General features: G+C 66.9%; 113 protein-coding genes, 7 pseudogenes and 3 riboswitches. Of the genes and pseudogenes, 50 read left to right on the forward strand and 70 right to left on the reverse strand.

The genetic code is table 11. The annotated features are described in order from the left end of the window. Window positions 1–214: 214 nt before the first annotated feature. The 7 genes from AWC14_RS05470 to mqo form a co-directional block, all read right to left on the reverse strand. On the reverse strand, window positions 215–1,813 hold the full coding sequence (locus AWC14_RS05470) for an MFS transporter (protein WP_045382425.1): 1,599 nt from the start codon (window positions 1,811–1,813) through the stop codon (window positions 215–217). 33 nt (window positions 1,814–1,846) lie between these two features. Further along, a complete protein-coding gene (gene cobA / locus AWC14_RS05475; protein WP_045382428.1) occupies window positions 1,847–3,052 on the reverse strand; it encodes a uroporphyrinogen-III C-methyltransferase in 1,206 nt (401 codons plus the stop codon). Then, on the reverse strand, window positions 3,049–4,413 hold the full coding sequence (locus tag AWC14_RS05480; RefSeq protein WP_045382431.1) for a cobyrinic acid a,c-diamide synthase CobB: 1,365 nt from the start codon (window positions 4,411–4,413) through the stop codon (window positions 3,049–3,051). The genes cobA and AWC14_RS05480 overlap by 4 nt, the downstream gene beginning before the upstream one ends. Window positions 4,414–4,504: 91 nt before the next feature. Next, window positions 4,505–5,119 (reverse strand): cob(I)yrinic acid a,c-diamide adenosyltransferase, encoded by a 615-nt coding sequence (cobO, locus tag AWC14_RS05485; protein ID WP_045382434.1) that lies wholly within the window; start codon window positions 5,117–5,119, stop codon window positions 4,505–4,507. Window positions 5,120–5,139: 20 nt separating this feature from the next. Then, complete coding sequence (locus tag AWC14_RS05490; RefSeq protein WP_045382436.1) at window positions 5,140–6,957, reverse strand: magnesium chelatase subunit D family protein; 1,818 nt, start codon at window positions 6,955–6,957, stop codon at window positions 5,140–5,142. After that, complete coding sequence (locus tag AWC14_RS05495; RefSeq protein ID WP_045382439.1) at window positions 6,954–7,424, reverse strand: GNAT family N-acetyltransferase; 471 nt, start codon at window positions 7,422–7,424, stop codon at window positions 6,954–6,956. Before AWC14_RS05495 ends, AWC14_RS05490 begins: the two co-directional genes overlap by 4 nt. Further along, window positions 7,421–8,878, reverse strand: a complete 1,458-nt coding sequence (gene mqo, locus AWC14_RS05500; RefSeq protein WP_045382441.1) for a malate dehydrogenase (quinone) — start codon at window positions 8,876–8,878, stop codon at window positions 7,421–7,423. Before mqo ends, AWC14_RS05495 begins: the two co-directional genes overlap by 4 nt. Window positions 8,879–8,938: 60 nt before the next feature. Here mqo and AWC14_RS05505 point away from each other — a divergent pair, with 60 nt between their 5' ends. Continuing rightward, window positions 8,939–9,943: an alpha/beta hydrolase gene (locus AWC14_RS05505; protein WP_045382444.1), complete on the forward strand. Its 1,005-nt coding sequence runs from the start codon at window positions 8,939–8,941 to the stop codon at window positions 9,941–9,943. A 2-nt stretch (window positions 9,944–9,945) separates the two neighbouring features. Next, window positions 9,946–11,325, forward strand: coding sequence for a mycothione reductase (gene mtr, locus AWC14_RS05510; RefSeq protein ID WP_045382447.1), 1,380 nt, complete (start codon window positions 9,946–9,948; stop codon window positions 11,323–11,325). Here the strand turns inward: mtr and AWC14_RS05515 are convergent. Continuing rightward, the gene (locus tag AWC14_RS05515; protein WP_045382450.1) at window positions 11,308–11,784 is read right to left on the reverse strand and encodes a Fur family transcriptional regulator; all 477 of its coding nucleotides are present in this window, start codon (window positions 11,782–11,784) and stop codon (window positions 11,308–11,310) included. The genes mtr and AWC14_RS05515 overlap by 18 nt on opposite strands. Before the next feature lie 49 nt (window positions 11,785–11,833). On the opposite strand from AWC14_RS05515, the gene AWC14_RS05520 reads away from it, so the two are divergent. Beyond that, complete coding sequence (locus AWC14_RS05520) at window positions 11,834–12,952, forward strand: alkaline phosphatase family protein (RefSeq protein WP_045382540.1); 1,119 nt, start codon at window positions 11,834–11,836, stop codon at window positions 12,950–12,952. Between the two features lie 215 nt (window positions 12,953–13,167). Here AWC14_RS05520 and AWC14_RS05530 read toward each other — a convergent pair whose 3' ends face one another. The 3 genes from AWC14_RS05530 to AWC14_RS05540 form a co-directional block, all read right to left on the reverse strand. Beyond that, window positions 13,168–13,404 (reverse strand): DUF6400 family protein, encoded by a 237-nt coding sequence (locus tag AWC14_RS05530; RefSeq protein ID WP_045382456.1) that lies wholly within the window; start codon window positions 13,402–13,404, stop codon window positions 13,168–13,170. A gap of 120 nt (window positions 13,405–13,524) precedes the next feature. Next, window positions 13,525–14,592 (reverse strand): hypothetical protein, encoded by a 1,068-nt coding sequence (locus AWC14_RS05535; protein ID WP_045382459.1) that lies wholly within the window; start codon window positions 14,590–14,592, stop codon window positions 13,525–13,527. Between the two features lie 13 nt (window positions 14,593–14,605). Next, on the reverse strand, window positions 14,606–14,905 hold the full coding sequence (locus AWC14_RS05540; protein ID WP_045382462.1) for a hypothetical protein: 300 nt from the start codon (window positions 14,903–14,905) through the stop codon (window positions 14,606–14,608). Window positions 14,906–15,018: 113 nt separating this feature from the next. Here AWC14_RS05540 and AWC14_RS05545 point away from each other — a divergent pair, with 113 nt between their 5' ends. The 24 genes and pseudogenes from AWC14_RS05545 (at window position 15,019) to AWC14_RS05655 (ending at window position 36,425) form a co-directional block, all read left to right on the forward strand. Next, window positions 15,019–15,354, forward strand: coding sequence for a hydrogenase maturation nickel metallochaperone HypA (locus tag AWC14_RS05545; protein ID WP_045382465.1), 336 nt, complete (start codon window positions 15,019–15,021; stop codon window positions 15,352–15,354). A 12-nt stretch (window positions 15,355–15,366) separates the two neighbouring features. Then, window positions 15,367–16,143, forward strand: coding sequence for a hydrogenase nickel incorporation protein HypB (hypB, locus tag AWC14_RS05550; RefSeq protein ID WP_045382468.1), 777 nt, complete (start codon window positions 15,367–15,369; stop codon window positions 16,141–16,143). 316 nt (window positions 16,144–16,459) lie between these two features. Next, on the forward strand, window positions 16,460–17,515 hold the full coding sequence (locus AWC14_RS05555) for an NADH-quinone oxidoreductase subunit B family protein (RefSeq protein WP_045382470.1): 1,056 nt from the start codon (window positions 16,460–16,462) through the stop codon (window positions 17,513–17,515). Between the two features lie 40 nt (window positions 17,516–17,555). Further along, entirely contained in the window at window positions 17,556–19,349 is a 1,794-nt protein-coding gene (locus tag AWC14_RS05560) for a nickel-dependent hydrogenase large subunit (RefSeq protein ID WP_045382472.1), read from the forward strand. A 3-nt stretch (window positions 19,350–19,352) separates the two neighbouring features. After that, window positions 19,353–20,234 carry a NifU family protein gene (locus AWC14_RS05565; protein ID WP_045382475.1) on the forward strand — a complete coding sequence of 294 codons (882 nt, stop codon included), beginning with the start codon at window positions 19,353–19,355 and terminating at the stop codon, window positions 20,232–20,234. Next, complete coding sequence (locus tag AWC14_RS05570; RefSeq protein ID WP_045382478.1) at window positions 20,231–20,857, forward strand: DUF5947 family protein; 627 nt, start codon at window positions 20,231–20,233, stop codon at window positions 20,855–20,857. The genes AWC14_RS05565 and AWC14_RS05570 overlap by 4 nt, the downstream gene beginning before the upstream one ends. Further along, window positions 20,854–21,495, forward strand: a complete 642-nt coding sequence (locus AWC14_RS05575; RefSeq protein WP_045382481.1) for a DUF6084 family protein — start codon at window positions 20,854–20,856, stop codon at window positions 21,493–21,495. Before AWC14_RS05570 ends, AWC14_RS05575 begins: the two co-directional genes overlap by 4 nt. Beyond that, window positions 21,492–22,869, forward strand: a pseudogene (locus tag AWC14_RS05580) (hypothetical protein). The gene AWC14_RS05575 and the pseudogene AWC14_RS05580 overlap by 4 nt, the downstream one beginning before the upstream one ends. Continuing rightward, window positions 22,827–22,946: a DUF6893 family small protein gene (locus tag AWC14_RS30155; protein WP_428838946.1), complete on the forward strand. Its 120-nt coding sequence runs from the start codon at window positions 22,827–22,829 to the stop codon at window positions 22,944–22,946. The pseudogene AWC14_RS05580 and the gene AWC14_RS30155 overlap by 43 nt, the downstream one beginning before the upstream one ends. A gap of 7 nt (window positions 22,947–22,953) precedes the next feature. Next, a complete protein-coding gene (locus AWC14_RS05585; protein ID WP_057003470.1) occupies window positions 22,954–23,445 on the forward strand; it encodes a hydrogenase maturation protease in 492 nt (163 codons plus the stop codon). 3 nt (window positions 23,446–23,448) lie between these two features. Then, window positions 23,449–23,697 carry a HypC/HybG/HupF family hydrogenase formation chaperone gene (locus AWC14_RS05590; protein WP_045382489.1) on the forward strand — a complete coding sequence of 83 codons (249 nt, stop codon included), beginning with the start codon at window positions 23,449–23,451 and terminating at the stop codon, window positions 23,695–23,697. Beyond that, entirely contained in the window at window positions 23,694–25,994 is a 2,301-nt protein-coding gene (hypF, locus tag AWC14_RS05595) for a carbamoyltransferase HypF (protein WP_045382492.1), read from the forward strand. Before AWC14_RS05590 ends, hypF begins: the two co-directional genes overlap by 4 nt. After that, complete coding sequence (locus AWC14_RS05600; RefSeq protein WP_045382495.1) at window positions 25,991–26,710, forward strand: HypC/HybG/HupF family hydrogenase formation chaperone; 720 nt, start codon at window positions 25,991–25,993, stop codon at window positions 26,708–26,710. Before hypF ends, AWC14_RS05600 begins: the two co-directional genes overlap by 4 nt. Further along, complete coding sequence (locus tag AWC14_RS05605; protein WP_045382498.1) at window positions 26,707–27,360, forward strand: D-sedoheptulose-7-phosphate isomerase; 654 nt, start codon at window positions 26,707–26,709, stop codon at window positions 27,358–27,360. The genes AWC14_RS05600 and AWC14_RS05605 overlap by 4 nt, the downstream gene beginning before the upstream one ends. Next, on the forward strand, window positions 27,360–28,472 hold the full coding sequence (hypE, locus tag AWC14_RS05610; protein ID WP_081968243.1) for a hydrogenase expression/formation protein HypE: 1,113 nt from the start codon (window positions 27,360–27,362) through the stop codon (window positions 28,470–28,472). Before AWC14_RS05605 ends, hypE begins: the two co-directional genes overlap by 1 nt. Before the next feature lie 19 nt (window positions 28,473–28,491). Further along, entirely contained in the window at window positions 28,492–28,764 is a 273-nt protein-coding gene (locus AWC14_RS05615; protein WP_045382501.1) for a HypC/HybG/HupF family hydrogenase formation chaperone, read from the forward strand. An 8-nt stretch (window positions 28,765–28,772) separates the two neighbouring features. Further along, complete coding sequence (gene hypD, locus AWC14_RS05620) at window positions 28,773–29,906, forward strand: hydrogenase formation protein HypD (RefSeq protein WP_045382547.1); 1,134 nt, start codon at window positions 28,773–28,775, stop codon at window positions 29,904–29,906. Further along, a complete protein-coding gene (locus tag AWC14_RS05625) occupies window positions 29,903–30,649 on the forward strand; it encodes a DUF6390 family protein (RefSeq protein ID WP_268811723.1) in 747 nt (248 codons plus the stop codon). Before hypD ends, AWC14_RS05625 begins: the two co-directional genes overlap by 4 nt. 435 nt (window positions 30,650–31,084) lie before the next feature. Then, the gene (nicT, locus tag AWC14_RS05630) at window positions 31,085–32,203 is read left to right on the forward strand and encodes a Nickel transporter NicT (RefSeq protein ID WP_045382507.1); all 1,119 of its coding nucleotides are present in this window, start codon (window positions 31,085–31,087) and stop codon (window positions 32,201–32,203) included. A gap of 466 nt (window positions 32,204–32,669) precedes the next feature. Continuing rightward, entirely contained in the window at window positions 32,670–32,969 is a 300-nt protein-coding gene (locus AWC14_RS05635) for a PE family protein (RefSeq protein WP_045382550.1), read from the forward strand. Window positions 32,970–32,984: 15 nt separating this feature from the next. Continuing rightward, complete coding sequence (locus AWC14_RS05640) at window positions 32,985–34,178, forward strand: PPE family protein (protein WP_081968244.1); 1,194 nt, start codon at window positions 32,985–32,987, stop codon at window positions 34,176–34,178. Window positions 34,179–34,256: 78 nt separating this feature from the next. Beyond that, window positions 34,257–34,664, forward strand: coding sequence for a putative copper homeostasis (lipo)protein LpqS (gene lpqS, locus AWC14_RS05645; protein ID WP_052425645.1), 408 nt, complete (start codon window positions 34,257–34,259; stop codon window positions 34,662–34,664). 285 nt (window positions 34,665–34,949) lie between these two features. Continuing rightward, window positions 34,950–36,110 (forward strand): PPE family protein, encoded by a 1,161-nt coding sequence (locus AWC14_RS05650; protein ID WP_045382512.1) that lies wholly within the window; start codon window positions 34,950–34,952, stop codon window positions 36,108–36,110. A gap of 117 nt (window positions 36,111–36,227) precedes the next feature. Continuing rightward, the gene (locus tag AWC14_RS05655; RefSeq protein WP_052425646.1) at window positions 36,228–36,425 is read left to right on the forward strand and encodes a hypothetical protein; all 198 of its coding nucleotides are present in this window, start codon (window positions 36,228–36,230) and stop codon (window positions 36,423–36,425) included. Between the two features lie 45 nt (window positions 36,426–36,470). Here the strand turns inward: AWC14_RS05655 and AWC14_RS05660 are convergent, their stop codons facing one another. The 15 genes and pseudogenes from AWC14_RS05660 to dxr all read right to left on the reverse strand — a co-directional run bounded on the left by AWC14_RS05660 (window position 36,471) and on the right by dxr (window position 53,882). Then, on the reverse strand, window positions 36,471–37,775 hold the full coding sequence (locus tag AWC14_RS05660; RefSeq protein WP_045382559.1) for a chloride channel protein: 1,305 nt from the start codon (window positions 37,773–37,775) through the stop codon (window positions 36,471–36,473). A 255-nt stretch (window positions 37,776–38,030) separates the two neighbouring features. After that, the gene (locus tag AWC14_RS05665; RefSeq protein WP_193393835.1) at window positions 38,031–38,807 is read right to left on the reverse strand and encodes a 3-oxoacyl-ACP reductase; all 777 of its coding nucleotides are present in this window, start codon (window positions 38,805–38,807) and stop codon (window positions 38,031–38,033) included. Next, complete coding sequence (locus tag AWC14_RS05670; RefSeq protein WP_045382562.1) at window positions 38,804–39,505, reverse strand: gamma-glutamyl-gamma-aminobutyrate hydrolase family protein; 702 nt, start codon at window positions 39,503–39,505, stop codon at window positions 38,804–38,806. Before AWC14_RS05670 ends, AWC14_RS05665 begins: the two co-directional genes overlap by 4 nt. A gap of 104 nt (window positions 39,506–39,609) precedes the next feature. Then, window positions 39,610–39,927 carry a type II toxin-antitoxin system PemK/MazF family toxin gene (locus AWC14_RS05675; protein WP_045382518.1) on the reverse strand — a complete coding sequence of 106 codons (318 nt, stop codon included), beginning with the start codon at window positions 39,925–39,927 and terminating at the stop codon, window positions 39,610–39,612. Continuing rightward, window positions 39,917–40,147, reverse strand: a complete 231-nt coding sequence (locus AWC14_RS05680) for a hypothetical protein (RefSeq protein WP_045382520.1) — start codon at window positions 40,145–40,147, stop codon at window positions 39,917–39,919. Before AWC14_RS05680 ends, AWC14_RS05675 begins: the two co-directional genes overlap by 11 nt. 54 nt (window positions 40,148–40,201) lie before the next feature. Further along, the gene (locus tag AWC14_RS05685) at window positions 40,202–43,549 is read right to left on the reverse strand and encodes a DEAD/DEAH box helicase (protein WP_045382526.1); all 3,348 of its coding nucleotides are present in this window, start codon (window positions 43,547–43,549) and stop codon (window positions 40,202–40,204) included. A gap of 137 nt (window positions 43,550–43,686) precedes the next feature. Further along, the gene (locus AWC14_RS05690) at window positions 43,687–44,238 is read right to left on the reverse strand and encodes an alpha/beta hydrolase (RefSeq protein WP_045382565.1); all 552 of its coding nucleotides are present in this window, start codon (window positions 44,236–44,238) and stop codon (window positions 43,687–43,689) included. Between the two features lie 178 nt (window positions 44,239–44,416). Beyond that, window positions 44,417–45,910: pseudogene (locus tag AWC14_RS05695) on the reverse strand (cobyric acid synthase); the annotation flags it as partial. A 91-nt stretch (window positions 45,911–46,001) separates the two neighbouring features. Then, window positions 46,002–46,859: a type I methionyl aminopeptidase gene (gene map / locus AWC14_RS05700; protein ID WP_045382529.1), complete on the reverse strand. Its 858-nt coding sequence runs from the start codon at window positions 46,857–46,859 to the stop codon at window positions 46,002–46,004. Window positions 46,860–46,877: 18 nt separating this feature from the next. Further along, a complete protein-coding gene (locus AWC14_RS05705) occupies window positions 46,878–47,453 on the reverse strand; it encodes a DUF1707 SHOCT-like domain-containing protein (RefSeq protein WP_045382532.1) in 576 nt (191 codons plus the stop codon). 40 nt (window positions 47,454–47,493) lie between these two features. Next, window positions 47,494–49,302 (reverse strand): penicillin-binding transpeptidase domain-containing protein, encoded by a 1,809-nt coding sequence (locus AWC14_RS05710; protein ID WP_045382534.1) that lies wholly within the window; start codon window positions 49,300–49,302, stop codon window positions 47,494–47,496. A gap of 171 nt (window positions 49,303–49,473) precedes the next feature. After that, window positions 49,474–50,328, reverse strand: a complete 855-nt coding sequence (locus tag AWC14_RS05715) for a GNAT family N-acetyltransferase (RefSeq protein WP_057003316.1) — start codon at window positions 50,326–50,328, stop codon at window positions 49,474–49,476. A 31-nt stretch (window positions 50,329–50,359) separates the two neighbouring features. Beyond that, complete coding sequence (ispG, locus tag AWC14_RS05720; protein ID WP_045376951.1) at window positions 50,360–51,505, reverse strand: flavodoxin-dependent (E)-4-hydroxy-3-methylbut-2-enyl-diphosphate synthase; 1,146 nt, start codon at window positions 51,503–51,505, stop codon at window positions 50,360–50,362. 11 nt (window positions 51,506–51,516) lie between these two features. Beyond that, window positions 51,517–52,725, reverse strand: a complete 1,209-nt coding sequence (locus tag AWC14_RS05725) for a M50 family metallopeptidase (protein WP_045376949.1) — start codon at window positions 52,723–52,725, stop codon at window positions 51,517–51,519. Then, window positions 52,722–53,882, reverse strand: coding sequence for a 1-deoxy-D-xylulose-5-phosphate reductoisomerase (dxr, locus tag AWC14_RS05730; protein WP_162267204.1), 1,161 nt, complete (start codon window positions 53,880–53,882; stop codon window positions 52,722–52,724). Before dxr ends, AWC14_RS05725 begins: the two co-directional genes overlap by 4 nt. Before the next feature lie 87 nt (window positions 53,883–53,969). Between dxr and AWC14_RS05735 the strand changes: the two genes are divergently transcribed. Both AWC14_RS05735 and AWC14_RS05740 read left to right on the forward strand, forming a co-directional pair. Then, the gene (locus AWC14_RS05735; protein WP_045376943.1) at window positions 53,970–54,641 is read left to right on the forward strand and encodes a fasciclin domain-containing protein; all 672 of its coding nucleotides are present in this window, start codon (window positions 53,970–53,972) and stop codon (window positions 54,639–54,641) included. A 69-nt stretch (window positions 54,642–54,710) separates the two neighbouring features. After that, window positions 54,711–54,965: a DUF2631 domain-containing protein gene (locus AWC14_RS05740; RefSeq protein ID WP_045376941.1), complete on the forward strand. Its 255-nt coding sequence runs from the start codon at window positions 54,711–54,713 to the stop codon at window positions 54,963–54,965. On the opposite strand, the gene AWC14_RS05745 is transcribed toward AWC14_RS05740, so the two are convergent. The 9 genes from AWC14_RS05745 to AWC14_RS05785 all read right to left on the reverse strand — a co-directional run bounded on the left by AWC14_RS05745 (window position 54,958) and on the right by AWC14_RS05785 (window position 62,623). After that, entirely contained in the window at window positions 54,958–55,707 is a 750-nt protein-coding gene (locus tag AWC14_RS05745) for a DUF4097 family beta strand repeat-containing protein (protein WP_045376938.1), read from the reverse strand. The genes AWC14_RS05740 and AWC14_RS05745 overlap by 8 nt on opposite strands. Before the next feature lie 20 nt (window positions 55,708–55,727). Further along, on the reverse strand, window positions 55,728–56,186 hold the full coding sequence (locus AWC14_RS05750; RefSeq protein WP_045376935.1) for a hypothetical protein: 459 nt from the start codon (window positions 56,184–56,186) through the stop codon (window positions 55,728–55,730). 31 nt (window positions 56,187–56,217) lie between these two features. Then, complete coding sequence (locus AWC14_RS05755) at window positions 56,218–57,072, reverse strand: cytochrome c biogenesis CcdA family protein (RefSeq protein WP_045376932.1); 855 nt, start codon at window positions 57,070–57,072, stop codon at window positions 56,218–56,220. A gap of 3 nt (window positions 57,073–57,075) precedes the next feature. Continuing rightward, the gene (dsbE, locus tag AWC14_RS05760) at window positions 57,076–57,561 is read right to left on the reverse strand and encodes a disulfide bond-forming protein DsbE (RefSeq protein ID WP_428838948.1); all 486 of its coding nucleotides are present in this window, start codon (window positions 57,559–57,561) and stop codon (window positions 57,076–57,078) included. A gap of 92 nt (window positions 57,562–57,653) precedes the next feature. Then, complete coding sequence (rlmN, locus tag AWC14_RS05765) at window positions 57,654–58,742, reverse strand: dual-specificity RNA methyltransferase RlmN (protein WP_045376921.1); 1,089 nt, start codon at window positions 58,740–58,742, stop codon at window positions 57,654–57,656. Continuing rightward, on the reverse strand, window positions 58,739–59,632 hold the full coding sequence (locus AWC14_RS05770; protein WP_235215865.1) for a phosphatidate cytidylyltransferase: 894 nt from the start codon (window positions 59,630–59,632) through the stop codon (window positions 58,739–58,741). Before AWC14_RS05770 ends, rlmN begins: the two co-directional genes overlap by 4 nt. A 22-nt stretch (window positions 59,633–59,654) precedes the next feature. Beyond that, the gene (gene frr / locus AWC14_RS05775; protein WP_045376915.1) at window positions 59,655–60,212 is read right to left on the reverse strand and encodes a ribosome recycling factor; all 558 of its coding nucleotides are present in this window, start codon (window positions 60,210–60,212) and stop codon (window positions 59,655–59,657) included. A 16-nt stretch (window positions 60,213–60,228) separates the two neighbouring features. Further along, entirely contained in the window at window positions 60,229–61,020 is a 792-nt protein-coding gene (gene pyrH / locus AWC14_RS05780; protein WP_081968080.1) for a UMP kinase, read from the reverse strand. Window positions 61,021–61,135: 115 nt separating this feature from the next. After that, on the reverse strand, window positions 61,136–62,623 hold the full coding sequence (locus tag AWC14_RS05785) for an FAD-dependent oxidoreductase (RefSeq protein ID WP_045376971.1): 1,488 nt from the start codon (window positions 62,621–62,623) through the stop codon (window positions 61,136–61,138). A gap of 186 nt (window positions 62,624–62,809) precedes the next feature. On the opposite strand from AWC14_RS05785, the gene mbp1 reads away from it, so the two are divergent. Both mbp1 and AWC14_RS05795 read left to right on the forward strand, forming a co-directional pair. Next, window positions 62,810–63,052, forward strand: coding sequence for a microaggregate-binding protein 1 (gene mbp1, locus AWC14_RS05790; protein ID WP_045376912.1), 243 nt, complete (start codon window positions 62,810–62,812; stop codon window positions 63,050–63,052). Between the two features lie 135 nt (window positions 63,053–63,187). Then, on the forward strand, window positions 63,188–63,901 hold the full coding sequence (locus AWC14_RS05795; RefSeq protein WP_045376908.1) for a winged helix-turn-helix domain-containing protein: 714 nt from the start codon (window positions 63,188–63,190) through the stop codon (window positions 63,899–63,901). 4 nt (window positions 63,902–63,905) lie between these two features. Here the strand turns inward: AWC14_RS05795 and AWC14_RS05800 are convergent, their stop codons facing one another. Both AWC14_RS05800 and AWC14_RS05805 read right to left on the reverse strand, forming a co-directional pair. Then, window positions 63,906–64,841: a lysophospholipid acyltransferase family protein gene (locus tag AWC14_RS05800; protein WP_045376905.1), complete on the reverse strand. Its 936-nt coding sequence runs from the start codon at window positions 64,839–64,841 to the stop codon at window positions 63,906–63,908. 99 nt (window positions 64,842–64,940) lie between these two features. Continuing rightward, entirely contained in the window at window positions 64,941–65,438 is a 498-nt protein-coding gene (locus tag AWC14_RS05805; RefSeq protein ID WP_045376902.1) for an MPT63 family protein, read from the reverse strand. A gap of 358 nt (window positions 65,439–65,796) precedes the next feature. Here AWC14_RS05805 and AWC14_RS05810 point away from each other — a divergent pair. The 3 genes and pseudogenes from AWC14_RS05810 to AWC14_RS05820 all read left to right on the forward strand — a co-directional run. Beyond that, a pseudogene (locus tag AWC14_RS05810) lies at window positions 65,797–65,997 on the forward strand (hypothetical protein); the annotation flags it as partial. Between the two features lie 123 nt (window positions 65,998–66,120). After that, entirely contained in the window at window positions 66,121–67,281 is a 1,161-nt protein-coding gene (locus AWC14_RS05815; protein WP_045376896.1) for a glycoside hydrolase 5 family protein, read from the forward strand. A gap of 585 nt (window positions 67,282–67,866) precedes the next feature. Beyond that, window positions 67,867–68,283, forward strand: coding sequence for an anti-sigma factor antagonist (locus AWC14_RS05820; protein WP_081968078.1), 417 nt, complete (start codon window positions 67,867–67,869; stop codon window positions 68,281–68,283). Between the two features lie 31 nt (window positions 68,284–68,314). On the opposite strand, the gene AWC14_RS05825 is transcribed toward AWC14_RS05820, so the two are convergent. After that, window positions 68,315–69,259 carry an esterase family protein gene (locus AWC14_RS05825; RefSeq protein ID WP_045376893.1) on the reverse strand — a complete coding sequence of 315 codons (945 nt, stop codon included), beginning with the start codon at window positions 69,257–69,259 and terminating at the stop codon, window positions 68,315–68,317. A 281-nt stretch (window positions 69,260–69,540) separates the two neighbouring features. Here AWC14_RS05825 and AWC14_RS05830 point away from each other — a divergent pair, with 281 nt between their 5' ends. The 4 genes from AWC14_RS05830 (at window position 69,541) to AWC14_RS05845 (ending at window position 73,209) form a co-directional block, all read left to right on the forward strand. Beyond that, window positions 69,541–70,290 carry a cutinase family protein gene (locus tag AWC14_RS05830; protein ID WP_045376965.1) on the forward strand — a complete coding sequence of 250 codons (750 nt, stop codon included), beginning with the start codon at window positions 69,541–69,543 and terminating at the stop codon, window positions 70,288–70,290. A gap of 196 nt (window positions 70,291–70,486) precedes the next feature. Beyond that, the gene (locus AWC14_RS05835) at window positions 70,487–71,122 is read left to right on the forward strand and encodes a phosphate signaling complex PhoU family protein (RefSeq protein WP_045376890.1); all 636 of its coding nucleotides are present in this window, start codon (window positions 70,487–70,489) and stop codon (window positions 71,120–71,122) included. A 232-nt stretch (window positions 71,123–71,354) separates the two neighbouring features. After that, the gene (locus AWC14_RS05840; protein ID WP_045376887.1) at window positions 71,355–72,791 is read left to right on the forward strand and encodes an RtcB family protein; all 1,437 of its coding nucleotides are present in this window, start codon (window positions 71,355–71,357) and stop codon (window positions 72,789–72,791) included. Window position 72,792: 1 nt separating this feature from the next. Further along, window positions 72,793–73,209 carry an archease gene (locus AWC14_RS05845; protein WP_045376884.1) on the forward strand — a complete coding sequence of 139 codons (417 nt, stop codon included), beginning with the start codon at window positions 72,793–72,795 and terminating at the stop codon, window positions 73,207–73,209. A 4-nt stretch (window positions 73,210–73,213) separates the two neighbouring features. Here the strand turns inward: AWC14_RS05845 and AWC14_RS05850 are convergent, their stop codons facing one another. The 3 genes from AWC14_RS05850 to AWC14_RS05860 all read right to left on the reverse strand — a co-directional run bounded on the left by AWC14_RS05850 (window position 73,214) and on the right by AWC14_RS05860 (window position 78,328). Beyond that, the gene (locus AWC14_RS05850; protein ID WP_045376881.1) at window positions 73,214–76,102 is read right to left on the reverse strand and encodes an MMPL/RND family transporter; all 2,889 of its coding nucleotides are present in this window, start codon (window positions 76,100–76,102) and stop codon (window positions 73,214–73,216) included. Beyond that, entirely contained in the window at window positions 76,099–76,521 is a 423-nt protein-coding gene (locus AWC14_RS05855) for an MmpS family transport accessory protein (RefSeq protein ID WP_193393834.1), read from the reverse strand. Before AWC14_RS05855 ends, AWC14_RS05850 begins: the two co-directional genes overlap by 4 nt. Window positions 76,522–76,711: 190 nt before the next feature. Further along, window positions 76,712–78,328 carry an FAD-dependent oxidoreductase gene (locus AWC14_RS05860; protein ID WP_142281567.1) on the reverse strand — a complete coding sequence of 539 codons (1,617 nt, stop codon included), beginning with the start codon at window positions 78,326–78,328 and terminating at the stop codon, window positions 76,712–76,714. 157 nt (window positions 78,329–78,485) lie between these two features. Here AWC14_RS05860 and AWC14_RS05865 point away from each other — a divergent pair, with 157 nt between their 5' ends. Beyond that, window positions 78,486–79,643 (forward strand): phosphatidylserine decarboxylase, encoded by a 1,158-nt coding sequence (locus AWC14_RS05865; RefSeq protein WP_045376876.1) that lies wholly within the window; start codon window positions 78,486–78,488, stop codon window positions 79,641–79,643. On the opposite strand, the gene AWC14_RS05870 is transcribed toward AWC14_RS05865, so the two are convergent. The 9 genes from AWC14_RS05870 to AWC14_RS05910 are packed head-to-tail and all read right to left on the reverse strand — an operon-like array spanning window position 79,640 to window position 84,743. Next, window positions 79,640–81,436, reverse strand: coding sequence for a complex I subunit 5 family protein (locus tag AWC14_RS05870; protein WP_045376873.1), 1,797 nt, complete (start codon window positions 81,434–81,436; stop codon window positions 79,640–79,642). The two genes, AWC14_RS05865 and AWC14_RS05870, sit on opposite strands and share 4 nt — an antisense overlap. 7 nt (window positions 81,437–81,443) lie before the next feature. Continuing rightward, window positions 81,444–81,794, reverse strand: a complete 351-nt coding sequence (locus tag AWC14_RS05875; protein WP_045376870.1) for a sodium:proton antiporter — start codon at window positions 81,792–81,794, stop codon at window positions 81,444–81,446. After that, window positions 81,791–82,534: an MnhB domain-containing protein gene (locus AWC14_RS05880; protein WP_045376867.1), complete on the reverse strand. Its 744-nt coding sequence runs from the start codon at window positions 82,532–82,534 to the stop codon at window positions 81,791–81,793. The genes AWC14_RS05875 and AWC14_RS05880 overlap by 4 nt, the downstream gene beginning before the upstream one ends. After that, entirely contained in the window at window positions 82,531–82,791 is a 261-nt protein-coding gene (locus tag AWC14_RS05885; RefSeq protein WP_045376864.1) for a DUF4040 domain-containing protein, read from the reverse strand. The genes AWC14_RS05880 and AWC14_RS05885 overlap by 4 nt, the downstream gene beginning before the upstream one ends. Beyond that, window positions 82,788–83,081 carry a monovalent cation/H(+) antiporter subunit G gene (locus tag AWC14_RS05890; RefSeq protein WP_045376859.1) on the reverse strand — a complete coding sequence of 98 codons (294 nt, stop codon included), beginning with the start codon at window positions 83,079–83,081 and terminating at the stop codon, window positions 82,788–82,790. Before AWC14_RS05890 ends, AWC14_RS05885 begins: the two co-directional genes overlap by 4 nt. Further along, the gene (locus AWC14_RS05895) at window positions 83,078–83,332 is read right to left on the reverse strand and encodes a hypothetical protein (protein WP_045376856.1); all 255 of its coding nucleotides are present in this window, start codon (window positions 83,330–83,332) and stop codon (window positions 83,078–83,080) included. Before AWC14_RS05895 ends, AWC14_RS05890 begins: the two co-directional genes overlap by 4 nt. Continuing rightward, window positions 83,329–83,799 carry a Na+/H+ antiporter subunit E gene (locus AWC14_RS05900; protein ID WP_045376849.1) on the reverse strand — a complete coding sequence of 157 codons (471 nt, stop codon included), beginning with the start codon at window positions 83,797–83,799 and terminating at the stop codon, window positions 83,329–83,331. Before AWC14_RS05900 ends, AWC14_RS05895 begins: the two co-directional genes overlap by 4 nt. Further along, the gene (locus AWC14_RS05905) at window positions 83,783–84,196 is read right to left on the reverse strand and encodes a ChaB family protein (protein ID WP_045376848.1); all 414 of its coding nucleotides are present in this window, start codon (window positions 84,194–84,196) and stop codon (window positions 83,783–83,785) included. Before AWC14_RS05905 ends, AWC14_RS05900 begins: the two co-directional genes overlap by 17 nt. A gap of 16 nt (window positions 84,197–84,212) precedes the next feature. Further along, window positions 84,213–84,743, reverse strand: coding sequence for a DUF1360 domain-containing protein (locus AWC14_RS05910; RefSeq protein WP_428838947.1), 531 nt, complete (start codon window positions 84,741–84,743; stop codon window positions 84,213–84,215). A 126-nt stretch (window positions 84,744–84,869) separates the two neighbouring features. Here AWC14_RS05910 and AWC14_RS05915 point away from each other — a divergent pair, with 126 nt between their 5' ends. Continuing rightward, a complete protein-coding gene (locus AWC14_RS05915; RefSeq protein WP_045376846.1) occupies window positions 84,870–85,544 on the forward strand; it encodes an HAD family hydrolase in 675 nt (224 codons plus the stop codon). A 6-nt stretch (window positions 85,545–85,550) separates the two neighbouring features. Here AWC14_RS05915 and AWC14_RS05920 read toward each other — a convergent pair whose 3' ends face one another. Beyond that, window positions 85,551–86,234 (reverse strand): class I SAM-dependent methyltransferase, encoded by a 684-nt coding sequence (locus AWC14_RS05920; RefSeq protein WP_045376843.1) that lies wholly within the window; start codon window positions 86,232–86,234, stop codon window positions 85,551–85,553. Window positions 86,235–86,280: 46 nt separating this feature from the next. Here AWC14_RS05920 and AWC14_RS05925 point away from each other — a divergent pair, with 46 nt between their 5' ends. After that, the gene (locus AWC14_RS05925; protein ID WP_057003317.1) at window positions 86,281–86,700 is read left to right on the forward strand and encodes a MarR family winged helix-turn-helix transcriptional regulator; all 420 of its coding nucleotides are present in this window, start codon (window positions 86,281–86,283) and stop codon (window positions 86,698–86,700) included. Here AWC14_RS05925 and AWC14_RS05930 read toward each other — a convergent pair. From AWC14_RS05930 to rpsB, 3 genes are read right to left on the reverse strand one after another with little or no spacing between them, the layout of a single operon-like run. Beyond that, on the reverse strand, window positions 86,697–88,103 hold the full coding sequence (locus tag AWC14_RS05930) for an amidase (RefSeq protein WP_045376828.1): 1,407 nt from the start codon (window positions 88,101–88,103) through the stop codon (window positions 86,697–86,699). The two genes, AWC14_RS05925 and AWC14_RS05930, sit on opposite strands and share 4 nt — an antisense overlap. Window positions 88,104–88,113: 10 nt before the next feature. Further along, complete coding sequence (tsf, locus tag AWC14_RS05935) at window positions 88,114–88,929, reverse strand: translation elongation factor Ts (RefSeq protein WP_045376825.1); 816 nt, start codon at window positions 88,927–88,929, stop codon at window positions 88,114–88,116. Window position 88,930: 1 nt separating this feature from the next. Then, a complete protein-coding gene (rpsB, locus tag AWC14_RS05940) occupies window positions 88,931–89,758 on the reverse strand; it encodes a 30S ribosomal protein S2 (protein ID WP_045376821.1) in 828 nt (275 codons plus the stop codon). Between the two features lie 270 nt (window positions 89,759–90,028). Between rpsB and AWC14_RS05945 the strand changes: the two are divergent. Beyond that, a pseudogene (locus tag AWC14_RS05945) lies at window positions 90,029–90,469 on the forward strand (M23 family metallopeptidase); the annotation flags it as partial. Between the two features lie 75 nt (window positions 90,470–90,544). Here the strand turns inward: AWC14_RS05945 and AWC14_RS05950 are convergent. The 8 genes from AWC14_RS05950 to AWC14_RS05985 form a co-directional block, all read right to left on the reverse strand. After that, a complete protein-coding gene (locus AWC14_RS05950; RefSeq protein ID WP_045376815.1) occupies window positions 90,545–91,447 on the reverse strand; it encodes a tyrosine recombinase XerC in 903 nt (300 codons plus the stop codon). A 32-nt stretch (window positions 91,448–91,479) separates the two neighbouring features. Next, window positions 91,480–92,640, reverse strand: a complete 1,161-nt coding sequence (locus AWC14_RS05955) for an alpha-hydroxy-acid oxidizing protein (protein ID WP_057003318.1) — start codon at window positions 92,638–92,640, stop codon at window positions 91,480–91,482. 23 nt (window positions 92,641–92,663) lie between these two features. Continuing rightward, the gene (locus AWC14_RS05960) at window positions 92,664–93,509 is read right to left on the reverse strand and encodes a siderophore-interacting protein (protein WP_045376812.1); all 846 of its coding nucleotides are present in this window, start codon (window positions 93,507–93,509) and stop codon (window positions 92,664–92,666) included. 8 nt (window positions 93,510–93,517) lie between these two features. Next, complete coding sequence (gene dprA, locus AWC14_RS05965; RefSeq protein WP_045376809.1) at window positions 93,518–94,660, reverse strand: DNA-processing protein DprA; 1,143 nt, start codon at window positions 94,658–94,660, stop codon at window positions 93,518–93,520. Next, window positions 94,657–96,168: a YifB family Mg chelatase-like AAA ATPase gene (locus AWC14_RS05970; protein ID WP_045376807.1), complete on the reverse strand. Its 1,512-nt coding sequence runs from the start codon at window positions 96,166–96,168 to the stop codon at window positions 94,657–94,659. The genes dprA and AWC14_RS05970 overlap by 4 nt, the downstream gene beginning before the upstream one ends. After that, window positions 96,168–96,536, reverse strand: a complete 369-nt coding sequence (locus AWC14_RS05975; protein WP_045376957.1) for a YraN family protein — start codon at window positions 96,534–96,536, stop codon at window positions 96,168–96,170. Before AWC14_RS05975 ends, AWC14_RS05970 begins: the two co-directional genes overlap by 1 nt. A gap of 77 nt (window positions 96,537–96,613) precedes the next feature. Then, window positions 96,614–97,765, reverse strand: coding sequence for an MFS transporter (locus AWC14_RS05980; protein ID WP_081968076.1), 1,152 nt, complete (start codon window positions 97,763–97,765; stop codon window positions 96,614–96,616). A gap of 48 nt (window positions 97,766–97,813) precedes the next feature. Continuing rightward, window positions 97,814–98,893, reverse strand: coding sequence for a DUF190 domain-containing protein (locus AWC14_RS05985; protein WP_045376804.1), 1,080 nt, complete (start codon window positions 98,891–98,893; stop codon window positions 97,814–97,816). A 122-nt stretch (window positions 98,894–99,015) separates the two neighbouring features. Here AWC14_RS05985 and AWC14_RS30160 point away from each other — a divergent pair. Beyond that, window positions 99,016–99,360, forward strand: a pseudogene (locus tag AWC14_RS30160) (phosphopyruvate hydratase); the annotation flags it as partial. A gap of 54 nt (window positions 99,361–99,414) precedes the next feature. Beyond that, window positions 99,415–99,869, forward strand: a pseudogene (locus AWC14_RS30165) (hypothetical protein); the annotation flags it as partial. Here AWC14_RS30165 and AWC14_RS05995 read toward each other — a convergent pair. From AWC14_RS05995 to AWC14_RS06025, 7 genes are read right to left on the reverse strand one after another with little or no spacing between them, the layout of a single operon-like run. Next, window positions 99,815–101,848: a proton-conducting transporter transmembrane domain-containing protein gene (locus AWC14_RS05995; RefSeq protein ID WP_045376798.1), complete on the reverse strand. Its 2,034-nt coding sequence runs from the start codon at window positions 101,846–101,848 to the stop codon at window positions 99,815–99,817. The pseudogene AWC14_RS30165 and the gene AWC14_RS05995 overlap by 55 nt on opposite strands. Then, window positions 101,845–102,639 (reverse strand): NADH-quinone oxidoreductase subunit B family protein, encoded by a 795-nt coding sequence (locus AWC14_RS06000; protein WP_085241010.1) that lies wholly within the window; start codon window positions 102,637–102,639, stop codon window positions 101,845–101,847. Before AWC14_RS06000 ends, AWC14_RS05995 begins: the two co-directional genes overlap by 4 nt. Next, a complete protein-coding gene (locus AWC14_RS06005; protein ID WP_045376793.1) occupies window positions 102,640–104,157 on the reverse strand; it encodes a hydrogenase large subunit in 1,518 nt (505 codons plus the stop codon). Continuing rightward, complete coding sequence (locus AWC14_RS06010) at window positions 104,154–105,665, reverse strand: proton-conducting transporter transmembrane domain-containing protein (RefSeq protein WP_045376790.1); 1,512 nt, start codon at window positions 105,663–105,665, stop codon at window positions 104,154–104,156. Before AWC14_RS06010 ends, AWC14_RS06005 begins: the two co-directional genes overlap by 4 nt. 3 nt (window positions 105,666–105,668) lie before the next feature. Continuing rightward, window positions 105,669–106,349 (reverse strand): hydrogenase, encoded by a 681-nt coding sequence (locus AWC14_RS06015; protein ID WP_045376787.1) that lies wholly within the window; start codon window positions 106,347–106,349, stop codon window positions 105,669–105,671. After that, window positions 106,349–107,308, reverse strand: a complete 960-nt coding sequence (locus AWC14_RS06020) for a respiratory chain complex I subunit 1 family protein (RefSeq protein WP_045376784.1) — start codon at window positions 107,306–107,308, stop codon at window positions 106,349–106,351. The genes AWC14_RS06015 and AWC14_RS06020 overlap by 1 nt, the downstream gene beginning before the upstream one ends. Then, window positions 107,305–107,760, reverse strand: a complete 456-nt coding sequence (locus AWC14_RS06025; RefSeq protein WP_045376781.1) for an NUDIX hydrolase — start codon at window positions 107,758–107,760, stop codon at window positions 107,305–107,307. The genes AWC14_RS06020 and AWC14_RS06025 overlap by 4 nt, the downstream gene beginning before the upstream one ends. A 50-nt stretch (window positions 107,761–107,810) precedes the next feature. Beyond that, window positions 107,811–107,884, reverse strand: a riboswitch (Fluoride riboswitch). Window positions 107,885–107,942: 58 nt separating this feature from the next. Next, window positions 107,943–108,020: riboswitch (Fluoride riboswitch) on the forward strand. 17 nt (window positions 108,021–108,037) lie between these two features. On the opposite strand from AWC14_RS06025, the gene AWC14_RS06030 reads away from it, so the two are divergent. Both AWC14_RS06030 and AWC14_RS06035 read left to right on the forward strand, forming a co-directional pair. Next, complete coding sequence (locus AWC14_RS06030; RefSeq protein WP_085241012.1) at window positions 108,038–108,289, forward strand: universal stress protein; 252 nt, start codon at window positions 108,038–108,040, stop codon at window positions 108,287–108,289. Window positions 108,290–108,362: 73 nt separating this feature from the next. Beyond that, on the forward strand, window positions 108,363–108,854 hold the full coding sequence (locus AWC14_RS06035) for a histidine phosphatase family protein (protein ID WP_237761622.1): 492 nt from the start codon (window positions 108,363–108,365) through the stop codon (window positions 108,852–108,854). Here the strand turns inward: AWC14_RS06035 and AWC14_RS06040 are convergent. After that, complete coding sequence (locus AWC14_RS06040) at window positions 108,851–109,153, reverse strand: hypothetical protein (RefSeq protein WP_045376775.1); 303 nt, start codon at window positions 109,151–109,153, stop codon at window positions 108,851–108,853. The two genes, AWC14_RS06035 and AWC14_RS06040, sit on opposite strands and share 4 nt — an antisense overlap. A gap of 164 nt (window positions 109,154–109,317) precedes the next feature. Further along, window positions 109,318–109,378, forward strand: a riboswitch (Fluoride riboswitch). A gap of 293 nt (window positions 109,379–109,671) precedes the next feature. On the opposite strand from AWC14_RS06040, the gene AWC14_RS06045 reads away from it, so the two are divergent. From AWC14_RS06045 to AWC14_RS29120, 4 genes and pseudogenes are all read left to right on the forward strand, one after another. Beyond that, entirely contained in the window at window positions 109,672–109,971 is a 300-nt protein-coding gene (locus tag AWC14_RS06045) for a PE family protein (RefSeq protein ID WP_045376772.1), read from the forward strand. Between the two features lie 15 nt (window positions 109,972–109,986). Continuing rightward, window positions 109,987–111,132 (forward strand): PPE family protein, encoded by a 1,146-nt coding sequence (locus tag AWC14_RS29935; RefSeq protein ID WP_052425546.1) that lies wholly within the window; start codon window positions 109,987–109,989, stop codon window positions 111,130–111,132. A 38-nt stretch (window positions 111,133–111,170) separates the two neighbouring features. Next, on the forward strand, window positions 111,171–112,319 hold the full coding sequence (locus AWC14_RS06055) for a PPE family protein (protein WP_045376768.1): 1,149 nt from the start codon (window positions 111,171–111,173) through the stop codon (window positions 112,317–112,319). 73 nt (window positions 112,320–112,392) lie between these two features. After that, window positions 112,393–112,475, forward strand: a pseudogene (locus AWC14_RS29120) (WXG100 family type VII secretion target); the annotation flags it as partial.

Raw genomic sequence — 112,475 nt, forward strand, 5'->3', positions numbered from 1 at the left:
TCCAATTATCCCTTGCAGGACAGGCACTTTCGCTTATCTACACACCGCAACAAGCGACATTCCGCGAAAAATCCGGGCTAGACGGCGATCGCAGGCGCGGCGAAGCCGGGCGCGGCAGGTCGCCGCCAACAGGCGTCGGCGACCATCAGCAGACGCAGAATCGCACAGGTCCGCCCAACAAAATGCGATTCTGTGTCTGTTCGGCAGAAGACGGTTACAGTTCGCCGGCGTCGAGGGCCTGCTGGACTTCCTGGGCGTGCGCCACCTGCTTGGCGCTGTAACCGATCAGCAGCGACACCCCGCCGACGAGGATGGCCACGCCGGCCACCCACAGCAGCCCGTAGGTGTAGCCGTGGTCCAGCGCGTGCAGCTGGGCGGCGTTCATGTCCTTCACCGGGCCGTTGATGCCGCCCAGGTACAGCGTGCGCGACGTGATCACGGCCTGGATGATGGCCAGCACCACCGGCCCGCCCAGGTTCTGCAGCATCAGCGCGATCGCCGAGGTCGGGCCGATCCGGTCGAACCCGACGCCCGCGATGGCCGACAGCGCCAGCGGGACGATGATCATGCCGATGCCGATGCCGCCGACCACGACCGGCATCACCAGGTTCGGGAAGTACGGGATGCTGGCGTTGAGCGTCGAGCCGTACAGCATGGCGCCCAGCACCAGGATGCCGCCGGTGATCACGACGACCCGCGGTGGGAACCACGACACCAGCTGCGAGGCCGCGCCCAGGCCGATGCCCATCGCGATGGCGAACGGGATGAAGCCGACGCCGGCGCGCAGCGCGCTGTAGCCCATGATGTCCTGCACGTACAGCCCGATCAGCACCGTCAGGGTGAACAGCACGCCGCCGCCCAGGAACATGGCCGCGAACGTGGCCAGCCGGTTGCGGTCGAAGAACAGGTCGAACGGCACGACGGGGTTCTCGGCGGAGCGCTCCACGACGGCGAACGCCACAAACGCGGCCAGTGCCACCAGGCCCGAACCGATCGTGGTGACCGAGATCCAGCCCTTCTCCGGCCCCATCGAGAAGGCGAACACCGCAGCCGTGCACGCCAACGTGGCCAGCACGGCGCCGGTGGCGTCCAGCTTCATCCGCTCCTTGACGGTTTCCCGCAGCGTGGTGCGCGCCAGGTAGATCATCACCAGCCCGATCGGCACGTTCACCAGGAACGCCAGCCGCCAGGACACCTCGGTCAGCGCGCCGCCGACCACCAGGCCCATCACCGAGCCGACGCCCGTCATCGCGCCGAACACCGCGGTCGCGGCGTTGCGGGCCGGGCCCTTCGGGAAGGTGGTCGCCACCAGCGCAAGAGCGGTCGGCGAGGCGATCGCCGCGCCGATACCTTGCGCCAGCCGCGCGATCACCAGGGTGGCCTCGTCCCAGGCGATCCCGCACAGTGCGGAGGCGATCGTGAACAGCGCGACGCCGACGATGAACGTGCGCTTACGGCCGATGGTGTCGCCGAGCCGGCCGCCGAGCAGCATCAACCCGCCGAAGGTCAGCACGTAGGCGGTGATCACCCAGCTGCGCCCGGCGTCGGACAGGCTGAGCTCGTTTTGGATCTTCGGCAGCGCGACGATGGCGATGGTGCCGTCCATCGTCGCCATCAGCTGCATGCCGGCGATGGCGATCACCGCGGCGAAGAACCGGCGCGACGGGCGCCATTCCGGCAAATACTTGCTGAAACGGCCTAACACCGTTTGCGGCGGTGTGGGAGTAGGTATGGAAGGCATCGGGACCGCTCGTTCGGGGCGTTCGACCGTCCAGGTGTGGACAGCCTGCTCTGCGTCATTAAGAGCCGTCATAAGGGGCTACCCTACAGTAATCTTAATATTCGCTTAAGTGCCGAACGCGGCGACGGCGCCGATAACGATGATCGCCGGAGGTCGGATACCTTCCGCCCGAATCTTTTGCGGCGCGTCGCCGAGCGTCGCCCGCAACGTGCGTTCGGCGGCCGTCGTGCCGTGCTCCACCACCAACACCGGCGTTTCCGCAGGTCGGCCGCCTTTGCGCAGGGCTTCGGTGAAAAGTTCGATGCGCTCGACGGCCATCAGCAAAACGATCGTGCCGGATAACGCCGCCAATGCGTCCCAATTCACTAACGATTCGGGCTCCCCGGGCGCAATATGCCCGCTGACCACCACGAATTCGTGGTTGACGGCGCGATGAGTGACCGGCACGCCCACCGATGCGGGCACCGCTATGGCACTCGTCACACCGGGCACGACGGTCACCGGAATGCCGGCATCGGCACAGGCCAGTACTTCCTCGTAGCCGCGGGCGAAGACGAACGGATCGCCTCCTTTGAGGCGCACCACGAATTGCCCGGCCTTCGCCCGCTCGATCATCACCGCGTTGATGGCGTCCTGGGCCATCGCGCGCCCGTACGGGATCTTGGCGGCGTCGATCACCTCGACGTGCGGGGGCAACTCGGCGAGCAGTTCGGGTGGCGCCAGTCGGTCGGCGACAACGACGTCGGCCTGGGTGAGCAATCGGCGGCCGCGCACGGTGATCAGTTCCGGGTCGCCCGGGCCGCCGCCGACCAGCGCCACCCCACCGCGCACGACGTCGTCGCTCGCAAAGCTTTCCGGGGTGATCAGTCCTTGCTGCAATGCCTCGCGGATGGCCGAGCGAATTGCCGCCGAGCGGCGGTGCTCGCCGCCGGCCAGCACGCCCACCGACAATCCGGCGTAGTCGAACGTCGCCGGGGTGACGGCGCTGCCCTCGACGGCGATGTCGGCGCGTACGCAGAAGATTCGCCGACGGTCGGCTTCGGCGACCACCGCGGCGTTCACCTGCGGGTCGTCGGTGGCTGCGATCGCATACCAGGCGCCGTCGAGGTCGCCGTCGCGATACTCGCGCAGCGACAACCGGATTCGGCTCATCGCCTCGACGGCGCGGGTGGCCGAGCGGGTGATGACGTGCACGTCGGCGCCGCTGGCGACCAGCAGCGGCAGCCGGCGTTGCGCGACGGTGCCGCCGCCCACCACGACGACCTTCTTGCCGGTCAGCCGCAGCCCGGCCAGGTAGGCGTTCTCGGTCACCGGCTTACTCTAGAGGCCGCGGCATGCGAGACGAAGCGTGCCACCGCATCCGGCGCGGCCGCGGGATGGGTATGCAGGTATGCCGCGTGCACGCCGTCGTGCACCGCCCCGTCGCGGGCGGGTGTGCCGTGTCCGCGGTAAATCCACGCCGGGTCGTAGTGTGTGCTGAAAGTGACTGTGGTGCGGTGGAATTCGTGTCCCACGATTCGTTCGCCTGCCCTGTACAGGGGCGAGTCGGCACCTGCGACCGCATCGCGATAGCCCAATGTCAGGTGCTCGGTGAACCGCGCCGACCCGGCCAGCACGTCGCACATCGGGTATCCGTCGAGTTCGGACACCAAGTACACCAGCCCGGCGCATTCGGCGTGCACCGGTGCGCCGGCCGCGACAAGTGCCTTGATCTGCCGACGGGCAATCTCGTTGCCGGACAGTTCCGCGGTGAACTGCTCGGGGAAACCGCCGGGCACCAGCACGGCGTCGGCTTTGTCGGGCAGCGGGTCGACGAGCGGGTCGAATTCGGCCACCTCCGCCCCGGCCGCTCGCAGCAACTCCGCGTGTTCGGCGTAGCCGAAAGTGAACGCCCGTCCACCGGCCAGGGCCACCGTGACGCCGGGGGCCGCGCCGATTTCGGCCGCGGGATCCCATGGCGCGTCGCTGACCCGGCTTCCGGCTGCGGCGAATACGGCGCCGACGTCGACGTGGCGAGCGACCAGCTCCGTCATCGCATCGACCGCGTGTCGGGCCCGGCGGCCGTACTCGACCGCTGTCACCAAGCCCAGATACCTTGTGGGCACTTCGATTTCGTCGCTGCGTGGAATGGCGCCCAGGACCGGGATGCCCGCGTGCTCGCAGGCCTGGCGCAGCACCTGTTCGTGTCTGGGCGAACCGACCCGGTTGAGAATGACACCGGCGATACGGGTCTGGTGGTCGAACGTCGAAAAGCCGTGCAGTAGTGCGGCAATGCTTTGGCTCTGCCCGCGGGCATCGACGACCAGGACGACCGGGACGCCCAGCAGGGCGGCGACGTGTGCGGTGGATCCCGATGCCGGGATGGCTGCAGCGGGGTCGATGCGGCCGTCGAAAAGCCCCATCACACCTTCGATCACGGCGACGTCGGCACCGGCGGCGCCGTGTGCGTACAACGGGCCGACGAGGTGTTCGCCCACCAGGACCGGGTCGAGGTTGCGGCCGGTGCGGCCGGCGGCCAACGTGTGATAGCCGGGGTCGATGAAGTCCGGGCCGACCTTGAACGACGCGACGGCGTGGCCGGCTTGCCGCAGTGCACCGATCAAACCCGTTGCGACCGTGGTCTTTCCGCTGCCCGAGGCAGGCGCGGCGATGACGACCGCGGGCGTGCTCATGGTGTCCCCTTTTGCCGCGAGCGTGCGTGTCCCCGGCTCTCGACACGGCGTGTCGGCCGGGGACACGCACGCTCGCGGGGAAAGGGTGGCATCACCACTCGATGCCCTTTTGGCCCTTGCGCCCGACATCCATCGGGTGCTTGACCTTGGTCATCTCGGTGACCAGGTCGGCGGCGTCGACCAGCCGCGGCGGGGCATCGCGTCCGGTGATCACCACATGCTGGCTGCCGGGGCGGGCCAGCAGGGTGTCCACCACCTCGTCGACGTCGACCCAGCCCCACTTGAGTGGATAGGTGAACTCGTCGAGCACGTAGAAGTCGTGACGCTGGTCGGCCAGCCGCCGCGCGATCTCGGCCCACCCGTCGGCGGCTGCCGCCGCGTGATCGTCGTCGCTGCCGGCCTTGCGCGACCACGACCAGCCGGCGCCCATCTTGTGCCATTCGACCGCTCCGCCGACGCCGTGCTCGTCGTGCAGGCGGCCGAGCTGCCGAAATGCCGCCTCTTCGCCGACCTTCCATTTGGCGCTCTTGACGAATTGGAACACCGCGACGTTCATGCCGGAATTCCACGCCCGCAACGCCATGCCGAAGGCGGCCGTCGACTTCCCCTTGCCCGGTCCGGTGTGGACCGCCAGCACCGGTGTGTTGCGCCGGGCCTTGGTGGTCAGCCCGTCGTCGGGAACCTGCAATGGACGGCCTTGGGGCATAAGCGGTTACCTTCCGGTGCTCAGGCTGCGCCGCGCACGGCCCGGGTCAGATAGTCGGCCCGCAGCTGCTCGAGCCGCACCGCCGTGGATCCGAGCTGACGGGCCAGCTGCTCGGCCAACCCCAGCCGGACAAACGAGGTCTCGCAGTCCACCACCACCGAGGCCGCGCCCTCGGCGACGAGCAGAGCCGCCGCGGTCCGGCTGCGCCCCAACGGATCCGGCCCCGCGGTGGCCCGGCCGTCGGTGAGCACCACCACCAGCGGACGACGCGACCGGTCCCGCACCTTCTCCCGCAGCACCAGTTCGCGGGCGGCCAGCAGTCCTTCCGCGAGAGGCGTTTTGCCGCCGGTGTCGAACCGGGACAGTCGCCGTCCCGCGATGTGCGCCGACGACGTCGGCGGCAGCAACAGTCGTGCCCCGTCGTGGCGGAAGGTGATGACCGCGACCTTGTCGCGGCGCTGATACGCGTCGCGCAGCAGCGAGAGCGTCGCGCCGCTGACCGCGGCCATCCGGTCTCGCGCCGCCATCGAGCCGGAGGCGTCGACGACGAAGATCACCAGGTTGCTTTCCCGGCCCTCGCGCACTGCACGGCGAACATCGCTGGGCTGCAGGCGAATTCGGCCTGCCACGTCGGTGTGCTCGGCGGCGGCCAGCACGCTGGCGAACAGGTGCAGCCCGTGACCGTCCGTGTCGCTGGACGCCACCACGGCGCCGGTGGCGTTGCGGGCCCGCGATCGGCGGCCCGGTGCGCCTTCGCCGACGCCGGGGACGGTCAGCGCCCGGGTGCGGAACGTTGCCGACGGCGGCGCACTAGGTTTGGTGGTCGGCCGGCTTGGTGACGAATTCGGTTGTGGCGATGAGTCATTGGCACTCTGGCCACCGCCGGGCGGGTCCGGATCCGGCTCTGGCTCGGGGTCGGCTTGTCGGGCTTGTTCCAGTGCCTCGTCGAGCTGGTTGCGGTCGATGCCCGGCTCGTCGAACGGGTCGCGGCGGCGCCGGTGCGGCAACGCCAGCTCGGCGGCCACCCGGATGTCTTGCTCGTCGACGGTGTCGTTGCCGCGCCAGGCGGCGTGTGCGACCGCGGTGCGCGCCACCACCAAATCGGCGCGCATCCCATCGACGTCGAACGCCGCACACAACGCCGCAATGCGGCGTAACTCGTTGTCCGGCAACGCGATATCGTCGACGAGGGCACGCGCCGACGCGATGCGGCGCGCCAGCTCCGCGTCCGCGTCGGCATACCCGGCGGCGAATCCCTCCGGGTCGGCCTCGTAGGCCATCCGCTGCCGGATCACCTGGACCCGCACGTCGACGTCGCGCGAGGCGTGCACGTCGACGGTGAGGCCGAAGCGGTCCAGCAGCTGGGGACGCAGCTCGCCCTCCTCCGGGTTCATCGTGCCGATCAGCACGAAGCGGGCCTCGTGGGAATGCGAGATGCCGTCGCGTTCGATGTGCACCCGGCCCATCGCGGCCGCGTCGAGCAGCAGATCGACCAGATGGTCGTGCAGCAGGTTGACCTCGTCGACGTAGAGCACGCCGCCGTGTGCACGCGCCAGCAGCCCCGGGGAAAACGCGTGCTCGCCGTCGCGCAACACGCGCTGCAAGTCCAGTGAGCCGATCACCCGGTCTTCGGTGGCGCCGATCGGCAACTCGACCAGCCGGGCGTCTTCGGAGGCGGCCGACAGCAGCGCGGCCAGGCCGCGCACCGCCGTCGACTTGGCCGTCCCCTTCTCGCCGCGGATCAACACCCCGCCGATCTCCGGGCGCACCGCACACAGGATCAGCGCCAGCCGAAGCTGCTCGTGGCCGACGATCGCGCTGAACGGGTACGGCTTCACGGGTGGGCCTCGGCTCCCGTGCCCGGCCGAAGCATCGGCACGTGCGGGATGCCGTCCTCGACGAAATCGTCACCGTCGCGAACGAAGCCGTGCTGGGCGTACATGTCCGCCAGGTAGGCCTGCGCGTCGATGCGACACGGATAGTCGCCGACCTCCGCCAGCGCGGCGCGCAGCAGCCGGGTGGTGTGGCCCTGGCCGCGGGCGCGGCGCTTGGTGCACAGCCGTCCGAGGCGAAACGCCTTCTCGCCGCCGGCGTGTTCTTCCATCAGCCGCAACGTGCAAATCACCTCTCCGTCGGGGGCTTCCAGCCAGAAATGCCGCGTTTCGGCGAGCAGATCGCGGCCGTCCAGCTCCGGGTACGGGCAGGCCTGCTCCACGACGAACACCTCCACCCGCAGCTTGAGCAGCTCGTAAAGGGTCGGCGCATCAAGGTCTTTGGCCCACGCGCGGCGCAGCGACACCGTCATAAGCCCAACACCTTGCTGCCCCACGACCACACCTCCTCGAACAGCGCCGGCTCGCGCGACAAACTCGCACCCAGCGACGGCACCATCTCTTTCAAAGTCGGCAGCCAGGACTGGTAGCGCTCGGCCAAGCAGCGCTCCAACACCTCCAGCATGGCCGACACGGCCGTCGACGCGCCCGGCGACGCCCCGAGCAGTCCCGCGATGCTGCCGTCGGCGGAAGTCAGGACCGTGGTGTCGAATTCGAGTCCTCCGCGCCGGATCACCTGCACCCGTTGGCCGGCCAGCACCAACTCCCAATCGGAATCCATTGCGCTGGGGGCGAATTCGCGCAACACCTCCATGCGGGCGGGGTTCGGCAGGCGCAGCTGGCCGAGCAGATAGTTCAGCAATCTGCGCTGGCGCACGCCGACGCTCAGCAGCGACACAAGGTTGTCCGGGCGCACCGAGCGCGGGAGATCGGTGACCCGGCCCTGCTTGAGAAACCGCGGGGACCAGCTGGCGAACGGCCCGAACAGCAGCCAGGACTTGCCGTTGACGACCCGCGCATCCAGATGCGGCGCGGTGATTCCGGGCGCGCCGGGCGCGGGAAGGCCGTACACCTTGGCCCGGTGCGCACCGACGACGGCGGGATGCCGGCTCCGCAAGAATTGGCCGCCGATCGGGAAACCGCCGAATCCCCTGACTTCCTTGATGCCAGCGCGCTGCAACAGCCGCAGTGCGTCGCCGCCAGCGCCGACGAACACGAATTTCGCATTCAGCGTGCGGCTTTCGCCGGTGCGGCGGTTGCGGACCGTCAGCGTCCAGCCGCCGTCGCGCTGACGGTGAAGGTTGCGCACCTCGTGGCCGAACAGCGCGGTGGTGCCGCGCTGCACGCCGTAGGCGATGAGCTGGCGGGCCAGCACACCGAAGTCGACATCGGTGCCGTCGGCGGCCCAGTTCAGCGCCACCGGCTCGGCGAAGTCGCGCCCGGCCGCCATGAACGGCAGCCGGCGCGCGAACTCGTCGGCGCCGGTGACGAATTCGGTGTGAGCGAACAACGGGTTGTCGGCCAGAGCCTCGCGGCGCCGCCGTAGGTAGTCGACCCGGTGCGCGCCCTGCACGAAGCTGACATGCGGGATCGGGTTGAGGAAGCTCCGCGGCTCGGACAGCATCCCGTTTTCCACCGCGTACGCCCAGAACTGGCGGGTGACCTGGAACTGCTCGTTGACCCGCACCGCTTTGCCGACGTCGATCGAGCCGTCCGGCCGTTCCGGTGTGTAGAACAACTCGCACAGTCCGGCGTGCCCGGTGCTGGCGTTGTTCCATGCGGCGCTGCTTTCGGCGGCGGCGCCGTCAAGTCGCTCGACGAGCGTGATGGACCAGTCCGGTTCCAGCCGCCGCAGCAGCGCACCCAGCGTGGCGCTCATGATGCCCGCACCCACGAGCACGACATCGGTCTTGGCGGTCGTGGTCATTGGTCCTCAGGTTATCCCGGCGGGGTCGGGCGCGATCGAGCACGTTTTAAGCTGGCGAACGTGAGTAGCTGGCAGCGCGATGTCCTGCCCGGTTACTGGCAGCACGCCATCGACCTTGGTCCGGATCCCGACGGCGAGGGTGAGCTCGTTGCGACCCTGGTGCGCCGCGGCGACGCCGCGCCCGCGCCGCACGCCGTACTGGCCGTGCACGGCTACACCGACTACTTCTTCCACACCGCGCTGGCCGACCATTTTGCGGACCGCGGATTCGCCTTCTACGCGCTGGACCTGCAGAAATGCGGCCGCTCGCGACGGGCCGGCCAAACCCCGCACTTCACCACCGACCTGGCCCGCTACGACGCCGAACTCGACTACGCGCTGCGCGTCATCGGCGAGCAGACCGAATCGGCCCGGGTGCTGGCCTACGGCCATTCGACCGGCGGGTTGATCGTGCCGCTGTGGCTGGACCGGCTGCGACGCCGCGGCGTCATCGGGCAGGCAGGTGTCGGCGGCCTGGTACTCAACAGTCCGCTGCTGGACCTGCCCGGGCCGGCGGTGCTGCGCTGGTCACTGACCTCCGCACTGATCGCCGCCACTGCGCGGGTCGCCAAGTGGCGGGTGGCCCGGGCACCCGGCCCCGGCGGCTACGGGGCGAGCCTGCACCGCGACTACCACGGGGAGTTCGAGTACGACCTGGCATGGAAGCCGCTGGGCGGCTTCCCGATCACCTTCGGCTGGCTGCACGCCGTTCGGCGGGGCCAGGCCCGGCTGCACCGCGGGCTCGACGTGGGTGTGCCCAACCTGATTCTGCGGTCGGATCACAGCGTGGCCGAGGACGCCGATTCGGTCGAACTGCAATGCGGCGACGCGGTTCTCGACGTCACCCAGATCGCCCGGTGGGCCGGCTGCATCGGCAACCGCTCCACCGTCGTCCCCATCGAAGACGCCAAGCACGACGTGTTCCTGTCAATGCCAGAGCCCAGGAAAGCCGCCTACCACCAGCTGGACGTCTGGCTGGACGACTACCTCGGCGCCACCCAACCCGTACCGTCGCCGAATGGATGAAGATGGAAACCTACAACCTCGCGATCATCGGAACCGGTTCGGGCAACAGCATTCTCGACGAACGCTACGCCGGTAAGCGCGTGGCGATCTGCGAGCAGGGCACCTTCGGCGGCACCTGCCTCAACGTGGGTTGCATCCCCACCAAGATGTTCGTCTACGCCGCCGAGGTCGCCCAAACCATCCGTGGCGCCGCCCGTTACGGCGTCGACGCGCACATCGACCGGGTGCGCTGGGACGACATCGTCTCACGCATCTTCGGGCGCATCGACCCGATCGCGATCGGCGGCGAAGACTACCGGCGGTCCTCCCCCAACGTCGACGTCTACAGCCAACACACCCGATTCGGGCCGGTGCAGCCGGACGGGCGCTACCTGCTGCGCACCGACGGCGGCGACGAGTTCACCGCCGACCAGGTGGTGATCGCGGCCGGATCGCGGCCCGTCGCACCACCGGCCGTCCTGGAGTGCGGCGTCGAATACCACACCAGCGACACGATCATGCGCATCGCCGAGCTGCCCGAACACCTGGTGATCATCGGCGGCGGATTCGTGGCGGCCGAATTCGCGCACATCTTCTCCGCGCTGGGTGTGCGGATTACGCTGGTGATCCGCGGCGGCACGCTGCTGCGGCACCTGGACGACACGCTGTCCCAACGGTTTACCCGCATCGCGTCGACCAAATGGGAGTTGCGCACCCACCACAACGTCGTCGGCGCGCACCACCGCGGTTCGCGGATCGTGCTGGAACTCGACGACGGGTCGTCCCTGACCGCCGACGCGGTGCTGGTGGCCACCGGCCGCAAACCCAACGGCGATCTGCTGGAGGCCGAGCAGGCCGGAATCGAGATCGCCGGCAGCCGCGTCGTGGTCGACGAATACCAACGGACCACCGCGCGTGACGTTTTCGCGCTGGGCGACGTGTCGTCGCCGTACGAGCTCAAACACGTCGCCAACCACGAGGCCCGCGTGGTGCAGCACAATCTGCTCTGCGACTGGGACGACACCGAGGCGATGGTGGCCACCGACCACCGCTACGTTCCGTCGGCGGTGTTCACCGATCCGCAGATCGCCAGCGTCGGGTTGACCGAAAACCAGTCGGTGGCAAAGGGTTTCGATGTCTCGGTGAAGATCCAGCACTACGGTGACGTGGCGTACGGCTGGGCGATGGAGGACACCACCGGCATTGTCAAGCTCGTCGCCGAATGCGGCACCGGCCGGCTGCTGGGCGCGCACATCATGGGCCACCAGGCGTCGTCGATCATCCAGCCACTGATCGGCGCGATGAGCTTCGGGCTCACCGCACAGCAGATGGCCCGCGGTCAGTACTGGATTCACCCGGCGCTGCCGGAAGTCGTCGAGAACGCGTTACTCGGGTTGCGCTGAGTCGGCCTGGCATTGCGGGCACAGGCCGTGCAGGGTCAGGCCGGCCCGCTCCGACAGCGTGAACGAACTGCCCGCCATCGCATGCTCCAGCGCGGAGGTCAGTTGCTGCGCCGGCACTTCGATGATCGCGCCGCAGCGCGTGCACACCGCGTGATGGTGCGGGTCGGTGGCCAAACCGTAAGTGGTAACGCCACTTTCGAGGGTCAGCGCATGCAGCACACCCTGCTCGACCAGGGTGGTCACGGTGCGATAGATCGTCGCCAGGTCCGGCGGCGGTTCGCCGGCGGGCAGGCAGTCACGCAGTCGCTGGTCGATCTCGGCCACCGAGAGATGGCCGTGGACCGGCTCGAGCACCGCCAGCACGGCGATCCGTGAGGCCATTCGCCGCAGCCCGTGCGCGCGCAGCAGCTCGCCGATCCGCTCGGTGACGGCCGGATCCAGCGCCGATGGCCTGGTCACCCATCCAGTATCGCGCAGGATGCGCGGCGCGGCTGCCAGACTGGCCGTCGTGGTCGGTTCGATCTGCGACGTGCTGCCCGCCGCGGCTGCGCTGCTCGGAGCACCGGATGCGTTCGACGCGCTGGGCCTGGCTGAGCGGGTCGGCGACGTGCGCCGCGTCGCGGTGGTGCTGGTCGACGGGATGGGCTGGCACCTGTTGCCGGAGTTGGCCGCCGATGCGCCGCTGCTCGCGTCGGTGCTGGCCAGGCAGACCGGCCGGCTCGACGAACTGGCCTGCACGTTCCCGTCGACGACGCCGACCAGCCTGGTGTCGCTGGGGACCGGGGTGCCGCCCGGTGAACACGGCGTCCTGGGCTTCACGGTCAAGCTGCCCGACTCCGACCGGGTGCTGAACCACATCTTCTGGCGCGACGATCCGCCGCCCACGCAGTGGCAGCCGGTCGCGACTTGGTTCGAGCGGCTGCGTCGGGCCGGACTGAGCGCGGGGGCCGTGCTTCCGGCGCACTTCATCGGCAGCGGGCTCACCGAGGCGGCCTACCGGGGCGCGAAGTTTCACGCGACCAACCCCGACGACGATTACGCCGGGCGCCTGGTTGACGTCCTGGCCGCCGGACCGGGCCTGGTGTACGGCTACACCGCCCAACTCGACACCGCCGCGCATCTGTGCGGTATCGGATCGCCCGAGTGGCACGCTGCGGCGGCCGATGTCGACGCGCTGCTGACCCGGCTGGTCGAGGCGCTGCCGCCCGACGCGGCGCTGCTGGTCACCGCCGACCACGGCGGGCTGAACGTGCCGCCGGCCGCCCGCGTCGACCTCGATGCCGACCCGCGGCTGGCCGCAGGTGTGCATGCGGTGGCCGGGGACCCGCGGGTGCGCTACCTACATACCGTCGACGGCGCGACGCCCGACGTGGTTGCCGCGTGGAGCGAGGTACTGGCAGGCCGCGCCGAGGTGTACAGCCGCGACGACGCGGTGGCGGCCGGGTTGTTCGGACCGGTGCGCCCCGAGCACCTGCGGCGAATCGGCGACGTCGTCGTCACCTGCACCGGCGACACCGCGGTGCTGGCGACGGATCACGAGCCGCCGGAAGTGGCGAGGCTGGTGGGCTTCCACGGCGCCGCCACGGCCGCCGAGATGGCGATCCCGCTGATCACCTTCCGCGGTTGACGGGTGGTTAGGCGGCGCTGGCCGACGACCGACTGTCAATCGACCACAGATGGCCACAGTCGGGGCATTGCAAATGCAGCAGCCAGGCCTGGTTGCTCAGCAGGTATTGCCAGTGGTCATCGCAATTCCGGCTGCTCTGGCAGTCGGTGCAACTGACACCGTGGTTGCACTGTGGGCAGCCGAACCAGGCGCGGCGACCCCGATCGGCAGTCGGATCAATCGGGAACATGGCCAGCCATCCGATCGGGAAGCACTCCAGCGCTCACCAGCTCTTCGTAGAGGCGCTGTTGTTCGTCGTCCAGGCCGGAGTACAGCATCGCGTAAGCGCGTTCCTCTTCGGCCAGCACCTCGAGCGGGTCCCAGTCGTCTCCGATCGCCTCGAGGACGGCGGCGCGACGGCGTGCCTCATCGAGGGTCAGGTCGTAGGCAAACGCCACATGACTTGGCTCCATAGCCACCGGTTCTCCCTGAGCAAACAATGTCGATCGAGTCAGGGTCGGTCGTCAGTGCTGGGGCCGGCAATGGCGTCGGTCACATTCGGCCCTTGACATTCGTCACAATCCGGTGCGAATTCACCACGTGGGTGGTGCCGCTCCCCTGCCGAATCCCCACGTCGACTGGCCCAGCCTCGGCTTGCGTCGATCGTCGGCCGTGTGACGGCGAAAACGTTGCGCCAGCAGGGGTTCGGGGTCGGTTCCCTCTGTTTGGGCCAGGCACGGGCCGCTGAATTCACACGTCTGGCAGTGGGGGGCGAATGTCGGGTAGATCGCCGGATCGCTGGTCATGTCGATCGCCTCGGCACCGATCAATACGCCAACCTGGTCGATCTCGGCGCGACGGCGACGGATGTGGGTCCGTCGCAGCAGGCCCGCCGTGCATTGCTCGACCCGGTTGACGCCGGTGCGTGCGGTGCGCGCCAGCATCCGTCTGTGCTGTGGGATCGCCCGGCCGCCGCCGCTGGGCTCGCTTTGACGGACCCGAGTCGACCAACCGTTCGCTGTGCGATCGGCAGACGGTAGATCGAGCGAACCGGTGATGCGCACCTCGTTGTGGATCGTGCCCGCGATCTCCATGCCCAGGTATTCCCGCTCCCACGCCCAGCACCCTGCGATCGCTGCCTCGTCTCGCATCAACGCGTCCAGCTCCTGCCATTCGTCGACGACCTGGTGACGGGTCACCCAGTACTCGTCTGCCGCGTCGACTGCCACTAGGTCGATCCGGCAGGTGTACATCACCGCAGATCCGTCCGGCGTCGTCAAACCGCGATCGGGATCACGGGGATCAGGCACCAGCCCCGCAACGTCGTGGTCGATTTTCACGGGCGCGAAGTCGTCGACTGTGCGCGCCCAGGCGTCGTAGGTGTCGAGTAACGCCGTCGCAGTCGGTAGCCGGTCCGTCGCGCAGGCGTCGTCGAGCGCGCGTGCGGCGGCCTTGTGTACCAGCGACTGCTTCAATTCAGGTGGCCAGTCCCAGGTGCCCGGGTAGTAGTAGACGGCGAGCGCATCGGCGAGCGCGGCCGGCAAGGCGCCATCGACAACCGCGGCCGGCTCAAGGCCGCGTCGGTGCGGCGACGCGAAATCCCACTGCCGCCGACAGCGTTTGAACCGGGCGCGGTCGTCTTGAGTGATCCGGTAGATCATTTCGGTTCGTCGATCAGTGCGTGTGTGGCCACGGCTCGTCAATCGGCCAGCGACATCGATCGGTATGGGCGGCCATCGACTCCAGTTCGGCGAGTAGATCGTCGAAGAACGCCCGCAACTGCTCCGGGTCGTCCAACGGCCATAGCGCGGAGAACGACATCCACACATCGGGTTCATCGGTGGGCGAGGTGACCTCGGCGCCGGCGGGCAGGATCCGCCACTCGTACTCATCGCCGCACCGCTCGAGATACACGATGTCATCGCGACCGGGGCGCGTCGCCTCGATCGAGGCGAACAGCTCATCCCGCTTCATGATTGCGCCCCGCCGGTTCAGGATAACTCTGTTGTGACGGCCTCAGCGGTGTAGAACGGTGATCATGGGCCCGCCCGGCGACCAGGGCACTGTGGGGACGGTGGTGAGCCACCGTGCATGAGCTGTCGCTGTGCCAGGCGATCGCCGGGGTGGTCAAACCGTACGCCGACGGCCGTCACGTCGACGTTGTCCGCGTCAAGATCGGCGCGCTGCGCCAGGTGGTTCCCGATTCGCTGTCGTTCTGCTGGACGCTGGTCCGGGATTACGAGGACATGCCCGACACCGAGCTTGAACTCGAGTTCGTCGCCGCCGAGGTCAAGTGTCGGTCGTGCAGCCGTGACTCGACCATCACCTCGCACTGGTCACTGTTGTGCCCGCACTGCGGCAGCGCAGACGTCGAGGTGCTGCATGGTGACGAATTCCTGGTGACATCACTGGACGTTTCATGAAAGGTGCTCACGATGGGTAGGTTTCATCGACACGACGACGGCACCGTGCACATCCATGAGCACGGCGATCACCCACACAGCCACGACCACGGCGACCACAGCGGCTACGACACCGGCTCCCAACGCATCGACGTGCTGGAATCGATCTTCGCCGAAAACGACGTCCGGGCCGACTACAACCGGAAAGCGTTCGAGAGCAACGGAATTCGCGCTCTCAACCTGATGAGCTCACCCGGCTCGGGCAAGACGACTGTGTTGGCGGCCACGCTCGACGAGCTCGCCGGCGAGTTCGCCGTCGGGGTGATCGAGGGCGACATCGCCACCGACCTGGATGCCGCCAAGCTCGGCGGCCGGGGCGCGCAGATATCGCTGCTCAATACCGGCAACGGGTTCGGCGGCGAATGCCACCTCGATGCGCCGATGGTCAACCGCGCACTGCAGGGACTCGATCTGGCCGGCCTGGACCTCGTCATCATCGAAAACGTCGGAAACCTGGTCTGCCCAGCCGAATTCGATGTCGGCGAGCACGCCAAGGCCATGGTCTACTCGGTCACCGAAGGTGACGACAAGCCGTTGAAGTACCCGGTGATGTTCCGTGCCGTGGACGTGGTGCTGCTCAACAAGATCGACCTGGTGCCACACCTGGACGTCGACGTCGACAATTACATCGCCCACGTCCACGAGGTCAATCCGACGGCGACGATCCTGCCGGTCAGCGCCCGCACCGGCGACGGTATGCCGGCCTGGTTCGGCTGGCTGCGACGGTTCGTGGCGGCCCCCGTCGGGTGAAAAGACGGCATTGTTGAAAGCCGAATTGGCATTCAGATGCAATCAATTTGCATGACGGTCCACATACCGTTAATTCGACATGCGGAAATTAGCGCCCCGTCGCTGGTATTTGAGTGCCCCCAGAATACGCTGTCGCGCACCGCAATAGGGCGAATCCGAGAAGCCCGCAGAAAGCTTTTGGATTACGCCAGCCAACCGTTGACAACGCAAGTAAGCCGGAGTAGACCCAGGTAATAGCGCCGCGTAAGCGGGCCGACGGCCGACTCCGGCGGCGTCAGGGGCCACAGCCCAACCCCTGGCCCCGGAAAGCTGCGTAATGCCAACGGAAGCAGCAGTCAAAGCGGAAGAAACATTGATCCATGTGCTGTGGATCAACGCGGGCCTCAGTTGTGACGGTGATTCGGTGGCGTTGACTGCCGCCACCCAACCCAGTGTCGAGGAAATTGCGCTTGGCGCGCTCCCCGGGCTGCCCAAAATCGCCGTGCACTGGCCGTTGATCGATTTCGAATGTGGTCCGACCGGAGGAGCCGACGACTTCCTCGAGTGGTTCTTCAAAGCCGACCGCGGTGAACTGGAGCCGTTCGTGCTCGTCGTCGAGGGCTCGATTCCCAACGAGGCGATCAAGGACGAAGGGTATTGGTGCGGGTTCGGCAACAACCCGGCGACAGACCAGCCGATGACCACCAGCGAGTGGCTGGACCGGCTCGCCCCGAAGGCGACCGCAATCGTTTGCGCTGGTACCTGCTCCTGCTACGGCGGCATCCACGCGATGGCCGGCAACCCGACCGGGGCGATGGGCGTCCCCGACTATTTGGGCTGGGACTGGAAGAGCAAGGCCGGAATCCCGATCGTCTGCGTGCCCGGCTGCCCGATCCACCCGGACAATCTCGCCGAAACCCTCACCTACCTGCTCTACATGGCGACCGGGCAGGCCCCGATGATCCCGCTCGATGACGCGTTGCGGCCACAGTGGCTGTTCGGCGCGACCGTCCACGAGGGGTGCGACCGAGCCGGCTACTACGAGCAGGGCGATTTCGCCACTGAGTACGGATCTCCGAAATGCATTGTCAAGCTTGGCTGCTGGGGTCCCGTCGTCAAGTGCAATGTGCCCAAGCGTGGCTGGATCAACGGCATTGGCGGCTGCCCGAATGTCGGTGGCATCTGCATCGGCTGCACCATGCCCGGCTTCCCGGACAAGTTCATGCCGTTCATGGACGAGCCGCCGGGCGGCAAGATTTCGTCCACTGCGTCGGGGCTGTACGGCTCGCTGATCCGCAACCTGCGCGGGGTCACCAACCGCACTCTCGACAAGGAACCGCGCTGGCGGCACAAGGGCAAGGAACTCACGACGGGTGCGCGCCGCACCTGGTAGGGCGCGAACACCGTTCAGACGAAGAAAAGAGTGAACTTCGATGACAAGAATCATTCCCGAGCCGACCCAGGCCAAGCGGGAGCCCGGCCAACTTGTTGAGATGGCGTGGGATCCGATCACCCGGATCGTAGGCAGTCTTGGGATCTACACCAAGATCGACTTCGACAACAAAGAAGTGGTGGAATGCCACAGCACGTCGTCGATCTTCCGCGGCTACTCGATCTTCATGAAGGGCAAGGATCCTCGCGACGCGCACTTCATCACCAGCCGTATCTGTGGTATCTGCGGTGACAACCACTGCACCTGTTCGGTCTACACGCAGAACATGGCCTACGGGGTCAAGCCGCCGCACTTGGGCGAATGGCTGATCAACCTCGGCGAGGCCGCGGAATACATGTTCGACCACAACATCTTCCAGGAGAATCTGGTCGGGGTGGACTTCTGCGAGAAGATGGTCTCCGAGACCAATCCCGGTGTGCTGTCGAAAGCCGAGAACACCGCCGCGCCGCACGCGGACATGCACGGGTACAAGACCGTCGCGGACATCATGCGGTCACTCAACCCGTTTTCCGGCGAGTTCTACCGCGAAGCGTTGCAAGTCAGCCGGTACACCCGGGAAATGTTCTGCCTGATGGAAGGCAGACACGTGCACCCGTCGACGCTGTACCCCGGCGGTATCGGCACCACCGCGACCGTGCAGTTGATGACCGACTACATGGCCCGGCTGATGCGCTACGTCGAGTTCATGAAGAAGGTCGTGCCCATGCACGACGACCTGTTCGACTTCTTCTACGAGGCGATGCCGGGGTATGAGAAGGTCGGCCTGCGGCGCACCCTGCTGGGCTGCTGGGGCTCGTTCCAGGATCCCGAGGTCTGCAACTTCGCTTACAAGGACATGGAGCGGTGGGGCAACGCCATGTACGTCACACCCGGTGTGGTGGTCGACGGCAAGCTGGTGACCCACTCGCTGGTCGACATCAATCTGGGTATCCGGATCCTTTTGGGCAGTTCGTATTACGACGACTGGACCGATCAGGAGATGTTCGTCAGGAACGATCCGCTGGGTAATCCGGTCGACCGGCGGCACCCGTGGAACCAGCACACCAACCCACATCCGGCCAAGCGGGACATGGACGGCGGGCCCTACAGCTGGGTGATGTCGCCGCGTTGGCTGCACAACGGAGATCACCTCGCGCTGGACACCGGCGGCGGCCCGCTGGCCCGGCTCTGGGCAACGGCGCTGGCCGGGCTGGTCGACATCGGCTACGTCAAGTCCACCGGCCGCAGTGTGAAGATCAACTTCCCCAAGACCGCGCTACGGGGCCCGGTCGAATTGGAGTGGAAGATCCCCGAGCACGGGTCTAACACGATCGAACGCGACCGCGCGCGAACGTATTTCCAGGCCTACGCGGCGGGGTGCGCGCTGTACTTCTGCGAGAAGGCGCTCGCGGAGATCCGGGCCGGCCGCACCAAGACCTGGGAGAAGTTCGAGGTGCCCGACGAAGCCATTGGCTGTGGTTTCACCGAGGCGGTCCGCGGAGTGCTGAGCCACCACATGGTGATCCGGGACGGCAAGATCGCCAACTACCACCCGTATCCGCCAACCCCGTGGAACGCCAACCCGCGCGACGTCTACGGCACCCCGGGACCGTACGAGGACGCGGTGCAGGGCCAGCCGATCTTCGAGGAGAACGACCGGGAGCACTTCAAGGGGATTGACATCATGCGCACGGTGCGCAGCTTCGATCCGTGCCTGCCGTGCGGTGTGCACATGTACCTGGGCAAGGGCAAGACCCTGGAACGACTGCACTCGCCGACGCAAACGATGGAGTGATGCATGGCAGATCGCCCCGAGGAGATACAGGGGGACGCGCGATGGCGCACGGCGGGCGATCGGATCCAGACACTGCTGGACGCGACCGCAACCGGCGGGGCTGCCGTACGCGAACGCGCCGAGCAATTGGTTCGCGAGGTAGTCGAACTCTACGGCGCAAGCCTGTCGCGGATCGTGGAGTTGGTTGACGATCCGGCGATCGTCGAGCGTCTCGCCACCGACGACCTGGTGGCCAGCCTGCTGCTGGTGCACGGCCTCCACCCGCATGACGTATACCGGCGGGTCTCCGACGCGCTCGAGCGGGTCCGGCCGTATCTGGGTTCCCACGGCGGCGATGTCGGGTTGCTCGACATCGTCGAAGACACGGTACGACTGCGGTTCACGGGCAGCTGCACGAGCTGCCCGTCGTCGGCGGTGACGCTGGAGCTGACCGTCGAAGACGCGATCCGTGCTGCCGCGCCGGAGATTTCGTCGATCGAAGTGGTGAGCTCCGAAGCCGAGGCGGCGCTGATCCCCGCCGAAACCCTTTTGGCCAAAGTCCATTCCACCGGCACCGCGTGGCATCAGGTACCCGAGTTGGCCGAGCTGGCTCCCGGCGAAATCGGCGGCTTCACCGTCGACGGCGTCTCGGTGCTGGCCTGCCGGGTCGGGGACCAGCTGTACGCCTACCACGACCACTGCCCCGCATGCGACGAATCGTTGGCCGGCGCGGAACTGCACGAGGAGCGGCTGAGCTGTCCGGGTTGTCACGCGCATTTCGACGTCGTGCACGCCGGCGCCGGCCTGGACGACCACGGCGCGCACCTGGATCCCATCCCGCTGCTGGCCCGCGACGGCGTGTTGTCCCTCGCCGTCCCCGCCGAGCCGATGGGGGCTCCGGCATGACCAGTCCGTTCGACATCCTGTCGCGCATCACCAGCAACCGGCGGGCGCCTGAGCCCGCGGGCCCACGGTGTGAGATGTGCGCCGACCCAATCGCCGACGAGCACCAACATGTGGTGAATGTGGCCGGGCGGCAACTGATGTGCGTCTGCCGGGCCTGCTACCTGTTGTTCACCGACTCGCAAGCGCAGCTGCGCTACCGTGCGGTCCCGGACCGTTATCTCGCCTTGCCCGACTTCGCGCTGGACCGCCGCGCCTGGGACGCGCTGCAGATCCCGGTCGGGCTGGCGTTCTTTTTCCGCAACTCAACCCTGGGGCGCACCGTCGCGTTCTATCCGGGGCCGGCCGGCGCCACCGAGTCCGAACTCGACCTCGACGCGTGGAGTGCGATCGCCGCCGCCGAACCGCGGGTGGATCTGCTAGCCGACGACGTCGAAGCGCTGCTGGTGCGGGTTCCTGACGATGGGCAACCGATCTGCTATCTGGTGCCGATCGACACCTGCTACGAGTTCGTCGGCGGGTTGCGAAAGTTGTGGCGCGGCTTCGACGGCGGGCAGCAGGCCCGCGATTTCATCGACGAGTTCTTCGCCAGGCTCGCCGCCCGCAGTAAGGAGCAAGGACGGTGACCGGTCTGACGTTCACCGTCGTCGACGTCGCCCCGGAACCGTACGCGGCCACTCCGATCCTGGCCGCGCGGGTGGCTATCTCGGCGGCCGGCGACGAGCCGGTGCATGCGATCGCGCTGCGCTGCCAGGTCCGCATCGACCCGCTGCGGCGCGGGTATTCCGAAGACGAGGCCGTGGGACTGGCCGACCTGTTCGGGCCGCGCGAACGCTGGGCCACCACGCAACACACATTCCTGTGGCAGCACTGCGCGGCGATGGTGCCGGGGTTCACCGGCGTCACCGAGGTAGCGCTCGCCCTGGAGTGCACCTACGACTTCGAGGTCGCCGCCGCCAAGTACTTGCATGCGTTACGTGACGGAGCCGTGCCGTTGCAATTCCTGTTCAGCGGAACGGTATTCAGCGCCGGAGAGCGGGGATTTTCGGTGCGGCAGGTGCCGTGGGACTGCGAAGACCGCTACCACATGCCGGTCTCGGTGTGGCGGGAGCTGATCGCCCAGCACTACCCGAACAGCGGATGGGTCCGCCTTTCGCACGACACCGCGGCGGCGCTGGTCGCTTACAAGTCGGCGCGCGGCCTTTTGAATATCGACGATGCGGTCAACGCGCTACTGGCCGCGGCGCGCGAGGAGGTCCGATGAGCGTCAATTGGGACCGGGCCCGCGCCGTCGCCGACGCCGTGCTCTATGAGGGCTACTTGCTCTACCCGTACCGCGCGACGTCGACCAAGAACCAGTCCCGTTGGCAATTCGGGGTTCTGGGCCCACCCGGTGCGGCCGACGCCGGACTCGGTGAGCAAGACAATCTGTCCGCACAATTTCTTGTCGAGAACGCCCGCGCCATCACGCTGGTGGTGCGGTTCCTGCAACTGCAGCACCGCGGCGCCGAGCGCGACGGCGGGGGTGGGCACTACCACCCGGTCGACGAGCTGATTACGCCGTCAGGATCGTGGCTCTCCTGGGATGAGGCTGTCGAACGTGAATTGTCGTTCGGCCCTCTGGAGCTGGCTGACATTCCGCGGCAATGGACGCTGCCGGTGACGGTGCCACCGGGAACGGAGATCGAACCGGTCGACGGTGGTCGGCTGGTGCGCACCAGGCAGGAGATCCGCGCGTCGTTGACCGTCGCGGTGGAGCGCGACGGCAACCTGGACCGTGTCACGCTCACGGTGTGCAACACCGGCGCGGCGGCGGCTGACAAGGCCGACGCGATTTCCAGGTCCCTGATCGGGACCCATGTCATCGCGGAAACGGTTGACGGCCAGTTCATTTCATTGCTCGATCCGCCGGAACACGCTTCGGCGGCCGCTGAGCGCTGCCGGCAGCACCGATGCTTTCCGGTGCTCGCCGGCCCTCCCGGCGAGCACGATCTGCTGCTGATTTCGCCGATCATTCTCTACGACCATCCCGAGATCGCCGAGCAGAGCGACATGGCGCTCTACGACGCCACGGAGATCGACGAGATCCTCACGCTGCGGGTGATGACCATGACCGAGGAAGAGAAGGCTGCGGCGCGCGCCACCGATCCGCTGGCCGCGCAGATCATCGACCGCTGCGACGCGATGTCGACGGAGGCGTTGCAACGCCTGCACGGCGTACTGCGCGATCCGCACCAGGTTGCCGGCCTGATTCCGGAGATACCCGAAGGTGTCGAGTGGTGGGATCCGCTGGCCGACAGCGCAGTTCGCCCGGATACCGATGCGGTGTTGGTGAACGGCGTCCGCGTGGCTCGCGGCAGCCGCGTCCGGTTGCATCCGGGCCGCCGCGCCGACGCGCAAGACGTCTTCTTCGCGGGCAAAACCGCTCGCGTCACGTCCGTGCACGAGGACGTCGACGGCAACCAGCACGTCGGCGTCGTCGTCGAGGACGACCCGGCGGCGGACCTGCACGACTGGTATGGCCGCTACCTGTACTTCTCGCCCGACGAAGTCGAACCGCTGGAACCGCAACACAGGTGAAGAAAGGAAATCGACATGGAGATCCTTGGTTGGGTGTTTATCGGCATCCTGGCAGTGATCGCCTTGGTAGCGGTGACGATGGGAGTCATGTCGCTCCCGGATGCCCGGCGCTACCTGAAGATCCGCCACATGTAGGCGGTTCATGACCGCGCGCATCTTGGTAGCCGGTATCGGTAACATCTTCCTCGGTGACGACGGCTTCGGACCCGAGGTGATGCGCTATGTGTGTGATCGGGTTGCCGGATCCGATGGAGTGCGCGCGACCGACTACGGAATCGGGGGCATGCACTTGGCCTACGACCTCCTTGACGGTTGGGACGCCCTGGTGCTTGTCGACGCCGTGCCCAACCAGGGCTCACCTGGCACAGTCCATGTCTTCGAAGCCGACCATGAAACCCTTTCGAGCACAGCGGGTCTAGACGGTCACAGTATGGATCCGGCGGCGGTGTTCGCCAGCCTTCGGGCTCTCGGCGGCGTCGTACCCCGGACCGTCGTCGTGGGGTGTGAGGTCGCCGACGTCACCGACGGCTTGGGCTTGAGCGAGATCGTCCAAGCCGCCGTTCCGGGCGCGGTGCAGGCGGTCGAGTCGGCGGTGGCGATGCTGCGCACCGAGGACGACGGGCGGGAGGTTTGACAGATGTGTCTGGGAATTCCGGGTCAAGTCGTCCGGATGCTGGACGGCTACGGGGGGCAACTCGCGCTGGTCGACGTCGCCGGCGAGCAGCGCAAGGTCAACGTGGGGATGCTGCCGGAGGAGACGTTCGCACCCGGCGACTGGGTCATCATCCACATGGGTTTCGTGGTCGAGAAGACCGACCGGGCCGGCGCCGAGCAGGCGATGGCCGGTCTCGAGTTGATGGGCCGCGGCGGTGATGGGTTGACATGACTGACGTGTTGCTCCGATCCGGAGATGTTCGGCAGCGGTTCACCGTGACCGGTGTCGTTCAGGGGGTGGGCTTTCGTCCGTTTGTGCACCGGATTGCCAGTGATCTGGGTCTGGCCGGACTTGTCGGAAACGATTCCGGCGCGGTGTTTCTCGAGGTGCAAGGGCCGGCTGCGCGCATTGACGAGTTCGGCCGCCGGCTGCGGGCGGAGGCTCCACCGCTGGCCATGATCACCGCGGTCTCCGTCGTCAACGTCGAGCCCACTTGCGACACCGGTTTCCGGATCGTCGAGAGCCAAACGGTCGCCGGGGCCATCACGCCGATTCCGCCCGACATCGCGGTCTGCGACGACTGTGTGCGCGAGCTTTTCGATCCCCACGACCGCCGTTACCGGCACCCGTTCGTGACATGCACCAACTGCGGGCCGCGGTTCACGATCATCCGCGCGCTGCCGTACGACCGTCCGGCCACCACCATGGCGGGGTTCACCATGTGTGAGCTGTGCGCGGCCGAATACCACGATCCGAGCAACCGGCGGTTCCATGCCCAGCCGATCGCCTGTCCGGACTGCGGGCCGTCGCTGTGGTTCCGCTCCGGCTCCGGGCGAGTCGACGGATCGGATGCCGCGCTGGCGGCAACGCAACAGGCGCTGGCCGCCGGCGCGGTGGTTGCGATCAAGGGAATCGGCGGCTACCACCTGGCCTGTGTCGTCGACGACGACGCGGTCGTCGGCGCGTTACGGGTCCGAAAGGCGCGGGGCGCGAAGCCGTTTGCCATGCTGGTGCGCGATCTGGAAGTCGCCCGCCGATACGCGTGGATCGACGACACCGAAGCGGCGGTGCTATCGAGTCCGGCACGGCCGATCGTGTTGCTGCCGCGGCGCCCGGACGCGCCAGTAGCGCAGGCCGTTGCGCCCGGCAGCCCGCTGCTCGGGCTGATGTTGCCGTACTCGCCCATCCATCACCTCCTGCTGGCGGCGGTGCCCGATGCCTTGGTGCTGACGAGCGCCAACCGGTCCGCCGATCCGATCTGCTTCACCGAAGACGATGCCGCCCAACGGCTTCCACAGCTCTGCGATGCGGTGCTCGACCACAACCGGCCGATCCAGGTGCCCTGCGACGACTCGGTGGTGCGCGTCCTCGACGGCCGGGAACTGCCGATCCGCCGCTCCCGGGGTTACGCGCCGCTGCCCGTCGACCTCGGCCGCGAGGGCCCTGCCGTGCTGGCTGTCGGCGGCGAACTGAAGAACACGTTCTGCCTCACAGACGGCCCGCGCGCGTTCATGTCCGGGCACATCGGTGACATGGGCACGCTGGAGACGCTCCGGGCATTCGAGCGCGCAGTGGACCAGCTCGGCGAAATCCGGCACCAGCCGGTGCGGTTGGCCGCCGATCTGCATCCGGGGTATCAGACCCGCAGTTGGGCCGAGCGCCACGCCGGTGATCGCCGGTTGGATCTCGTCCAGCACCACCATGCGCACGTCGTCTCGCTGCTGGCCGAGCACGGCCGAATCGGCGAACCCATCATCGGGGTCTCCTTCGACGGCACCGGATATGGCTGCGACGGCACCATCTGGGGCGGCGAGATCCTGGCGCTGGGCCGCGACAGCCACCGGTTCACCCGGGTCGGTTATCTGATGCCGGTGCCGCTGCCGGGCGGGGATGCCGCGGTGCGCAATCCGTGGCGGATGGCGTTGTCGCAGTTGCGGATCGCCAGCATCGACTGGAGCCCGAATTTGGCCCCGGTGACGGCCGCGACGCCCGCCGAGCTGTCCGCTGTGCGCTCGCAGTTGGACAGCGGTGTCGGCTGTGTGCCGTGTTCGAGCATGGGCCGGCTGTTTGACGCGATCGCCTCCCTGCTCGGAATCCGTCACCGCATCGACTACGAGGCCCAGGCCGCTATCGAACTCGAGGTGCTGGCCGAAACCGCAGGCAGCACTGCGCAGTTGCGGCTGGATGTGGGCGCCGATGGCGTGATCGACCCGCGTGGCTTGGTGCGGGCAATGGTGACGGAGCTGCGCGCGGGAACCGAACCGGCTGTGCTGGCGGCCGGCTTCCACCAGGCGGTCGCGACCGCCGTCGCCGAGGCGGTCGCTCTGGTGGCCGGCCCGGTGAAATTGGTGGGCCTCACTGGTGGGGTGTTCCAGAACGTGCTGCTGCTGCGCGCCTGCCGAGAACGGCTGCAGCAGGCGGGCTTCGAGGTCCTGACTCATCACATCGTGCCGCCTAACGACGGTGGGCTGGCGCTCGGCCAAGCAGCGGTGTCGGTGCTGACTGCATTGGAGGACCAATTGTTATGACTACCACCGCGATTGACCGCGGACTCGGCGCCGACCTGACCGCCGACCTCGCCGCCACCGCGCTCACTCTTGCCAAACGATTCGCGGCCGGTGCCACGATGTGGTCCATTGCACCGGGGTGGGAGCCGCACGCCCTGCACATCGCGGTCGAGTTCATCCACCCGGTGATCGTGGGCAAGCGGGCGCTGCCGGCGGTCGCGTTGACCGGGCCCGACGTGGTGGACCTGGTGAGGGTGTCGGTCCGTCCCGGCGACATCGTGGTCGGCGTCGGCGGCGCCGACAATGCCGAGGTGCGATCGGTGATGCGCCGATGCCCCGCCTGGGGCGCCACCAGCGTCTGGATCGGCAGCGGTGAACGGCCGCCGGCCGGAATGGCAGATCACGTGCTGTGGCTCGACGATCCCGATCCCAGGGTGCCCGCGACCGGCGGTTTTGTGTTGTTCTACCACCTGTTGTGGGAACTGACCCACGTCTGTTTCGAGCACCCGGGGCTGCTGAAACCGGCTGCTGCAGAAGAGGTCTGCACAATCTGCAGCGACGAGGGCCGCCTCGGTGAGGTGGCAGCGACGTCGGCGGACGGCACCGCCGAGGTACGTACCGCCCGAGGGGTCGAAACTGTCGCGACCACGCTGGTCGAGCCGATCGAGCCGGGCGATCTCGTGCTCTTACACGCGGGGACGGCGATCCACCGCCTCGAGGAGGAGCCGCGGACATGACCGACGAACCGACCAACTTTCTGTACCCGTTCATCGACGCGCAGGAAGACGACGCCACGTCGCTGCTGGCCGATCTCACCGCCTCGGCGCAGGCGAAGGCCGCCGAAAGCCTGGCACTGCGGCGGTCCACGGTGGAATCCAACGCGGAATTGTTGGCCACCGCCGCCGGCGAGATGGCACGCCGTTTCGCGGCCGGGGGGCGGTTGTTCACCTTCGGCAACGGCGGCAGCTGCACCGATTCCACGACGCTCGCGAAAATGTTTGCCCGGCCGCCAATCGGAAAGCCGCTCCCCGCATGGGCTTTGACCGCCGATCAGGCGATCTTGACTGCGCTCGGCAACGACGTCGGATTCGAGCTGGTGTTCGCCCGGCAGTTGATCGCACGAGCGAAGCCGGGCGACATCGCGATCGCGATGTCGACCAGCGGCAGCTCACCGAATCTGATGGCGGGCCTTGCCGAAGCGCGTCATCGCGGCCTGTACACCGTCGGTTTCGCCGGATACGACGGTGGCGCGTTCGCCAAAAGCCCGGATGTCGACGCCTGTTTCGTCGTTCGTTCACAAAGCGTGCACCGCATCCAGGAAGCCCAGGCGCTGCTCGGCTACGAGTTGTGGCTGGCGGTGCACCAACAGATGGAAGCGGTTGCCTAATGCCTAAATCAGCAAGCGAATACCTGGCATCGGGGCCGAAATTCGCCGAGAGCGACGTCATCGAGCGGATCGAGTCGTTCCGCAGACGCCGCCCCCGCTTGCTCGACGACCATGTGACCCTGGCGCATGGAGCCGGCGGCAAAGCCTCGGCGGCCCTGGTGGACGCGGTGTTCATGGAGGCGTTCGCCAACCCGCTGCTGGCGTCACTAGGCGACGGCGCGGTCATCGACTTGCCCGGCGGCGAGCGGATCGTGTTGTCCACCGACTCGTTTGTGGTGCAGCCCAGGCGTTTTCCCGGAGGCTCGATCGGTGAACTCGCAGTGCACGGCACCGCCAACGATCTCGCCGTGACCGGTGCAGTGCCACAATGGATCTCGGCAGCATTCGTGCTCGAGGAAGGCTTGCCGATCGCCGAGCTGAAGGAGATCGTCGCCGACATGGCATCAGCGGCGGCGGCGTGCGGCGTGCAGATCGTCACCGGTGACACCAAAGTGGTGCCCAACGGTGCCGCAGACGGCCTGTTCATCACCACCACCGGCGCCGGCGTCATTCCCGAGGGACGGCAGCTCTCGGCACAGTCGGTCCGCGCCGGCGACAAGGTGCTGCTATCCGGGTCCATGGGCGACCACGGAATGGCAGTGATGCTGGCCCGCGGCGATTTGGCGATCGAGGCCGACATCCGCTCGGACACCGCCTCGGTGAGCCCATTGGTGGAGTTGCTGTTGGCGGCGGCGCCGTCTACCCGCTGGCTGCGCGACGCCACCCGCGGCGGCGTGGGCACCGTCTGCAACGAACTGGCCCAGGCCTGCGGTCTCGGGGTACTGCTCGAGGAGGAGAAGCTGCCGGTGCACCCGATGGTCAGTGGCGCATGCGAATTGCTGGGCATCGACCCGCTCTACGTCGCCAACGAGGGCAAGTTCGTCGCCGTCGTCGCGCCGGAGGAAGCCGAAGCCGGACTGGCTGCGTTGCGGTCCCATCCGTTGGGCGCCGAAGCGGCCGAGGTCGGGGAGATCATCGCCGAACCAGAGGAGACCGTCGTGGTACGCACCGGATTCGGGGGTACCCGGATCGTGGACATGCTTGTAGGTGACCCGTTGCCGCGGATCTGTTGACAGTAAGGAAGTAACTCAGATGTGTCTTGGGATTCCCGGGAGGGTCGTCGAAATCACCGATCCTGCCAACTATTTGGCGAAAGTCGACGTCAGTGGGGTGCAGCGCACGATCAGCGTGCGGCTGCTGGAAAAGGACATGCCCGAACCGGACGACTGGGTGCTGATCCACGTCGGCTTCGCGATGGCCAAGATCGACGAGACCGAAGCCTTGCTCACGCTGGTCGCGGTCCAAAAGATGGGTGACGCCTACGCCACCGAAATGGAAGCCTTCGACAAGTCCGCGATCGTCTAGGAGTGACCATGAAATTCGTCGACGAGTTCCGCGATCCGGCGGCGGCCCGCAAACTGCTGGTGGCAATCGAGCACCTGGCCGGCGCTGGCGGTGAGCACTTCAAGTTCATGGAAGTTTGCGGCGGACACACCCACACCATCTATCGGCACGGCATAGAACACATGCTGCCGCAGAACGTGGAGCTGGTCCACGGCCCGGGCTGCCCCGTCTGCGTGATCCCGATGGGCCGCATCGACGACGCAATGTGGCTGGCCGAACAGCCCGACGTCATCTTCACCTGCTTCGGCGACATGATGCGGGTCCCCGGCTCCAACGGCAGTCTGCTGGATGCCAAGGCGCGCGGCGCCGACGTGCGGTTCGTGTACTCACCGCTGGATGCGCTCAAGATCGCCGTCGACAACCCGGACAGGCAAGTGGTGTTCTTCGCGATCGGTTTCGAGACCACCGCACCGTCGACCGCGGTGACACTGGTGCGGGCGCGCGATCTGGGCCTGAGCAATTTTTCCGTGTTCTGCAATCACGTCACGATCATTCCGCCGATCAAGGCCATCCTGGAATCACCAGACTTGCGGCTCTCCGGGTTCATCGGGCCCGGGCATGTGTCAACCGTCGTCGGGAACCGGCCGTACCGATTCGTGCCCGACGTCTACGGAAAGCCGTTGGTGGTCTCGGGATTCGAGCCGCTGGACATCCTGGCGTCGGTCGCGATGCTGCTGACCCAGATCCGCGAGGGCCGCTGCGAGGTGGAAAACCAGTACAAGCGGGTGGTGCCCGAAAACGGCAACCCGGCGGCGCTGGCACTGATGGGCAAGGTGTTCGCGCTGCGCCCGCACTTCGAATGGCGCGGGCTGGGCTTCATCTCGCAGAGCGCGCTGCGGTTGCACGACGACTTCGCCGAATTTGACGCCGAGCTGCGCTACGACATGCCCGGCGTGCGGGTTGCCGACCCCAAGGCCTGCCAATGCGGTGAGGTGCTCAAGGGTGTGCTCAAGCCTTGGGAATGCAAGGTTTTCGGCACTGCGTGCACTCCGGAGACCCCGATCGGGACCTGCATGGTGTCCCCCGAGGGCGCGTGCGCTGCCTACTACAACTTCGGCCGCATGCACCGGGACGCGGTCAAGCTGGTGGGTTCGCGGACTTGACCGTGTCGGTGGATACCCGCGGGGTTGAGATGTTCGCCCGGTATGCCTACGCGCCCAATGCACTCGGGTATTGCGGCCCGCCGCTGGGCGCGACCTTGCGTGACGGTTCGGTGGACGAGGTGCGGGCCGCGGCGGCGAAGTTCTCTGGCGCCTGGCCCTACCTGCTGGTGCTGTCGAAGATGACCGGCATCACCAATCCGCTCGATTATCGGCTCGTCGAGTCGTATTGGCACGGTGGCGGTGTGGGCGCCGACCTGGAACCAGCGGCGTTTCTCGACGAGCTTCTCGCCATCATCGGTCCGCAGGCGGGCCGGTACTGGTCGCATCTCGGCCCGGATATGGCAAACGAGGCCGCCGCCAATCACAGCTTCCACGTGTTCGGGGTGTACCCGTGGTCACGGTTGCTGGGACACGGCCTCGACGAGCACCCGTTGGGCGTCCTGGACAATTGCCGAATCACTTGGGGCACAGTACTTTCCCGCGACAGCTACACTGTCGAGGTGTCGTGCCGTCGGTTGGTCTGGGACGGTCACGCACTGGCGCTTTCCGAACCGTCACCGCGTCCGCTCGATGTGTGGGCCGATGGGTACAGCGCGGTGCCCGACGTGGCCGTCGGTGACGACGTCGCTATCCACTGGGGCCGGCTGTGCGGGCGGCTGCGCCCTGAGCAGGTCCAGGCATTGTCCGACACCACTGCCCGCCAGCTGGAAGTGACCAACAAGCGCCTGGCACACGTCTTTTAACCGGCCTTACCCGCCGCGAGCGGAAGGGTACCAACGAGCTGCTCAAGTTGATCGCGGTGTTCCGATAGCGCGACGAGCGGCTGCTCGTCTGCGCGGCAAACTCGGTGCTGTAACTGGATTCGGCGTTTCTGCGGCCCGGGCGATTCGACTACATCATCCGGGTCCGACCCCCGGATGCGAAGGCGCGGACGGCAATCTGGCAGCACTACCTTTGGCCCGCCCCCGAATCTGTTGACTTCGGCGCGTCGGGCCGCAGCCAGCCAGATGCTCACCCCGGCCGATATCGAATTCGCCGCCCGCAAGGGTAGCAATTCGCGCCGCAACGAGATTACTTGCGAAGTACTTGCAGAATTCTTGCGAATCGCCGGCATAGAGCCAGGCCGCGAGCTAAGGTCGTCGCGGGTTGGGATTTCTTCTCGGACGAGGAGAAGCGATATGGCCGGTGATGCGCTCGGACCCCGGCAAACGCCGTGGGCAAGGGTGCGCGAGGCTTTGACGCCGGACGAATGGTTGCTCCTGGGCGCCATGTCCGCGGCGATCGTCGGGCTGCACGTCGTTGGCTGGTGCACCCTGGTCCTGATCGTCGAGCCGACGCACCTTTCCGTCGGCGACAAGGCATTCGGTGTCGGCATCGGTCTGACCGCCTACAGCCTGGGGCTGCGGCATGCGTTCGACGCTGACCACATCGCCGCCATCGACAACACCACGCGAAAGCTGATGAATGACGGCCAGCGGCCGCTCGCCGTGGGGTTCTTCTTCTCGCTGGGCCACTCGTCGGTGGTCTTCGGGCTGGCATTGCTGCTGTCGGTCGGCATCAAGGCGATCGTCGGACCGCTCAAGGACGATTCCTCGGCGCTGCACCACTACACCGGTTTGATCGGCACGAGTGTCTCGGGCGTGTTCCTGTATTTGATCGCCGTCGTCAATGTCGTGATCCTGGTCGGCATCCTGCGAGTGTTCGCGCGAATGCGCCGCGGCATCTACGACAAGGCAGAGCTGGAAGAACAGCTAAACAAACGCGGATTGCTGAACCGGTTCCTGGGCCGCTTCACCAAATCGATCGGCGCGTCGTGGCATATGTATCCGGTCGGTGTGCTGTTCGGGCTAGGTTTCGACACGGCCACCGAGGTCGCGCTGCTGGTGCTGGCGGGCACCAGCGCTGCAGCCGGCCTGCCCTGGTATGCCATCCTGTGTCTGCCGGTGCTGTTCACCGCCGGGATGTGCTTGTTGGATACCATCGACGGCTCATTTATGAACTTCGCCTACGGCTGGGCGTTTTCCGATTCGGTGCGCAAGGTCTACTACAACATCACTATCACCGGGCTATCGGTTGCGGTCGCTCTACTGATTGGCAGCATCGAACTGCTTGGCCTGCTCGCCGATCAACTCGGTTGGAACGGCCCAGTTTGGGATTGGATTGGGGGGATAGACCTCAACGCTATCGGCTTCATCATCGTCGGACTGTTCGTGCTGACATGGGCTGTTGCCCTGTTGATTTGGCATTACGGACGCATCGAGGAGAAGTGGAGCGTGTCGGCGCAGCGCGTCGCCTAAAGCGTGGCCAACACCCGGCTTGGATCCTTTTCAAGCCGCGATCACCACCGTGTTTGATTCGGGTTGACGGGCTTGAAGTTCCAGTACGGCGGGTGAACATCCTCGGATGATATGTTTGCCAAATAACCTGCGGTGCTAGGACACTGACGCCAGATGTCGCGCATATCCGTCCTAGCTCGCCAGACTTCGCCATCCCGGTATGAGCTCACCCGCACTGAAACCGCGGTTTGACCCTGGCCGTGAGGAGGTGGGAGCCAGAACTAACCAACCGGTAACCACAAACCGTAATTGATGACCGCTTCGTTCCGACCCGGTCCCGGTGTAGTTTGCGCCGTTTAAATTAGCCTGCGCCGCATCAGCATACGCACGCCATCGCAGTGTGAGGACGTGGGCGGCTGGCGTGACCCATGACGCAACGGTAGGCACCGGGCATCGTTTCCGAGCCCAATTCCACAAGGAGAACACCATGTCATTTGTCATGATCGTACCGGACACTTTGTCGACGACGGCGGCAAACTTGCAGGTCATTGGATCGGCCATGAACGCTCAGAACATTGCCGCCGCGGGCCCGACAACCGGGGTGATTCCCGCCGCTGCCGACGAGGTCTCGGCCCTGACCGCAGCGCAATTCGCCGCGTATGCACAGATGTATCAAGCTGTGAGTGCACAGGCTGCGGCAGTTCACGAGTCACTGGTGAATGTCCTTGTCCTCAGCGCTAATTCGTATGCGGCCACCGAGGCAGCTAACGTGATCGCAGCGAGCTGAAGAAGGTGCGTGGCAATGGATTTCGCAGTAATACCTCCGGAAATCAATTCCGCCAGAATGTATTCGGGACCAGGATCGGGTCCGATGCTGGCCGCTGCAGCGGCCTGGGACGCACTGGCCGCCGACCTGCACTCCACGGCGATCTCCTACGGTGCGGAGATCTCGAGCCTGACCACCGGATGGCGCGGCCCAGCGTCCGCGTCGATGACGTCTGCGACCGCATCCTATCTGGGATGGATGACCAGCACTGCCGCCCAAGCTGAGCAGGCCGGTACCCAAGCCAAAGCGGCGGCGGTCGCCTATGACGCCGCATTCGCGATGACGGTACCCCCGCCGGTGATCGCCGCTAACCGCAGCCTGTTGATGTCGCTGATCGCGACGAACTTCCTCGGGCAGAACACCCCGGCGATTGCGGCGACCGAGGCCCACTACACCGAAATGTGGGCCCAGGACGCCGCGGCAATGTACGGTTACGCCGGCGCGTCGGCAGCGGCCTCGACGTTGACGCCGTTCACCGAGCCCCCGCCAGCCACCAATGCGGTCGCGCCGGCCGTCCAGGCCGCCGCTGTCACCCATGCCGTCGGCACAAGCACGCCAACGACACTGTCGCAGTTGATGTCCACGATTCCCCAGGCGCTGCAGGGACTCTCCTCGCCTATGTCGTCCGCGACGTCGACGTCTGGATCGTCGGGATTGCTGGGTGAGTTGTTTCCGGATGGGCTGTTAGGTTCGGGCGGTCTGGGATTGAACAACAACCTCTGGAACACCATCTTCTCGTCCGGGTTCTACTCCCCCGGCAACCTTGCCCTGTGCGATTTCCTCGCCCTTGCGGGGATCGGTGCCGCGACGAGTGATGCTGCAAGCGCGGTTGAGGGTGCTCCGGGAGTCGCGGCTGCCGAAAGCGCGCTTGGTTCGGGCGCGCTGGGAAGTCTTGGCGGGCTGGGAGGCCTCGGCGAGGTCGCCGCGGGCGTGGGACGCGCGGCGACTATAGGTCCGCTCTCGGTACCACCCAGTTGGGCACCGGCGGTTCCGGCGATAAGCCCCCCGGCCCCGCTGTTGGGGGGTACCCCCCTCACCGCCCCTCCGGCAGTCGCGGCAGGTATGCCCCCGGTTCCGTTGGGCGGTGCCGCCGGACACGGCATCAACGGCACCGCCCCGCGATACGGATTCCGGCCCACCGTGGTGGCACACCCGCCCGCCGCCGGATAGCGGTGAAATCGCTGGGCGCCAACAGGTGCTGCTAACAGCCCTGCTGTACCCCGTGCGCGCTGCTACAGTTGAGGCACTGTGAAATTCAGCGAGGCGCACCGACCGTCGCGGCCGCGATCGAGCATCGCCATTGCCGCGGTTGTGTGCGTGCTGGCCGCCGTCGTCGGCTGTTGGTTGCTGCGGTTCGAACGGGGCACCCCCGACACACCGCCGTCCGCGGTGAAGTCGCTCGCCGCTGTCCACATCGACCAAGCGCATCTCAACCACGCCTCGTCACCCGCAAGTCATGCGCCGTTCAAGTCCGCGGGGCTACATCGCGATCGGCCGCCGACTCAGTTGCGGATGACGCCGGTATCGCAGGCCTCACCATCGCCGATTTCATTGCCACCGGTGTGGTGCTGGCCGGGCGGCACTCAAGCCCGCACGCCGACACCGGATCATTCCGGGCAAGATCTCTTGACCCAGTTCTGCGTCGCCCGTCGCTGATCGGTCAGCACCGGTCGTCGTGTCATGTCACCACGGCCGGTGAGCACTGACCGACGCCAGCTCCGACGCACTCGCTCGCGACGCTTCGACTCGAGCGATCACGCGGATCACATTTGATTCCACCCGCGTCCGCGAACGCGGCGAATGTTAGCGGCGCCGCAATGGCCGGTCGGTCTGTCTCCGTAACGAAAGTCCTTGTCTTGAGGAGAAGTCCATGTCTTTTGTCACCAGCAAACCGAGAAAACCAGCCGCGTCAACACGATCGCCTGAAGGAGGTGTGTAGCGATGGACTACGGGATGTTGCCGCCAGAAATCAACTCTGCGCGAATGTATTCCGGGCCCGGCCCCGGCTCGATGCTGGCCGCCGCGGCGGCGTGGGACGAATTGGCCGCCGAACTCGGTTCGGCGGCGGTCTCCTACTCGTCGGTGATCGCCAGTCTGACCGGCGGGTCGTGGTTGGGCCCGTCGTCGACGGCGATGGCTGCGTCAGCCGCGCCCTACGTGGCCTGGCTGCACGCCACCGCCGCACAAGCCGAGCAGACGGCCAACCAGGTCAAAGCGGCCGTCGGCGCCTACGAAACCGCGTTCGCGATGACGGTTCCCCCGCCAGTGATCGCCGCCAACCGCGCCCAGCTGATGGCGCTGATCGCGACCAATGTGCTGGGGCAGAACGCGCCCGCGATCGCAGCGACCGAGGCGCAGTACGGCGAAATGTGGGCCCAGGACGCGGCTGCCATGTACGGCTACGCCGGGGCCTCGGCGGCGGTCACCTCGCAAGTGGCGCCGTTCAGCCCAGCACCGACGACGACCAATCCGGCCGGACCGGCCAGTCAAGCCGTCACGGTCGCCCAAACCACCGGCACCTCCGCCGGGACAGATGCGCAGGCAATGCTGTCACATCTTACCACTGCGGCACCTCAGGCATTGCAGGGCCTGGCGTCGCCCACATCGTCCACATCGGCATCGTCGGCTCTGGACTCCCTGAAGTCATATATGTACCCGGTATCGATGATGTCGATGATGCCGATGAGGGGCTTGTCGATGGTGAACATGCTGAAGTCTCTGAGCTCGACGACTGGCGCCGCGAGCAAGGCGGTTACGGCAGCGAGACCGGCGCTGGCGGGCGCTCTGGTTGCGTCGACGGGGGCGGCAGGACCAGCAGCGAACCTAGGGTCGGCCGTGCCTGCGGTGTCGGCCGGTATGGGCAGCGCTGTCTCGATGGGGCCGTTGTCGGTGCCGCAGAGCTGGTCCGCCGCGACAGCGCCCGCGGTAAGCCCCGTCGCTGCGGGGTTACCGGCCAACAGCCCCAGCGCCCCGCCGGTAAGCGGGCCCGCAGGGATGCCGCTGATGCCGGTAGCGAACATGGCCGGCCGCGTCCCAGCCGGCGGTACCCCGCACTACGACATGCGTCCCACAGTGATTCCGCGCTCGCCGTCCGCCGGCTGATGAAAGCCGCAATTAACATCGGTGCCGCACGGTGTCCACGCCCCGCTGGATTGACTTCAGACGCGCTGGGCAAGCGGTCAGCGCATCGAAGTCGACCACAGTTGGGAGTCGATCTTCGTGCAGCAATTCACCGCCAGCTACCGCCTTGTTGCCATCTTTGTTCTCATGGCAGCAGAATCTGCTTGCATACCAATACCATCGGAGCTGATCATCATGCTTTTCGGTTTGGCCACCGGCCGCTTAGAACCCGGCGTCCATCCAATCCTCTTCCTCATTATCGTTGCCGGTGTAGCGGGCAAAGTGGTTGGCAGCTAACTCGCATGGGTGGTCGGACGCTTGCCCTGCATTGACGGAGCGGCGCTAATCTACGGCATTCACCGCGCCACTTAGCCGCGCGGAGTAAATGGAGTATCCATCGACCCAGCGGGTGGTGGTCGTCGCGAAGACGGTTGCCACGATCATGGGAACCACCAGGGCTAGACCGCTGTGTGTGAGGTCGAGTACCAAGACCAGCGCGGCCAATGGTGCCTGCATGGCAGCGCCCATCGTCGCCGCCGCACCAATCAACGCGTATGCGCCGACGGGACTGCCGGGCCAGACCAATCCCCACAAAAGTCCCAGGCTTCCGCCCAGCACTGCGCCGGTACTCAGCACCGGCGTGAAGAGTCCACCTGAGGCTCCACTACCCAGGCACAGCGCTGTGACGAAGGGCTTGAGCACACTTAGCGCGGCCAGTAGCGCGAGGCTGCCCAGCCCGAGAAACGCATGGTGGGCCATGCCTTTGCCGTTCCCGTAAAGTTGAGGATACGCCAGCGCGATCAGGGCGAGCACCGAGAAAGCGGCCAGCGGTGTGAAGATCGCAGGCCAACCGTTGATCCGATGATGCGAAATCCAGCCGATAACCCTGATGTATCCGGCCGCAAGCAAACCCACTATCGGGCCGACAACCGCTGCCCACACGAGAAGCCTTGTCTCATAAGGGTAGTGGGGAACATTGAGATAGACCGCGTGGCTCGGCAAATATAGCCAGGAGGTGAGAGTCGCTGTCGCGGCGCAGGCCAGCGCGGGCAAAACCACCGGCAGGTTCACCGACCCGATCAACACTTCGGCGGCGAACAGCGCGCCTCCCAGCGGGACGTTGTAGACCGCAGCCAGGCCGGCACCTGCTCCGCACGCCACCAGCAGCCGGCACTGCGCCGGTGTCAGCCGTGTCCAACCGGACAGCACATTGCCCGACACGGCGCCGAGTAGTTTCGGTGCGGATTCACGCCCAAGCGAAGCACCCAGACCGATCACAATTTCAGAGATCACCGCTGAGCCGAAACTGCGGCGCACCGAGAGTCGACCTTCGCCTGTCCACAAAACCTCGTCGACCTCGGACGTTCTTCCGCGGGTGTAGCGGCGCAGCAGATACCAAGCAACCCCGCCGAACACGCCGCCGATCAGCAGTGGTGTCACCCGGTGCCAACCGCTGGCGTGCGTGACCGCCTGCTGAAAAGTCTCTCCTCTTTCGTTGACACCGAAGGCCGCATGTTCAACCAAGAACAAGATCAGCATCATCAGATCGCCGAGCAGTCCCGCCGCGACACCGGTAGCCAACACAACTCCCCAGAAGCGGCCGCTAAGTCGGGCATCATCATCTCCGGTCACATTGGGCTGCAGCATCGCGCCGCGACCGGACGGCAATCGACGCTTGATCAGCGGTACCGGGATTCGTTCGCGCCTCATGCTCACGAGTCGGAAACTTTCGCAGATCCGATCCCGAACAGCGCGGTGTGGTCAGCGCAGCGTGGACAGCAAAGTTCACTCATCTTTTGCATCACCCGAGCGATCAGTATCTGTACCCCTGCGTAAACATACCTACCCGCAGCTTGCAATCGAGTGGGCGGACATGTCGAGAGCCCGAAACGAAATGCCCCGCTAGAGCGGGGTGACGTAGGCGGCGCTGATGCCGCCGTCGACCAGGAACGTCGACGCGGTGATGAATGATGCGTCGTCGCTAGCGAGAAACGCGATGGCCGCGGCGATTTCGTGCGCCTCGGCGAAGCGGCCCATCGGCACGTGCACCAACCGGCGCGCGGCACGCTCGGGATCCTTGGCGAAAAGCTCGATCAACAGCGGGGTATTCACCGGCCCGGGACACAGCGCGTTGACCCGGATGCCCTGGCGGGCGAACTGGACACCCAGCTCGCGGGACATCGCCAGCACTCCCCCTTTGGACGCGGTGTAGGAGATCTGCGAGGTGGCCGAACCCATCACCGCGACAAACGAAGCGACGTTGACAATGGCGCCCCTGCCCGCGGGCACCATGTGCCGCAACGCCGCCCGGCTGCACAGGTACACAGATTTCAGGTTGACGTCTTGCACCCGCTGCCACACCGCGGGCTCGGTGTTCTCGATCAGCCCGTCCTCCGGCGGCGAAATGCCGGCATTGTTGACCGCGATGTCGACGGTGCCGTGGGTGGCCACCGCGGTGTCGAACAGCGCGTTGACCGCCGCTTCGTCCGAAACGTCCACGGGCACAAAGGAACCGGCTAGTTCGTCGGCAGCCGCGGCGCCGGCCCGTTCGTCGATGTCGCCGACGACAATCGTGGCTCCCTCGGCGTGCAGCCGCCGCGCCGCGGCCAGGCCGATGCCGCTGCCGGCACCGGTGACGACGGCGACCCTGCCTGCCAGCCGCTGCGTCAGGTTCATCAGTTCACGCTCGCATACGTGCGCGCCGCATCCACGATCGCGTCGAACAGCCGCAGATCGTCGAGGCTTTCCTCGGGATGCCACTGCACGGCGAGCACAAAGTCGTCGCCGGGCAATTCGAGGGCCTCGATCACGCCGTCGACGTCCCACGCGCTGACGACCAGGCCCGCTCCGACCTCGGCGATGGCCTGGTGGTGATAGCAGCGCACATCGGCCGACTCCCCCAGCAGCTTCGCCAGCCGGGTGCCGGGCACTGTCCGCACGCTCAAGGTGTTGAACACGGCGTTGCCGGCCCGATGGCCGCTGTGCCCGATGACGTCGGGCAGGTGCTGGTGCAGTGTTCCGCCGAGTGCGACGTTGAGCACCTGGGCGCCGCGGCAGATGCCCAGCACCGGTAGCTTCCGGTCGAGCGCCCCGCGCAGCAGCGCGAACTCCCACGCGTCACGCTCCGGACCGGGTTCGTCGCTGGCCGGGTGCGGCGGCCGGCCGTAGGTGGCCGGGTCGACGTCCTTGCCGCCGGTGATCACCAGTCCGTCCAGACCGTCGAGCACTCGCCCGGCGATGCCGGCGTCGACCGGCTGCGGCGGCAGCAGCACCGCCACACCGCCGGCCAGCGTGACGCCCTGGAAGTAGGCGGCCGGCAAAAAGCTGGCACGGACGTCCCAAATGCCCGTCTGGGCCTGATCGAGATAGGTGGTCATGCCGATCACCGGCGGTCTAGAGGCGCTCAAACCCACGCCCCCTTCCCTGTTCGGTGACCGCCGCGATATCGATGTGCGCGTACTCGAAGAATGCCACGGCTCGCTCAGTCCAGGCCGAGTGCCACCCGCAAGGCGGTATCGACAACCTGCATCTCGGCGGCCCCAAGTCGGCCGGCGAATTCGCCGAGGCGGTGTTGCGGATCGATCACTGTGAGCTGTTCGACCATCACGCGGGTCTTGGTGCCGTCGATTTCGATCTCGGGGCGAAACGAGGCAGCACGCCGTCCGGTGCAGGTGGGCGCGATGATCCACGTCGAGAGCGGCAGGTCGTCGGACTGCACCACCACGGCGTAGCGCGCACCGCCCTGTTCGTGCCCACGCGCGTCCTTCGGGGCTTTCAGCCGGTATAAGTCACCACGCACGGATCGCGTCCATCTCGGCGGCCAACGCCCGAGAGGCTGCCACGTCGTCGGGGTCGTTGCGCAGCGCTTCAGCCTCGGCCCGCAAACGGGCTCGCCGATGTGTGCGCTCAGCCTCCAGAATCGCCGCCCGTGCCGCCTCGGACCGGGACCTGCCCTCACCCGTTAGCGCCGCCATCGCTCGTTCCACCTCCGGGTCCGTGCGAATCGTCAGCGTGCTCATACGACAGATTGTCCTACCGCCACAGTTACGCTGGGCAGTTATCAGCCGACACCGCTAGCCGAGCAGTTCCCGCACGTCCGACGCGGTGATCGCCGAGCTGAACAGCTCGCCGTCGTCGACCACGGCGGTGAACAGTTCGCGCTTGCGCTCCTGCAGCGACACCACTTTCTCCTCGATGGTGCCCGAGGACACCAGCCGGTAGACGGTGACCGGGCGGGTCTGCCCAATGCGGTGGGTGCGGTCGACGGCCTGGGCTTCGGCTGCCGGGCTCCACCACGGATCGCACAGGAAGCAGTAGTCGGCCTCGGTCAGGTTCAGCCCGAAGCCCCCGGCCTTGAGGCTGATGAGGAACACCTGGTTGACGCCCTCGCGGAATTTCGCCAGCTCCGCCGCGCGGCCGCGGGCGCTCACCTTCCCGTCCAGATAGCTGTAGCTCAGGCCCGCCGCATCCAGGTGTGACCGCAGGATGCCGAGGAATCCGGTGAACTGGCTGAACACCAGTGCACTGTGGCCTTCGGCCATCAACTGCGGAAGCTGCTCGACCAGAAAGTCGATCTTGACCGACCCAGCATTGATATCGGTGCGGTCCACCAGGCCGGGATGCAGGCTCAGTTGACGCAGCAAAGTCAGCGACCGAAAGATCTGGAACCGATTCTTCTCCCAGTCCCCCAGTAGACCCAGCACCTTCTGGCGCTCGCGGGCCAACCGGGTGTCGTAAATCTTGCGGTGTTTGGCACTCAGGTCGACGGTGAGTACTTGTTCCTGCTTCGACGGTAGTTCCGTGGCCACCTGGGACTTCGTCCGGCGCAACAGCACCGGTTTGATCCGGCGGCGCAATACCGGCAACCGCTCCCGGTTTGCACCCGACTCGATCGGTTTGCGGAAATAGTCGCCGAATGCCTTGGGTGACGGGAACAGTCCCGGCACCGTGATCGACAGCAGCGACCACAGTTCCATCAGATTGTTTTCCATCGGAGTACCGGTGATGGCCAGTTTGAATTCGGCGTCGAGCCGCCGAACGCAATGATGCGTCTTGCTGTTGTGGTTCTTCACGAACTGAGCCTCGTCGAGAACGATTCCAGCCCAATCGATTTGAGCGTACACCTGGAAGTCGATGCGCGAGAGCGTGTAGGAGGTCACCACGATATCGGCATCGGCGACCAGTTCCGCGAGCGGGCAGCCGGATCGGGCATCGGTCGCGGTGACGGCCACGGCGTTCAGGCTGGGTGTGAACTTGGCGCACTCGGCGACCCAGTTGCTGACCACGCTGGTCGGCGCGATGACCAGGAACTTACCGGCGCCCGCGGCGGCGGCACGCGCGATCAACGCCAGCGTCTGCACCGTCTTACCCAGACCCATGTCGTCGGCGAGCACGCCGCCAAGTCCGTTGTCCCACAGAAACGATAGCCAGTCCAGGCCGTCACGCTGGTAGTCGCGCAGCGTCGCGTCCAGGCCGCTCGGCACCTCGACGGGAACCGGGGGTCGCGCGGCACTCAATCGGGCCAGGTTTTGCCGCCAATGCGCCACCTGCTTGTCGACAACGCCCAGCGCGAGCAACTCCTCCCACAGCGTGACGTTCAGCGACCTGGCGTTCACCTTGTCGCCGTCGATCTCACCGAGCGCGCGGGCTTCGTCGATCAACTCCCGCAAGCGAACGAGCTCCGGCGTGTCCAGACGGAAGTAGACGCCGGTGGGCAGCAGCATATGTGTTGCACCCGAGGCTAATTCGGTGATCACGTCGGACATTGGCACACTGTGCCCGTCGACTGTCACGGCGATACTCAGGTCGAACCAGTCGGTTTGCGCCGGCTCCTCCCCGCTGGCGAACTGCAGCTGCGGGCCGGTCTCCGCTAGCCGGAAATCCGGTGCGGTACCGTTGATCTCGACGGTCAGGCCATCGACGCAACCCAGCCTCGGCAAGACCTCGCCGCACAACACCGCCGTCTCGACGGCGGCCAGATCGATCGGCGAACGCAACGTCGCGATTGACGCCGCTGCCACGGCGGCCGCAGCATCGCGGGCATCCTCGATCGCACACAGCTCACGGACGAGCGCGCCGTCGAGGACACGGGTCATTCGCTGCTTGACATGAAAGGCGGCCTGGTGTTTCCAGGTACGTGAAGTCGCGGCAACCATGCGCAGCGCGGGGGCGAGCCGCGACCAGGCGGCCTCTTCGGCGGTCGCGTCGCGGTAGCCGGTCAGCGGCGCCGACGAGTCGGGGTCGAAGTCGTGATGTTTGTCGTTGACCTCGTAGCGGGTGCTCCAGTACGCCCGGGCCCCAGTGCTAGTCATCGTGACGGTCAGCACGGCGATCGGCCCCATCACGGTGGGCGGGGTGAATAGTCCGTCCTCGATCTCTACCGGCATGGTGTTGGCCAGCCGCGGCAACACGCTCAGCGAGAACTCCTCGGCGCTCTCGGCGGGAATGTGCACCCGGCGGTCGTGGGCGATGAGGTCCAGCACGGTGGGTCCCGGAGCCGGGTTGAACGCGCCCAGCCGTAATACGCCGTCGACGATCTGACTGATGCCGTGCGGCGTGGGCCGCCCGATTAGCCCGACACCGCCGGCGTCGCACTCCTCGCCGTCGACGGTCAACTTCACCGACATGGTCGCCCCGCCAGCGCCGTCGGCGGCGAAATCGAGGCGCAGTGAAGCGTTCTTGACCAACTCGACCGCGCGCAGACCACTGGATTTGTCGGCGACCAGCGTCACCCCGGCATCCTGCGCGGCGATCAGCCCCGGCCACAACGCCCGCGACGCTCCGCTGATCATCAGCAGCTCACCGTCGACCACCGGGGAGAACCGCTGCAGGTCGGTGACCAGCGTCCGAAGCGCGCCGTACTGGCGGCTGTCGAACTCGCCGGCCGCCGAACCGTAGAGAAGTTGCCGCCAGCTGAGCCGGCGTTTGATCCACGTTCCACGTTTGCCAATGGTCACCGGGCGTAGCGCGACCGCGCCGCCGGGCCGGTAGTGCGTGGGCGTGGTCACCGAGAACTCCAACCCGACCGGAGAGCCGGCGGACACGGCGGGGGGTGCCATCTCGTCGAGCACCCTGGTGAGGACGGTGCGCCAGGGGTCCGGGTCGGCGGGGTGCGCGTGTTCGTCAACGGCGACGGTCAGCAGCAGCGCGACGGCATGTTTGCAGAAGTTACCGACCGGGCACTCGCACTCGGCCCATTCCAGCAAGAGCACACCGTCGTCGTCCTGGAAGGTGACGTCAACGTCGTACACGAGACCCCGTGATCCGGCACAGCGCCCAAACAGGGCATGCACTGTCTCGTCCCAATCGACGTCCCAGACCCGGCCCTCGGCGGCATATCGCGCGCCGCGGGCGATCGTCGCGGCGTCGAAGTCGGCACGGAGATCATCGGGGCCCATGACGAGACGTGGTGATGACGACATGCGCGAAGGATAGAGACGAGCACCGACAGATTCGTTGAGGCAGCGCGGCGCGTTGGACAGATGCAGTCGAAACTAAGACCCATGCGAAACAGGCGCCGCAGCAGTCACTTCCGTGTTTGGGAGAGGCGCCCGGTTGATTACCAGGTGCTGGTGCGCAGGACGATCTCAGCGGCAAGCTGTGCGGTGGACTCTCGCGCGTTGCGCCGGCCGAGCAGCTCCACGATGCGGTAATCGGCGTAGACCCAGCGTTGGCTGGCGCGCGCCACCGCCTGGGAGGCCGGGGTGCTGACCAGCGCGGTGGTGTTGATCTCCACCGGTGGGCAATGAGCGTCGCGGATCACCCCGGTCAGATCGGCCACCCGGGGGTGCCCGCGGTCGATGACGATCAGGCTGGTGAATCGGTCGAGCCTGGTTGCCGCCAACTCCCAAGCCAACTCGCCGCCGATGCGATCGCCGACGAGCACGCCCCAGTTGATGTCGAGGACGTCCATGATCCCGACCACCGATTTGGGGGTCAGCCGTTGGTCCGGTCCGATGACAATCGTCCGTAGCGATGCGGTGTGCAGGCGTTCGCACACCGGGTCATAGGCGGTGAGCGCCCGCTGCGCCGCACCCAACACCACCACGACGGAACCCTTTTCCGGACCTGCCAGATTGACCTCGATGGGGAATCCGTCGACGGTGGTCATCATCGTCGGAGGCACTTGTGCAAGGTAGCGCCAATCGGCCGGTGCGCGGGCCGTTTCTGCATTGTCTCTCAGAGCACTACCAGGCCTAAATTCTCGGGCGCCGCGTGCCGAGCGACGGGTGTGGCTGCTGATGCGGCTGTAAACCGCTGGCGCAGTGAGGGTTTGACGGCGACTGTGCCAGGCCGGCGACGAGGGTCGGCCGCAGCGGCGGTCCGTCCTCGAGCAGTCCGATAATGGCATCGATGTCGGCATGGGCGTCCAATAAATCGGCCATCAAATCCAATTGGGTATCGCGGCGTGCGGTCACGTCGACGTCGTCGGCCACGACGAAACCTTCGCGGTTGGCCGCGGCGGCCGCGACGGTCAGCCACTGCCGACGAAAGTCGTCGTTGTCGAACAGCCCGTGCCAATGGGTGCCGAACACGTGATCCCGGCGATACCCCTGCGGTGATTCGTCGGTGCCGAACCAGGCGGCCTCGGCACAGCGGGCCACCCGCCCGTGGTGGATCTCGTAGCCGGTCAACGGGTTCTGCCACCGCCGCAGCACCTTCTCGGCGCCGAACACGACGTCGACGTCGAGCAGCCCCAAGCCTTCGACGCGGCCCGATCCGGATTCGACCGGGTCATCGATCGAGTGGCACAGCATCTGGAAGCCGCCGCAGATGCCCAGCACCGGCCTGCCCGACGCCGCGTGCGCCGCCACACCGTCGGCCAGCCCTTGTTCGTGCAGCCAGCGCAGGTCAGCGACGGTGGCCTTGCTGCCCGGGAGCACGATCACGTCGGCGTCGGCCAGGTCGGCGGGGTCGGTGACCCAGCGCACCAGCACCCCGGGCTCGCAGGCCAGCGCCTCGACGTCGGTGGAGTTGGAGATCCGGGGCAGCCGCACGGCGGCGACCCGCAGCCACTGCCGGCCGCGCGGCGGCTGTGGGCCGCCCAGGACCCGATGGGCCAGCACCGAGACGGAGTCCTCGGCGTCCAGCCACAGCTCGTCGACGTACGGCAGCACGCCGTAGGTGGGCCGGCCGGTCAGTTCGGCCAGTTGGCGCAGCCCGGACTCCAGCAGCGCGGGGTCACCGCGGAATTTGTTGACCACGAACCCGGCGATCAGCGCCTGGTCTTGCGGGTCGAGTATCGCGACGGTGCCGTACAGGTGGGCCAGCAACCCGCCACGGTCGATGTCGCCGACCAGGATCACCGGCAGGTTCGCGGCACTGGCCAGTCCCATGTTCGCCACATCGGTTGCCCGCAGGTTGATCTCGGCCGGCGAGCCGGCGCCCTCGCAGATTACTGCGTCGAATTCTGTTCGCAGGCTTGACAATTCGTCGAACACGACATCGGCCAGCTGCTCTCGGTGTGCCCAGTAGCCCGCCGCGGTGACGGTATCGGCGACCTCGCCGCGGACCACCAGTTGCGAGGTGCGTTCGCTGCCGGGTTTGAGCAGGATCGGGTTGAACCTGACGCTGGGCTGTAGGCCCGCCGCGCGGGCCTGCATGGCCTGCGCACGGCCGATTTCGCCGCCTTCGACGGTGACTGCCGAGTTGTTCGACATGTTCTGCGCCTTGAACGGCGCCACCCGGATGTCCTTGCGGGCCAGCAGCCGGCACAGCCCCGCGACCACCATGGACTTGCCGGCGTCGGAGCTGGTGCCCGCGACCAGCAGAGCACCGCTCACTTTTGTTGTGCGAGCAGACCCGGCGAGTGTGCGGTTTCATCCGCGACACGCCGCGAAGGGCGTATCAAATCGCACAGTCGCGGCGGATCACTCACGGCAGCGTGAGGATTTCGGCGCCGGTATCGGTGACAAGCAGTGTGTGCTCGAACTGCGCGGTCCACTTGCGGTCCTTGGTGACCACCGTCCAGCCGTCGTCCCAGATTTCGTAGTCCAGCGCGCCGAGGTTGATCATCGGCTCGATGGTGAACGTCATCCCCGGCTCGATGATCGTGGTGACCGAGGGCTGGTCGTAGTGCAACACCACCAGGCCGTTGTGGAAGGTGGTGCCGATGCCGTGGCCGGTGAAATCGCGAACCACGTTGTAGCCGAACCGGTTTGCGTACGACTCGATCACTCGGCCCACCACCGACAGGGAACGGCCGGGCTTGACGGCCTTGATCGCACGCATCGTCGCCTCGCGGGTGCGTTCGACGAGCAGCCGGTGCTCCTCGGAGATGTTGCCGGCCAGAAACGTCGCGTTGGTGTCGCCGTGCACGCCGTCGATGTAAGCGGTGACGTCGATGTTGACGATGTCGCCGTCCTCGATCACCGTCGAATCGGGGATGCCATGGCAAATCACCTCGTTCAGCGAGGTGCAGCAAGACTTGGGATAGCCCTTGTAACCCAGCGTCGACGGATAGGCGCCGTGCTCGACCATGTACTCGTGCGCGATGCGGTCCAGCTCGTCGGTGGTGACGCCGGGCGCGACGGCCTTACCCGCCTCGGCCAGCGCGCCGGCGGCGATCTTCCCGGCGACGCGCATCTTCTCGATCACCTCGGGAGTTTGCACCCACGGCTCGCTGCCCTCGCGTGCAGTGGATCTGCCGACATACTCCGGGCGTGGGATCGACTTGGGCACCGGGCGCGTCGGGGACAGCACGCCCGGGGAAAGCGCGGTGCGAACAGGCATGTCGCAAGGGTACTGGTATCAGCGCCGGCGAAGTAAAGACCGGCGCGGCCCGCGGATCACCACCGACCCACAGACCACCCGCCCGGTCAACACCACATGCGGCGTTCCCTCGGCGGGCGCGTTCTTGCGGCGGTCGCTGGCGCTGCCCGCGTAGACCTCGACGTCGTCGATCGAGGCGCTGGCGCCGTCGGGCAGGCGAATATCGACGCCGCCGAACTTCATGTCGAGCTCGATCACGACAACCGGCCCGGCGAAACGGGCGTGCACGAGATCCAGTTCGCACGACCCCACCCGGCGGACCAGCGCCAGCCTTGTCGGCACCATCCATTCGCCGTGCCGCTTGAGCGAACCCAGCCAGCCGCGCAGCTCGACCCGGTCGGCCGCCGAGGTGACGATCGCACCCGGCCCGGGCAAGTCGCCGACCAAGCTGTCGAGGTCGCTGCGGGTCCGGGCGTAGGACACCTGCGACGAGCGTTCCTCGAATTCGCCGATGTCGATCAGACCGAGCGCGACGGCGTTGTGCAGGCGGCGCAGGGTGCCGTTGCGGTCGGCGTCGGACACCCGCAGTTCGGTCAGTTCATCGGGGCGCGTCATAGCGGTACCAATCTACCGTTACCAGCGGGAAAGCCCAGCGTCACGCAAGGTAGTCGCCCGGCAGCGTCTGGAACATCCGCTTGGTCATCCGCACCGCGTGTTCCGAACTGCCGCCCCCGACGATCAGCGCCGCGAACGCCATGTCGCCGCGATAGCCGGCGAACCAGGAGTGCGATCCGCCGGGAAACTCGGCTTCCCCGGTCTTCCCGAACACCGCGCCGCAGTCGGCGATGTCGGTGGCGGTGCCGTTGGTGACGACCAACCGCATCATCGGCCGCAGACCGTCGAGCATCTTCGGCGTGATCGGCGTCGTGTCGCCGTTGACCGTCGTCGGCCGGCCCTCGATCAGCCTCGGCACCGGCGTTTTGCCGGCGGCCACCGTCGCCGCCACCAGCGCCATGCCGAACGGGCTGGCCAGCACCTTGCCCTGGCCGAACCCGTCTTCGGTGCGCTCGGCCAAATCGACCGTCGGCGGCACCGAACCCGTGACCGTCGTGATGCCGTCGAGCTGGTAGTCCAGCCCGAGGCCGTAGCGCGCGGCCGCCTGACTCAAACCGCGCGGCGGCATCCGGCTGGCCAGTTCGGCGAACGTCGTGTTGCAGGAGCTGGCGAACGCCCGCGACATCGGGACCACCCCGAGGTCGAATCCGCCGTAGTTGGGCACCGTGCGGTGCCCGATGTCGATCTCGCCGGGACACCCCAGCAACGTGTTGGGGGTGGCCATGTCGCGCTCGATGGCCGCGCCCGCGGTGACCATCTTGAACGTGGACCCCGGCGGGTACAGGCCGGTGGTGGCGACCGGCCCGTCGGCGTCGGCGGCGCCGTTCTGCGCGACGGCCAACAGCTCCCCCGTCGACGGCCGGATCACCACGATCATCGCCTTGCCGGGCTGGGTGTCGACGGCGTGCTGGGCGGCGTCCTGCACGGAACGATCCAGGCTGATCGAGATCGACGGCGCCGGCGACGGCTCGACCTCGTGCAACACTGCGACGTCGACGCCGTTCTGGTTGACGCTGACCACCCGCCAGCCGGCCTCGCCGTCGAGCTGGTCGACCACCGCTTTTTTCACCTCGTTGATCAGGGCCGGGGCGAAATGGTCGTCGGTGGGCAGCAGTTCGGCCTGCGGGGTGATCACTACCCCGGGCAGCTGGCCGATCGCGGGTGCGACGTTGTTGTTGTCGTCGACCCGCAGCGTGATCAGGTCCAGCGGTTTGGCCGACGAGCTGGCCTGCTCGGCCAGTTGCTGCGGGTCGTTCAGCGCGTCGTCGAAGGGGTGCAGCACATCGACGACGGCGCGGGCCGTCGAGATCAGGTTCGGCCCAGCCCGGGTGGCGTCGAGCGTGTAGTGGTAGAGGTAGCCGGGTGCCAGCACGTCGGTGCCGCCGACTTCGTTGACCGAGGCGCGCCGTGGCGGGTCTGCCCGCAGCGCGAACGTCTGATGCTCACCCAGCCGCGGGTGCAGGTCGGTGGTGCTCCACCGCACCAGCCAGCGGCCCTCGTCGCGGGCCATCTTCAGCTGTCCCTCGTAGGCCCAGGTCCGGTTCTTGGGCAGATGCCAGGTGTAGCGGTAGGCCACCGTGCCGGTGTCCTCGGTGTACTTCGAGCCGAGCACTTCGGCGTCCAGGTGGGTGGCCTGCAGGCCGGCCCACGCCGCGTTGAGCGCTTCGCGGGCATCGCTCGGGTCGTCGCTGAGGTCGGCGGCCGCCGCGGTCTCACCGGTGGAAAGCGCGGCGAAGAACCGCTGGGCCGCCGGCGCCGGGCCGTCCGGACGCGGCGTACAGGCCGGCACAGCGATCGCGAAGCCCAGCAGAACAGTGACTGCTGATGCGATTGTGGTCTTAGTTGCCATTGAGGCTGATGTTACGAAGTGGTCTCGCCCGACGGTCGGAGGCGCACCGAGACCCAACCGTGACTCAGGGTTGCGTCGTCGCTCTGGCCGCTACTTCGGCGAAACTTAAACGTCTGCGATCCTGCCCGGCGTGTCGTCGCAACCAGTTAAATGTCGCGCAGCCAAGCGAGCTCAGTCGAGCAGCACCGTCGCGAAGCTGCCTACTTCGGTGAAGCCGACGCGCGAGTACGCGGCGCGGGCCACGGTGTTGAAGCTGTTGACGTACAGGCTGGCGATGCGTCCGGTGCCGACGATCACCGCCGCCAGCGTCGCGGTGCCCGCGGTTCCCAGGCCCTGGCCACGCCGATCCGGATGCACCCACACGCCCTGGATCTGGCCGACGGCCGGAGACTGCGACCCGACCTCGGCCTTGAAGACGACCTGCCCGTGCTCGAAGCGGGCCCACGCCCGGCCCTGGGTGATCAGGTTGGCCACCCGGCGGCGATAGCCGCGGCCGCCGTCGCCGAGCCGCGGATCCACCCCGACCTCGCCGATGAACATGTCGACGGCGGCCACCAGGTAGGCGTCGATTTCGGTGAGCTTGACCTGGCGCACCTCAGGGTCGATCGCGCAGTCAGGCATGCGGCCCAGCGCCATCAGCGGCTGATGCTCCCGCACGTCGCGGGCCGGACCCCAGGCCGGTTCGAGCCGTCGCCACATCGGCATCACCAGTTCGGCCCGGCCCACCAGCGACGAACATCGCCGCGAGGCGCTCATCGCCTCGTCCGCGAAGGCGTTCAGGTCGGCCGGCCGCCCGCGCAGCGGAATCAGGTTTGGGCCTGCGTAGCAAAGGGATTCATCGACGCCGCGGCGGGTCCACAGTTCGCCGCCGATCGCCGACGGCTCGATGCCGTGGTCGGCGACCCGCGCAGCGACCATGCACGACCCGACGGGGTCGTGGTCGAGAACGCGGCGCACCGCCGCCACATCCCGCACCACCGACACCCGTCGCTGGTCGACCAAGCGGTGGATGGGCGGAGCCGACATCGTGACTCTTTCTGCGAGCAGGCGGGCTCTCTCAGCTTACGGTCACGACGGGCGAACCGCTCGCAGTACCTTGCTCACCGGCGAGCCGCAGGGCCTCTTCGATCAGCGTCTCGACGATCTGCGCCTCGGGCACCGTCTTGATGACCTCGCCGCGCACGAAGATCTGGCCTTTGCCGTTGCCCGACGCCACCCCGAGGTCGGCTTCGCGGGCCTCCCCCGGCCCGTTGACGACGCAGCCCATCACCGCCACCCGCAGCGGCACGTCCAGGCCGTCCAGACCGGCGCTGACCTGGTTGGCCAGCGTGTAGACGTCGACCTGGGCACGCCCGCAGGACGGGCAGGACACGATCTCCAGCCCGCGCGGCCGCAGGTTCAGCGACTCGAGGATCTGGTTGCCGACCTTGACCTCTTCGACCGGCGGCGCCGACAGCGACACCCGGATGGTGTCGCCGATGCCTTTGCTCAGCAGCGCACCGAACGCCACGGCCGACTTGATGGTGCCCTGGAACGCCGGCCCGGCCTCGGTGACCCCGAGGTGCAGCGGGTAGTCGCACTGTGCGGCCAGCTGCTCGTAGGCCGCGACCATGACGACCGGGTCGCTGTGCTTGACGCTGATCTTGATATTGCCGAAGCCGTGTTCCTCGAACAGCGACGCCTCCCACAGCGCGGACTCCACCAGCGCCTCCGGCGTGGCCTTGCCGTATTTGGCCATGAACCGCTTGTCCAGCGATCCGGCGTTGACGCCGATGCGGATCGGAATGCCTGCTGCCGCAGCGGCTTTGGCGACCTCGGCGACACGGCCGTCGAATTCCTTGATGTTGCCGGGGTTTACCCGCACGGCAGCACAACCCGCGTCGATCGCGGCGAAGATGTACTTGGGCTGGAAGTGGATGTCGGCGATCACCGGAATCTGGCTGTGACGCGCGATTTCGGCCAGCGCGTCGGCGTCCTCCTGGCGCGGGCAGGCCACCCGGACGATGTCGCAGCCGGCGGCGGTCAGCTCGGCGATCTGCTGCAGCGTGGCGTTGACGTCGTGGGTTTTGGTGGTGGTCATCGACTGCACGGCGATCGGGTAGTCGCTGCCGACGCCGACGTCGCCGACCATCAGCTGGCGGGTCTTGCGCCGCGGCGCCAACGTGGGCGCCGGCGGTGCCGGCATGCCCAGTCCGACAGACATGAGTGAATCTCCTACTGGAACAACCTGATCGGGTTGACCAGGTCGGCGGTAACGGTCAGCAGCATGTAGCCGACCACCACGACCAGGATGACGTAGGTGGCCGGCATCAGCTTGAGGTAGTTGACGGGCGCCGCGGCGACCATGCCGCGCGCCGACCGGATCATGTTGCGGATCTTCTCGTACACCGCGATCGCGATGTGCCCGCCGTCGAACGGCAGCAGCGGCAGCAGGTTGATGGCGCCCAGCACGAAGTTCAACTGGGCCAAAAAGAACCAGAACGCCACCCACAGCCCGTGGTCGACGGTGTCGCCGCCGATGATGCTGGCGCCGACGACGCTGATCGGGGTTTCGGGATCACGTTCTCCGCCGCCGATCGAGTGCACCAGCGCGCCGACCTTGGTGGGAATCTTGGCCAGCGACTTCCCCAGCTCCACGGACAGGTCGCCGGTGAACGTGAAGGTGGCGGGCACCGCGGTCAGCACGTTGTACTTCGTCGGCCCGGACAGCGCGCTGCTGCTGATCCCGATCGCGCCGACGGTCGACGCGGAGTCGGCGTGCTGGGACGTGAACCGCTTTGTCTGCGCGACGTTCACGGTGAACTCGAGCCGGCGGCCGTCGCGCTCCACCACCACCGGTGTGGGCCCGCTGCGCGGCTGTACGGCGGCCTGCACGTCCGCGAAGCTGCGCACGTCCTTGCCGGCGACCTTGACGATCACGTCGCCGGGCTTGATCCCGGCGACGGCCGCCGGCCCCGGACCGGTGCACTGGCCGAGCTCACCCTTGCTGACTTCCGGTGCCACACAAGCGGTTCCGCCGACGACAGCGCGGGTGTCGGGGTGCAGGTTCGGCAGCCCCCAGATGACGGCGATGCCGTAGATCAGCACCAGGCCGATCAGGAAGTTCATCCCCGGACCGGCCAGCAACACCGCGCTGCGCTTCCAGGTCTTCTGCTTGTACATGGCGCGGTCGCGTTCGTCGGGCCGCAGTTCTTCGACCGCCGTCATCCCGGCGATGTCACAGAAGCCGCCGGCCGGGATCGCCTTGAGGCCGTATTCGGTTTCGCCGCGCCGCGTCGACCACAGCGTCGGGCCGAAGCCGACGAAGTAGCGGCGCACCTTCATCCCGGTGGCGCGCGCGACCCACATGTGACCGCACTCGTGCAGCGCCACCGAGATCAAGATGGCGAGCGCGAATGCCACGATGCCGACGACGAACATCATCGGGTAGGTATGACCTCCTGTGTGACGGCACGCTGCGCCCGTTCGCGGGCCCAGCGCTGCGCGTCGAGTACGTCTTCCACGGTAGCGGGTAATTGCGACCATTGGTCGGCGGCGCTCAGCACCTCGGCGATCGTGCGAACGATCGCGGGGAAACGGATCCGCCCGGCCAGGAACGCCGCCGCGGCTTCTTCGTTGGCCGCGTTGTAGACGGCGGTCAGGCAGCCGCCGGCCCGGCCGGCCTGCCGGGCGAGCTCGACAGCCGGAAACACCGCGGTGTCCAGCGGCTCGAAGTCCCAGCTCGACGCGGTGGAAAAGTCGCAGGCGGCCGCGGCGCCGGGCACGCGGTCCGGCCAGCCCAGGGCCAGCGCGATCGGCAGCTTCATGTCCGGCGGGCTGGCCTGGGCGATCGTCGAGCCGTCGGTGAAGGTGACCATCGAATGCACGATCGACTGCGGGTGCACGACGACATCGATGCGCTCGTACGGGATGCCGAACAGCAGGTGGGTCTCGATGAGCTCGAGCCCCTTGTTGACCAGCGACGCCGAGTTCAGCGTGTTCATCGGGCCCATCGACCAGGTCGGATGCACGCCGGCCTGCTCGGGAGTGACGTGCTCGAGGTCGGCGGCCGACCAGCCGCGGAACGGCCCGCCCGAGGCGGTCAGCACGATCTTGGCGACCTCGTGCGGGCCGCCGCTGCGCAGACATTGCGCCATCGCGGAGTGCTCGGAGTCGACGGGCACGATCTGGCCGGGCTTGGCCGCCTGCAGCACCAGCGGCCCGCCGGCGACCAGCGACTCCTTGTTGGCCAGGGCCAGCCGGGCGCCGGTTGCCAGCGCGGCAAGCGTCGGCCGCAGGCCCAGCGCGCCGACCAGGGCGTTGAGCACGACGTCGGCGTCGGTGTTCTCGACCAGCCGGGTGACGGCGTCGGGGCCGCGGTAGGTGACGTCGCCGATCGCCGCGCCCTCGTCGGCGACGGCTATGTTCGTCACCTGAGTCTCGGCGCGCTGCCGGGCGAGCAGGTCGGGGTTCGCGCCGCCGGCGGCCAACCCGACCAGCTCGAAGCGATCGGGGTTGGCGGCGATGACCTCCAGCGCCTGGGTCCCGATCGAGCCGGTGCTGCCCAGCACCAGGACGCGCAGGCGGTCGCTTGTCACCAATTCATTGTGCCGCGCCTGTCTAACCCTCGCGTTTAGCGCCAGACCAAAGCGGGAAAGGGGACGAACACCTACCGAGAGGATGGCAGCATGAACAGACCGCTTGCCGCGGCCGGCGTCGTCGCGCTGGCAGTGACGGTGTCGTCGGCCTGTACCACCGAGGTCCACGAACCGGTCCAATCCGCGCCATCCACCGTGACCACCACAGTGGTCATCACCTCGCCCACGGCCGCGACCACCACCGGAACCGCTGCTCCCGCAGGGAATCCCATCGGCCCCGGCTGTGCGGAGTACGAGCAGCAGGTGCCCACCGGGCCCGGTTCGGTGTCGGGCATGGCCAAAGACCCGGTCGCCGTCGCCGCGTCGAACAACCCTCGGCTGACGACGCTGACCCAGGCCCTGTCGGGCCGGATGAACCCGGACGTGAACCTCGTCGACACGGTGAACAAGGCCCAGTTCACTCTGTTCGCGCCGACGGATCAGGCGTTCGCCAAGCTCGACCCCGCCACGATGGACCGGTTCAAGACCGACGCGGCGTTCCTCAACAGCGTGCTGACCTACCACCTGGTCAACGGGCAGCTGACCCCCGCCCAGGTCGACGGCGTACACCAGACGCTCGACGCCAACACCACGCTGACCGTGACCGGCACCGCCGACAGCCTCAAGGTCAACGACGCCGCCGTCACCTGCGGCGGCATCAGCACCGCGAACGCGCAGCTCTTCATGCTCGACACCGTGCTGATGCCCCCGCCTGCCCCATAGGCCCGGTCCTCTGCCCGGCGTGTGCCAGAATGTCGGGGCATCAGCTAGCCCAATCTGGAGGTAATCGCCGTGGTCGGTACCGAGGTCGAACGCCACACCGGGGTCGATGTTGCCGACGTGCCGTCCGCCGACTGGGGCTGGAGCAAGATCAACCACCGCACCTGGCGCATCCTCGGGCTGTGCATCGCCGGGTTCCTGCTGCTGATGCTGCGCGGCAACCACGTCGGCCACATCGAGAACTGGTTTTTGATCAGCTTCGCCGCGCTGACGCTGTTCGTCGTGGTGCGCGACTGGTGGGGCCGCCGCCGCGGCTGGATCAGGTAAGGGTCGCGACGGCCCGGTGGATATCGACGTCCCCGGACCCGGTTCGCACCTTCACCGTCAGCGTCTCGTCGCCGTCCTCGGGCCCACCCGCAGGCTCCAAGCGGTTGGTGACGAGACCGGAGCCGGTCATGATGTCGAGGCGGGCGGCGCTGCCCTGCGGAACACCGATTTCGACGGCGCCGCTGCTGGTATACGCGGTAACAGCGCCCCTGACCGCCGCCGCGATGCGGACCGAACCGGATGCCGTTTGCGACTTCACCCGGCCGCGCAACCGATCCAGCGACAGCGAGCCGCTGGCAGCCTGGAACTTCAGGTCACCGTCGAGCTCGGCGATGTCGGCCCCGCCCGAGGAGGCGGAGGCCTTGAGCTGGCCGGTAATCGATTGCGCGACAAGGCTTCCGCTCGCTGACGAAAAGTCGAAATCCGCGAATTCGCCGTCGGCGCGTACGTCGGCGGACGCCACAGCGACGCGGATCCGGGAGTGCGACGGCAGTTCGACGACGATGTCGACCGCGCCCATCCGATACCCGAGGAAGCCGAATTTCGCCGGCGCGACGGTCAGCTGACCGTTGGCGTAGGACACCCGCGCCTGTTCGGCGGCGCGGACGTCGGCGGGGCGGTTCGGGTCGCGTGGGCTGACCTCGACGACGGTGTCGGTCCGGTCGGTGGCGATCAGCCGGATCGAGCCGGCGGCCGCGTCGATGCGGGCGGAGATGGGCTCGGGTGTGGCAAACGTGGGCATCGGGCCTCCTTTGTCGGTTCTCAGCGCACCCAGCCGGTGACGTGATGGCGGGTGTCGGTTCGTGGCGGCGGTTCGACACGCGCCGCGGCGGCGCGGACCAACCAGGCGTTCAGGGAGATGCCGTCGCGGCGGGCGGCGGCCTCGATCCCGGTCCGCAGCGATTCCGGTAACCGCAGGGTCACCCGCCAGGTACCGCCCTCGTCGTCGACCACGGGGGCCTGGGCGGGCGGCTCGTCGAGCGGTGGGCTCACGACGAACTCCGGGTCGCGGCCGCGCAGCCGAACCTCGACCGAGCGCGGCGCGAGCTCGCGGGTGATCTCTTCGGCACCCGCCGCCAAAGCCTGCAGCAGCGCCAGCCGGATTGCCGACTCCAGCGGCGCGCTCAGCCGATCGGCCAGCTCCTGGATCTCGGACCCGCCTGCAGCGGCGGCGACGCCGAGCTCGTGGCGGACCGCGTCGATGTACGGCTGCAACTCCATGATGTCATTATGACATCATCATGGTGTCATTTCAAGTGTCGTGATGGCGTCGCCGGTAGCGAGCGGTGGCGAGCGCGGCCGCGATCAGCAGAAGCAGTGCCAGCAGCCAGGGCCAGGCGCCGTGCTGGTGGACCCATCCGGCCAGCGCTCCCTGCACGCGGCCGGCCGCCGCGATCACGGTGTCCTGCGGGTGCCCATGTAGGGCGAACAACCGCACCTCGTAGAGGCCGTAGTAGCCGACGTAGAGCCCGACGACCACCAGCAGTGCGCCGCCGGCCCGGTTCACGAACGGCAGGATTCGCCGCAGGCGATCGGCCAGCGCCGAGCTCGCGCACGCGGCGGCGACCGCCAGTACGCCCACCACCAAGGTGAGCCCGGCGACGTAGGCCAGGTAGATCGACACGCCGCCGAGGATCGATCCGCCACGCAAACCGGCCGCGGTGACCGCCAGAAACGGACCGACGGTGCACGACAGCGAGGCGATTGCGTAGCTGAGGCCGTAGCCGTACATCGAGCCCAGCCGGACCGTCGGGGCTCGTTGCGCGCCAAGCTGTTTGGGTATCAGCACGGTCAGCTCCCGGCCGCATAGCAGCCAAATGCCAAGGGCGACAAGCACAACGCCGATCAATACCGTCACGTAGGGCAGGTAGTGCTGCACCGCCGCCGCCGCCGACACGGTGAGCGCGCCGAACACGCCGAACACCGTCAGAAAGCCCAGCGCCATCCCGACGGTGGCCACCAATGCGCGGCCGACCGACGTCAGTCCCGCTGATCCGCTGCCGCGTACCACCAGAACGAGATAGCCGGGCAGCATGGCGAATCCGCACGGGTTCAGCGCCGCAACCAATCCGGCGGCGAACGCCAAACCCACCAGGCCTTGGTCCACCGATTACTTGAGTGCCGCCACCCGGTCGGACAGCTCTTGCTGGGGCATGGCCGCGGTCGGGTTGTTCACGAACGTCGACGTGCCGTCGGCGCGGTAGAACACATACGCAGGCTGCCAGGGCACGTTGTAGCGCGCCCAGATCGACCCGTCGGCGTCGTTGAGGTTGGTGAAGTTCAGGTTGTACTTGGAGACGAAGTTCTGCATCGCGCCGACATCCGAATGCGCCGCGACGCCCACGAACGTGACCCCGGGATTCGCGGCCGCAACCTGGCTGACACCGGGCGCTTCGGCGTTGCAGTACGGGCACCACGGCGTCCAGAACCACAGCACTGCCGGCTTGCCCTGCAGGCTGGCGCCGTTGAACGGGGCTCCGCTCAGCGTGGTCGCGGTGAAATTCAGCCGATCATCGGCTGCATGCGCACGCGGTGCCAGGCTTGGCGCTGCCGCAAGAGCGACGCTGATGACAACCAGGGCAACGAGTTTCGTCAGGATGGAACAGTGAACCCTCATGGCAGGCCTTTCGTTTTCATGTTTGCCTTAACCACGTAAAGCTGGCCGGGTTTAGTTCAAAATACGCCGAATCACGTCACGTGTTCAGCGGACAGCTGGCCGCACGCGGCGGCGATCTCCCGGCCACGGGTGTCACGAACCGTGCAGGACACGCCCTCGGCCCGCACGCGCCGGACGAACTCGCGCTGCGCGGGTTTCGGGCTGGCGTCCCAGTCGCTGCCCGGTGTGGGGTTGAGCGGGATGACGTTCACGTGAGCCAGCGGTCCCAGCGCGCGATGCAAGAGCGCGCCCAGCAGCTCGGCTCGCCACGGCTGGTCGTTGACGTCGCGGATCAGCGCGTATTCGATCGACACCCGCCGGCCGGTGACGTCGGCGTAGTAGCGGGCGGCGTCCAGCGCTTCGGCGACCTTCCACCGGTTGTTGACCGGCACCAGCGTGTCGCGCAGCTCGTCGTCGGGGGCGTGCAGCGACAGCGCAAGCGTCACCCCCAGTCGCTCGTCGGCGAGCTTGCGGATGGCCGGGGCCAGGCCGACCGTGGACACCGTCACCGCCCTCGCGGAGATGCCGAATCCGGACGTGATGCCCCGCACCGCGGCGACGACCCGCGTGTAGTTGGCCAGCGGCTCACCCATGCCCATGAACACCACGTTCGACAACCGGTCGCCGAACTCGTCGCGCAACTCCACGGCCGCGGCCCGCACTTGCTCGAGGATCTCCGCGGTGGACAGGTTGCGGGTCAGCCCGCCCTGTCCCGTCGCGCAGAACGGGCACGCCATCCCGCAGCCGGCCTGCGAGGAGATGCACACCGTATTGCGCTGCGGGTAACGCATCAGCACCGACTCGAAGGTGGTGCCGGCAGGGTCGTCGACGGCCCGCCACAACATCTTGCGGGTCTGGCCGGCATCGCAGGTGATCTCGCTGGCCGGAGCAAGAAGCGTCGGGAACAACGCCTCGGCGACCCGCTCGCGCACCGCGGCGGGCAGATCGGTCATCTGCCGCGGGTCGGCGATCAGCCGGCCGTAGTACTGGTGGGCGAGCTGTTTGGCGCGATACGCCGGCAGGCCCAGCTCGGCGACGGCGGCGGCGCGGCCCGCCTCGTCGAGGTCGGCGAAATGCCGCGGCGGCAGGGCCCGCCGGGGCGCGTCGAACACCAGCTTCATGGCACCAGGGTCAACACGACCCAGGCGGCCACCGCCGACGGCAGAAAGCCGTCGAACCGGTCCATCACCCCGCCGTGCCCGGGCAGCAGGCTGCCCATGTCCTTGATGCCCAGGTCACGCTTGACCTGCGATTCCACCAGGTCGCCAAGGGTGGCGGTGGCGACCAGGATGAAACCCAGCAGGACGCCGATCCACCACGGCTTGCCGCCCAGATACGTCACGGTCAGGGCGGTGGCAGTCACCCCGAACACCAGCGACCCGACCAGCCCTTCCCACGACTTCTTCGGGCTGATCGCCGGGACCATCGGGTGCTTGCCGAACAACACGCCCGCCGCGTACCCGCCCACGTCGGAGGCCACCACGCCGACCGCCAGCGCAAACGCGCGGCCGGGGCCGTCTTGCGGATAGACCAGCAGCGCCGCGAACGACGCGAACAACGGGACCCAGGCGGCCAGGAAAACCGTCGCCGACACGTCACGCAGGTAGTTGGCCGGAGAGGCGTCGGGCACCGGCGCCGCGCGACGACCGTGGGGGCTCAGCAGCCGCCAGATCATGCAGACCACGACGGTGGCGCCGAACCCGGCCAGCGCGCCGCGCGCCCCGAACGGCCAGGTGAGCCACAGCGTGGCCTGCCCGCCGACCACCAGCGGGATGACCGGAATCACGTACCCGGCGGCGCCCAGCCGCCGCACCACCTCGAGCGTGCCCAAAAAGACGCCGGCGGCCACGATGCCGACGAACGCATACCGCGCATACAGCAAGCTGGCGATGACGGCGCCGCCCAGTACCGCGCCGACGATGATGGCGACGGGCAGGTTCCGACCGGCCCGTGAGGTCTTCTGCGCCGACCCCTTCGCCGGGGTACCTGCGCCGGTATCAGTGCCTGCCACAGACATCGTTGCTGAGCGGCCGCTAGACCTCCAGCAGCTCGCCTTCTTTGTGTTTGACCAGCTCGTCGATCTGGGCGACGTACTGGTGGGTGGTTTTGTCCAGGTCCTTCTCTGCCCGGCCGACCTCGTCCTCACCGGCCTCACCGTCCTTGCGGATGCGGTGCAGCTCCTCCATCGCCTTGCGGCGGATGTTGCGCACCGAAACCCTGGCTTCCTCCCCCTTGTGCTTGGCCTGCTTGACCAGCTCGCGGCGACGCTCCTCGGTCAGCTGCGGCACGGCCACCCGGATCAGGGTTCCGTCGTTGGTGGGGTTGACGCCCAAGTCGGAGTTGCGGATCGCGGTCTCGATCGCATGCAGCTGGTTGGCCTCGTACGGCTTGATGACGACCAGCCGCGCTTCGGGGACGTTGATGCTGGCCAGCTGGGTGATCGGGGTGGCGGCGCCGTAGTAGTCGATGACGATCCGGGAGAACATTCCGGGGTTGGCCCGGCCGGTCCGGATGGTCGACAGGTCGTCGCGGGCCACCGACACGGCCTTTTCCATTTTCTCTTCGGCGTCGAAGAGAGTCTCCTCAATCATGTTTGCGCCGCTCCTCCTAGGTGGTGACCAGCGTCCCGATTTTCTCACCCGCCACCGCGCGGGCGATATTGCCGTCGGTCAGCAAGTTGAACACCAGGATCGGCATGCCATTGTCCATACACAGGCTGAACGCGGTGGCGTCGGCCACCCGCAGGCCGCGGTCGATCACTTCGCGGTGGCTGATCGCGGTGAGCAGCTCTGCTTCGGGGTTGGCCCGCGGGTCCTCGGCGAACACCCCGTCGACCGCCTTGGCCATCAATACCACCTCGGCGCCGATCTCCAGGGCGCGCTGCGCGGCGGTGGTGTCGGTGGAGAAGTACGGCAGTCCCATGCCGGCGCCGAAGATCACCACCCGGCCCTTCTCCAGATGCCGGCGGGCGCGCAACGGAATGTAGGGCTCGGCCACCTGACCCATCGTGATCGCGGTCTGGACCCGCGTGTCGATGCCCTCTTTTTGCAGAAAGTCTTGCAGCGCAAGGCTGTTCATAACGGTGCCGAGCATGCCCATGTAGTCCGAACGGGTGCGCTCCATCCCGCGCTGCTGCAGCTGCGCACCGCGGAAGAAGTTGCCGCCGCCGATGACGACGGCAACCTGAACGCCGTCGCGGACCACCTCGGCGATCTGGCGGGCCACCTGGGCCACCACGTCGGGGTCCAGCCCGACCTGCCCGCCGCCGAACATTTCGCCGCCGAGCTTGAGCAGCACTCGCGAGTATTTGGGCCGGCGTGGCGGTTCTGCGCCGGGATAGCCGTTGTCCGGTGGAAATGCCTCGACGCCGTTGGTGCTCGTCGGCTCCTGCTCCGTCATCAGACTCCTCGCATGCGAGAGCGCCTTGCGGCCACCCCCAGGACAGCACCTCCTATCCTGCCTCATGGCTGGTCGCGGCGTTCGAGGTGGAGCAGATTCGGCGGCGAAGAGCGCTTTACGACGACCGGGTCAGGCCCCGCGTCGCCGGTCCTTCCAGCAGCGTGCCGTCCGGCGCGAACCGCGAACCGTGCAGCGGGCATTCCCACGACTTGTCGGCGTCGTTCCAGTTGACGATGCCGCCCAAATGCGGGCACACCGGCGAAACACGGTGCGCCACACCGTCAACCGTGCACTGCGCTTCCATATGCCACGGCGGCCCCTTGACCACGCCGCCGTCGGTCGAGGAATCGCGGCCCAATCGCGTCACCGGCGCCACCCATCCCTTGGCCATGTGCACTGCGACCTCGAGATTCGCGCGCACCGCCGTGGTGATGCCGGCGATTTCGTGCGGGCTCCACGCCGCGAACGCCTTGGACCAGTCCATCCGCCCGCCCAGGATCCGGCCGCTGAGCACAAGCGCCGCCGCAACCCCGGCGGCCAGCCCCCACTTGTTGAAACCCGTTGCGATGAACACCTTTTCGTCGCCGGGCAAGATCGTCCCGACGTAGGGCAGATGGTCGACGGGCGTGTAGTCCTGCGCAGACCATTGGTAGGTCTGGGTGGCGCCGGGATAGTGCTCGCGCGCCCACGACGCCAACTCCTCCAGCTCGGCGGTGGGGCTCTTGCGGCCCACCACGTGGCTGGCGCCGGCGACGACGAGCCGCTCGCCGTCCCCGGCCGGCGCGTATCGCACCGACCGGGTCGGCGAACCGGCCGAGATGAACATCGGCCGGGTGATGGCGCCGGGAACCTCGAACGCCATGCAGTAGGACCTGTTGGGCTTCAGCCGCGCGAAGTATCCACCGCGGTCCAAAATCGGCATGCCGGTGGCGAGCACGCACTGCGCCGCGTCGACGTCAACCTCTGCGTCCCCGCTCCGCGCGGTCAGTCGCACGCGGCCGTTGCGGTGCGAGAGCCCCTGCACCCGCACACCCTCGACGAGTCGACCGCCGCGCTGAGTGAGCTCACCAATCAGGCTGTCCAGCAAGGGCATTGGGTCAAGCTGCGCCTGGTCGGCCAGCCGCACGCCGCCATGGTAGGGGAACGGCACGTCGGCGTCGTCGTCCCATTCCGCGTCGAGTCCCGCCAACCGGCAGGCAGCCAGTTCCGCACGCGCCGTCTCCACCTCGCCCGCCGACTGCGCATAGGTGTAGGCGTCCTCCCGTTGAACCGCAACACCGTTCGCCTCGCAGTAGTGCAGGAGCCAATCCTGGCCCTCCCGATTGCCCCGCACGTAGTCCCGCGCGATATCGGCGCCATGGTGGGACACGATCTGCGAGAGCATGGTGCCCTGCAGCAGGCTGATCTTGCCGGTGGTGTTGCCGGTGGTCACCGCGCCGGGGCTGCGCGCCTCTAACACCAGCACGTCCTTACCGGCCCGGGCCAGCAGCACAGCGGTCGTCAGCCCCGTGATGCCGGCGCCCACGACCACCACGTCGGCGGACGGTTGTGCCAGATTGGTTTCGGCGTTGTCCCGACTACGCCCGGCCAGCCACAGCGACATTTCCATCGCCTCCACATACCCGGCCCGGCGTGGGCGAAACAACCGGAGGTTTGAGCCCGCGGCGCGGTGGGAATCCGCCGAAACGCGGCGGGAAGAGCGCGAAGATGACGAAGTCTTTGCGCCGCGCCGATAACCGGTCGAGACCTGGGCCGGTCCACGAGCAAGACAGCCAATGAGGAGGAATCCATGGCGGAGGACAACAAGAGCGGACCCGCGGAAGGCGTGAAGGGCGTCGTCGAGGACGTCAAAGGCAAGGCCAAGGAAGCCGCAGGCAACGTGCTCGGCCAAGACGAGATGGCCCGCGAGGGTAAGGCCCAGCAGGACAAGGCCGAAGCCCAACGCGACGCGGCCAAGAAGGAAGCCGAAGCCGACGCCGCGCGCGGCAGCGCCGCCGCCTCGGAGAAGCGCGAGCAGTCTCACCAGCAGTAGCTGGATACAAGGACGGGCCCGGTCTGCAGTGACGGACCGGGCCTGTCGCACGTCTGGATAACCGGATCAAATTTCCGGCGTATCGGAATAATGCAGGGTGGATCGGGGTAACCTGATGTTTGCCCTACAGGGGAGATACGGGTGGATGTCCTGCTGCTTACTGATCAGGCCGATTTCGCATCGGTGTTGCCGACGCTGGAGTTGTTCGCGGAGAAGCTGCGTCAGGCTCCGCTGAGCGACAGTACCGCGGGCCAACACGAGCGCGCCGACATCGCCATCATCGATGCGCGGGCCAACCTGCCCGCGGCGCGCAAGGCCTGCCAGCGGCTGACGGCCACCGCGCCCGCCGTCGCGGTGGTGGCCGTTGTGGACGCCGCCGACTTCGTCGCGGTCGACCTCGACTGGCATTTCGACGACGTGCTGTTGGCCAACGCCAGCGCGGCGGAGTTGTATGCGCGGTTGCGGTTGGCGGTCGCGCGGCGGCGCAGCTCGCTGGAAGGCATCTGGGAGTTCGGCGACCTGGTGCTGCACCCGGCCAGCTACACCACATTGTTGGCGGGCCGCCATCTCGACCTGACGCTCACCGAGTTCAAATTGCTCAATTACCTTGTGCAGCATGCCGGTCAGGCGTTCACCCGCACCCGGCTGATGCACGAAGTGTGGGGTTACGACTGCGACCACCGGGCCCGCACGGTCGACGTCCATGTGCAACGCCTGCGCGCCAAACTCGGGCCCGAGCACGAGTCGATCATCGACACTGTCCGCGGCGTCGGCTACATGGCCGTGACCCCGCCGCAACCACGCTGGATCGTCAGCGAGCGAGCCGTCAGCCCGGTACGGGCGTCGTAGTCAGTCACCCGAACAGCGGCAACGCCCGCTTGCGGGTCAAGGCGTCCATTCCGCGCTGAATGCTGTCCTGCACCTCGTGGTACTTGGCGTCGACGTACTCGTCGTCGTCGGCGCGGGCGGGGTCGTGGTCCAACTCGACGGGCGGCATGAACCGGGTGCGGATCTTGGCCGGCAGCGGAAACTGCGGCAGCGCCGCGGGCGCGATGCCCCACGGCAGCGAGACCGCCAGCGGAAACACCTTGAGCCGCAACAACTTGTCCAGTCGCAGGGCATGGGAGAGCCTGTCGCCGCGGATCAGCACCGGCATGGCGTCGGCGCCGCCTACCGTGGCGATCGGGACGATCGGCACGCCGGCGCGAATTGCCATCTTGACAAAGCCTTTTCGGCCGGCGAGGTTGGCGCGGTCCCGCTCGGCCCACGGGCGCAGCGAATCCACCTCGCCGCCCGGCCACAACGCGACGTCACGCCCTTCGGCCAGCGCGGTGGCAATGGCGTCCGGCGCTGCCGGCAGCACCCCCATCGACCGGAAGAACCGGCCGAAGCCCGGGATGGCCATCAGCGCATCGTGAGCGGTGCCGTGCAGCGTGCGCTCCGAGCCGAACCGCCGCCACCATTGCAGCCCGACGGTCCAGGCGTCCCACACGAACGGCGCACCGGAATGGATGCCCACCAGCAGTACCGGCGGCTCGCCGACGTTCTCCCAGCCGTCGATTTCCATCCGAAACCAGTAGTCCACCAACAGATTCCAGAAGAACTTTTGGCGGTGCAAGCTGGCCTCGTCCTGCCGGGAAAGGTCCCAGCGGCCGGCCCGGCGGGCCACCCAGCCGCTCAGGCCGCCCTGCTGTCCGCTGCGCCGGTCCTCCATCGCGGCACGCGCTTGGTCGGCCTGTTGCTGCGCCTGCCGACGCACACGGGCAGGTCTGTGGTCGGTGGTACTCATGGCGATTCGGATACCCGATCCGGCTGTCTGCAACGCCTTCGAATGGCCTATGCATGCAAGCTCCCCGCGTCAATGACGCGGGGAGGCCGCCGATAACCGTCAGGGATGGGTGGCGTTGGACGGTGTCGTCCAGATCAGGACGTCCTCTACCCCGTCGTTGTAGACCACGCCGTTCGGCGGCGGGCCGGTCACGTCGAAGTAGATCTTCCCGTTGGCCTGCTGGCCCTGGTTGAGCGGTGCCGGCGGGACGCCGTTCGGAACCGCCGTCGTGTCGATCACGCGGTAGGTGGTCCCGTCGGCCGCGCGGGCGTTGAAGTCCGAGATCAGCGGCGTGACGGTCCCACCGTCCGACCGCACCGTGACGTCGGCCTGGTAGAGCTTGCCCTGCGGAGTGTAGCCGGGAATCACCATGTTGCTCGGCTGCAAGTTGTTCACCGTGTAGTTGGTGACCATCGGGCCGTCGAACAGCGATTCGCTGGTTCCCAAAGATTGGATGGTGGGCGGCGCGGCCGACGCCATGCCTGCGCCGAAAACACCGGCAGCCGCGAGTGCAGCAGCCCCAATCCCCGTTTTCACAGTTGTCGAGGTGAACTTCACGCTAACTCCTCTCGTTCGCGTCGTTTGAGGATTCGTTCTCGAGGCGGCGGCCAGGCTCACTACAGTCGCCGCCCGCAATCGCCGCATACCCACCTGCACCGACCTCAAACACAATGCGGACGCCCGACGGCAAACACATCTTTTACCGCGGTGTAAGCGCATGCCTCGCGTGATTAGCCGTTTCTGGTGGCGGGTAGCGCCGGGGGGGTGAACAAAGCGGGCCGAGAGAATTGGCGACACCGGCTGATGACGATCGGCCACGACCCGTTGAAGGAGACCCGCTGAGCCGCCGGCCGACGAGGACCCGGATATCCCGAGCGCCGGTCCGCCGCCGCCGTAATACGCCACCGGCAAAGGACTTCTGGGCGATAGGGGAATTCGTGTCAACAGCGTGGCACCGGGCTCGATCTGGACGCCGCTGATCCCGTCGACGATGCCCGCGGAGAAAGTGAAGTCGTTCGGGGAGAACGTGCCGCTGGCCTCCGACGAGGCCAGCTATATCTCCGGCGCGCGGGTGGCGGTCACCGGCGGGGTGGCCGATTCTATAGGAGCCTTGTAAGCCGCCGTCGACCACCCAAACACGTTTGGGTGCAGTGCAATTGGTGTAGACTGGGCCTGTGCGCGGGTGGAGTGACTCCGCCGCTCCTTAAGAACACAACGTCAGCCCGCGGTTAGGCAGCTAGTGCATCGTCGGACGGTCCTGAAGCTGCCGGTGGTGCTTGTCGCAGGCGCAGCACTGGCCCAACTGCCGCGCGCCTACGCGGAGGAGCCGGGCCGCTGGCCCGCCGAGCGCGCACACCAGTGGTACCAAGCGCAAGGCTGGCTCGTCGGCGCGAACTACATCACCTCCAACGCGGTCAACCAACTCGAAATGTTCCAGGCCGAGACCTACGACGCGAGCCGCATCGACACCGAGTTGGGGTGGGCCCGGTTGCTCGGGTTCAACTGTGTGCGGGTGTTTCTGCACGATCTGTTGTGGGCCCAGGACCAGCGCGGCTTCCAACGACGTCTCGCCCAGTTCGTGGGGATCGCAGCACGCCACGGCATCAAACCGATGTTCGTGCTGTTCGACTCGTGCTGGGATCCCTTCCCCAAACCGGGCGAGCAGCCCGCACCGCGGCCCGGTGTGCACAACTCCCGCTGGGTTCAAAGCCCGGGAGCCGAGCACCTCGCTGACGGCGCATACCGTCGCGTCCTGCAGGACTATGTCACCGGGGTGTTGGCTCAATTCCGCAGCGACGATCGCGTTTTGGGCTGGGACCTGTGGAACGAACCCGACAACCCGTCTCGGGTGTATGGCCAGGTCGAGCGAAAAGACAAGCAGGAACTCGTCGCAGACCTGCTTCCCCAGGTGTTCCGGTGGGCACGTTCAGTCGATCCGGACCAACCGCTGACCAGTGGGGTATGGCGCGGCGTATGGGGAGATCCGGGGCGGCGCAGCGTGATTGTGGACACCCAACTCGCCAACTCGGACATCATCACGTTCCACAACTACGGCCAGCCCGCGGCGTTCGAGGCGCGGATTACTGAGCTGCTGTCGTTCGGGCGACCGATCCTGTGTACCGAGTACATGGCCCGGCCGCTGGGCAGCAGCATCGAGGCGATACTGCCAATTGCCAAGCGGTACAACGTTGCCGCGATCAACTGGGGCTTGGTGGCCGGCAAGACCCAAACCTACTTCCCTTGGGACTCATGGGATCACGCCTACACGGCGATGCCCGACGTGTGGTTTCACGACCTGCTCCAGCCGGACGGGCGGCCGTATCACGACTCGGAAATCACCGCGATTTCGCCCGTCGATCGGATGGAGATTCCGCCTGGCGCTCGGGAGCAAAGCCACTAACTGACAGTGCTCCGGTCTGCCGGGTGAAATTCGCAGAAAATCCGCGAAAGTTCGTTTGGTGCTGTTCAATTGAGGGTAGACGGCGAACATGGACGTAACTGCGCCCGGTCGTGGAGTGGCGCGCAGTTGGCTAACGCCCGGCCCGGAGCGTAACGCCCCGGGCTGACTGAGAGGCACGGCGATGGGAACGGCGTCTGCGACACATGGTGGCACTACTGGACTAAAGGAGCCGGCGACGGCGCCGGAATTACTCCGGCTGCTCCATGTCGACCATGAGCCGGTCGCCAAACAGTGGCCGGCAATCACCGAGTGGTTGTCGGACCACAAAGCGCCTATTTCGCTGAGGTGCAGTCTGCGCGCCAACGGTTACGGCTATCTACTGAGGAAGGCGCGCCAGGGCGCTCCCCCGATCGGCAGCATTACGGCACCCACCCACCATCCATAGCGCTGCCTTTTTTGCGGACAATTTCCACAAAGCTGGACATAGTGGCCCATCGGGGTTACTAATGAGTATCCCGCTGTCTTCAGAAACGTAGGGCCGGCATCCTTCGACGGCGCCCACGGCGCGCACGATAGGAGTGCGTTTTGAGCTCTGCAACAATCAAAGTTTCTCGCTCGCGGGCTGATTCGAGTCCGCGGTCCAACGAACTCGGCGCGCTGAGCGCCACCACTTCGCAACGCGGCCGCGCGGTGATCATCTCCGTCGCGGGTGAAGTAGACGCGAGCAACGAGCGTGACTGGAGATACCTGCTGGCCGAGATGGTCGCGATCGCCGCCGTGCCCGGTCGGGTCGTAGTCGACGTCCGCGACCTCGACTTCATGGGCTGCTGTGCCTACGCGGCGCTGGCCCGCGAGGCCGAACGGTGCCGGCGCCGCGGTGTCACCTTGTGCTTGGTCAGCCAGGACCCGATCGTCGCGCGGATTGTGGCGGCGTGTGGACTGCGCTGGCTGCTGCCGATTTATCCGACGACAGAGGCCGCGCTGGGCATCAAGGAGGAGTGAGCAGCAGCCCGGCGGCGCCTACCGCCGCGGGTCAGGCCGCTCCGGCGCCAGCGCCCAGGGTGCGCTGCATGTCCGGCTTCATCGCCGCCAGCTGGGCACCCCAATAGCCCCAACTGTGCACGCCGTTGCTGTCGATGTTGAACGTGGCGTTGTGGCCGCCGGCGGCGTTGTAGGCGTCCTGGAAAGCTACGTTGCTTTGCAGAATGATCTGCTCGATCACCTGGCCGGGCAAGCTACCCTGACCGATGGCTTCCGACGGTGTGCCGTTCCCGCTGTAGATCCACAGCCTGGTGTTGTTGCCCGCCAGTCGTCCGGCCTGCACCGTGGGATCGTTGCGCTGCCAGCCCGGGCCGCCCGTCGGCCCCCACATGTCCTCGGGGTTGAAGCCTCCCTCGTCGTTCATCGCGAGCTTGATCAGGCTGGGCCCGTTGCCGCTGGAGGGGTTCAACAGCGCCGACAGCGAGCCGGCGTAGGCGAATTGCCCGGGGTGGTACGCCGCCAGGATCAGCGCCGACGACCCGGACATGGACACCCCGACGACCGCGTTGCGGTTCGACCGGACTCCTTTGCCGGACAGGTAGCCGGGCAGCTCACTGGTCAAAAAGGTTTCCCATTTGTAGGTTTGGCCGTTGGCCGAGCCGTACCAATCGGAATAGAAGCTCGAGCGCCCGCCCACCGGTGCGACTACCGATATCCCGGAACCGGCGTAGTCGTTGAATGCGTTGGTTTCGATGTCCCAGCCGCTGCGGTCGTCCCGCGCCCGTAAGCCGTCGAGCAGGTAGACGGCCGGCGCTCCGCCGCTTTGGAATTCGACGGTGATGTTGTGACCCATGCTCGCCGAGGGCACCTGAAGAAATTCCGGCGCCGCCGCCCGCGCCGACGGCGCGCTCCCGACACCGGTGAGCCCCGGCAGCGTAGCGACCGCGACGCCGGCAACCACCAGTCGACGCATCCAGCGCTCAATGTTCCCGTTCATCCCCGCTCCTTCCATTCAGGGGGATTCCCTATTGGGGTCTCAGCCGCAACATCCCGCCACCCTTTTGTCCGCCGCTGAATTCAGCGACCCAGCGGTTCTGGGAGTACCCAGGGCGGCGCCGTTTCTACCGGCGGATGAATCGCAGCGACATGTCGCAGACGGATGTGACGGAGAAGCCCGCGCGGTGGCGCGTCAAACGGGGCCAGCCCGAGCGGGATTCCCTCAAGAAATTGCCAAAAATTTCCAGTTTGGGCGAGCGCTTGCAGGGGCACCTATGCGGCATGATCGCACATCACAACCTCATTCGTTACCTCGGTCCCGCGGCAATCGCCGCCGGCGGCCTCGGCGCTTCCGTCCTTGCCGGCCTTGCGGCCGCCCCGTCCGCTTCCGCCCAGCCATGCCCCGACGTGCAGGTGGTCTTCGCCCGCGGTACGGGCGAAGATCCTGGCGTGGGTCCCACCGGGCAGGCGTTCGTCGACGACCTGCACAACCGTGTCGGTCCAAGGTCATTCGACGTCTATCCGGTCAACTACCCGGCCAGTGACCAATGGGAGACCGGCCTCGACGGTATTCGCGACGAAGGCGCTCACGTCGTTTCCACGGCGCAGACCTGCCCTAACACCAAGATGGTGCTCGGCGGTTACTCCCAGGGCGCTGCCGTGACGGGCTTCGTCACCTCGGCCGCAGTGCCGGACGGCGTGGACCCGGCGACCGTGCCGAAACCCCTGGACCCCGCCATCGCCGACCACGTCGCGGCCGTTGTCCTGTTCGGAATGCCGAACGTCCGGGCGATGAACTTCCTCGGCGAGCCGCCGGTCGTCATCGGCCCGGCCTATCAGAACAAAACCATCAAGGTTTGCGCACCCGAGGACCCGATCTGCTCTGACGGGATGAACTTCGCCGCGCACGACGCCTACGCCGACGACGCGGCGATCATTGACCAGGGGGCGGCATTTGCCGCCAGTCGCCTTGGCGGGAATTCCATCGGGCTGGCGCCGGGCACCTCGACCGGAGGTGGGTTTGGCGAGTGAGTTGACGGCCAGTATCGGCCGACTCACTCACCATGGCGGTATGGCGCACCTCGCTCCGAGGGTGCGCCATACCTGTGCGGCTTAAGCCGCCACCACGAAAGTCCAATAACTGCAGGCTGTTTCGAGCCTCTGTCGCAGTTCGGTAACAAACCGCGGCGACGAGTTTAGTCCTTGTGCCCCTGGCTGATTCATAGGCATGCGCAGCCGATTTCAGTACGAGCTATCGGGGCTTACCGCACAGCTCGCTCAGATGTGTGTGTTGGCCGGGCAGGCGATGAACGACGCCGCACATGCCTTGCTAAAGGGCGATATTGGGTTGGCTGAGGGTGTCATCCGCAGGCACGACGACATTTCGGCGATGGGTTATAGCGCTGACGAAAAGGCGTTCCTCTTGTTGACGTCGCAAGCGCGGATTGCTGCCGACCTGCGCCCGGTCGTCAGTGCACTGCACGTCACGGCCGACGCGGAACGCATGTGCGAACTGGCAATGCGTGTTGCCGAGGTCGCGCGTCGCCCGGACCCGCGCCATTCGCTGCCCGGCCCGGTAGCCGACGTGGGCGCCTTGGCGGTGGCGCAGGCTCGTACCGCCCAGGAAGCGTTGCTTTCCGGCGAGCCGCGAACGCCCCGGCACGCTCTTCACGACCACGCCGTCATCAAGGAGTTGCATCGTCGACTACTGGCGGGGCTGATCGACATGGGCCGGACAGACGCCACCGACGTGGCCTTACTGGGCTGCTTATACGAGCACTTCTCCGACCACGCCGTCCGCATCGCCCGGCACGTGGTCTCCCGACACCCTGCGCACCACGAGCGACCGGCGCTGAGCGGCTAACCCGTCAAAAAAGCGTGCCGCAGTAGGGTGCACGTTCGGTACAGAAGGCGGATACGAAGGCGAACAGCACCGCGGCCACGGCGCCACCTTTGACGCGGCCTGCCACGGCGCATCCGATCAGCAGCGGCCCCAACACCGCAACCACCGCGGCCCAGGTGTGCAGCGAGAGCTAGTTACCCCTTTTTCGCGGGCGCGAAAGCCACCTGGCGCGTGACAAGCGCACGATGGTGGTATGCGGATCTCATCGTCGGCGCTGATAGCGGAAACACCGTTTCGCTTCCGAATCGACCGATCCGGCGAAATGTTGGTGCCCGGGGTGATCTTCGCCTCGCAGTCGCTGCTGCCCGAGACCAACCTGGAGCCGCTGCTGCAGCAAGTGGCGAACGTCGCGACGCTTCCCGGGATCGTCGAGGCGTCGTATGCGATGCCGGACATCCATCTGGGGTACGGGTTTCCGATCGGTGGTGTGGCGGCCACCGATGTGCGTGACGGCGGCGTGATCTCGCCGGGCGGAGTCGGATTCGACATTTCGTGCGGTGTGCGACTGCTGGCCGCCGACCTCGACCGAGAGGACTTCGTCCCGGTCGCCGCGACGGTGATGGACGGATTGAGCAGACGGATCCCGCGCGGTGCGGGACCGGGCGCCGTGTGGTCGCAGGTGAGCCGCGGCGAGCTGGACAAGGTCATGCGCGCAGGTGCGCGCTACGTGGTCGAGCGTCGTGGCGGCTCTGAGCTCGACTTGGATCGCTGCGAAGATGCCGGGACGTTCGACGACGCCGACACCGGCGCGGTCAGTGAGCAGGCGCGCGCCCGCGGAATGCGCCAGCTCGGCAGCCTCGGGTCGGGGAACCACTTCCTGGAAGTTCAGGCGGTGTCGGAGGTGTTCGACGAGCCGGTCGCCAAGGCGTTCGGGCTGCGCGTCGGGCAGGTCTGCGTGATGATCCACTGCGGCTCGCGTGGCCTCGGACACCAGATCTGCACCGACGAGGTACGGGCGATCGAGCGGAGCATGGCCCGCCACGGCGTGCAGGTCCCGGATCGGCAGTTAGCCTGCGCGCCAGTCGATTCCGCCGAAGGTCGGCGTTACTTGGCAGCGATGTCCGCTGCCGCCAATTACGCTCGCGCCAACCGGCAGCTCCTCGGATCGTCAGCAAGCGACGTGTTTGAGGCTGTCACCGGGACGGGGCTGGAGTTGGTCTACGACATCTCGCACAACCTTGCCCGCATCGAGCGGCATGAGGTCGACGGGCACACACTGGAGCTCTGCGTCCACCGCAAGGGCGCCACCAGGGCATTGCCGCCCGGACATCCTGATTTGCCAACGGATTTGGCTGACGTGGGGCAGCCGGTGCTGATCCCCGGCTCGATGGGGACGTCGTCGTACGTGCTGGCCGGAGTGCGCGGCGGCGGCGCGTTCCATTCGACGTGTCACGGCGCCGGCCGGCGGCTCAGTCGGCACCAGGCGGCCCGCTCAGTGTCGCCGAAGGCCCTGCGGGACCAACTCGAGCGGCAGCAGGGAATTCAAGTCAGGGGGGCGTCGGCGCGCGGGCTGGCCGAGGAGGCGCCGTCGGCCTACAAAGACGTGTCGGAAGTCGTCGCCGTCGCCGAACAGGCCGGTCTGTGTCGCACGGTCGCCCGGCTGGTGCCGCTGGGCGTGGTGAAAGGCTGACGTGGCCGGCAGCGGGCACCGAACGGTGCCGCATCCGGCCGACGTGACGATCGAGGCGTGGGGACCCACGCGCGAGGCGTGCCTCGCCGAGGCGGTAGTGGGGTTGGCGGCCAGCTTCGTCGACCTTTCCGATGCACGGCCGGTCGATACCGTAAGCCTGGATGTGGCCGCCGCCGACGACGAGGATCGTCTGGTGGCGGCGCTCGACCAGCTGATCTATCTGCTTGACACGCAAGGAGTTATCCCGACAAGTGCCGACGTGGACATCGGGGCGCAAACCTTCCGGTTGACCATGTCGGTGGCGTCGCTGGCCGACGTCACGCCGATCGGCGCGTCACCGAAGGCAGTTGCCCTTTCCGGGCTGGAATTTCGGCGCACCGGCAACCAGTGGCGCTGCCGCGCGACGATCGACGTGTGACTGGTCAGGGCGTCCGGCGCTTGGGCACGCGGGACGGTTCTGCCAGCAGCGCACGCACCAATGGCCGGGGACCGACAGACCGCAGCATCTGGCTGGCCGGCCGGGTGCGCACCTTTTTCGGCCACCAGAACCAGCGACCCAGCAGGGTGGCGATCGACGGTGTGATGAGCGAGCGCACGACCAGCGTGTCGAACAGCAACCCGATGCCGATCGTGGTGCCGAACTGACCGATTGAGCGCAGGTCGCTGGTGATCATCGATCCCATCGTGAAGGCGAATACGAGGCCTGCGGCCGTCACCACCGGGCCTGTGCTGCCCATGCCACGAATGATGCCGGTCTTCAAGCCGGCGCCGATCTCTTCCTCGAACCGCGACACGAGCATCAGGTTGTAGTCGGACCCCACGGCCAACAGCACGATCAGAGCGAACTCCAATGCCACCCAGTGCATTTGGAAATGAATGATGTGCTGCCAGATGAGGTTCGAGAAGCCGAAGGCGGCGCCCAGCGACACTACGATGGTGCCGACGATCACAAACGCGGCTACCAAGGCCCGCGTAATGAGAACCATGATGATGAATATCAACATGATCGAGGCTACTGCTGCGATCATGAGGTCGAATTTTGCGCCGTCGCGGATGTCTTTGTAGGTCGCGGCGGTGCCGCCGAGCTCGATGTTGGCGTTGGACAGCGAGGTCAACTTCAACGCCTCACGTGCCGCCTGGCGCTCGGCGTCGACGGTCGAAATGCCTTCTGTGGTCGCGGGATCGACAGCGTGGGTGATGATGAGACGGGCGGCCTTGCCATCCGGGGAGACCATCAGTTTCAGACCCAGTTGGAAGTCTGGGTTGTCGAAAACCTCCGGAGGCAAGTAGAACGAATCGTCCACTTTTGAATCGTCGAATGCCCGCCCCATCACGGAGCTGGTATCGGTGAGGCGGTCGAACTGTGTGATCAGGCTGTTGAACGTGCTGTACGTGGTCAACGTGATGTCCCGGATCGACTTCGACACCGCGATCATCGGCGGGATTTGCGCCAGCAATTGCGGCTGCAATCTGTCGATCCGCTGCGCGTCGTCGACGAGCGCCGCGGTCTGCTCGGCGAGCTGGTCGACACCGTCGGTGGCGTCATAGAGGGATCGAAACGCCCAACAGATCGGGATGTCGAAACAGTGCTTCTCCCAATAGAAGTAGCTGCGGATCGGCCGGAAGAAATCGTCGAAGTCGGCGACATTGTCTCTGATCTTGTCAGTGACGGCTTGCAGTTTCTGCAGGTCGCGGGTCGTGTCGTGGGTGGCCTCCGTTAGCTGGCGCGTCAGGTCGTATGTGCGCTCCAGAATGGCGATCATCGTGTCGAGGTCGCCGACAGTCTTCAACGTGTCGGCTACCCGATCTTTCAGGTACTGCAGGTTGTCTCTGATCGGCGCGCTTTGCACACTGAGCTGAAAGGGTACCGACCCGTGTTCGATGGGCGGACCGAGCGGCCTGGTGATGCTCTGCACCCGTTCGATACCGGGCAGCCGGAAAATATTTTTGGCCACCCTGTCCAGGACCAGCAGATCGGTTGGATTACGTAAATCGTGGTCGGTCTCGATCATCAGCAGATCGGGATTCAGGCGGGCCTCCGAAAAGTGTTGGCCCGCTGCATCGTAGGCCTTTTTGGATGAGACGCGACCGGGCAGGTAGTACCGCTCGTTGTACAGCGGGTTGAAGCCGGCCAGCCCCAGTGCACCGATGATGGCGGCGGCAAGTGCGGTGGTGAGAATCGGCGCCGGCCAGCGAACGATGGCGGTTGCGAGTCGGCGCCATCGCCGATAGTTGAACTCTCGCTTGGGGTCGAGCAGACCGAAATGGCTTGCCACGGTCATTACCGCAGGGCCCAGGGTGAGCCCGGCGGCGACCACTACGAACAGCCCGACGGAGCATGGGATACCCAGCGAATTGAAGTAGGGCAGCCGGGTAAAACGCAGGCAGAACAATGCCGCGACGATGGTCAGGCCCGAACCCACGATGACTTTGGAGACACCCGTGAACGTGTCGTGATAGGCGGCTTCCCGATCCATGCCGGCGCTACGGCCCTCCTGGTAGCGGCCGAGCCGGAAGATCGCATAGTCCGTTCCCGCCGCGATGGCCAACGCGGTGAGTAGGTTCACGGCGAACGTTGACAGGCCCAGTAGGCCGCTATATGCGAGCAGCGCGACGACGCCCCGGGACGCGGCCAATTCGACGAAGACGACGAACAACAGGAGCAGCACGGTAGAAACCGAGCGGAAAACGAAAAGCAGCATCATCGTGATGACGAGGACGGTGATCATCGTCATCTTCAGCATGCTTTTGTCACCGGCCTCGATCGTGTCCGCGGTCAGTGCTCCTTGACCGGCCACGTAAGCCTTGACGCCTTTCGGCGGTGTCGAATGCTCCACGATCTTGCGGACGGCCTCGACAGATTTGTTCCCGCGAGCCCCGCCTTGATTGCCCACCAGGTTGACCTGAACGTAGGCGGCCTTGTGGTCATAGCTTTCCACGCCCGACGACGTGAACCGGTGTCCCCAGAAGTCCAGCAGGTACTGGACGTCTTCGCTGTCTTGCCTTAGCCGACGTACCAGCTCGTCGTAATACTTATGGGCATCGTCGCCCAACTCGTGGTCACCGACGAGGGTCACCAGCACGAGGTTGTCGGAGTTGTATTCCTTGAACTTCTCGCCTATCCGCTTCATCCCCTTCACCGACGGCGCATCGGTGGGCGACAACGGAACTGACGTCTCTGCGGCGATCTTTTCCAATTGCGGTATGAACACGTTCAGAGCAACCGCGAACACCAGCCAGACCAGAATGATGGGAACCGCGAGGAATCGGATCGTGCGGGCGATCGGGTGCTTTTCCTGGTTGTCACTCATGCCGATTTGTCCAGGCAGGAAATCTGGGCGTTGCGTCCGTTCGCCGATTGCTCGTCCACAAGCTTGCCGTCGACGGTTATGCGGCAACCGATGTAGTCGCTATCTCCCTGCGCCACCACGTAGGCGAAGATTCCCGGCAGCCGCGCTGTGATGGTGCGCGACCACGGCAGCGTCGTGAAATCCGCCCGCTGCGGCTGGGCGTTTTCGTCCATCCAATTGACGACGCCGGCCGTCCCCGGCGGGCCGATGATCTCGTAAGTGGCGCTTTTCGACGCGTACGGCGGGGTCTGACTGCGCGGATCGAGTTTCGACGAGGTGGTGATCGGAAAGATCCCGTGCAGACGTTCGACGGCGAACCCGCCCACGGCAAGCGCGACGGCGACGACCAATGGTATCCATGCCCGCTTGAGGACGTTCACCACAGGATCCCCTAGCTCCGCCGGCGCGCGGGGCACACCCAGGCTTGTTCACGCTTGTGCCACAGCCCGTGCGGTCGTCAATGTCCTATATGTAGGCCTCCACATTCCATCTGGTGCCTTGAACTTACCGCTTCTCGACCACGAGAGGGCGGCAACAGAAAATTGCCGCCTGCGGACCCGGTCCGCACCGCTACGCCGCCAGCGAGACAGGCTTTTTGGTGAACCGCAGCCCCTCGTCGTCGACCTTGCCGCGCCTGATCATCTGCACGTCGAGCAGATAGTTCTGGTTGAGCCGCCACGGCTTGCGTGAGCCCTGCTTGGGCAGCTCGTCGAGTTTACGCAGCACATAGCCCGGTGTGAATTCCAGGAACGGCCGCTCCTCGACGTCCGGGGCCGGCCGCTCGGGCACGACGACGTCGTAGCCGTTGGCGTCCATGTAATTCAAGATGCGGCAGACGAATTCCGACACCAGGTCGGCTTTGAGCGTCCAGCCTATGTTGGTGTAGCCGACCGTGTAGGCCAGGTTGGGCAGGCCCGAGAGCATCATGCCCTTGTAAGCCATCGTCTGCGTCAGGTCCACCTCCTGCCCGTCGACGGTGCCGGTAGCGCCCCCGAAGAGCTGCAGATCCAGACCCGTTGCGGTGACGATGATGTCAGCGGTCAGTTCACGTCCCGAGCCGAGTTTGATACCGGTGGGGGTGAACCGGTCGATGGTGTCGGTGACCACCTCGACCGTCCCGTGCCGGATGGCACGGAACAGGTCGCCGTTGGGCACGACACACAGCCGTTGGTCCCACGGGTTGTAGCGCGGGCTGAAGTGCTTGTCGATGTCATAGCCTTGGGGTAGCTGGCGTTTGACAAGTCCCATCAGGATCTTGCGCATCCGCTGCGGGAACCGTCGGCACAGCTGGTACAGCGCGACCTGCAAGACCACGTTCTTCCACCGGACGATGGCGTAGGCCTTGCCGTTGGGCAGCACCCGGTTGAGCCCGGCGGCGACGGGATCGCGCTCGGGCTGCGAGATGATGTAGCCCGGCGAGCGCTGCAGCATCGTGACGTGCTTGGCGCCCGAATTGGCAAGTGCGGGAACCAAAGTCACAGAGGTAGAACCGCTACCGATAACGATGATGTTCTTGCCGGTGTAGTCGAGATCCTCGGGCCAGTGCTGCGGATGGATGATCGGGCCGGTGAAGTCCTGGTAGCCGGGAAACGTTGGCGTGTAACCCTGCTCGTAGTTGTAATAGCCGCTGCACAAGAACAGAAACGAGCAGCTGATCGTGCTTTCCTGGCCGTCCGTTTCGACGCGCACACTCCAGCGGGTCTCGTCGCTCGACCAGTCCGTGCGGACGACTTTGTGGTTGAACCGGATGTGCTTGTCGATGCCATAGGTGGCCGCGGTGTCCTTGATGTACTCCAGGATCGCGGTGCCGTCGGCGATGGCCTGGCTGCCCGTCCACGGGCGGAAGCGAAAGCCGAGCGTGTACATGTCGGAGTCGGAGCGGATGCCCGGATACCGGAAGAGGTTCCAGGTGCCGCCCATGTCCGGCCGCTTTTCCAGGATGGCGTAGCTCTTGGTGGGACAGCGCTCCTGCAGATGCCACGCGGCACTGATGCCCGAAATGCCGGCTCCCACGATCACGACGTCGAAGTGTTCGGCCATAGCCCACGGTAGCAACAGATTGAGCAGCGGATTCGGTAATTGGCGGGGCCGCGGCGCGGCCAGGTCGCGAACCTTGATGTTGGTCTCCTGCGAGCGCCAAACCAGGATGTCGAAGGCCCGCTCCGCGGAGACGCCGTATGCGGCCATCAGCACGTCCTTGGCCTGTTGGATCCGGGCCCGCGATACGCCATCCTCCCCAGTTCACCCGAGTGCCCGCCCACAGCCACCACGAAGCCGGGTAAGTCACCTTTTCTGCGGGTATGCCCGAGATGGACAGACCCGCGCAGCCTCGAGGAGTGTCGCCATGAGCCGGCCCGAAGCGATCGTCACGAAATTGCGAGAAACGCTCGGCAAAGACCCGAGCCTGGCCGATCTGCTGGAGGGCTCGTTGGCCAAGGCCCGGCAGTGGGCCGAGGCCGACCTGGACCCCCAACTGTTCGAGGCGCTGGAATGGCCCGCCGACGTCGGGCAGTACGAGGAGTACGTCAAGCGCTTCGTGCGGTGGGTGCCCCACGAATCGGATGGGGCAGCCTGGAAGCAGGAGGGCAGCGCCCAAGAACTCAGCGACCGGATGAGCCACTTCTACTTTCTGGCGAGCCAGAAAGTCGGCGACAAGGCGCTGCAAGACTCGGCCGTGTTCCGGGAGTGGATGACCCAGTTTGCCCGTGAGTGGGGCGAGTTCCTGGACTCCCCGGAGTCGTTCAGCCCGCAGGCGTTGCAGTCGTTTATCGACAACGCGCCGGAGTACCGCCTTCACGAATCACTGGTCGACGGCGCGCCGAACGCACCCAGCGGCTGGCTGACCGCCAACCAGTTCATTGCCCGCGAAATCAACGGCGGGCTGCGCCCGATCGCGGAGCCCGCCAGCAACGGCGTGATCACCCGACCGGCCGACTGCAGCTACCAGCACACCTACGACATCGACGCCGAGTCGTACATTCCCGCCACCACCGTCAAGAACGAAAAGTTCGGCAATATCAAGCAACTCATCGAAGGCAGCCAGTACGCCGAAAGCTTCGCCGGGGGCACGTTCGTGCACTACATGCTGCCGGTGCATGCCTACCACCGCTACCACCTGCCGGTCGGAGGCCTGGTCAAGGAGTCGTTCCGGATCAACGGCAAGGTCTTCATGGAGGTGGGTATCGAAGATCAGCAGCTGCAAGGCAGTGACAGCGCCAGCAGCGGATACGAGTTCTCGCAGACGCGAGGCGTGGTGACCATCGACACCGCACAATCCGACGCGGGCGACATCGGCGTCGTCGCGGTCATTCCGGTGGGCATGGCGCACGTGTCGTCGGTGGTGCTGACCTCGACCGCCGGCCGGCACATGGCCAAAGGCGAAGAGTTCGGCTACTTCCAGTTCGGCGGCTCGGACATCATCATCCTCTTCCAGCAGGGGGTCAACCCGCAGATCGACAAGAGCGAGGAATTCCGGCTCGTCGGTACGCCGTTGGCCCGCTAGCGCAGTTGCAGACCCAAGACCGCGGCCAGCAGGGACAACGCGGCGAACATCCATGCGACGTAGTCGCCGACATGCCCGAAGTGCACCCTGTGTAGCACCGCGACAGCCGGGCGGTACACGCGTTGCAGCGCAGACTCGTTGTCCCGCAAGCCAATAGCGGCCACACCGGCGGCAGCGGCCACCCCTGTCAAGGCCAGGAGTATCCCCGAGGCAGACCAGCCCGGCGCCGGACCGGCCGACGCACCGGCGCCGTTGTGCCCGAGAATCGCGGCCAGGTAGCCGGCTGTGTCGACGAATTGCCGCCCGGCCGCGTCCGCGGCCTCGGACACCCGGGGCAACGCGCCGGCCGCGAGGCAGCCGACCAACAGCACGGCGATCGCCGTGTACATGCTCGGCGGCGTGCGGCCCAATACCGTGTCCGGCTCTTCCTCCCCCTTCGTGGCGCCGTTCGTGGACTGCTCCACGCCACTGCCCCATCGGGTGAAGCAGCGCACGCCGGCACGCAACACCGCGCCACCGGTGACCGCCGAGATCACCAGGAACAGTGCAGCGCCCCAAGCCGATCCAATCGCCTCCTCGCACAACGACTTTCCCAGCGCCGTGCCGAACGGCGGCAACCCGGCCAGCGCTACGGCTGCGAGCAGATAGAGTCCGCCCAAAAACCACTGGCCTCGCCCGCGCCCAGACAGCTCGAACTCGTCGACCGTTTGGTGGCGGTCGAGCAACAGCCCCACGAGCAAGAACAGTGCCGACTTCGCCCCGGCATGACCCACCACGTAGACGGCAGTCCCACCGACCGCGTCGGGCCGCAGGGACGCGGCGGCCACCAGAAACAACCCCATGTGACCGATCGTGGAATAGGCCAGCAGCCGCTTGAGATGCCGTTGCAGCAGGCACATCACCGCGCCGACCGCCGCGGTCAGCACCCCCACGACGACGAAGGTGTGCGCGACAGCGGTGCGCGGCAGCGCCCCGGCGAACGTCACCCAGTAGACCCGCCACATCCCGTACAGGCCGAGCTCCACCATCACACCGGAGAACAGCACGCACACCCCGGCCGGCGCGACGGCATGCGCGTCGGCCAGCCAAAAGTGCAGCGGCACAATGGCGCCCTTCACCAGCAGCCCGGCCAGGATCAGCACGAAGGCGGCGACGGTGGCCGCCTTGGGCCCGCCGCGCGTCAGTGCCATCCCGGCCTGCGCCATGCCCAGCTGGCCCACCTGCGCGTAGAGCATCGCGATGCCGACCAGTGACAGGCAGGCTGAAAGCGATTGGATGATACCGAAATTCAGCGCTCCCTGGACGGCCGACTTGTCTTCGATCTTGATGCCGGTCAAGGCATATGCCACGGCGCCCATCAGTTCCAGGAACACGAACAGGTTGAACAAATCACTCGCCAGCACAAAGCCGTTCATTGCGGCCAGGAACAGCAGCATCAGCGCATCGAAGCGGGGGCCGGCCTCGTCGAGGCCGCGGCGGCTGTAGAGCGCAGCGCAGGCCGTCAGCACGCTCACCAACGTCGCCAGGCCGGCGGACAGCGGGTCCGCGGCCAGCGCGATCCCGACCGTTGCGCGCCCCAGCATGGACCAGCCGCCAATCCACGTGACGAGCATGTGCTCGCCCGCGGCCACTGCGGCGAAACCGGCAAGGCCGGCCGAGGCGATCGACACCGCCAATGTCAGCCACGTGGCCGTCGCACCCGAGATCCGCCCGCCGAGCGCGAGCAGCAGGCAGCCCGCCACGATGGGCACGGCGACCAGCAGCGGCAGCAGCTGTGCCGCGGTTGTCTGCACGGCTGACTCAGCCCTTCAGCGCCGAGAGCTCGTCGGGATCCACTGTGCCGTGGCGCTTGTGGATCTGGATGACCAGCGCCAGCAACAGCGCGGTGACGGTGGCCTGGATGACGATGTCGGTCAGGGTCATCGCCTGCACGACGGGATCGACGACGTTGGTCGGCGGCGGCGGATTGGGCCCGGCGAAAATCGGTGGGGCAGCGCCGCGCTGAAATCCGACCGCCAGCAGGAGAAGATAGGTGCCGGACTGGGCCACCGACAGACATACCACCGCGTGGATCAGGTTGCGGCTGCGCATGATTCCCCAGGCGCCGATCAGCACCAGCCAGCCGGCCACGCAGTACGGGTAAACGCTCATCGGCTATCGCTTCGCCGGGCGACGGTGATCTCCTGGGCCAGGAATTGCCCCAGCAACACCGTCATGCCGCAGGCGACCTCCACACCGACGGCGACGTTGAGCAGCACCACGGAGCCCGACGAGAACAGGTTGCCCATGGTCCCGGAGGGCAGCAGGTTGACGAAAAACACGCCGCCGACGAGCATCCCGGCCAACCCGATCGCCACGAATGCCGCGGCCCCCAGTGCCTCGCCGATGTCGAAGACGTTGAGGGGCCGCAGCCGATCCAGTGCCCGGAAGCTGCCGGTGATGTACAGCAGGTGCAACCCGGCGGCCAGCACCACCCCGCCCTGAAATCCGCCGCCCGGCGTGAGATGTCCGTGCACGACGATGTCGATGCCCAGCGCAATGGTCACCGGCAACATGAGATAACCGACCAGGCGGGTCGCATCGAGCGCGGCGCCGCGGCCGGGCGCGTTGTATTCACGCTCCTCGACGGCGGGGCGCAGCAGCGCCATCACCCCGGTCACCGAACCGAGCAGAATCGTCTCCTCCCCCATGGTGTCCAGCGCGCGTTGATCGAAGTTCACCGAGGCGACGACATTGGCGGTGGCTCGCGAAAACGCCGCCGGCACAGCCAGATCCCGGTACAGGTGGCGGGCCTGTCCGAACGCCGGCAGCTGCCCGAAGCTCAGCCACAGCAGCACTGCCAGCCCGCCCGCCCCGGCGAGGAAAAGCGCCGTTCGCACCCCGCGATTCATCGGCCGTCCTCTTCGGCTTCGGCCCTGTGACGGCGGAGGGCGCGGAAGGTCAGCATGACCATCAACGGCACCACGACTCCGCCGATCACCAGCTGCGACAGCGCGACGTCGGGGGCCTGCAGCACCACGAACAGCATCGTCAGCGCGAGACCGAACACGGACAGCGGTATCGCCTGCTGTTCGGGGCGACCGGTCAGCGCGACCACGGTGCCGGTCACCCCGGTCAGCGTCACCACCACCAGCACCAGGGCGGTCACGACGGCGAATCCTCGTCGACCAGGCCGTCATGCTGTGCCGCCAGCCGGCCCGTCGCGGCCGTCATCACCGGGGCGCCCACCGCGACCACCACGACTGTCACCGCGATCATCGCCGACGATTCGGTCCACCCCTGCGAAATCATCAGTCCCACACCGATCAACGGCACACCCAGCGACGTCGTGGCCGCCAGCAGGTGCAGGCGGTCAAATACCCGCGGCAGCGTTACTGCCCCCAGCGCGGACAACACCATGACCGCAACGCCGGCGAAAACCACACACCACGCGATCACGGCTTGCCCGCCAGCAGCCGGGTGAACACCATGGTTCCCGGCAACGTCACCAACGCCAGCACCAAAGCGACGATCAGGTCCAGATTCCGTTGCCACGCAACGGCAACCAGCATCACCGTCATGACGACCGCGACGCTTGCGAACTCCAGACCCACCAGCCGGCTCCGGGGGTCACCGCGAGACGCCATCCAGGTGCCGGGCAGGAACACCCCGAACAGCAACGCCAGCGCCGCGACCTCGCCCGGATTCACCGCTGCACCGCCGTCGCCAACCGACCGGTGCCCGGCCGGACACGATGCAGCAATATCTCTGAATCACTATCCAGCACAACGGTTCCCGGAGTGGTGGCAAAAGCCAGCACGGCCGCCGCGCGGAGCGCGTCCGCGACCGGTTCGGATTCGGCCGGCAAGGCCACCGTACTGATCACGCCGCGCCGGCCTCGCATCAGCACGTATGCCCAGACCTGCACCGCTTGGACCGGCACGTCGCGCAAAACGGTTGCGGCCCAACGAATCCAGCCGATGCGGAACCGCCAGTAACCGCGGTTGGCCCGTCGGGCGGACCGTGCCGCCACGGCGCAGGGCAGCGTGCAAACCAGTGCCAGGGCGAGTTCGGCGGCGGTGACCGACGTGAGCGTCGCAAGCCAGACCACTGCGGTGATTGCCCACCACAGCAGAATTTCGCTCAGCGCGGCGAACCGGTCACCGGGCCCGGGCACGACGGTTGGCCTTTTTGATCGCGTCGACCAATTCGGCCTTGTTCATCGTCGAGCGTCCGTGAACGTCGAGCCGGCGCGCGACGTCGAGCAAGTGCTTCTTGCTGGCGTTGGTGTCGACGCCCTCCGCCGACGGGATCGGGTTGCGCAGGCCGCCGCGCTCGGCACGCTTGTCGGACGGACCCTTCTTCTTCTTGGGTTCCCAGTGGTCGCCGACCTTTTCGAAGCTGTGCTTGAGCGCGGAATAGGCGACCCGGTGCGCTCGCTGCTCGCTGCCGTACTCTTCGGCAGCCGCATCGTGAGCCTTGGCGAACGTGCGCTGGGCCTTGGCGCTGGAGCGCTGAAGCGTGCTGGGCAGCTCGCTTTTCTTGGCTTTACCGCCCTTCGTGGTCTTGGGCATGAATCCTCCTTGTTTGTCAACCCTGCGCGGACTGCTGAGCCATCGCGTAGGCAAGCTGTAAGAAGTCGGCGCCGGCTAGTGCGGTGAAGCAGCCCGCCACCAGACGGGTGAACCGGGGCGCGAAGATCAGGCCGATGACGAATGCGGTGGCCACCCACATGTCGAGGCAGAACGGGCAGGTCAGCAGTTCGCCCAGGCTGTGCCGCAGCTGGCTGTCCTGCCGGGTTTCCTCCTGCACCTCGGCCGGTCCGCCGGTCCCGGCATACTCGGCGAACGGCGCCCGCAGCGGGCTGGTCACCGCGTCCTTGGTCAACGAGCGCGAAAGCTTGTGGGTCCCGCAGGTCACCGTGAGAAGGTCTTGGGTCCGCCAGCGTTCGGGCAGCTTGCGGCCGGTGACCGAGGCGATGAGCGCCGTCACGGCGACCACCGTGCCGTACACGAACAGCACCACCAGGTATCCGCCCAACGGTCGCGGATTGTCGCCCCGGTAAGCTTCTGCCTCCTGACGCGCCCGTTTGCCGATTTCCCTTACGTCGCCCACAACCACTCCTCGAGGTCGGCTCCGGCACCCGGTTACCCGATGTCGACGCCTGGCAATCACCGTGAGTTGTCCGCTTGCAGAGCGGGTATCCACAGGGCTGGCAAACCACCAAGAAGAAAGGATCGCGCGGTCATGGTCGAACCGAAACCGGCTGTGCTCTTCGATGTCGACGGAACGCTGGTCGATTCCAACTTTCACCACGTCGTGGCGTGGCATCGCGCGTTTCTCGACGTCGACAAGGAGGTGCCGTGCTGGCGCATCCACGGGCTGATCGGCCGGTCGGGCTCGGAACTGGTCCGGATCCTGCTCGGCGACGAGTTCGCCGAGGTCCACGGGTCCGACGTCGAAAAGCGCCACACCCGCTACTTCGTCGAGAGCGCATCCACGTTGCGCACGCTTCCGGGTGCGCGTGAGCTGCTCGGCGCGATCGCCGAGCAGGGCTGGCGGGCGGTGTTGGCAACGTCGGCCGGAGAAGAGGAGTTAGCCGTACTGCGCGACGTGCTGGACGCCGAGGACCTGGTGGCCGCGGTAACGTCGGCCGCCGACGCCGACAAGAGCAAGCCGCACCCGGACATCGTCACCAGCGCGCTGGAATGCATTGGCGCCCAGCCGGGCCAGGCCATTTTTCTGGGCGACACCGTGTGGGATGTCCAGGCGGGCCGCCGCGCCGGCGTTCCGACCGCCGCGGTGCTCAGCGGCGGAATTGCGCGGGAGGCGCTGGAACATGCCGGCGCGGCGGCAATCTATGCCGGACCGCTCGATGTGCGGGCCCACCTCGAGGAGTTCGGCCAACTCCTGCGGCTTTGACGATTGTCAGCCCAGGTGCGCAGACAGCAGCCAGGCGGGCACCGACTTGCGTCCGTTGCCCTCGTCGCGCAAATCCACCACCGGGAACTCCGGAGACGGGCCGTCCGGGAAGTTGGCGTGAATCCGTGCGGGCCGGATTTCGTCGATGACCCAGTACTTGGACACCACGTCGCGTAGCTCGTCCTCGGTGACCGGGTTGGCCGGGCTGTCCGGCATGCCGGCGCGGTCGAAGACCAGCACGAAGTACGACGCACCGGGAGCGGCGGCGCGGACGATCGATTGCTGATATCCCTCGCGAAGTTCGACGGGCATCGAATGGAACAGGGTGCTGTCGATGATCGTGCCGAACCGGCCGTCGTAGCCGGTGAAAGAGGAGATGTCGGCGACCTCGAACGTGGCGTTGGTCAACCCGCGCCGGGCGGCCTCGGCCCGGGCCAACTCGATAGCGGTGGGCGATGCGTCCAGCCCGACGGTGTTGTGCCCCAACGCCGCCAGGTGCAGCGACACCGCGGCCTCGCCACAGCCCGCGTCGAGCACGTCGCCGTGGATCTTGCCGGCGTCGATCAGCGCCGCGATCTCCGGCTGCGGCTCACCGAGGCTCCACGGCGGGCGGGCGCCCAGCCCGAACTGGGCGGCCTCGCCGCGGTAGGCGGGGTCGAAATCGAAATCGAATTCTCTCGTTTCAGTCATGCCGTCCGGTATATCAACCTGCCTGATATATGTCAAGATGGTTGATGTGGGTCAGACGAACGACGCGCCGCTCGGCTATTTGCTGCACCGGGTGGGTGCCGCATTGCGCCCGGAGGTGACCGCCGCGCTGCGGCCGCTGGGCCTGTCGCTTCCCGAATTCGTTTGCATGCGAATACTTTCGCTGTACCCGGGGATGTCCAGCGCGGAGTTGTCGCGGTACGGCAACGTGACGCCGCAGGCGATGAACACGGTGTTGCGGCGGCTCGAAGATCTCGGCGCGGTGTCCCGGCCGGCGTCGGTGCCGTCCGGGCGGGCGCTACCGGCCACTCTGACCAGCGCCGGCCGGACGCTGCTGAAGCGCGCCGAGGCCGCGGTGCGCGATGCCGATGCCCGCATCTTGAGCAAGCTGTCCGCGGCCGAGCAGCGTGAGTTCAAGCGGATGCTGGACGCGCTGGGCTCCGACTAAGCCTGGATGCGCGCCCAGGGCCGCGCCACTTCGAGTTCGTACGCGAGTTCCAAGAGCCGCGCCTCGCACCCGAGGTCGGCGGAGAGCATCATCCCCACCGGCAGGCCGTCGGCCGATTGGGCCAGCGGCAGCGATATCGCGGGTTCTCCGGTGACGTTGTGCAGCGGCGTGAAGGCGACCCAGTCGATCAACCGGTCGATGATCTGCTGATAGTCGGCGGTCGGGTCGAGGTGGCCGATCAGCGGCGGCGGGTCGGCCAGGGTCGGCGTCAGCACGGCGTCGTAGGTCCGGAAAAACTGCGCGGTGCGCCGGCGCATCGCGCGCAGCCGCAAGATCACCCGCGGCATCCGGTGCAGGTTGCGGCCGGCGTGCCGGGCCAGTCCCAACGTCAGGTTGTCCAGGCGGCTGCGGTCAAAGCTCGCGCCGAACAAGTGCCGGCCGGTGCGCACCTGAAGCAGGGACAGCAGCGACCAGTACAGCACGAAGTCGGCAGGGAAACTGGTTGGCACCGGCGGGTTTTCGACGTGCTCGACCCGGTGGCCGAGTTCGTCGAGCAGGGCCGCGGACTTCAGCGTGAGGTCGCGGACTTCGGCGCCGCATTCACGTTGCACCGAGCGGGTGATGACCGCGATCTTCAGTCGCTGCTTTGCGGGATGGCGGATGTCGCCGACGGGCGGGAGCCTGCGATGCCGCCTGACCCGCTCGGCCTCCCGGTAGAAGGCCGCGGTGTCGCGCACCGAGCGGCTGAGCACACCGTTGGCGACGATGCCCACCGGCAGCCGGCGCAACTCCCCATCCACCGGCAGCCGGCCCCGGGACGGCTTCAACCCCACCAGCCCGTTGCAGGAGGCGGGGATGCGGATCGAGCCGCCGCCGTCGTTGGCATGAGCAATCGGCACCACCCCGGCGGCTACGAACGCCCCGGATCCCGACGACGACGCCCCGGCGGTGTAGTCGGTGTTCCACGGGTTGCGCACCGGCCCCAACCGGGGATGCTCGGCCGACGCGCTGAACCCGAATTCCGACATCTGCGTCTTACCCAGCGGTGCCAGGCCGGTCGACAGATACAGCCGGGCGAAATCGCTGTCGGCGCGCGCCGGGCTGGGCAGCCACGCGTCGGTGCCGTGCATCGTCGGCATCCCGGCGACCTCGACGTTGTCTTTGACGAATGTCGGCACGCCGGAAAAGAATCCGGGCTTGGCTGGGTGTGCTGCCTCGGCACGCGCCCGCTCGAACGCCCGATAGGCCAGGCCGTTCAGCGTCGGGTTGACGGCTTCGCTGCGGGCGATCGCCGCCTCGACGACGTCGGCCCGCGAGACCTTTCCGGACTTGATGGCGTCGGCCAGGCCGACCGCGTCGAAATCGCCGAGAGCGTCGTCGCCGAACGCGTGCACATGCCGCATCCGGCTGATGCTACTGCTGGCCCACCTCGAACCGGACGAAGCGGGTCACGGTCACGCCGGCCTCGTCGAGCAGCGCCTTGACGGTCTTCTTGTTGTCGGAGACCGACGGCTGCTCGAGCAGCACGACATCCTTGAAGAACCCGTTCAGCCGTCCCTCGACGATCTTGGGCAACGCCTGCTCGGGCTTGCCCTCGTTCTTGGCGGTTTCCTCGGCAATGCGGCGCTCGTTGGCCACCACGTCCGCGGGCACGTCGTCGCGGCTCAGGTACCGGGCCTTGAGCGCGGCGATCTGCAGCGCGGCAGCATGCGCGGCGTCTTTGTCCGAGCCGGTGTACTCGACCAACACACCCACGGCCGGCGGCAGGTCGGCGGCCCGCTTGTGCAGATAGGTCTCGACGGTGCCGTCGAAGTACGCCACCCGGCGCAACTCCAGCTTTTCGCCGATCTTGGCCGACAACTCGGCGATGGCCTGCTCGACGGTCTTGTCGCCGACCTTGGCCGATTTGAGCGTGTCGACGTCGCTGGCTTTCGCCGCCGCGGCGGCGCCCACGATGTCGTCGGCCAGCTTCTGGAACTCGGCGTTCTTGGCGACGAAGTCGGTCTCGGAGTTCAGCTCGATCAGCGCGCCGTCCTTGGCGGCGACCAGGCCCTCGGCGGTGGCACGCTCGGCACGCTTGCCGACGTCTTTGGCACCCTTGATCCGCAACGCCTCGACGGCCTTGTCGAAGTCACCGTCGGTTTCGGCCAGCGCGTTCTTGCAGTCGAGCATGCCGGCGCCGGTGAGCTCACGCAGCCGCTTGACGTCGGCAGCGGTGTAGTTCGCCATCTCAGCCTTCCGTGGTCGTCGTCGTGTCAGTGGTGGTCTCGGTGCCGGCCGCCGGGGTGGCCGAGGCCAGCAGCTCCTGCTCCCACTCGGCCAGCGGCTCGGCGGCCTCCGCCTCGGGCTTGCCGTCGCCGCGGCCCAGCCCGGCGCGGGCCTGCAGGCCCTCGGCGACCGCCGAGGCGATCACCTTGGTCAGCAGCGCGGCCGAGCGGATGGCGTCGTCGTTGCCCGGGATCGGGTAGTCGACCAGGTCAGGGTCGCAGTTGGTGTCGAGGATCGCGATCACCGGGATGCCCAGTTTGCGGGCCTCGCCGACGGCGATGTGCTCCTTGTTGGTGTCGACGACCCAGACCGCCGACGGCACCTTGTTCATATCGCGGATACCGCCGAGGCTGCGCTCCAGTTTGTTCTTCTCGCGCGTCAGGCCCAGGATTTCCTTCTTGGTGCGGCCCTCGAAGCCACCGGTCTGCTCCATGGCCTCGAGCTCCTTGAGGCGCTGCAGCCGCTTGTGCACGGTGGAGAAGTTGGTGAGCATGCCGCCCAGCCAGCGCTGGTTCACGTACGGCATGCCGACGCGGGTGGCCTCGGCCGCGATCGACTCCTGCGCCTGCTTCTTGGTGCCGACGAACAGGATGGTGCCGCCGTGAGCGACGGTCTCCTTGACGAACTCGTACGCCTTGTCGATGAACGTCAGCGTCTGCTGTAGGTCGATGATGTAGATGCCGTTGCGGTCGGTGAAGATGAACCGCTTCATCTTGGGATTCCAGCGACGGGTCCGGTGCCCGAAGTGGGTGCCGCTGTCAAGCAGCTGCTTCATGGTCACTACGGCCATGGGTGTGCCTAGCTTTCATGTGTCGGTTGTCGCCCGGCGACGGGTGAAGCCGGGCCCTGGCGTCTGCGGGATGCCAGACCCTTGGGAGGGACCGAGCGACATCCGTCGGCGGCAGACACGCGAAGTCAGCCCGCTTGACGCGAACTGCGTGGATGAGTTTACACGCAGGTAGAGGGTGCTTTGTCCACAGCCCGGCTGGCGGGACGGTCGGCGGCGCGGTGAACTGCCGGGGTGCGGTTCTTGGCGATCCCGCTGGTGGCGGTCGTTTGCGCGTTTCCGGCCGTCGCCGACGACGTGCGGCTGGACTGGCCGCTGCGGCCGCGCCCGGCGGTGATGCGCACGTTCGACGCGCCGTCGCCGGATTGGAACCGGGGCCACCGCGGCGCGGACCTGGCCGGCGCGGCGGGCCAGCCGGTGTACGCGGCGGGGCCCGCAACGGTGGTGTTCGCCGGGCTGCTGGCCGGTCGGCCGGTGGTGTCGCTGGCCCATCCCGGCGGTTTGCACACCAGCTACGAGCCGGTGCGGGCCAGCGTGCGAGCGGGTCAACGGGTGGACGCCGGCTCAGTGATCGGTGAATTGGTGGCCGGGCATCCCGGGTGCGGGGCCGCCGCATGCCTGCACTGGGGCGCGATGTGGGGTCCGGCGTCGCGGGCCAACTACGTCGACCCGCTGGGATTGCTGGCGTCGACACCGATCCGGCTCAAGCCGCTGGGCGGCTAGCGCGAGCAGACGCAGAATCGCACGTTCGGGCACCGAATCGTGCGATTCTGCGTCTGCTCGCCCGGGTTAGGCCCGCGGGTGCGCCTGGTCGTGCACCCTGCGCAGCCGGGCCACCGTCACGTGGGTGTAGAGCTGGGTGGTGGCCAGGCTGGAGTGGCCGAGCAGCTCCTGGACGACGCGCAGGTCGGCCCCGCCTTCCAGAAGGTGGGTGGCCGCGCTGTGCCGCAGCCCGTGCGGTCCCATGTCGGGTGCGCCGTCGACCGCACCGACGGTCTGGTGCACGACGGTGCGCGCCTGCCGCACGTCGAGCCGCCGCCCGCGCGCGCCCAGCAACAGCGCCGGCCCGGACTGCGCGGTGGCGAGCTTTGGACGTCCCTCGGACAACCACGCCTCCAACGCCTCGGCCGCCGGCTCGCCGAACGGCGCGGTGCGCTGCTTGTCGCCCTTACCGAGTACCCGCACCAGCCGATGGCTGGTGTCGACGTCGTCGATGTCCAGCCCGCACAGTTCGCTGACCCGGATGCCGGTGGCGTAGAGCAGCTCGACGATCAGCCTGTCGCGCAGCGCGAGCGGATCACGTTGCTGTGCACCGGATTTCGCTGCGGCCATGGCGGCCAGGGCCTGATCCTGGCGCAGCACGGCCGGCAGGGTGCGATGCGCCGTGGGCATCTGCAGCCGGGCGGCCGGATCGCTGCGCAACAGGCCGCGCCGTGTCGCCCACGCGGTGAACGCCTTGACCGCCGAGGTGCGACGGGCCAGGGTCGTGCGGGCCGCGCCCGAGCCCGCTTGCACCGCGAGCCAGGACCGCAGCGTCGGCAGGGTCAGCCCGGACAGCCCCGAACCCGGGGCACGCTCTTCGATGAAGGCGAACAGCGACCGCAGGTCACCGAGATAGGCGCGCCGGGTGTGCGCCGAGCGCCCGCGCTGCAGCGCCAGGTAGTCGTCGAACTCCTCGAGGATCGCCTCCACGCCCCTACGGTCACAGACCGCGGCCGGCCGGCTCAGGTGACGCGCCGTAGCGCGTCGCGATCGAGACCTTCCCGGGTCGCGTACCCGTCCACGGCCATGATCAGGTCGGCCTCGGCCAGCAGCGTGCGCAGCACGTGCACGATGCCGTCGACCCCGCCAAGAGCCAGCCCGTAGGCATACGGGCGGCCGATGCCGACCGCCGTCGCGCCCAGCGCCAGGGCCTTGATCACGTCGGCGCCGGTGCGGATCCCGGAGTCGAACAGCACCGGCAGCCCGTCGGCGGCGTCGACGATCGCCGGCAGGCAGTCCAGGGCGGGCAGCCCGCCGTTGGCCTGCCGCCCGCCGTGGTTGGAGCAGTAGATGCCGTCGACCCCACCGTCCTTGGCGCGACGGGCGTCCTCGGGATGACAGATGCCCTTGACGATCAGCGGCAGGCTGGTCAGGGATCGCAGCCAGGGCAGGTCGTCCCATGTGAGCGGGTTGCCGAACAGCTGGGCCCAGCGCAGCACGACGGCCCGCGGGTCAGCTTCCGGGGGCTGTTGCAGGCCGGCCCGGAACACCGGGTCACTGGTGTAGTTGCTCAGGCAATGTCCACGCAATTGCGGGAAGTTGGCGGTCGTCAGGTCGCGGGGTCGCCAGCCGGGCACCCAGGTGTCGAGCGTCACGACGATGCCCTGGTAGCCGGCGGCCTCCGCGCGGTGCACCAGGCTGGCCGCCAGGTCGCGGTCCTTCGGGGTGTACAGCTGAAAAAAGCCTGGGGTGTCGCCGAATTCGGCGGCGACGTCTTCCAGCGGGTCGGCGGTCAACGTGGACACCATCATCGGCACACCGGTGCGGGCCGCCGCGCGGGCGGTGGCCAGGTCGCCGTGGCCGTCCTGGGCGCAGATGCCGATGACCCCGATGGGCGCCATGAACAGCGGCGCGGGCAGCGTCATCCCGAACAGCTCGACCGACAGGTCGCGTTCGTCGGCGCCGACGAACATCCGCGGGATCAGACCCCAGTGCTCGAAGGCCTCGCAGTTAGCCCGCTGGGTGCGTTCGTCACCGGCCCCGCCGGCGACGTACGACCACACCGACGGCGACATCGCGGCCTGCGCCTTGGCCTCCAGTTCGGCGTAGGCGATCGGCAGCGACGGCACGACGCCGGCCAGGCCCTGCAGGTAGATCTCGAACTGGTAATCGCCGAATGCCATGCGCTGAGAATGCCAGGCCGCGGTCAGTCGCCGGCCTCAGCCTCGGCCAGTTCCTTTTTCCACTGCCGGAACGTCTCTTCGGTGCGGCCGCGGCGCCAATACCCGGAGATGGAGGCCCACTTGGCGTCGACCTCGCGGTCTTTTCGGATGTAGGGCCGAAGGTTGTGCATCACCGTCTGGGCCTCGCCGTGGACGAAGGCATGCACCTGACCGGGCAGCCACTGCGTGGTCTTGACCGCCTCGATCAGCGGGGCATGGTCGCCGGCCCGATCCTCCGGAACCAGATCGGCGCGGCCGCCGCGGTAGATCCACTCGATCTGCACACCTTCTGGCGCGGTCAGCGGGATCTCGTCCTCGGGGTCGGCGACCTCGATGAATGCCTTGCCGATTGCGTTGGCGGGCAAGGCTTCCAGAGCCACGCTGATCGCCGGCAGCGCGGTTTCGTCGCCGGCGAACAGATGCCAGTCGGCCGCCGGGTCGGGCGCGTAGGCACCGCCGGGCCCCATCAGGTAGGCAGGCTGGCCGGGCTGGGCCGCCACGGCCCACAGCCCCGCCGCGCCGTGCTCGCCGTGCACCACGATGTCGATCGCGATCTGCCGGTTGGCCGGGTCGACGCGCCGCACCGTCATCGTGCGGATGACGGGCTGCCGTTCGTCGGGCAGCTCGGCAAAGCTGTCCAGCGTCAGTGGCTGCGGCAGGCCAGCCACGTCGACGTCGTCGGCGACGAACACCAACTTGACGTAGGAGTCGGTGAACTCGCTGGGCCTGAACGTGTCGAAGCCGCTGCCGCCGAGCACCACTCGGACCATGTGCGGCGTGAGCTCTTCGGTGCGTACTACTTCGAAGGTGTGTACTGGTCGACCGGCCACGTCGTCGACTATACGGTGACCTCCTTTCGCCGTCGGACGATGCGCCAGCCGCCGTCGTGCCGCTCGGCCACGCCGGCCATCTCGAGCATCGCCAGCGGGCCCAGCACCCGCTCCGGGGCCAGGCCGGCTGCGACGGCGATCTGGTCGACGGTCGCGATTCCGCGGCCGGGCAGCGCCTCGTAAACCTGCCGCTCGCCATCGCTGAGCCCGTCGAGCGCTGTCGCCGGCCGGGGCTGTTCGGTGGCCAGCTCGCCGATGCGGCCGACGAGTTCGACGACGTCGGCGGCGCGGGTGATGACCTCGGCGCCGTTTCGCAACAGGACATGGCAACCCGCCGACGCCGACGACGTCACCGGCCCGGGCACCGCGCCCACCATCCGGCCCAGTGCGCGGGCCCACGCGGCGGTGTTGGCCGCGCCGCTGCGCAGCCCGGCCTCCACCACCACCGCCGCACCGGCGAATGCGGCCACCAGCCGATTGCGGGTCAAGAACCGGTGGCGCGCCGGGCGCACGCCCGGCGGGTATTCGGTGACCAGCAGCCCGCTCCCGGCGATGCGGTGCAGCAGCGCGGAATGCCCTGCGGGATAAAGGATATCGATGCCGCCGGCGAGGACCGCGATGGTGATGCCGTCCGCGGCGAGCGCAGCCCGGTGGGCCGCCCCGTCGATTCCGTAGGCCCCGCCGGAGACCACCGTCACGTCGCGCTCGGCCAGCCCAGTCGCCAGGTCGGCCGTGACGAGTTCGCCGTAGGTGGTGGACGCCCGGGTTCCGACGAGCGCGGCCGCCCGTTGGGTGATCTCGTCGAGCCGTTCCGCGCCCAGCACCCACAACACCATCGGCGGGCCGCCCCGCGGTTTGCCCGCCATCGCCGGGCTGCCGAATGCGGTGAACGCCAGCGTCGGCCACTCGTCGTCCTCCGGCGTGATCAGTCGCCCGCCGCGGCGAAAGAGCAACTCGAGATCCTCTGCAGCCCTGTCGATGTCACGTCTCGCCGCGGTGTGCTGGGCCAGGGCGTCATCAACGTAGCCGCGCCGGATGCGTTCGGCAGCGTCCACCGGCCCGACGAGATTTACCAAGGCGGCGAGTTCCGGGCACGGCGGTTCGGCCACCCGCGACAAATACGCCCACGCCCGCAGCGTCGGATCGCTCATCGCGACGCTCCTGCTTGACGGAAGCTCAACGCGGCGGCGACCTCGTCGAGCCCCGGCGAGGTACGACCGGCCAAATCCCCCAATGTCCAGGCGACTCTTAAAGTTCGGTCCACGCCGCGGATGGACAGCAGCCCGCGGTCCAGTGCGGTGCGCAGCTGCTCCATGGCGGCGTGGCTGAGCCGGAACTTCCGCCGCAGCAGCGGCCCGTTGACTTCGGCATTGGTGGCAAAGCCGTGCGCGCGCCAGCGTTCGGCGGCGGCCGCGCGGGCCGCCGCCACCCTGGCGCGCACCTGCGCCGACGACTCGGACGCGGTGGTCGCGAAGGCTTCCTTACGCACTGAATGCATTTCGACGCGCAGGTCGACGCGGTCCAGCAGCGGACCGGACAGCCGTCCCAGATACCGGCGTTTGACCGCTGCCGCGCAGATGCAGTCGCGCGGTTCCGTCGGCGCGCACGGACACGGGTTGGCGGCCAGCACCAGCTGAAACCGGGCCGGATAGCACGCCACGCCGTCGCGACGGGCGAGGCGAATCTGCCCGTCCTCCAACGGTGTTCGCAGCGCCTCCAGTGCGCTGACGCCGATCTCGGCGCACTCGTCGAGGAACAACACACCGCGATGCGCCCGGCTGACCGCGCCGGGCCGGGCCAGTCCCTTCCCGCCGCCGACGAGTGCGGCAACACTGGAGCTGTGGTGCGGCGCCACAAACGGTGGCCTGGTGATCAGCGGCGTGGTATCCGACAGCAGGCCGGCGACCGAGTGGATGGCGGTGACCTCCAGCGACTCGCTCTCCGACAGCGGCGGCAGCAGACCCGGAAGACGTTGGGCCAGCATCGTTTTTCCGACTCCCGGCGGGCCGGTCAACATGAGGTGATGCGCGCCGGCCGCGGCGACTTCGACGGCGAAGCGCGCCTGGGCCTGTCCGACGACGTCAGCCAGATCCGCCGTCGGCTCCGGTGCGGTGATTGCCCCGGCGATGCGCTGGGCCAGTTGTGCCGAGCCGCTGAGCCAGGCCTTCAGTTGGCCCAGCGTCTGCAAACCCAAGACCTCGACGCCGTCGACCAGGCTGGCTTCGGCCAGGTTCTCCACCGGCACCACGACGGTCTGCCAGCCGTCGTTCTTGGCCGCCAGCACCGCCGGCAGCACGCCGCGCACCGGCCGGACCCGGCCATCCAACGCCAATTCGCCCAGCAGCACCACCGACTCCAGCCGCCGCCACGGTTTTTTTCGCTGCGCCGAGAGCACCGCCGCGGCCAAGGCAACGTCGTAAACCGAGCCCATTTTCGGCAGCGTGGCCGGTGAGAGCGCCAGCGTGAGCCGGGCCTGCGGCCACTGGTTGCCGCAGTTGGTGATCGCCGCCCGTACCCGGTCGCGCGATTCCTGCAGCGCGGCGTCGGGCAGCCCGACCAGGTGCACGCCCGGCAGACCGGAGGTGATGTGGGCTTCGATCTCCACGATCTCCCCATCCAATCCACGCACCGCCACCGAGAATGCGCGTCCCAGCGCCATCAGCCGACTCCCTGCACATGAACGATTTCCGGGGTGCGTCGCCGGCCGATCCGCACGCCCACCACGTCGATCCGGACCGCCGCCCAGCGTCGGTCCTGGCCGGCCAGCCACAGCCCGGCCAGCCGACGCAGCCGACGCACCTTCTGCTCGGTGACCGCGTAGGCCAGCCCGCCGAAGCCGTCCCCGGTGCGCGTCTTGACCTCGACGAAAACCACAGTGCGCGTTGACGGCTCGACGGCGATGACGTCGAGCTCGCCGTAGCGACAACGCCAGTTGCAGTCCAGGACCTGCAACCCCAGACCCGTCAGGTGGTCGACGGCCAGCCGCTCGCCAAGCGCTCCGAGTTGGGCCCGCGTCAACGTCGTCATGCCGACACCCTGCGCGATTCCCCCGACACGACACGCCGGCCGCCACGCCACAGCGGGCAGTTATCCACAGTTGCGCGTTAATCCACAGCGGTGACGGTGCGACGGCGGACGATCAGGATCAACGGAACCGCAGCTAGTTGGGCGACAACGGCAAACACCACAACGATGCCGAGCGACACGCCAAATAATGCTCCGATAACAGTGCTGCCGGCGAACCAGGCGATTCCGTAGATCCCGGTAAAGAGGCCATAGGCGGAGGCGCGCCGCGACGGCGACACCATCGGGGCCACCGCAGCCGGAACGATCGACTCATGCACACCCATGCCCAGCCCCCACAGGCAGCTACCGACCAGGGCCGGCCAGAACCCACCGAGAAAGGCCAGCGGCGCATACGCCGCCGCGACGACGGTGAGCGGTACAAGCAGTCCGGTCCCGAATCGGTCGAACAGCCGCCCGAACACGAGAGAACCGGTGCCCGACACCGCCATTGCGGCCGCGTAGAAGATCGGCGTGTAGGTGGCCGAGACGGTCCCGGCTTTCTGAAAGTGGTAGGCCATGATCGGGAAGTCGGCGAAGCCGGCGGCCACCAATGCCGCAGCGACGAGGTAGATCCAAAACACCCGGGGCAGCCCCTGCGCACGCATCGGCGCGGTTACCGGTTCGAGGTCCTGCGGGCGCGGATAAAGCAGCCGGGCCACCACCAGCAGAGACAGCATGATCACCGCTGGAACGGCAAGTGCGGCAAAGGCAATCCGGTAATTGTCATGGGTGCTGGCCACGACGAACGCGACGAGCAAGGGCCCGACCATGGCGCCGAACTGGTCGAGCGCCTCGTGCACTCCGAAGCCCCAGCCGTAGCCCATCTCTTTGGCGGCATGAGAGAGCATCGCGTCCCGGGGCGGGTTGCGGATGGCCTTGCCGATGCGTTCCGCGATCACCAGCACAGCGGCCATCTGCCAACTGGTAGCCAGGGCTAGCAGCGGCACCACCGACATCTGAAGGATGTAGCCGCCGATCGTGATTGGCCAATAGAGTCCAGTCCGGTCTGCACCGCGTCCCGAGAACAGCCGCAATCCATAACCGAGCAACTCACCGAAACCAGTGATCACCGCGATCGCCAGTGCGCCGGCCCCAAGTAGCCCCAAGAACTGGCCGACAATGCTGCGGGATGCTTCGTAGGTGAAGTCGGCGAAGAAACTCATCACGCCGACCATCAACACGAATTTCATTGCAGGCGAAACGCGCCGACGGTCATCTGGGCGAATAGTCATGGCGCCCTAGTAGTTGTGGTGGGCGATCGTCGGCCCGCCGTTGCCGTTCCCATCGGCGGCCGTCAGCAGCGCGGGCACCATTTCGCTGGTCACCAAGCCCTGCTCCGACGTGAGCTCGTCCACGACATCGAATGATCCGCCGATGTTGGCGGGCGTGTCGATGACAATGGTGACGACGGGGACATGACGGCTGAGCGAAAGCAGCTTGTCACCGTGCGGCTCATGGTCACCGTGAAACCCCCAGATTCCGCGCAATACCGTTGCGCCACTGGACAACTTGCGCTGCCGCAGCCGCTGGACCAATGCACGGTGTATCGGCATACCGTCATGGCGCGCCGACTCCGATGTGTAGACCATCAGCTTCTGCCACAGCGGCAGCCCGTGTTCGTCGGTGCCCGGGAGCGCGTGCGGACGTTCCAGCAGTTCTCCGTTACGCTTGCAGACGCGGACGCGTTCCAGGGTGATCAACGGGTGCCGCAGCAGGCCGCCGAGCTCGGGAAGCACCCGGCCGATGTGCTCACCGCTTCCGACGGCGATGATCATGACCGGCACGTCGGCGTTGCCGCCGAAGAAGCGGGCACGTTGGCGGCTCCCATGTGACGTGCCGTCCACGCCGAGAAATACCGAGGCGCCAGCGAGCTTTCGCCGGTACATGAGGTCACACAGCGCGATGTATGCGGGGACACCGTAGACCCGCTCCTTGTGGCCGACATAGATCGTCAGCTTCGTCGCTTCATGCAGTTCGTCGGACAATTCGATTGGTCCGATGTCGTCGCAAAGCAGGCGGGCTCGCTCCAGGGTCAACAGACCGCGTCGCTCGATCGCCGGGAAGGAGTCGAGCATTTCTTCGACGCGAGCCTTGGTGTCCACGGCGATCACCGCGATGGGTGGATTCTCGGACAGGGTTAGCGACTGATCGCTCCGGAGGTGACGTCCCGTGCCGAAGCCGGTGATGCCACGCAGCACGATGCTCGACGCGATCTGGCGCTGGCCGTACAAGTCGAGGATTGCGTCGGCCAAAAAGCGGCGCCCACTGCGCTGACGCTCGTCGAAGTACGCGGTGAGCTCGAGACAATCCTCGTCCATCGGAGCCTCCTTTTCGTTGCGATTCAAGGGCTTTCAGCTGAAATTCCGTGTCCAAAAGGTGACTCGGTGCGGTACCCTGACGAGGGTGTCCGTGGCTGCTTGCCACGACGGAAGGAACTCAGATGGCGGTACGATTTTCGTCGATATCGGCGATAGAGATCCTCGACTCCCGGGGCCGCCCCACGCTGTCGGTAACCGCCACATTGCCCGATGGAACCCGAGTGCGCTCGGGAGTACCTGCCGGCGCCTCGACCGGCACCCGGGAGGCCATCGAGCTGCGCGACGGTGACGACGAGCGCTACGTCGGGCAGGGTGTGCGCCGCGCGGTCGGAAACGTCAATGGTCTCATCGCGGACGCCCTGATCGGCCGCTTGTTCGCTTCGCTTGAGGAAGTCGATCAAACGCTTCGGGAACTGGACGGCACCGCCGATAAATCGCGATTGGGCGCTAATGCGATCGTCGGCGTGTCGATGGCGGCAGCACAGGCTTTCGCACGAGAGTCCGGACAATCGTTGTGGCAGTGGTTGACTCCTACCGGCGCGCTCGGTGATCGGGTGCAGCTGGTTGGCGACGACAACTTCGTCACCAACCCCGAGCTGATCACGGCTGCGGTGAGTGCCGGTCTCGCCAACGCAGCCCTGATCAAAGTGAATCAAATCGGGACCGTCTCGGAAACGCTTGCCGCCTTGCAGGTGTGCCGCGACGCGGGCTACGGCGCAATGATTTCCCACCGCTCCGGTGAGACCTCTGATTCGTTCATCGCCGACCTGGCCGTCGGCTCGGGATGCGGCCAGATCAAATCGGGTGCTCCTGCCCGGGGAGAACGAGTAGCCAAATACAACCGCCTTCTCGAAATCGCCGCGGCCGCAACGGAGATGCCATTCGGATTGCCGGATCATTGATCCACTGGGCTTCTGGACATCACGAGGTGGCGATCACGACGGCGAGTACTGCCAGCACCGCGATCAGCATGTAGGCCATGTATGCATCCAATCGACCCGATTGCAGCCGTCTCGCGGATCTCGAAACGAACAGCACCGCAGCGGTGAGCGGCCGATAGAAATATCGTTCGACGAGATCGACGACGTCGACTCGGTAAGTGAGAACCAGCGGAGCCACCGCGCGGGCGCCGGGTCCATCGGATGGCTTGACCAATTCCGTAGTGGTCAACAGCACTGTGCTCAGCACGTTGCGGACCGGGTTGGCGTAGGCGAACGAGGTGTAGCCGACGCCGCGGTCAACGCCGGGCGAAGCCGACGACCACGGCACTACCCGCCGTGCCCGAAACGGGTTTCGGCCGGCGAACAACGCGGCAAACCCGGCAATCAGCACTGCCATCCCGGGCAGCACGATCCACAGCCAGGTCGGCGACAGCGCGGAGAAGTCGGCGTACACCGGCTGGAGGACCCACGGTTTGGCGTTGGCTCCGGCCGCTTGGTCGCCCACGACGGGTGCCAGCCCACGCCCGATGAGCCGCACCTGCAGCGGCGCGAAGGCGGCGGCCCCCAAACACCCGGCCACCAGAGCGGCCACGCCGAGACGATACGGCCACTCACGATCTACCCGCGCCCCGTCCGGATCCATCGGCGGCTCGCCCATCCTCGCGGGACCGAACGCCGTAAGCGCAACCACCCGCACGAACGTCACGGCCGCGATACCGATCGTCAAAGCGACCAGGGCACCGCTTACCGCGGTAGACAGCTGCATGGCAAGGCTCGATACCCGGAACTGTTGCATCAGTGACTCCAAGATGAACCACTCCGATGCGAAACCCGCGGTCAACGGCAACCCGGCTAGGGTCAGCGATCCGATCACCAAACCCGTTCCGGCCCAAGGCAGGCGGCGCACCACAGCGCCGAGCCGATCGAGATCGGTGGTCCCAGTAGCCTGTTCGATGGCCGACGCCGAGACGAACAGCGCCGACTTCCCCAACGCATGCGTCATCACTTGAGCGGTGCCGGCCACCAGTCCCGCCGCAACCAGCCTGGGCTCCTTCGCGGCGACGCCGACCAGCGCAACACCGAACCCGGCGGTGATGAGGCCCGCGTTTTCCACACTCGACCAAGAGATCAACGCCGCCAGATCGGGATGGACCGCGGCATGGGCGATGCCCAGGATGGCGGTGACTCCGCCGACGATCAGCGCGACACAAGCAAGCCAGACGGGTGGCGGGCCGAGAACGTTTACCGTGCGCCACATCCCGTAGAACCCGACGTTGACCGCGACACCGGCCATCACCGCGCGTGCCGGCCCAGGCGCCGCGGCATAACCGCGTGGCATCCAGATATGCGCGGGCACGATGCCGACTTTGATGCCGAAGCCCAGCAGCAATAGTGCGTAAGCGGCCTGACCGACGGCGCTGCGCGGATCGACCGCGTTTGCGGTGAACATGAAGGTATGGCTGCGCGCTACCAGCAGCAGGGCTCCCAGCAACAGCGCTGCGCCGCTGGCCTTTCCGAACACCACCGTGACGACCGAGCCGCCTGTGCGCCCGGGCAGTTCGCGATCGTAGCCGGCCATCAGATAGAACGCGACGGTCAGCGTCTCCCAACCGAAGAGCAGTACAAACAGGTTGTCGGTGGTGAGGACCACCGCGACAGCGGCCAGCGCGATGGCGACCGCAGCGGGCAGGCGGGGACGACGACGATTGGCGGGTGCCGCGGCAGCGGCCAAGACAGGAATCGCGACACCGAAGGAGATGATCAAGAACAGCCCCGACAACGCATCGACGGACAAGCTGGCCGGGCCGAGCCCCGCCAGGTCACCGAGATTGAGCCGTTCCTCGCAGCCAGCCAGCCCGAACACGCCGGCGATCACGAAAGCGCTTGCGGCAGCGATGTTGGCGATCCATGCGACGGTGCTCAGAGCCATCTGGGTGATGCTGCGAGCGGGCAATCCGGCGCACCAGCTGATCAGCAGTGCCGATGCTGCCAGCGCCAGGCCGTCAACGATCACCGTGCGCTCCCTACTCTGCGTGCCGGAACCCGATTCAGCGCCAGCAGAATGCCGTGCAGCACGCTGAACGGAGAGGCCGGCGCGCCCGGCACCCACACGTCGACCGGAACATGCTCGGATATTCCGGTACCGCCGATATACCCGCCGCCGAGGATGCCTCCGCTGATGGCGTCGGTGCCGACGGCGATCACGACGGTCGGCTCCGGCATCGCCTCGAGTGTGCGGCGCAGCGGCTCGACCATGCCGGCGACGCCGATACCGGTTGCCAACAGAATGTCGGCGTGACGGGGGCTGGCGGTGAAAAAGATGCCCAGCCGGTGCACGCCGTAGACCGGATTGGTGAGTGCCTGGATCTCCCACTCGTCGCTACCGTTGGATCCGGCGTCGACATGGCGAATGTGCACCGAACGGCGCAGTCGCCGCACCCGCCGCGCAAGTTTGTCCCGCAGCTGCGCCAGCGCCTCGTCGGTTTCTTCGACGTCACCCACCACCAACGCCGACCGCGCCAGTTCCGCTGTGCCACAACCTGGTTCCCATGCGAACCAGTCCGGAGCAAGCCGAACGCAGCGACCGCACAAGATACAGCGTCCACGATCCAGCCGCGGCCTCGGGTCAGCTGCGATAGCGTCGGTGGGGCAGGCAGCGGCCGCTTCTGCGACTGCGTCCGGCACCGCAGAACCGGAGTCGAGCACCCGCACCGCGGCGGCGAATTCATCGAAGTATTGGTCTGAGCCCTTCGGCCACGGGGTCGTGACGATCCCGTTGCGCAGCCCTTTGAAAACCCACGCCATCTACATCGCCACCCCGGCGTAGCACAAGCCGAAACTCGCCTCGATGAACGGGAAGTCGGTGAACACGTCGCCCTGGAAGACGTCGTGAAAGAGCAACATGTTGTGCAGCGAGGCGGAGCGCGCGAAGCAGCGCACGATCGCCCGGTCGCGGACCTCTAGGCCGTAGAGCACCTCGCCCTGCGGTGCCTCCGCCCAGCCCACCGCAAAGCCGTCGACGTCGGGTGCCGGCCTTGCGAGTTCGGTGTCGGACATGGTTGCAAGTGAGTCGCAGGCGCGGGCGATCAGCTCGGCGGAGATGTCGATTTCGGTCCACCGCACCCGTAGTCGCGCCAATGCGTCGCCGCCGTCCTGCACTACGGCGCCGTCAACGGGCGGAAGGTCGGCGTAGCCGTCGTATGCGCGGCACCGGGCGTCGTCGTCGCAGCCGGAGCCGCGGCCCACTGGCCCGAGTGCGCCATGCGACGTGGCCAGTGCGAGGTCGAGATGTCCGGTTCCTCGCAGCCGGTCGAGGAACGATGCGTCGACCATCAGCGCGTCGCGGTCGCGCCGGATGCGGCGCAGGATCGCCGCGGCTTGTTCGGAAATGGCCGCGGGCTTCAGCCGCGGCTCGGCATTGACGCCGCCGGGGCAGATGACCGAGCGGCCGAATCTGTTGCCGCACAGCGCCGACACCAATCGCAGCACCGACTCTTTGTGCCATCCGAATCGGGCGAGGGGAACGGCCAACCCGGCCGCGTCGCAGAGCCGCATGACGACGTCGAGGTGGTTCGCTATGCGTTCCAGCTCGGCGTGGACCACCCGCACCATCCGCGCCCGCGGCGGTGGGCTGACGTCCGCGAGCGTTTCGACAGCGTGGGCGAAGGCGAGGGCGTGCGCGATCGAGGCGACGCCCTCCACCCGTTCGGCAACCAGGATGCCGTCGGCCACCGGCAATGACTCGAACCGCTTGGCGATTCCGCGATGCTTGTAGTGCGGCCGGATGTTCAGATGCGGAATGTCCTCGCCCGGTGTTTCGATGAGGAATTCGATCGATTCGAACACGCCGGAGCGCACCGGTCCGAGTGGCAACGTGAAGACGCCGCCACCTCTGACGTCGACGGGCCCGTGGTGCTCGGTGGCGCGGGAATGGATGTGGCGTTCCAGTGTGGCCTGCTCTGAGTTTCCGGGCCGCGGCGAAGGCTGCCCGGGCCCGCGGGGCAGCAGCAGTGGATCCAGCCGCGGATGGCCGAGGGCCACTACACCGGACAGATCGTGCAATGCGCGTTCGTACCAAAATGCCGCCGGCACATCGGGTGTCAGCGACGGGTACGACAGCGAGCCGTCGGTTTCCGGAGACAGGCCGGCCTGCAGACAGCTGACCGAGTCGCCGCCGACCAGCAGCGCGTGTAGTTGCGCCGCATCGCCGCGATGGGTAGCGTAAAGCCCCGCGAATCGCACACCCGCCGTGACACGCTCGATGATCTGCGCGCGCCACTCGTTCAGCTCGAGGTCGGCGACGGTGGTCGTATCCGAGTTCATCGCGTACCCACCATTAGTTCGGTTGCACCGCGGTGAAACAGATCGACCAGGTCCGAGGGTGGCGCTACCCCCAGCACCAAGAGAACGAGTACTCCCGCCGCGACCGGAGTCACCATCCAACGACTCGGCTCGCCGGGACTCAACGCAGGCCCGTCCGCTTTCGGCGCCTCCGGCTCTGATCGGAACAAGATCCGCGTCGTCGCCCACGTCAGTCCCAGGAATGCGAGGTTGACCAGAATGACGAGCGCCGCGGTGGCCACGTTGCGGCCATGCGTGAAGCCGCCGGAGACAATCTGGAACTCGCTGCGGAACAAGGCGAATGGCGGCATCGCCGACAAAGCGAAAACGGTGACAAAAAACATCGGGCCCGACCATGGAAGCAGTCCGATGCCCTGCGCCATCCGTGCGAGGTCTTTGGTACCGAACTTGCGCACCAGCACACCGGCGCCCATGAACGCGTTGGCCTTCGCGGCGGCATGTGCGAGAACGTGCAAGAGCACCCCCGAAAACGCGATCGACGCGCCGAAGCTGACGCCGATCGCGATGATGCCCATGTGCTCGACGCTCGAATAAGCAAGCAGCCGCTTGATATCACGCTGCTCGAGTAGGTACAGCGCCGCGAGCAGAAGCGACAGCACACCGAAGACCAAGAGCACGATCTGAGGAAACCGCGGCCCAAGGGTCGCGACGGTGATCTGGTAGTAGCGCAAGATGGCGTAGAAGCTTACCGCCAGCAGTGATCCCGACAGCAGCGCCGACACCGGTGTCGGCGCCTCCGCGTGGGCGTCCGGCAGCCAGGTATGCACAGGGAACAGTCCCACCTTGGTGCCGAACCCCACCACCGCCAAGGCAAATGCCAAACGTACTGGGGTGTGTGGTAGTTGGTTGCCCGCGGCGACCAATGGATCGAAGGCCAGATCATAGGACTGGCCGAGAACCTGCGCGCCCGAGTAGTACATGAAGATGGTGGCCAGCAGTGCGATGCCCAGCCCGGAGGACGCGATCAGCACATACTTCCACGCGGCCTCGGTTGCGCCTTCGGTGTTGTCCAGCGCCACCAGCAGCGCCGAGACGACGGTGGTGATTTCCACGGCAATCCACAGCAGGGCCAGACCGTTGACCAGCGGTGCGCAGATCAGCGACCAGGCAAAGGCGTTCAACCCCAAGTAGAACTGGGTGCTATAGCGGGCGAACAGCGCCTGCTCTTCGGCGGTGTCGGATCGAACAGCACGCGCCTCGTCACCGAGGTAGCCGATGGAATACACCCCGACGACGGCATAGAGGAAGCAGGTGCCCAGCAGGAAGACGACGGAGAGTGCGTCGGCGCGCAGGTATCGCAGCGCGGTAAGGGTGTGGTCGAGACTGGCCGGCACCAGTATCGCTGCCAGCACGAGGGCGATGATGCCCGTAACCGCGGTGGCAGCCGCGCAAACTCCGTGTGGCGCAACGGCACACACCAGGATGGTCAGCAACGGCAGGACAATGAGCAGCACCATCACCACGGACATCGGCTACCCCCGAAGCCGATCGAGCGACGCGGTGGACAGCGACCGTGTCCGCCGGTGGTGGGTGCGCATCAGCACCCCGAATACCACCACCGCCACCAACAGGTCGAACAAGAACGCCACCTCGAGGATGAGCGGCATACCCGCCGCGACAACCATACTCGCCAGCGACGCGCCATTTTCCAGCGAGAAGAAACCGATGGCCTGGCTGACAACGTCGCGCCGGACGATCATCAACACGAAGGCCACCAGCACCACCGCCACCGACAGGCTCAGCGCGGTGGTGGGCAGCACTTCGGAATGGATACCGAGAACACCGACGGCGAAAAACCCGAATGCGCCGATGCCGATTGAGATCAGCACTTCGGTTGCCACGCCGAGCACTCCGCTGCCGGCGATTTCTTCAGGGGCTTCCCGAAGCAGCCCGAACACCAGCAGCGGGACGGCGATCACTTTGAGCAAGAACGACAGCACGGCAAGCGCGTACAACTCGGGAACATGATGATGAAACGCGACAACGCCGGCCAGCACGCTGACCGCCAGTGACTGTCCTGCGTACAGCCGGACCTGGCCGCGCAGCATCGCTTGCCGCAGCATCCCGAACTCCAGCAGCAGCACGATCAGCGCCACGGTGTTGGCGGTTCCGTCGTAGACCGTGGGAACAAACTGATTGCCCGCCAACGCCATCAGCCGCCTCCCAGGTAGAGCGTGAACACCGCCAAGACCGCCAACAGCAATGCAGCCGAGACGAATTCGGTGATCTTGTAGAGCCGCAGCTTGGCATAGCTGTTGTTCAGCACCGCAATTGCGGCACCGAGCAGCGCGGCTTTCCCCAAGATCGCGGGGATGGCCAATCCAACCTCGATCAGCGATGCACCCCCCGCCATTCCCCACGGCGCGACGAACACGTTGAGCAGGATGACGTACAGCACCATCTGTTTGGCCGCCGACCCCCAATGCAACAGCGCCAGGTCGGGTCCTGAGTATTCGAAGGTGCGGCCAGTTTCGATCATCCCGAATTCGATGGTGCCGGTATGGGTTTCGATGGGTATACGCCCGGTTTCGTAGATGATCACCATGAATAGGGCTGCGGAGGCCAACAAGTGCGCGGGGCGGACGATTTGATCCGGACCGCTGCGGACGGTGGCCCCTAACACGTACGGCAGATCGGTGGTCGTGATCATAGCGACGGTGAAAAAGACCAGCAGCATGACCGGCTCGGTGATCGCGGCGAATGTCTTGGCCCGGCTGGACGCCAATTGGGCGTACGAGTCCCCTGTTTCGGCTGCGCCTACGGCAACCAGGAAGCTGGCGAAGGCCAGGATCAGTCCGCCACCGAGAACGTCGCCCATGTACCCCAACGGCAAGGCGTAGGTGGTGAGCACCGGGATCAGCAATGGAACGGTGAGGTAGCACGCGAACGATGCCACCGGCGCCAGGCGGAAAATCGGACCGGCGCCGTTTGGTGTCAGTGATTCCTTGCCGAAGAGCTTGACCAGATCGAAATACGGCTGCAAAATCCGTGGCCCCCGACGACCCTGCAGCCGCGCTTCGAGCCACGCGATGAACCCGCTGACGCCCGGGGCGCCACCAGCGACAGTGGCGACCTGCAACCCCTGGATCAACGGCAGCGGCAGAGCTGTCATGAATCACCGGGTTCCGGGCGCCACAGGTTGCCGAGGTAGCGCGCATAGCCACCACGGCGCAGGTCCGGCAGGAACCCGGCGATGGGCGGGTGCAGGGTGATGGTTTTCAACTCGTCCCAACTCACCCACACCGGCCGCCGGCCCGCCTCTCCGGCTACCTGCGAGGCCGCGTCGAACTCCTCGGCGACGAACACCAACTCGACAATGCGACGACCCGCGAGGCGGTCGTTGACTTCCAGCACAAGGCCGCATCTGTTGGGAAAGACGTCAAGTCCCGTCTCTTCGCGCGTTTCCCGCCGCGCGCACGACACCATGCCTTCGTGCGGGTGCGGACGGCCGCCGAGCAGCACCCAGTCGCCGCGGTCGGGACGCTCGACCAACAGCACCGCGTCGCCGCGGACGACGGCTACGGCACAACGCAATTCGACTAGGGAGTCCTCGGCCGACGTCATAGTGCCGCCGCGCCCGGACAGGGAAGTACATAGATCACCTGCGACTCCATTCGTTCGCAGGCGCCATCAGCCAGCTGACGGTTCGGAAGAAGACTTCCCGGCGGGCACCATCGCCGCCACTAGTTAACCAACGCAAATTCTGCTTGGTCAAGCAGAACACGCGCGTTGGTCGATCGCATAGGGTGGATGGCGGCGATGGATCTCCGCCGGGGTGCGGGAGCACCCGAACCGCCCGACAGGCTGATGGTTCCTGTACGGGTGCAGTGAGGAGATCACCGTGGCTTTGGTCGTCGGAAACGACCGTGACCCGGCCGGACGGGCTGCTTTGCTATTTGCAGGCGAACTAGCAGGTGCTCTCGGCGCGGCGGACCTGCAGTGGACCTTTCACCAGATTCGCGGCGACCCGGCCGAAGCGCTGCTGGATGTCGCTGCCTTGGGGCATATCGTGTCCGGCTCGGTCGCGCGAAATGTTTTGCGGCACAGCCACCGCCCTGTGGTGGTGGTTCCCGAGTACGGTGGCCCGACATGACGACTGGCGCGAGCCGGGTCTACCTCGCTCGACACGGGCGTACCGCACTCAATGCCGAGGTCGGCTGCGCGGATTGAGCGACCCGCCATTGGACGACGTGGGCATCGCCGAAGTCGCGCGGCTCGCCGACGTTCTGGCCGGCAAACATCCGACCGTTGTGCTCTCCAGTCCATTGCAGCGGGCGGTGGCGACAGCCGAGGCGATCGGCCTGGCGGCTGACGCTCCGGTCATCGTCGACGTACGGCTGAACGATCGCGACTACGGGCCGATGACAGGGCATCGTCGCGATGACGTCGAACGCCAATACGGGAGCGTCGATTCCGCGCCCGGTGTGGAGCCCCTCCCCGCGTTGGCTGATCGCGCACGACGGGCGTTTTTCGAGCTGGTGGCTGAACACGGACCCGGCCCTGTTGTGATGGTGTCCCACGATGCGTTCAACCGGGCATTGTTGTCGCAGCTGGACCCGTCGCTGGACGAGGTCCCGCAACGAACCGCATGCTGGAATCAGCTCAGCCTCGTCGATGGCCGGTGGCGGGTAGACGCCTACGATCGGAGAGCCGATTAGCGGGCCCGGAAGTAAGTCATGAGCACGTCTTCGGCGTGGTGGTATTGGAGCGAGTCAACCCAGAGCCGGTTGACAATCCGCTCTGCCGTGCGCGACCCACGGCCACCGGGGGTCGCCACGTATCCGCCGATATCCGCGTCAGCGAGCAGCGCGAGCACCCGGTCGACATCGTCGCGCTCAAGATCCGCCAGCTCGGCCCAGGCGCTGGCCCATACCCCGTTGTCAGTGCCCCCGGGTGGCAGCCAAAACATGACGTCGAATTGCGCCGCCTCCGACATCCGTCGCAATGGCGAACTCACAATGGTTCCTGCGGTGCTCTATTAGACATGCGCCTCATTCCCAGTAGACCTCTAGGGACTGTCGGCGATATCGCGGTTGCGGCGAGCCCCACCGCCGTCCCCAATTATCCGCTACAAATCGATCCCGACAACTGATTGCCAGCCTCGCCGGCCGAAGTGTAACCTCGGGTGCAGGCGATGAAGCTCGCCTTAACCGCCGCACCGGCTGATGGCTTCTACCCGTGACTGAGTCAGGGTAAAGGCAGGTGCCGATGGTGGCGAACCCAAATCGCGTCGTATTCTCGCTCCCCCGTGCAATTTCCGGGGCCGACTCGCGTGCGCACCAGGAGCGCAACATATTCCGGCTGTCGATTAACCGACGCGCGCCGAACTCGCCGAAAGCGCTGCCGCAACCGCATTCTCGTTGACCAACGAAGCTAAGACGATCGGAGTCATCAACCGAAGGGGAGGTCGCCTAACTTCAGCATTGTCCAGCGTTCATCGCACGCCGTAGAGATGTCGTAAAGAAGGGGAATTCCATGTCGTTCGTAACAACACAGCCTGAAGCACTGGCGGCCGCGGCAGGCAGCTTGGCGGGTATCGGCTCGGCAATGAGCGCCGAAAATGCGGCCGCGGCCGCTCCAACAACCGGAGTGATACCCGCGGCCGCCGACGAGGTGTCCGCGCTGACGGCGGCGCAGTTCGCCGCCCAGGGACACCTCTATCAAGCGGTCAGCGCCCAGGCTGCCGCCATCCATGAGATGTTCGTCAGCACCCTCGGAACAAGCGCCGGCTCGTATGCCGCCACCGAAGCCGCCAACGCCATCGCGACCGGCTGAGACGGAGGGCCTGTGCTGGACTTCGGAGCCCTACCGCCGGAGATCAACTCGGCCCGAATGTATTCCGGTCCCGGATCTGGTCCGATGATGGCTGCCGCGGCGGCCTGGAACGCGCTCGCTGCCCAGCTATCGGCCAGCGCGGCGGCATACGGATCGGTTGTCTCCGAGCTGACCGCCGCGGGGTGGTCTGGACCGGCGTCATTGTCGATGGCCACAGCTGCCGCGCCATATGTGGCATGGTTGCACAGCACCGCTGCGCAGGCCGAACAGACCGGCGCCCAAGCTATGGCGGCAGCAGCGGCCTATGAGCTCGCGTTCGCAATGACAGTTCCGCCGCCGGTGATCGCCGCTAACCGTAGTCTGTTGATGACTTTGGTGGCGACGAACTTCTTCGGGCAGAATGCGCCGGCGATCGCGGCTACCGAGGCGCACTACGCCGAGATGTGGCTTCAAGACGCGGCCGCCATGTACGGATATGCCGGATCATCAGCTGCTGCAAGTCAATTGACTCCATTCACTCCGCCACAGCCCACCACCGATCCGGTCGGGCTGGCCGCCCAATCGGGCGCGGTAGCTCATGCGGTCAGCAATGGCGCCGCGGCCCACTCGACGACCGTGTCACAGCTGCTGTCCACGATGGCCGTCCCGGCGCAAGCGCCCGCCCCGCCGTCGGCCCCGTCCCCCCTGGTGTTGCTGGGACCGGTAGAGCGCATCCCGAACGTGCTGAATACAGCACTCTCGTTCACCAGCGCGGCGACATCGGGGCGCAACATCCTCATCCAGAACGCGCGGATGGCGTTTCAAGAGGCGCAGGACGCGGAAAAGTCTGCGGCTGCCGGCGGTCGCCTGGTGTCGAGCACACCTGTCCGGCTGAGCGGGCCAACCGTGTCAGCGGTTTCGGCGGGAATGGGGCGAGCCACCATGGTCGGGTCCCTGTCAGCACCACCTTCCTGGGCTACGGCAGCACCGGAGATCCGAACTGTCGCAATGGCGTTGCCGGAATCCGGCGTCGCTGCTGCGCCGGCTGCGGCAACCGGTATGCCGCCCGTTCCGGGAAGTACGTTCAGCCAGTCAGTCTTGGGCATGCTTTCTCCGCACGGCTTCGACGGTCCACGCGAAAAGAGCAAGCCCGTCATTGTGCGCTCACCGGCCGCCGGATAACCAACTTCATGACCACCGATTGAGAAAGGTCTTCAGACATGGATTTTGGAGCACTTCCCCCGGAAATCAATTCAGCCAGAATATATTCCGGTCCCGGCTCTGGCCCGATGCTGGCTGCCGCTGCGGCATGGGGCCAACTCGCCCGCGAATTGAACTCGTCGGCCGCCGCCTACCGCTCGGTGATCGCCGGACTGACCACCTCCGGATGGCAGGGCCCGTCGTCGTTGATGATGGCCAATGCGATCGCGCCCTACCTGGCATGGATGCACAGTACCGCCGCTCAGGCTGAGCAGACTTCCGTCCAAGCGCAGAATGCCGCGGGCGCTTACCAATCGGCGTTCGCCATGACGGTGCCTCCGCCGTTGATCGCCGCCAACCGCACCCAACTGATGTCGCTGATTTCCAGTAATTTCTTCGGACAGAACAGCCCGGCGATCGCTGCCACGGAAGCGGAATACGACCGGATGTGGGCCCAGGATGCGGCCGCGATGTACGGGTATGCCGCTTCGTCGGCGACCGCGTCGAAGCTGACTCCGTTCGCCGACCCGCCGCGCACCACCGACCCGGCCGGGGTGGCCGCACAAACGGCTGCGGCTGCGCGGGCCGCCAGTAGCCCGACGCAGACCGCCTCCTCGCAGTTGCTCACTCAACTACCCATGGCAATGCAGCAACTCGCCGCGCCTGCGCAGGCCCCCGCGCCACCCGCCGCACCGACGCCGACAGACCTGCTGCTGCAGATCCCGTCCATCACGAGCGCCACCGCATCGATTACCAGCTCGTCATTTTCGGGAGCTGCTATTCAAACAACGAACCACGCCATTGCGATCAACGCGATGCGCGACGAAGCTCAGGGAATCGGACCGTTCTTGGCGGGATCGACGGGGCCATCGGTGCCCGCCGTCCCCGCCAACGTGGGAGGCTCGATGGTGTCGGCGGGCATGGGTCGCGCCAGTTTGGTTGGCACCATGTCGGTACCGCAAACATGGGCGGCGACTGCCACGCTGCCTACCAGTTCCGCGACCGCATTGCCGGTCGCCAGTACCGCAGCCGCTCCGGCGGTTTCGACGATGTCACCCGGCATGTTCGGCGAAGCCCTGCTCGGCACATTGGCCGGACGCGCGGTCAGCAACGTTGCCGCGAAGCTGCGCACCAACAGCGTCGTACCACGCTCGCCAGCGGCTGGATGACAGGAAGGAGGCAGCAGTTTAGGCCATCTCGCAACGACCAAGTTCCAATGATCGCGACTAAAAGGAGATTTCGATGACTGCCCGGTTTATGACCGACCCGCACGCGATGCGCGACATGGCGGGCCGTTTCGACGTGCACGCCCAAACCGTCCTCGA

The sequence above is a fragment of the Mycobacterium kyorinense genome, from assembly GCF_002101735.1.
Lineage (GTDB): Bacteria > Actinomycetota > Actinomycetes > Mycobacteriales > Mycobacteriaceae > Mycobacterium > Mycobacterium kyorinense.

Excerpts from the sequence above, each read along its gene's own strand:
- AWC14_RS05680 (WP_045382520.1), bottom strand. The coding sequence starts at position 40,147 with ATGAGCACGCTGACGATTCGCACGGACCCGGAGGTGGAACGAGCGATG.
- AWC14_RS05670 (WP_045382562.1), bottom strand. The coding sequence starts at position 39,505 with ATGACCACCTATCTCGATCAGGCCCAGACGGGCATTTGGGACGTCCGT.
- AWC14_RS05800 (WP_045376905.1), bottom strand. The coding sequence starts at position 64,841 with ATGAGTACCACCGACCACAGACCTGCCCGTGTGCGTCGGCAGGCGCAG.
- AWC14_RS06005 (WP_045376793.1), bottom strand. The coding sequence starts at position 104,157 with ATGAACTCGGATACGACCACCGTCGCCGACCTCGAGCTGAACGAGTGG.
- AWC14_RS05915 (WP_045376846.1), top strand. The coding sequence starts at position 84,870 with ATGGTCGAACCGAAACCGGCTGTGCTCTTCGATGTCGACGGAACGCTG.
- rlmN (WP_045376921.1), bottom strand. The coding sequence starts at position 58,742 with ATGAAGCTGGTGTTCGACGCGCCCCGGCGGGCCCTGCCGCCGCGGCAT.
- AWC14_RS05570 (WP_045382478.1), top strand. The coding sequence starts at position 20,231 with ATGACCAGTCCGTTCGACATCCTGTCGCGCATCACCAGCAACCGGCGG.
- cobO (WP_045382434.1), bottom strand. The coding sequence starts at position 5,119 with ATGCCCCAAGGCCGTCCATTGCAGGTTCCCGACGACGGGCTGACCACC.
- AWC14_RS05650 (WP_045382512.1), top strand. The coding sequence starts at position 34,950 with ATGGACTACGGGATGTTGCCGCCAGAAATCAACTCTGCGCGAATGTAT.
- mbp1 (WP_045376912.1), top strand. The coding sequence starts at position 62,810 with ATGGCGGAGGACAACAAGAGCGGACCCGCGGAAGGCGTGAAGGGCGTC.
- AWC14_RS05920 (WP_045376843.1), bottom strand. The coding sequence starts at position 86,234 with ATGACTGAAACGAGAGAATTCGATTTCGATTTCGACCCCGCCTACCGC.
- rpsB (WP_045376821.1), bottom strand. The coding sequence starts at position 89,758 with ATGGCCGTAGTGACCATGAAGCAGCTGCTTGACAGCGGCACCCACTTC.
- AWC14_RS06015 (WP_045376787.1), bottom strand. The coding sequence starts at position 106,349 with ATGGCGTTGGCGGGCAATCAGTTTGTTCCCACGGTCTACGACGGAACC.
- AWC14_RS06020 (WP_045376784.1), bottom strand. The coding sequence starts at position 107,308 with ATGACAGCTCTGCCGCTGCCGTTGATCCAGGGGTTGCAGGTCGCCACT.
- AWC14_RS05605 (WP_045382498.1), top strand. The coding sequence starts at position 26,707 with ATGACCGACGAACCGACCAACTTTCTGTACCCGTTCATCGACGCGCAG.
- AWC14_RS05970 (WP_045376807.1), bottom strand. The coding sequence starts at position 96,168 with ATGGCGCTGGGACGCGCATTCTCGGTGGCGGTGCGTGGATTGGATGGG.
- AWC14_RS05635 (WP_045382550.1), top strand. The coding sequence starts at position 32,670 with ATGTCATTTGTCATGATCGTACCGGACACTTTGTCGACGACGGCGGCA.
- AWC14_RS05470 (WP_045382425.1), bottom strand. The coding sequence starts at position 1,813 with ATGACGGCTCTTAATGACGCAGAGCAGGCTGTCCACACCTGGACGGTC.
- AWC14_RS06025 (WP_045376781.1), bottom strand. The coding sequence starts at position 107,760 with ATGACGTCGGCCGAGGACTCCCTAGTCGAATTGCGTTGTGCCGTAGCC.
- AWC14_RS05735 (WP_045376943.1), top strand. The coding sequence starts at position 53,970 with ATGAACAGACCGCTTGCCGCGGCCGGCGTCGTCGCGCTGGCAGTGACG.
- AWC14_RS05640 (WP_081968244.1), top strand. The coding sequence starts at position 32,985 with ATGGATTTCGCAGTAATACCTCCGGAAATCAATTCCGCCAGAATGTAT.
- AWC14_RS05705 (WP_045382532.1), bottom strand. The coding sequence starts at position 47,453 with ATGACGCGCCCCGATGAACTGACCGAACTGCGGGTGTCCGACGCCGAC.
- AWC14_RS05750 (WP_045376935.1), bottom strand. The coding sequence starts at position 56,186 with ATGGAGTTGCAGCCGTACATCGACGCGGTCCGCCACGAGCTCGGCGTC.
- AWC14_RS05860 (WP_142281567.1), bottom strand. The coding sequence starts at position 78,328 with ATGGCCGCATACGGCGTCTCCGCGGAGCGGGCCTTCGACATCCTGGTT.
- AWC14_RS05560 (WP_045382472.1), top strand. The coding sequence starts at position 17,556 with ATGACAAGAATCATTCCCGAGCCGACCCAGGCCAAGCGGGAGCCCGGC.
- AWC14_RS05840 (WP_045376887.1), top strand. The coding sequence starts at position 71,355 with ATGCGGATCTCATCGTCGGCGCTGATAGCGGAAACACCGTTTCGCTTC.
- AWC14_RS05850 (WP_045376881.1), bottom strand. The coding sequence starts at position 76,102 with ATGAGTGACAACCAGGAAAAGCACCCGATCGCCCGCACGATCCGATTC.
- nicT (WP_045382507.1), top strand. The coding sequence starts at position 31,085 with ATGGCCGGTGATGCGCTCGGACCCCGGCAAACGCCGTGGGCAAGGGTG.
- tsf (WP_045376825.1), bottom strand. The coding sequence starts at position 88,929 with ATGGCGAACTACACCGCTGCCGACGTCAAGCGGCTGCGTGAGCTCACC.
- AWC14_RS30155 (WP_428838946.1), top strand. The coding sequence starts at position 22,827 with ATGGAGATCCTTGGTTGGGTGTTTATCGGCATCCTGGCAGTGATCGCC.
- AWC14_RS05875 (WP_045376870.1), bottom strand. The coding sequence starts at position 81,794 with ATGAGCGTTTACCCGTACTGCGTGGCCGGCTGGCTGGTGCTGATCGGC.
- frr (WP_045376915.1), bottom strand. The coding sequence starts at position 60,212 with ATGATTGAGGAGACTCTCTTCGACGCCGAAGAGAAAATGGAAAAGGCC.
- AWC14_RS05555 (WP_045382470.1), top strand. The coding sequence starts at position 16,460 with ATGCCAACGGAAGCAGCAGTCAAAGCGGAAGAAACATTGATCCATGTG.
- AWC14_RS05825 (WP_045376893.1), bottom strand. The coding sequence starts at position 69,259 with ATGAACGGGAACATTGAGCGCTGGATGCGTCGACTGGTGGTTGCCGGC.
- AWC14_RS05835 (WP_045376890.1), top strand. The coding sequence starts at position 70,487 with ATGCGCAGCCGATTTCAGTACGAGCTATCGGGGCTTACCGCACAGCTC.
- hypB (WP_045382468.1), top strand. The coding sequence starts at position 15,367 with ATGGGTAGGTTTCATCGACACGACGACGGCACCGTGCACATCCATGAG.
- AWC14_RS06045 (WP_045376772.1), top strand. The coding sequence starts at position 109,672 with ATGTCGTTCGTAACAACACAGCCTGAAGCACTGGCGGCCGCGGCAGGC.
- AWC14_RS05975 (WP_045376957.1), bottom strand. The coding sequence starts at position 96,536 with ATGACGACGTTGACGCGGGCCCAACTCGGAGCGCTTGGCGAGCGGCTG.
- AWC14_RS05905 (WP_045376848.1), bottom strand. The coding sequence starts at position 84,196 with ATGCCCAAGACCACGAAGGGCGGTAAAGCCAAGAAAAGCGAGCTGCCC.
- AWC14_RS05685 (WP_045382526.1), bottom strand. The coding sequence starts at position 43,549 with ATGTCGTCATCACCACGTCTCGTCATGGGCCCCGATGATCTCCGTGCC.
- AWC14_RS05565 (WP_045382475.1), top strand. The coding sequence starts at position 19,353 with ATGGCAGATCGCCCCGAGGAGATACAGGGGGACGCGCGATGGCGCACG.
- AWC14_RS05930 (WP_045376828.1), bottom strand. The coding sequence starts at position 88,103 with ATGCGGCATGTGCACGCGTTCGGCGACGACGCTCTCGGCGATTTCGAC.
- AWC14_RS05660 (WP_045382559.1), bottom strand. The coding sequence starts at position 37,775 with ATGCTGCAGCCCAATGTGACCGGAGATGATGATGCCCGACTTAGCGGC.
- AWC14_RS05880 (WP_045376867.1), bottom strand. The coding sequence starts at position 82,534 with ATGAATCGCGGGGTGCGAACGGCGCTTTTCCTCGCCGGGGCGGGCGGG.
- AWC14_RS05600 (WP_045382495.1), top strand. The coding sequence starts at position 25,991 with ATGACTACCACCGCGATTGACCGCGGACTCGGCGCCGACCTGACCGCC.
- AWC14_RS05530 (WP_045382456.1), bottom strand. The coding sequence starts at position 13,404 with ATGGAGCCAAGTCATGTGGCGTTTGCCTACGACCTGACCCTCGATGAG.
- hypD (WP_045382547.1), top strand. The coding sequence starts at position 28,773 with ATGAAATTCGTCGACGAGTTCCGCGATCCGGCGGCGGCCCGCAAACTG.
- AWC14_RS05615 (WP_045382501.1), top strand. The coding sequence starts at position 28,492 with ATGTGTCTTGGGATTCCCGGGAGGGTCGTCGAAATCACCGATCCTGCC.
- AWC14_RS05585 (WP_057003470.1), top strand. The coding sequence starts at position 22,954 with ATGACCGCGCGCATCTTGGTAGCCGGTATCGGTAACATCTTCCTCGGT.
- ispG (WP_045376951.1), bottom strand. The coding sequence starts at position 51,505 with ATGTCTGTCGGACTGGGCATGCCGGCACCGCCGGCGCCCACGTTGGCG.
- AWC14_RS05985 (WP_045376804.1), bottom strand. The coding sequence starts at position 98,893 with ATGGACGAGGATTGTCTCGAGCTCACCGCGTACTTCGACGAGCGTCAG.
- dprA (WP_045376809.1), bottom strand. The coding sequence starts at position 94,660 with ATGAGCGATCCGACGCTGCGGGCGTGGGCGTATTTGTCGCGGGTGGCC.
- AWC14_RS05745 (WP_045376938.1), bottom strand. The coding sequence starts at position 55,707 with ATGCCCACGTTTGCCACACCCGAGCCCATCTCCGCCCGCATCGACGCG.
- AWC14_RS06000 (WP_085241010.1), bottom strand. The coding sequence starts at position 102,639 with ATGGCGTGGGTTTTCAAAGGGCTGCGCAACGGGATCGTCACGACCCCG.
- AWC14_RS06055 (WP_045376768.1), top strand. The coding sequence starts at position 111,171 with ATGGATTTTGGAGCACTTCCCCCGGAAATCAATTCAGCCAGAATATAT.
- AWC14_RS05590 (WP_045382489.1), top strand. The coding sequence starts at position 23,449 with ATGTGTCTGGGAATTCCGGGTCAAGTCGTCCGGATGCTGGACGGCTAC.
- map (WP_045382529.1), bottom strand. The coding sequence starts at position 46,859 with ATGCCTGTTCGCACCGCGCTTTCCCCGGGCGTGCTGTCCCCGACGCGC.
- AWC14_RS05710 (WP_045382534.1), bottom strand. The coding sequence starts at position 49,302 with ATGGCAACTAAGACCACAATCGCATCAGCAGTCACTGTTCTGCTGGGC.
- AWC14_RS05715 (WP_057003316.1), bottom strand. The coding sequence starts at position 50,328 with ATGTCGGCTCCGCCCATCCACCGCTTGGTCGACCAGCGACGGGTGTCG.
- AWC14_RS05480 (WP_045382431.1), bottom strand. The coding sequence starts at position 4,413 with ATGAGCACGCCCGCGGTCGTCATCGCCGCGCCTGCCTCGGGCAGCGGA.
- AWC14_RS05865 (WP_045376876.1), top strand. The coding sequence starts at position 78,486 with ATGAGCCGGCCCGAAGCGATCGTCACGAAATTGCGAGAAACGCTCGGC.
- mqo (WP_045382441.1), bottom strand. The coding sequence starts at position 8,878 with ATGACCACGACCGCCAAGACCGATGTCGTGCTCGTGGGTGCGGGCATC.
- pyrH (WP_081968080.1), bottom strand. The coding sequence starts at position 61,020 with ATGACGGAGCAGGAGCCGACGAGCACCAACGGCGTCGAGGCATTTCCA.
- AWC14_RS05535 (WP_045382459.1), bottom strand. The coding sequence starts at position 14,592 with ATGATCTACCGGATCACTCAAGACGACCGCGCCCGGTTCAAACGCTGT.
- AWC14_RS05690 (WP_045382565.1), bottom strand. The coding sequence starts at position 44,238 with ATGACCACCGTCGACGGATTCCCCATCGAGGTCAATCTGGCAGGTCCG.
- mtr (WP_045382447.1), top strand. The coding sequence starts at position 9,946 with ATGGAAACCTACAACCTCGCGATCATCGGAACCGGTTCGGGCAACAGC.
- AWC14_RS05830 (WP_045376965.1), top strand. The coding sequence starts at position 69,541 with ATGATCGCACATCACAACCTCATTCGTTACCTCGGTCCCGCGGCAATC.
- AWC14_RS05955 (WP_057003318.1), bottom strand. The coding sequence starts at position 92,640 with ATGGCATTCGGCGATTACCAGTTCGAGATCTACCTGCAGGGCCTGGCC.
- hypF (WP_045382492.1), top strand. The coding sequence starts at position 23,694 with ATGACTGACGTGTTGCTCCGATCCGGAGATGTTCGGCAGCGGTTCACC.
- AWC14_RS05980 (WP_081968076.1), bottom strand. The coding sequence starts at position 97,765 with ATGAAATTCGTGTTGATGGTCGGCGTGATGAGTTTCTTCGCCGACTTC.
- AWC14_RS05725 (WP_045376949.1), bottom strand. The coding sequence starts at position 52,725 with ATGATGTTCGTCGTCGGCATCGTGGCATTCGCGCTCGCCATCTTGATC.
- AWC14_RS05785 (WP_045376971.1), bottom strand. The coding sequence starts at position 62,623 with ATGTCGCTGTGGCTGGCCGGGCGTAGTCGGGACAACGCCGAAACCAAT.
- AWC14_RS05540 (WP_045382462.1), bottom strand. The coding sequence starts at position 14,905 with ATGAAGCGGGATGAGCTGTTCGCCTCGATCGAGGCGACGCGCCCCGGT.
- AWC14_RS06010 (WP_045376790.1), bottom strand. The coding sequence starts at position 105,665 with ATGTCCGTGGTGATGGTGCTGCTCATTGTCCTGCCGTTGCTGACCATC.
- AWC14_RS05495 (WP_045382439.1), bottom strand. The coding sequence starts at position 7,424 with ATGACGGTGTCGCTGCGCCGCGCGTGGGCCAAAGACCTTGATGCGCCG.
- hypE (WP_081968243.1), top strand. The coding sequence starts at position 27,360 with ATGCCTAAATCAGCAAGCGAATACCTGGCATCGGGGCCGAAATTCGCC.